This window comes from Microbacterium endophyticum, assembly GCF_011047135.1.
Taxonomy (GTDB): Bacteria; Actinomycetota; Actinomycetes; order Actinomycetales; family Microbacteriaceae; genus Microbacterium; species Microbacterium endophyticum.
This window is the reverse complement of record NZ_CP049255.1, coordinates 1,326,056-1,441,398: the sequence shown is the minus strand read 5'-3', so window position 1 is coordinate 1,441,398 and position 115,343 is coordinate 1,326,056. Positions and strand designations below refer to the sequence as shown.

The 115,343-nt window shown below is 62.2% G+C and carries 96 protein-coding genes and 1 tRNA gene (2 of these 97 running past the window's edge); 70 read left to right on the top strand and 27 right to left on the bottom strand.

What is annotated here, in order from left to right:
- From rpsF to G6N83_RS06635, 5 genes are all read left to right on the top strand, one after another.
- On the top strand, window positions 1-318 hold the 3' portion of the coding sequence (rpsF, locus tag G6N83_RS06655; RefSeq protein WP_165143223.1) for a 30S ribosomal protein S6. 39 nt of this gene lie to the left of the window's left edge; only the last 318 of its 357 coding nucleotides appear in the window; its start codon lies beyond the left edge, outside the window; the stop codon is at window positions 316-318.
- 5 nt (window positions 319-323) lie between these two features.
- Entirely contained in the window at window positions 324-845 is a 522-nt protein-coding gene (locus G6N83_RS06650; protein WP_165140524.1) for a single-stranded DNA-binding protein, read from the top strand.
- Window positions 846-930: 85 nt separating this feature from the next.
- Complete coding sequence (gene rpsR, locus G6N83_RS06645; RefSeq protein ID WP_165140522.1) at window positions 931-1,185, top strand: 30S ribosomal protein S18; 255 nt, start codon at window positions 931-933, stop codon at window positions 1,183-1,185.
- Window positions 1,186-1,196: 11 nt separating this feature from the next.
- A complete protein-coding gene (gene rplI / locus G6N83_RS06640; protein ID WP_165140520.1) occupies window positions 1,197-1,649 on the top strand; it encodes a 50S ribosomal protein L9 in 453 nt (150 codons plus the stop codon).
- A gap of 100 nt (window positions 1,650-1,749) precedes the next feature.
- A complete protein-coding gene (locus tag G6N83_RS06635) occupies window positions 1,750-2,874 on the top strand; it encodes an ROK family transcriptional regulator (protein WP_165140518.1) in 1,125 nt (374 codons plus the stop codon).
- Between the two features lie 14 nt (window positions 2,875-2,888).
- Here G6N83_RS06635 and G6N83_RS06630 read toward each other — a convergent pair whose 3' ends face one another.
- The gene (locus tag G6N83_RS06630) at window positions 2,889-3,860 is read right to left on the bottom strand and encodes an acetylxylan esterase (protein ID WP_165140516.1); all 972 of its coding nucleotides are present in this window, start codon (window positions 3,858-3,860) and stop codon (window positions 2,889-2,891) included.
- Window positions 3,861-3,988: 128 nt separating this feature from the next.
- Here G6N83_RS06630 and G6N83_RS06625 point away from each other — a divergent pair, with 128 nt between their 5' ends.
- The 8 genes from G6N83_RS06625 to G6N83_RS06590 all read left to right on the top strand — a co-directional run bounded on the left by G6N83_RS06625 (window position 3,989) and on the right by G6N83_RS06590 (window position 15,893).
- Entirely contained in the window at window positions 3,989-5,266 is a 1,278-nt protein-coding gene (locus G6N83_RS06625; protein ID WP_165140514.1) for an ABC transporter substrate-binding protein, read from the top strand.
- Window positions 5,267-5,321: 55 nt separating this feature from the next.
- A complete protein-coding gene (locus tag G6N83_RS06620) occupies window positions 5,322-6,308 on the top strand; it encodes a carbohydrate ABC transporter permease (RefSeq protein WP_165140512.1) in 987 nt (328 codons plus the stop codon).
- 8 nt (window positions 6,309-6,316) lie between these two features.
- Window positions 6,317-7,174, top strand: coding sequence for a carbohydrate ABC transporter permease (locus tag G6N83_RS06615; protein WP_183408459.1), 858 nt, complete (start codon window positions 6,317-6,319; stop codon window positions 7,172-7,174).
- Between the two features lie 42 nt (window positions 7,175-7,216).
- On the top strand, window positions 7,217-9,259 hold the full coding sequence (locus tag G6N83_RS06610; protein ID WP_165140510.1) for a beta-galactosidase: 2,043 nt from the start codon (window positions 7,217-7,219) through the stop codon (window positions 9,257-9,259).
- Window positions 9,259-11,583: an alpha-xylosidase gene (yicI, locus tag G6N83_RS06605; RefSeq protein WP_165140508.1), complete on the top strand. Its 2,325-nt coding sequence runs from the start codon at window positions 9,259-9,261 to the stop codon at window positions 11,581-11,583. Before G6N83_RS06610 ends, yicI begins: the two co-directional genes overlap by 1 nt.
- Window positions 11,574-13,031: a GH1 family beta-glucosidase gene (locus G6N83_RS06600; protein WP_206535834.1), complete on the top strand. Its 1,458-nt coding sequence runs from the start codon at window positions 11,574-11,576 to the stop codon at window positions 13,029-13,031. Before yicI ends, G6N83_RS06600 begins: the two co-directional genes overlap by 10 nt.
- A 586-nt stretch (window positions 13,032-13,617) precedes the next feature.
- A complete protein-coding gene (dnaB, locus tag G6N83_RS06595; protein WP_165143217.1) occupies window positions 13,618-14,955 on the top strand; it encodes a replicative DNA helicase in 1,338 nt (445 codons plus the stop codon).
- Window positions 14,956-15,059: 104 nt separating this feature from the next.
- Window positions 15,060-15,893: a formate/nitrite transporter family protein gene (locus tag G6N83_RS06590; protein WP_165140506.1), complete on the top strand. Its 834-nt coding sequence runs from the start codon at window positions 15,060-15,062 to the stop codon at window positions 15,891-15,893.
- Between the two features lie 106 nt (window positions 15,894-15,999).
- Here G6N83_RS06590 and G6N83_RS06585 read toward each other — a convergent pair whose 3' ends face one another.
- Together G6N83_RS06585 and G6N83_RS06580 are read right to left on the bottom strand one after the other, a co-directional pair.
- The gene (locus G6N83_RS06585) at window positions 16,000-16,269 is read right to left on the bottom strand and encodes a hypothetical protein (protein ID WP_165140504.1); all 270 of its coding nucleotides are present in this window, start codon (window positions 16,267-16,269) and stop codon (window positions 16,000-16,002) included.
- Window positions 16,270-16,302: 33 nt separating this feature from the next.
- On the bottom strand, window positions 16,303-17,508 hold the full coding sequence (locus G6N83_RS06580; protein WP_375782619.1) for an MFS transporter: 1,206 nt from the start codon (window positions 17,506-17,508) through the stop codon (window positions 16,303-16,305).
- A 61-nt stretch (window positions 17,509-17,569) separates the two neighbouring features.
- Between G6N83_RS06580 and G6N83_RS06575 the strand changes: the two genes are divergently transcribed.
- Complete coding sequence (locus tag G6N83_RS06575) at window positions 17,570-18,271, top strand: GntR family transcriptional regulator (RefSeq protein ID WP_241246310.1); 702 nt, start codon at window positions 17,570-17,572, stop codon at window positions 18,269-18,271.
- A gap of 18 nt (window positions 18,272-18,289) precedes the next feature.
- Here the strand turns inward: G6N83_RS06575 and G6N83_RS06570 are convergent, their stop codons facing one another.
- Window positions 18,290-19,222: an SDR family oxidoreductase gene (locus G6N83_RS06570; RefSeq protein WP_165140498.1), complete on the bottom strand. Its 933-nt coding sequence runs from the start codon at window positions 19,220-19,222 to the stop codon at window positions 18,290-18,292.
- A 213-nt stretch (window positions 19,223-19,435) separates the two neighbouring features.
- On the opposite strand from G6N83_RS06570, the gene G6N83_RS06565 reads away from it, so the two are divergent.
- The 3 genes from G6N83_RS06565 (at window position 19,436) to G6N83_RS06555 (ending at window position 25,821) form a co-directional block, all read left to right on the top strand.
- A complete protein-coding gene (locus tag G6N83_RS06565; protein WP_165140496.1) occupies window positions 19,436-20,275 on the top strand; it encodes a helix-turn-helix transcriptional regulator in 840 nt (279 codons plus the stop codon).
- 216 nt (window positions 20,276-20,491) lie between these two features.
- A complete protein-coding gene (locus tag G6N83_RS06560) occupies window positions 20,492-24,718 on the top strand; it encodes an Ig-like domain-containing protein (RefSeq protein ID WP_165140494.1) in 4,227 nt (1,408 codons plus the stop codon).
- A 119-nt stretch (window positions 24,719-24,837) separates the two neighbouring features.
- A complete protein-coding gene (locus tag G6N83_RS06555; RefSeq protein WP_206535833.1) occupies window positions 24,838-25,821 on the top strand; it encodes an oxidoreductase in 984 nt (327 codons plus the stop codon).
- Window positions 25,822-25,827: 6 nt separating this feature from the next.
- Here G6N83_RS06555 and G6N83_RS06550 read toward each other — a convergent pair whose 3' ends face one another.
- Window positions 25,828-26,397 (bottom strand): YdeI/OmpD-associated family protein, encoded by a 570-nt coding sequence (locus G6N83_RS06550; protein ID WP_165140492.1) that lies wholly within the window; start codon window positions 26,395-26,397, stop codon window positions 25,828-25,830.
- A 57-nt stretch (window positions 26,398-26,454) separates the two neighbouring features.
- Here G6N83_RS06550 and G6N83_RS06545 point away from each other — a divergent pair, with 57 nt between their 5' ends.
- Complete coding sequence (locus G6N83_RS06545; protein WP_165140490.1) at window positions 26,455-27,261, top strand: alpha/beta fold hydrolase; 807 nt, start codon at window positions 26,455-26,457, stop codon at window positions 27,259-27,261.
- A 12-nt stretch (window positions 27,262-27,273) separates the two neighbouring features.
- Here G6N83_RS06545 and G6N83_RS06540 read toward each other — a convergent pair whose 3' ends face one another.
- On the bottom strand, window positions 27,274-28,506 hold the full coding sequence (locus G6N83_RS06540; protein WP_165140488.1) for an NAD(P)/FAD-dependent oxidoreductase: 1,233 nt from the start codon (window positions 28,504-28,506) through the stop codon (window positions 27,274-27,276).
- Window positions 28,507-28,537: 31 nt separating this feature from the next.
- Window positions 28,538-29,272 carry an acetolactate decarboxylase gene (gene budA / locus G6N83_RS06535; protein WP_165140486.1) on the bottom strand — a complete coding sequence of 245 codons (735 nt, stop codon included), beginning with the start codon at window positions 29,270-29,272 and terminating at the stop codon, window positions 28,538-28,540.
- A 74-nt stretch (window positions 29,273-29,346) separates the two neighbouring features.
- Here budA and G6N83_RS06530 point away from each other — a divergent pair, with 74 nt between their 5' ends.
- Window positions 29,347-29,907, top strand: coding sequence for a histidine phosphatase family protein (locus G6N83_RS06530; protein WP_165140484.1), 561 nt, complete (start codon window positions 29,347-29,349; stop codon window positions 29,905-29,907).
- Window positions 29,908-29,916: 9 nt separating this feature from the next.
- Here G6N83_RS06530 and G6N83_RS06525 read toward each other — a convergent pair whose 3' ends face one another.
- Together G6N83_RS06525 and G6N83_RS06520 are read right to left on the bottom strand one after the other, a co-directional pair.
- Window positions 29,917-30,702: a hypothetical protein gene (locus G6N83_RS06525; protein WP_165140482.1), complete on the bottom strand. Its 786-nt coding sequence runs from the start codon at window positions 30,700-30,702 to the stop codon at window positions 29,917-29,919.
- Window positions 30,703-30,717: 15 nt separating this feature from the next.
- Window positions 30,718-31,131 (bottom strand): NUDIX hydrolase, encoded by a 414-nt coding sequence (locus tag G6N83_RS06520; protein WP_241246309.1) that lies wholly within the window; start codon window positions 31,129-31,131, stop codon window positions 30,718-30,720.
- A 164-nt stretch (window positions 31,132-31,295) separates the two neighbouring features.
- Here G6N83_RS06520 and G6N83_RS06515 point away from each other — a divergent pair, with 164 nt between their 5' ends.
- On the top strand, window positions 31,296-31,805 hold the full coding sequence (locus G6N83_RS06515; protein WP_165140478.1) for a hypothetical protein: 510 nt from the start codon (window positions 31,296-31,298) through the stop codon (window positions 31,803-31,805).
- Window positions 31,806-32,000: 195 nt separating this feature from the next.
- On the opposite strand, the gene G6N83_RS06510 is transcribed toward G6N83_RS06515, so the two are convergent.
- The 3 genes from G6N83_RS06510 to G6N83_RS06500 all read right to left on the bottom strand — a co-directional run bounded on the left by G6N83_RS06510 (window position 32,001) and on the right by G6N83_RS06500 (window position 34,340).
- Window positions 32,001-32,438 (bottom strand): hypothetical protein, encoded by a 438-nt coding sequence (locus G6N83_RS06510; RefSeq protein ID WP_165140476.1) that lies wholly within the window; start codon window positions 32,436-32,438, stop codon window positions 32,001-32,003.
- A gap of 580 nt (window positions 32,439-33,018) precedes the next feature.
- On the bottom strand, window positions 33,019-33,360 hold the full coding sequence (locus tag G6N83_RS06505) for a helix-turn-helix domain-containing protein (protein ID WP_165140474.1): 342 nt from the start codon (window positions 33,358-33,360) through the stop codon (window positions 33,019-33,021).
- 215 nt (window positions 33,361-33,575) lie between these two features.
- A complete protein-coding gene (locus tag G6N83_RS06500; protein ID WP_165140472.1) occupies window positions 33,576-34,340 on the bottom strand; it encodes a TIGR04255 family protein in 765 nt (254 codons plus the stop codon).
- Between the two features lie 345 nt (window positions 34,341-34,685).
- Between G6N83_RS06500 and G6N83_RS06495 the strand changes: the two genes are divergently transcribed.
- On the top strand, window positions 34,686-36,527 hold the full coding sequence (locus G6N83_RS06495) for an ATP-dependent nuclease (protein ID WP_165140470.1): 1,842 nt from the start codon (window positions 34,686-34,688) through the stop codon (window positions 36,525-36,527).
- A gap of 508 nt (window positions 36,528-37,035) precedes the next feature.
- Here G6N83_RS06495 and G6N83_RS06490 read toward each other — a convergent pair.
- Together G6N83_RS06490 and G6N83_RS06485 are read right to left on the bottom strand one after the other, a co-directional pair.
- Window positions 37,036-37,410, bottom strand: a complete 375-nt coding sequence (locus G6N83_RS06490) for a hypothetical protein (RefSeq protein ID WP_165140468.1) — start codon at window positions 37,408-37,410, stop codon at window positions 37,036-37,038.
- A gap of 302 nt (window positions 37,411-37,712) precedes the next feature.
- Complete coding sequence (locus G6N83_RS06485) at window positions 37,713-38,465, bottom strand: DUF4839 domain-containing protein (protein ID WP_165140466.1); 753 nt, start codon at window positions 38,463-38,465, stop codon at window positions 37,713-37,715.
- Between the two features lie 536 nt (window positions 38,466-39,001).
- Here G6N83_RS06485 and G6N83_RS06480 point away from each other — a divergent pair.
- Both G6N83_RS06480 and nhaA read left to right on the top strand, forming a co-directional pair.
- A complete protein-coding gene (locus tag G6N83_RS06480) occupies window positions 39,002-40,438 on the top strand; it encodes an SDR family NAD(P)-dependent oxidoreductase (RefSeq protein WP_241246323.1) in 1,437 nt (478 codons plus the stop codon).
- Entirely contained in the window at window positions 40,432-42,213 is a 1,782-nt protein-coding gene (gene nhaA, locus G6N83_RS06475; protein WP_165140464.1) for a Na+/H+ antiporter NhaA, read from the top strand. The genes G6N83_RS06480 and nhaA overlap by 7 nt, the downstream gene beginning before the upstream one ends.
- A gap of 9 nt (window positions 42,214-42,222) precedes the next feature.
- Here the strand turns inward: nhaA and G6N83_RS06470 are convergent, their stop codons facing one another.
- Window positions 42,223-43,335, bottom strand: coding sequence for a glycosyltransferase (locus tag G6N83_RS06470; protein ID WP_165140462.1), 1,113 nt, complete (start codon window positions 43,333-43,335; stop codon window positions 42,223-42,225).
- Window positions 43,336-43,542: 207 nt separating this feature from the next.
- On the opposite strand from G6N83_RS06470, the gene G6N83_RS06465 reads away from it, so the two are divergent.
- From G6N83_RS06465 to G6N83_RS06450, 4 genes are all read left to right on the top strand, one after another.
- The gene (locus G6N83_RS06465) at window positions 43,543-44,853 is read left to right on the top strand and encodes an HNH endonuclease signature motif containing protein (protein ID WP_165140460.1); all 1,311 of its coding nucleotides are present in this window, start codon (window positions 43,543-43,545) and stop codon (window positions 44,851-44,853) included.
- Between the two features lie 104 nt (window positions 44,854-44,957).
- Window positions 44,958-45,608, top strand: a complete 651-nt coding sequence (locus G6N83_RS06460; RefSeq protein WP_183408458.1) for an acyl-CoA synthetase — start codon at window positions 44,958-44,960, stop codon at window positions 45,606-45,608.
- Entirely contained in the window at window positions 45,605-45,943 is a 339-nt protein-coding gene (locus tag G6N83_RS06455; RefSeq protein WP_165140458.1) for an amino acid transporter, read from the top strand. Before G6N83_RS06460 ends, G6N83_RS06455 begins: the two co-directional genes overlap by 4 nt.
- A 52-nt stretch (window positions 45,944-45,995) precedes the next feature.
- Window positions 45,996-46,376 (top strand): SRPBCC family protein, encoded by a 381-nt coding sequence (locus tag G6N83_RS06450; protein ID WP_165140456.1) that lies wholly within the window; start codon window positions 45,996-45,998, stop codon window positions 46,374-46,376.
- A gap of 16 nt (window positions 46,377-46,392) precedes the next feature.
- Here the strand turns inward: G6N83_RS06450 and purB are convergent, their stop codons facing one another.
- The gene (gene purB / locus G6N83_RS06445; protein ID WP_165140454.1) at window positions 46,393-47,775 is read right to left on the bottom strand and encodes an adenylosuccinate lyase; all 1,383 of its coding nucleotides are present in this window, start codon (window positions 47,773-47,775) and stop codon (window positions 46,393-46,395) included.
- A 41-nt stretch (window positions 47,776-47,816) separates the two neighbouring features.
- A complete protein-coding gene (locus G6N83_RS06440) occupies window positions 47,817-48,254 on the bottom strand; it encodes a low molecular weight protein-tyrosine-phosphatase (RefSeq protein ID WP_241246322.1) in 438 nt (145 codons plus the stop codon).
- Between the two features lie 183 nt (window positions 48,255-48,437).
- On the opposite strand from G6N83_RS06440, the gene G6N83_RS06435 reads away from it, so the two are divergent.
- Together G6N83_RS06435 and G6N83_RS06430 are read left to right on the top strand one after the other, a co-directional pair.
- Window positions 48,438-48,716: a hypothetical protein gene (locus tag G6N83_RS06435; protein WP_165140450.1), complete on the top strand. Its 279-nt coding sequence runs from the start codon at window positions 48,438-48,440 to the stop codon at window positions 48,714-48,716.
- Window positions 48,713-50,041: a hypothetical protein gene (locus G6N83_RS06430; RefSeq protein WP_165140448.1), complete on the top strand. Its 1,329-nt coding sequence runs from the start codon at window positions 48,713-48,715 to the stop codon at window positions 50,039-50,041. The genes G6N83_RS06435 and G6N83_RS06430 overlap by 4 nt, the downstream gene beginning before the upstream one ends.
- Here G6N83_RS06430 and G6N83_RS06425 read toward each other — a convergent pair.
- On the bottom strand, window positions 50,013-50,405 hold the full coding sequence (locus G6N83_RS06425) for a phage holin family protein (protein ID WP_165140446.1): 393 nt from the start codon (window positions 50,403-50,405) through the stop codon (window positions 50,013-50,015). The genes G6N83_RS06430 and G6N83_RS06425 overlap by 29 nt on opposite strands.
- Before the next feature lie 44 nt (window positions 50,406-50,449).
- On the opposite strand from G6N83_RS06425, the gene G6N83_RS06420 reads away from it, so the two are divergent.
- From G6N83_RS06420 to G6N83_RS06340, 17 genes are all read left to right on the top strand, one after another.
- A complete protein-coding gene (locus tag G6N83_RS06420) occupies window positions 50,450-51,553 on the top strand; it encodes a histidinol-phosphate transaminase (RefSeq protein ID WP_165140444.1) in 1,104 nt (367 codons plus the stop codon).
- A gap of 58 nt (window positions 51,554-51,611) precedes the next feature.
- Complete coding sequence (locus G6N83_RS06415; RefSeq protein ID WP_165143209.1) at window positions 51,612-52,688, top strand: thiamine pyrophosphate-dependent dehydrogenase E1 component subunit alpha; 1,077 nt, start codon at window positions 51,612-51,614, stop codon at window positions 52,686-52,688.
- Complete coding sequence (locus G6N83_RS06410; RefSeq protein WP_165140442.1) at window positions 52,685-53,668, top strand: alpha-ketoacid dehydrogenase subunit beta; 984 nt, start codon at window positions 52,685-52,687, stop codon at window positions 53,666-53,668. Before G6N83_RS06415 ends, G6N83_RS06410 begins: the two co-directional genes overlap by 4 nt.
- A gap of 24 nt (window positions 53,669-53,692) precedes the next feature.
- Window positions 53,693-55,003 (top strand): dihydrolipoamide acetyltransferase family protein, encoded by a 1,311-nt coding sequence (locus tag G6N83_RS06405; protein WP_165140440.1) that lies wholly within the window; start codon window positions 53,693-53,695, stop codon window positions 55,001-55,003.
- 59 nt (window positions 55,004-55,062) lie between these two features.
- Window positions 55,063-56,052: a metal ABC transporter solute-binding protein, Zn/Mn family gene (locus G6N83_RS06400; protein WP_165140438.1), complete on the top strand. Its 990-nt coding sequence runs from the start codon at window positions 55,063-55,065 to the stop codon at window positions 56,050-56,052.
- Window positions 56,004-56,870: a metal ABC transporter ATP-binding protein gene (locus G6N83_RS06395; RefSeq protein WP_183408456.1), complete on the top strand. Its 867-nt coding sequence runs from the start codon at window positions 56,004-56,006 to the stop codon at window positions 56,868-56,870. The genes G6N83_RS06400 and G6N83_RS06395 overlap by 49 nt, the downstream gene beginning before the upstream one ends.
- Window positions 56,867-57,727, top strand: a complete 861-nt coding sequence (locus G6N83_RS06390) for a metal ABC transporter permease (RefSeq protein ID WP_165140434.1) — start codon at window positions 56,867-56,869, stop codon at window positions 57,725-57,727. Before G6N83_RS06395 ends, G6N83_RS06390 begins: the two co-directional genes overlap by 4 nt.
- A gap of 57 nt (window positions 57,728-57,784) precedes the next feature.
- Entirely contained in the window at window positions 57,785-58,198 is a 414-nt protein-coding gene (locus tag G6N83_RS06385) for a Fur family transcriptional regulator (RefSeq protein WP_165140432.1), read from the top strand.
- The gene (locus tag G6N83_RS06380; RefSeq protein WP_165140430.1) at window positions 58,179-59,198 is read left to right on the top strand and encodes a permease; all 1,020 of its coding nucleotides are present in this window, start codon (window positions 58,179-58,181) and stop codon (window positions 59,196-59,198) included. Before G6N83_RS06385 ends, G6N83_RS06380 begins: the two co-directional genes overlap by 20 nt.
- A gap of 16 nt (window positions 59,199-59,214) precedes the next feature.
- A complete protein-coding gene (locus G6N83_RS06375; protein ID WP_311737132.1) occupies window positions 59,215-59,970 on the top strand; it encodes a TIGR03943 family putative permease subunit in 756 nt (251 codons plus the stop codon).
- Window positions 59,960-61,360 carry a hypothetical protein gene (locus G6N83_RS06370; RefSeq protein WP_183408454.1) on the top strand — a complete coding sequence of 467 codons (1,401 nt, stop codon included), beginning with the start codon at window positions 59,960-59,962 and terminating at the stop codon, window positions 61,358-61,360. Before G6N83_RS06375 ends, G6N83_RS06370 begins: the two co-directional genes overlap by 11 nt.
- Window positions 61,339-62,061 carry a DNA-3-methyladenine glycosylase gene (locus G6N83_RS06365; protein WP_241246307.1) on the top strand — a complete coding sequence of 241 codons (723 nt, stop codon included), beginning with the start codon at window positions 61,339-61,341 and terminating at the stop codon, window positions 62,059-62,061. The genes G6N83_RS06370 and G6N83_RS06365 overlap by 22 nt, the downstream gene beginning before the upstream one ends.
- 146 nt (window positions 62,062-62,207) lie before the next feature.
- On the top strand, window positions 62,208-62,444 hold the full coding sequence (rpmB, locus tag G6N83_RS06360; RefSeq protein WP_165140428.1) for a 50S ribosomal protein L28: 237 nt from the start codon (window positions 62,208-62,210) through the stop codon (window positions 62,442-62,444).
- Window positions 62,444-62,614 carry a 50S ribosomal protein L33 gene (rpmG, locus tag G6N83_RS06355; protein ID WP_165140426.1) on the top strand — a complete coding sequence of 57 codons (171 nt, stop codon included), beginning with the start codon at window positions 62,444-62,446 and terminating at the stop codon, window positions 62,612-62,614. The genes rpmB and rpmG overlap by 1 nt, the downstream gene beginning before the upstream one ends.
- Before the next feature lie 3 nt (window positions 62,615-62,617).
- Complete coding sequence (gene rpsN, locus G6N83_RS06350) at window positions 62,618-62,923, top strand: 30S ribosomal protein S14 (protein ID WP_165140424.1); 306 nt, start codon at window positions 62,618-62,620, stop codon at window positions 62,921-62,923.
- Between the two features lie 253 nt (window positions 62,924-63,176).
- On the top strand, window positions 63,177-63,464 hold the full coding sequence (locus tag G6N83_RS06345; RefSeq protein ID WP_165140422.1) for an HU family DNA-binding protein: 288 nt from the start codon (window positions 63,177-63,179) through the stop codon (window positions 63,462-63,464).
- A gap of 73 nt (window positions 63,465-63,537) precedes the next feature.
- Window positions 63,538-65,514 (top strand): bifunctional copper resistance protein CopD/cytochrome c oxidase assembly protein, encoded by a 1,977-nt coding sequence (locus G6N83_RS06340; protein ID WP_165140420.1) that lies wholly within the window; start codon window positions 63,538-63,540, stop codon window positions 65,512-65,514.
- Here the strand turns inward: G6N83_RS06340 and G6N83_RS06335 are convergent.
- Window positions 65,511-66,650: a hypothetical protein gene (locus tag G6N83_RS06335; protein WP_241246306.1), complete on the bottom strand. Its 1,140-nt coding sequence runs from the start codon at window positions 66,648-66,650 to the stop codon at window positions 65,511-65,513. The two genes, G6N83_RS06340 and G6N83_RS06335, sit on opposite strands and share 4 nt — an antisense overlap.
- A gap of 99 nt (window positions 66,651-66,749) precedes the next feature.
- On the opposite strand from G6N83_RS06335, the gene G6N83_RS06330 reads away from it, so the two are divergent.
- The gene (locus G6N83_RS06330) at window positions 66,750-68,126 is read left to right on the top strand and encodes an ATP-dependent DNA helicase (RefSeq protein ID WP_183408453.1); all 1,377 of its coding nucleotides are present in this window, start codon (window positions 66,750-66,752) and stop codon (window positions 68,124-68,126) included.
- A gap of 6 nt (window positions 68,127-68,132) precedes the next feature.
- Here G6N83_RS06330 and G6N83_RS06325 read toward each other — a convergent pair whose 3' ends face one another.
- Together G6N83_RS06325 and G6N83_RS06320 are read right to left on the bottom strand one after the other, a co-directional pair.
- Window positions 68,133-68,786: a biliverdin-producing heme oxygenase gene (locus tag G6N83_RS06325; protein WP_165140416.1), complete on the bottom strand. Its 654-nt coding sequence runs from the start codon at window positions 68,784-68,786 to the stop codon at window positions 68,133-68,135.
- Between the two features lie 42 nt (window positions 68,787-68,828).
- A complete protein-coding gene (locus G6N83_RS06320; protein ID WP_165140414.1) occupies window positions 68,829-69,137 on the bottom strand; it encodes a DUF2470 domain-containing protein in 309 nt (102 codons plus the stop codon).
- Between the two features lie 82 nt (window positions 69,138-69,219).
- On the opposite strand from G6N83_RS06320, the gene G6N83_RS06315 reads away from it, so the two are divergent.
- The 3 genes from G6N83_RS06315 (at window position 69,220) to G6N83_RS06305 (ending at window position 72,185) form a co-directional block, all read left to right on the top strand.
- Entirely contained in the window at window positions 69,220-70,485 is a 1,266-nt protein-coding gene (locus G6N83_RS06315) for a serine hydrolase domain-containing protein (protein WP_165140412.1), read from the top strand.
- An 18-nt stretch (window positions 70,486-70,503) separates the two neighbouring features.
- Complete coding sequence (locus G6N83_RS06310; RefSeq protein ID WP_183408452.1) at window positions 70,504-71,454, top strand: EamA family transporter; 951 nt, start codon at window positions 70,504-70,506, stop codon at window positions 71,452-71,454.
- 230 nt (window positions 71,455-71,684) lie between these two features.
- A complete protein-coding gene (locus G6N83_RS06305) occupies window positions 71,685-72,185 on the top strand; it encodes a hypothetical protein (protein WP_165140410.1) in 501 nt (166 codons plus the stop codon).
- Window positions 72,186-72,366: 181 nt separating this feature from the next.
- Here the strand turns inward: G6N83_RS06305 and G6N83_RS06300 are convergent, their stop codons facing one another.
- Window positions 72,367-73,320, bottom strand: a complete 954-nt coding sequence (locus G6N83_RS06300; protein WP_165140408.1) for a nucleoside hydrolase — start codon at window positions 73,318-73,320, stop codon at window positions 72,367-72,369.
- A gap of 100 nt (window positions 73,321-73,420) precedes the next feature.
- Here G6N83_RS06300 and G6N83_RS06295 point away from each other — a divergent pair, with 100 nt between their 5' ends.
- Window positions 73,421-74,260: a ribokinase gene (locus G6N83_RS06295; protein WP_165140406.1), complete on the top strand. Its 840-nt coding sequence runs from the start codon at window positions 73,421-73,423 to the stop codon at window positions 74,258-74,260.
- 10 nt (window positions 74,261-74,270) lie between these two features.
- Here the strand turns inward: G6N83_RS06295 and G6N83_RS06290 are convergent, their stop codons facing one another.
- From G6N83_RS06290 to G6N83_RS06280, 3 genes are all read right to left on the bottom strand, one after another.
- Window positions 74,271-75,044 (bottom strand): SDR family NAD(P)-dependent oxidoreductase, encoded by a 774-nt coding sequence (locus tag G6N83_RS06290; protein WP_165140404.1) that lies wholly within the window; start codon window positions 75,042-75,044, stop codon window positions 74,271-74,273.
- A gap of 173 nt (window positions 75,045-75,217) precedes the next feature.
- On the bottom strand, window positions 75,218-75,802 hold the full coding sequence (locus G6N83_RS06285; RefSeq protein ID WP_165140402.1) for a hypothetical protein: 585 nt from the start codon (window positions 75,800-75,802) through the stop codon (window positions 75,218-75,220).
- A gap of 279 nt (window positions 75,803-76,081) precedes the next feature.
- Window positions 76,082-76,155 (bottom strand) — tRNA-Gly (locus G6N83_RS06280).
- Window positions 76,156-76,215: 60 nt separating this feature from the next.
- Between G6N83_RS06280 and dcd the strand changes: the two genes are divergently transcribed.
- The 3 genes from dcd to G6N83_RS06265 are packed head-to-tail and all read left to right on the top strand — an operon-like array spanning window position 76,216 to window position 79,126.
- Window positions 76,216-76,821 (top strand): dCTP deaminase, encoded by a 606-nt coding sequence (gene dcd / locus G6N83_RS06275; RefSeq protein ID WP_165140400.1) that lies wholly within the window; start codon window positions 76,216-76,218, stop codon window positions 76,819-76,821.
- Between the two features lie 46 nt (window positions 76,822-76,867).
- Window positions 76,868-78,652: a BCCT family transporter gene (locus G6N83_RS06270; RefSeq protein WP_165140398.1), complete on the top strand. Its 1,785-nt coding sequence runs from the start codon at window positions 76,868-76,870 to the stop codon at window positions 78,650-78,652.
- A gap of 45 nt (window positions 78,653-78,697) precedes the next feature.
- Window positions 78,698-79,126 carry a MarR family winged helix-turn-helix transcriptional regulator gene (locus tag G6N83_RS06265; protein WP_241246305.1) on the top strand — a complete coding sequence of 143 codons (429 nt, stop codon included), beginning with the start codon at window positions 78,698-78,700 and terminating at the stop codon, window positions 79,124-79,126.
- Window positions 79,127-79,132: 6 nt separating this feature from the next.
- Here G6N83_RS06265 and G6N83_RS06260 read toward each other — a convergent pair whose 3' ends face one another.
- Window positions 79,133-80,518 carry an MFS transporter gene (locus G6N83_RS06260; RefSeq protein ID WP_165140396.1) on the bottom strand — a complete coding sequence of 462 codons (1,386 nt, stop codon included), beginning with the start codon at window positions 80,516-80,518 and terminating at the stop codon, window positions 79,133-79,135.
- A gap of 297 nt (window positions 80,519-80,815) precedes the next feature.
- On the opposite strand from G6N83_RS06260, the gene G6N83_RS06255 reads away from it, so the two are divergent.
- The 4 genes from G6N83_RS06255 to G6N83_RS06240 all read left to right on the top strand — a co-directional run bounded on the left by G6N83_RS06255 (window position 80,816) and on the right by G6N83_RS06240 (window position 101,081).
- Window positions 80,816-81,538, top strand: coding sequence for a hypothetical protein (locus G6N83_RS06255; protein WP_165140394.1), 723 nt, complete (start codon window positions 80,816-80,818; stop codon window positions 81,536-81,538).
- A 121-nt stretch (window positions 81,539-81,659) separates the two neighbouring features.
- Window positions 81,660-82,301: a hypothetical protein gene (locus tag G6N83_RS06250; RefSeq protein ID WP_165140392.1), complete on the top strand. Its 642-nt coding sequence runs from the start codon at window positions 81,660-81,662 to the stop codon at window positions 82,299-82,301.
- Window positions 82,302-82,388: 87 nt separating this feature from the next.
- Window positions 82,389-82,931, top strand: coding sequence for a signal peptidase I (locus tag G6N83_RS06245; protein ID WP_165140390.1), 543 nt, complete (start codon window positions 82,389-82,391; stop codon window positions 82,929-82,931).
- A gap of 129 nt (window positions 82,932-83,060) precedes the next feature.
- Window positions 83,061-101,081 carry an RCC1 domain-containing protein gene (locus tag G6N83_RS06240; RefSeq protein WP_165140388.1) on the top strand — a complete coding sequence of 6,007 codons (18,021 nt, stop codon included), beginning with the start codon at window positions 83,061-83,063 and terminating at the stop codon, window positions 101,079-101,081.
- A gap of 525 nt (window positions 101,082-101,606) precedes the next feature.
- Here the strand turns inward: G6N83_RS06240 and G6N83_RS06235 are convergent.
- Window positions 101,607-102,215, bottom strand: coding sequence for a M73 family metallopeptidase (locus G6N83_RS06235; RefSeq protein WP_165140386.1), 609 nt, complete (start codon window positions 102,213-102,215; stop codon window positions 101,607-101,609).
- Window positions 102,216-102,438: 223 nt separating this feature from the next.
- Between G6N83_RS06235 and G6N83_RS06230 the strand changes: the two genes are divergently transcribed.
- The 12 genes from G6N83_RS06230 to G6N83_RS06175 form a co-directional block, all read left to right on the top strand.
- Window positions 102,439-103,068: a hypothetical protein gene (locus tag G6N83_RS06230; RefSeq protein WP_165140384.1), complete on the top strand. Its 630-nt coding sequence runs from the start codon at window positions 102,439-102,441 to the stop codon at window positions 103,066-103,068.
- 25 nt (window positions 103,069-103,093) lie between these two features.
- Window positions 103,094-104,875 (top strand): sensor histidine kinase, encoded by a 1,782-nt coding sequence (locus G6N83_RS06225; RefSeq protein ID WP_165140382.1) that lies wholly within the window; start codon window positions 103,094-103,096, stop codon window positions 104,873-104,875.
- Window positions 104,876-104,955: 80 nt separating this feature from the next.
- On the top strand, window positions 104,956-105,618 hold the full coding sequence (locus G6N83_RS06220; protein WP_165140380.1) for a response regulator: 663 nt from the start codon (window positions 104,956-104,958) through the stop codon (window positions 105,616-105,618).
- 21 nt (window positions 105,619-105,639) lie between these two features.
- Window positions 105,640-106,389, top strand: a complete 750-nt coding sequence (locus G6N83_RS06215; protein WP_165140378.1) for a sensor histidine kinase — start codon at window positions 105,640-105,642, stop codon at window positions 106,387-106,389.
- 207 nt (window positions 106,390-106,596) lie between these two features.
- On the top strand, window positions 106,597-108,387 hold the full coding sequence (locus tag G6N83_RS06210) for a hypothetical protein (RefSeq protein WP_165140376.1): 1,791 nt from the start codon (window positions 106,597-106,599) through the stop codon (window positions 108,385-108,387).
- Between the two features lie 113 nt (window positions 108,388-108,500).
- The gene (dnaK, locus tag G6N83_RS06205; protein WP_165140374.1) at window positions 108,501-110,366 is read left to right on the top strand and encodes a molecular chaperone DnaK; all 1,866 of its coding nucleotides are present in this window, start codon (window positions 108,501-108,503) and stop codon (window positions 110,364-110,366) included.
- Window positions 110,367-110,375: 9 nt separating this feature from the next.
- A complete protein-coding gene (locus G6N83_RS06200; RefSeq protein ID WP_165140372.1) occupies window positions 110,376-110,969 on the top strand; it encodes a nucleotide exchange factor GrpE in 594 nt (197 codons plus the stop codon).
- An 8-nt stretch (window positions 110,970-110,977) separates the two neighbouring features.
- Entirely contained in the window at window positions 110,978-111,985 is a 1,008-nt protein-coding gene (locus G6N83_RS06195) for a DnaJ C-terminal domain-containing protein (protein WP_165140370.1), read from the top strand.
- A gap of 41 nt (window positions 111,986-112,026) precedes the next feature.
- Entirely contained in the window at window positions 112,027-112,467 is a 441-nt protein-coding gene (locus tag G6N83_RS06190; RefSeq protein WP_165140368.1) for a heat shock protein transcriptional repressor HspR, read from the top strand.
- A gap of 40 nt (window positions 112,468-112,507) precedes the next feature.
- Window positions 112,508-113,257, top strand: a complete 750-nt coding sequence (locus G6N83_RS06185; protein WP_165140366.1) for a potassium channel family protein — start codon at window positions 112,508-112,510, stop codon at window positions 113,255-113,257.
- 9 nt (window positions 113,258-113,266) lie between these two features.
- Complete coding sequence (locus tag G6N83_RS06180; protein WP_165140364.1) at window positions 113,267-114,994, top strand: ABC transporter ATP-binding protein; 1,728 nt, start codon at window positions 113,267-113,269, stop codon at window positions 114,992-114,994.
- Window positions 114,991-115,343: the 5' end (the start) of an ABC transporter ATP-binding protein gene (locus tag G6N83_RS06175; protein ID WP_165140362.1), read on the top strand. 1,678 nt of this gene lie beyond the right edge of the window; only the first 353 of its 2,031 coding nucleotides appear in the window; the start codon lies at window positions 114,991-114,993; the stop codon falls past the right edge of the window. The genes G6N83_RS06180 and G6N83_RS06175 overlap by 4 nt, the downstream gene beginning before the upstream one ends.

Sequence of the window (115,343 nt, the reverse complement as noted above, 5' to 3'; positions counted from 1 at the left end):
GCCCCGAGCCTTGATAAATTCCTTAAGGTCATCACCAACGATGGGGGCACCATCGAAAACGTAGACATTTGGGGCCGTCGCCGCCTGGCTTACGAAATCCAGAAGAAGAACGAGGGCGTTTACGCCGTCGTCAACTTCACCGCGACGAGCGAGACCACGCAGGAGCTTGACCGTCAGCTGAAGCTGAACGAGCAGATCATGCGCACCAAGGTTCTTCGCGCCGAAGAGGCAATCGCTCTCGTGGCTTCTGAGAAGAAGCGCGCTGACGAGAAGGCTGCTCGCAAGGCTGCTGCTCCCGCCAAGGCTGCGAAGGCGTAACGATCGTGGCCGGCGAAACGATCATCACCGTCGTGGGAAACCTCACGGCAGATCCCGAACTGCGTTACACGCAGAACGGCCTGCCCGTTGCGAACTTCACGATCGCATCGACGCCGCGCAACTTCGACCGTGCCTCGAACGAGTGGAAGGACGGCGAAGCGCTGTTCCTCCGTGCGTCCGTATGGCGCGAGTTCGCAGAGCACGTCGCCGGTTCCCTCACCAAGGGATCACGCGTCATCGCATCTGGTCGCCTGAAGCAGCGCTCGTACGAGACGCGCGAGGGCGAGAAGCGCACATCGATGGAACTCGAGATCGACGAGATCGGTCCGTCGCTTCGCTACGCGACCGCCCAGGTCACACGCGCTGCCGGTGGCAGCGGTGGCGGCGGCGGACAGTCGCGTCCCCAGGTTGCTGATGAGCCGTGGTCGACCCCAGGGTCTTCTGCTGCAAACAACAACTCTGGTGGCAACGGTGGCGGCGATGCCTGGGCTGCGCCCGGTGCATACGGCGACGACACTCCGTTCTAAACACAGATTCAGGCACAAGCCGATTGCGCGACAGGCGTTTCGTCTGGCGTAGCGGGTGTGCCGGTCACTAACCGAAGGAAAAAACATGGCTGGAAAGTCAAGCGGCGACCGCCGCAAGCCGCGGAAGGGCGCGAAGAACGCTGCCCCCGCGAAGTCCATCCGCGTGGGAGTCATCGACTACAAAGACATCTCCACGCTTCGCAAATTCATCTCGGAGCGTGGGAAGATCCGCGCCCGTCGCATCACCGGAGTCTCAGTGCAGGAGCAGCGTCTGATCGCCAAGGCGATCAAGAACGCGCGCGAAATGGCGCTCCTCCCCTACGCCGGCGCTGGCCGCTAAGGAGCACTCTCATGTCGAAGCTGATTCTCACAAACGAGGTCGCGGGGCTCGGTAGCGCCGGCGACGTGATCGAGGTCAAGGACGGGTACGCCCGTAACTACCTCATTCCCCAGGGTTTTGCTGTGGCCTGGAGCCGCGGTGGCGAAAAGCAGGTCGCATCGATCCGCGCCGCTCGCGAGACCCGTGCAATTCACGACCACGAAGAGGCCGTTGCGCTGCAGAACACTCTGCAGTCGAACAAGGTCAAGCTCACGGTCAAGGCTGGAGCCGAGGGCCGCTTGTTCGGTTCGGTCAAGCCCGAGCACGTAGCAAACGCTGTTAAGGACGCCGGTTTCGGTGACCTCGACAAGCGCAAGATTCACATCACCTCGCCGATCAAGTCGGTGGGCGAGCACGAGGCTACGATTCGTCTTCGCGACGACGTGACCGCTGTGATCACCCTGCAGGTGGTTGCTGCCAAGTAAGGCGCAACTGTAAAGAAAGACGGCGTGGGGCTTCGGCCTCACGCCGTCTTTCTACACACCTGTGAAGTCGATAGCGTGTGCTTTAGCGAGAGGAGCGTCAATGGGCGATGTGTGGTCGTGGCCGACCCTGCATGACGGTCAACGTATCGTGCTTCTCGACGTGCTCATTCACGGCGAGCGTTCGCGCGCCGAGCTATCGAGGCGCACCGGGCTCTCTCGCGCAAGCTTGAGCAGAATTACGCGGGAGCTTCTCGACCTCGGCTTTGTCGAAGAAGGGGAGATTTCCGCGCCGCACGGGAGAGGACGCCCCTCCGAGATGCTTCGAGTGCGCCCCGACTCGGCTTTCTTCATCGGTATAAAGCTCACGGGCGACATGCTCTATGCCGTGGTGACGAATCTGCACGCCGAGATCGTGTGGACCGAGGATGCGCCCCTTGAATCGCGCGACGCTAAAGACGTCGTGGATCAGATATCGACTATCGCTCACCGTGCACGCGAGCGTTTCACGCGCATATCGGCCATCGGCGTCTGTTTGGCTGGACTCGTCGAGATCGAGCATGGCGCCGCAGTGGTCGTCGGTTCGAGCTTTCTGGGGTGGGACCGAGAGCCCCTCGAGCGACTCGTCAGAGACGCGACGGGATTACCGACGGCAATCGAGAACGACGTTCAGGCGTTGACACTCGCCCACCACTGGTTCGGTGCGGGGGTTGGTACCCGGAACCTCGCGGTCGTCGCCATCGGCGCAGGGATCGGTGCGGGCTTCGTGGTTAACGACGAGTTGGTGCGAGGATCTCAGGGTCAACCCGGAAAAGTGGGCCATCTGCACGTGAGTGACACCGGACCAGAATGTGACCGGGGCCACGTGGGGTGCGTATCCGCGTACGCGACGATTCCGGCATTGCTTCTCAACGCGGGTGCATCGACCTTCAACGAGGTCGTTGATGCGGCAGCGGCGGGCTCCGCCAGAGCGCAGGGTGCGATTTCGCAAGCCGCGCATGCTTTGGGTGTCGTTGTCGCGACCCTGGTGAACGTGACGGATCCCGAGAAAGTTATCGTCACCGGTGAAGCTTTGCAGATTGCCGAAATCGGTCGTGACCGCTTTGACCGCGCCATCTCGCTCTCGCTAGACCCGGTAGTCGCGGCGCTCGAACTGGAGTTGTATCGCTTTCACTTCACCGACTATGCCTGGGGTGCAGCGATCAGTGCCATCCGTCGCGTGGCGTAGCGCGCTGAGCCTGTCTACTTCTCGCGCTCGGCGAGCCACTCGGCCTGTATGAGAAGTTGTGCTGCCTGCCCACCCTCGTGTCCATTGAACTCGTACACCTCGATGCGCTTGTCAGCACTCTTCAGCGCGTTGTAAGAAGCAAATACGGTCGAGGGGAGGACGACGTCATCCATCAACGCGACCGAATAGAGGGCGGGAGAGCTGATTCGCTTCGCGAAATTGACTCCGTCGAAGTAAGCCAGCGTTCGGAATACGTGATCGGCAGCTCCACGGTGAACGGCGAGATATCGCACGATCTCGGTGTACGGGGGCAGGGGGGTCTGCGTTACCGAACGGCGAAAGTCAGCCAGGTAGGGGACGTCGGGCATCAGTGTCGCGGGCAGATCAGAGAGCGCGGCCGCGGCGACAGCGACACCACCACCCTGGCTCGTGCCGGTGACAGAAATGCGTGTGCGATCAACCTGAGGGAGCTGCGCAACGGTCTCCAGGAGCATCACGGCGTCCGTGTAGAGCCGCCGATAGTAATAGTCGTGCGGAGAGAGAACCCCGCGCGTCATGAATCCAGTTGATGCCGGACCCGCACCATGAGGATCGGCGGTGTCACCACCGGTGCCCCAGCCGCTTCCCTGCCCGCGGGTATCCATAACCACGTGGATGTAGCCCACGGCGGCCCAGAAAAGCTTCTCGCCGATGACGCCGCGCCCACCGTTGTAACCAATGAATTCGACGATTGTGGGCAGCGGACCATCGACATTTCGTGGCTTCACGACCCAGGCGCGGATCGGATCCCCGAGATACCCACGAAATGTCATGTCCTCGATCGTGACGTGGCGGAAGGGGCCGGATGCATCGGTGATCAGGGGCTCTGCGGCATGGGAGCGGGACTCCTCGAGCGTGTTCCGCCAGAAAGTGTCGAAGTCTTCCGGCTCCGGAACATCGGCTTGATAGGCCACGAGCTGGTCATAGGAGATATCAGTCAGTGCCACGAGGACTCCTTCGAGGGAGAGGTTCTATCTAGGTGTTTGACAATAGTTTTGCCATGATACAAAATAGGCGGCGGCGCACAGTAGCCCGATTGCATTACACAGCACCTACAAAGGAGTAGTTCATCATCATGACGAGGAAATCTTTTCGCATCTTTGCAACAGCAGGAGCGGCGGTGGCAGCTCTCGCCCTGTCATCCTGCTCGGGATCAGCGGCGGACGACGGTCCGGTGACGCTCGAGTATTGGACATGGGCCCCGGCTATCCCCGAGGTCGCGGAGCAGTGGAACGCCGAGAATCCCGACATCCAGGTGAAGGTCGTTGAGGCCGCAGGCGCCGACGACATCGTCGCGAAGTTGCTTGCTGCCCAGCGTGCCGGTGAGGGCCCCGACATCGTCGCAGCTGAATACCAGAAGCTTCCCAACCTCGTCGTGAGTGATGCGGGTCTCGACATCTCGGAGTACATCACCGACGATCTGCGCGACGACTTCACAGACGCGACGTGGAACTTGACCACAGTCGGTGACGGGGTCTATGCGGTGCCACAGGACACCGGCCCGATGGTGTTCCTCTACCGGGCGGACCTTTTCGAGCAGTACGGGCTGGAAGTGCCGACCACGTGGGATGAGTACGCAGCTCTTGCGGCCCAGGTTCGAGAAGTTGCCCCTGATTCCTACCTCGGCGGCTACCCGGATGACACATCGACGCTCGCTGCGTACGCGCAGCCGCTCGGAGCTCAGTGGTGGTCGACGGACGGAGACGCCTGGGAGGTCGGGATCGATGACGTCGAGACCCAGCGCGTTGCCGACTTCTGGCAGCCGCTCGTGCGCGACGACGTCGTCGACACCACTCACTTCTTCACTCCCGAGTGGAACACCATGATGAACGACGGGACGCTGCTCTCGTGGACCGCTGGAGTGTGGGCACCCGGAACCATCGAATCTGTCGCTCCCGACACCGCCGGAAAGTGGCGCATCGCGAAGATGCCGTCGTGGGACGGTGAAACCACTGCCGGTTTGATGGGTGGATCATCTGCCATGGTCAGTAAGACCAGCGAGCACCCAGAAGAAGCCGTGAAATTCCTGGAATGGCTAAACGGCGGTGAGGGTTCGATTCTGCTCGCCGAGGGTGGACTATTCCCGGCATCCATCGAGGGTCAGGAAAGCCTGAGCTCTCTCCCGGTTCCGGCGATCGTCGAGGGCCAGGATGATTTCTGGACGGTTGCTGCCGACATCGCTTCAGATACTGCCCCCGTCACGTGGGGCCCGAATGTGCAGGTTGCCTTTGACGCGTGGAGCGACTCCATCAAGAGCGTTGTGGCATCCGGTGGGGAATTCACCGACGCCCTCACTGCTACCCAGGACGCAACCGTTGCCGATTTGAAGAAGACCGGTTTCACGGTCAAGTGATCCGGCGGGTGGGGGGAGGTCTCGAGACCTCCCCCCACCCCTATGAAGGAGACCCATGTCCTCTCTGACTCAGGGACCACCGGAAGCACTTGTCACGAATCCGACGAGCGAGCGGCAAGATACCGTTCGTGAACGGAAGCGCCGGGGATCCATTCGTCCGACACTCGCACCGTGGGCATTTCTCGCGCCTGCAATCGTCCTGTTCGTTCTTTTCCTCGTAATCCCGATCGGTTACGCGATCTACCTCAGCTTCGTTGGGTTGCGGGTTGACGGTGGCGCATTCGGCAAGCGCACACAAGTATTTGTCGGGTTCGAAAACTACGTGTCGTACCTCACGAACCCGGAATTCATCGCATCGTTCGGCCGATTGGCGTTGTTCGGATTCATCGCGGTGCCGCTCACCCTGGGGCTCGCTCTTCTGTTCGCGCTGCTGCTAGATCTACCGGGAGTGAAAGCGACGCGATTCGCGCGCACCGCGATCTTCCTCCCCTATGCGGTTCCCGGGGTCATTGCCACGCTCCTGTGGGGCTTCATGTACCTGCCGACGACAAGCCCGTTCAATTACGCGCTCAACGCCATCGGGCTGCCCGACTTTGACTTCCTCAGTTCTAATTCGATCTATGGGTCGCTCGCGAACATCGCCATCTGGGCAGCAGTCGGTTTCAACATGATCATCCTGTACACGGCTCTCCGATCGATCCCCGCGGAGATCTACGAAGCAGCGAAACTCGATGGTGCGCCGGAGTGGCGGATTGCATGGCACATCAAGATTCCGTTGCTCGCGCCGGCGCTTTTGCTGACGCTGCTCTTTTCGCTGATCGGCACGCTTCAGGCATACGGGGAGCCGATGACGCTGCGCACACTGTCGTCGTCCATCTCGTACTCGTTCTTCCCGCTCATGAAGATCTACCGCGACGCATTCGGCACCGATGATGTGTCCGGCGCTGCCGCTGCATCCGTCGTTATGGCGCTCGGAACCCTCTTGATCTCCATCTTGTTGCTTCGCGTGCTTCAGCGTCGCACTTTCGACAACGCCCGATAGGACCCCACATGTCAGTCCTCGCTCCCGACCGGCGTCGCACTCGGACCCGCATCGTGCCCACGATCGTGCTGCTTCTGGGCGCGCTCTACACACTCATTCCCATTATTTGGGTGATCTCGGCGTCGACGAAGACGAGTGGTGAGCTTTTCACCACCTTCTCGTTTCTTCCCGGCACCGGATTTATCGACAACATCATTGATCTATCGACCTTCAACAATGGCCAGTACTGGCTATGGGGTCTTAATTCGCTGATCTATGCCGGCGGTGGGGCGCTCATTTCGACGCTCGTATCTGCCTCGGCCGGATATGCGCTGGCGCGATTCCAGTTCCGTGGTCGCGCACTCATCTTCACGATTCTGCTCGCGGGAGTGCTTCTCCCTCAGATCACACTCGCCATTCCGCAGTACTTCCTGATGACGAATCTCGGCCTCGCGAATACGTACTGGTCAGTGTTGCTGCCGAGCATCATCAACCCGTTCGGCATCTATCTCGCTTGCATCTACGCACAGGGGTCCGTGCCCGAAGAGACAATCGAGGCGGCACGAATCGACGGTGCGAGTGAATTCCGCGTCTTCCGCTCTCTCGCCTTGCCGATGATGTTGCCGGGGCTCGTGACGGTCTTCATGCTGCAGTTCATCGGAATCTGGAACAACTTCCTGTTGCCGTTCATCATGCTCAGCGACGAATCGATGTTCCCGCTGACGACGGGCCTCTACCTGTTGCTGAATCGCGGCACAGGAACCCCGGTTTTGTACACCCTTGCGATTACCGGCGCGCTCATCTCGATCATTCCGCTTGTGGCGATGATGCTGTTCCTGCAGCGGTACTGGCGACTCGATCTACTGAGCGGCAGTCTTAAGGGCTAACTAGCCGCTCAGTGCCACATTCTTCATGTCTGAAAGGACGCAATGTCTAGTTTTGTCTCGCCTTCGCACGACCTTCCGGAGGGAACTTCCTTCTCGTGGCCAAGTGCCGGAATGGCCTATGGCGGCGACTACAGCCCGGAACAGTGGCCGGAATACGTCTGGAAAGACGATGTAGCGCTCATGCGCGAGGCCGGCGTCAACCTGGTGAACCTCGGCGTCTTCAGCTGGGGCTTGATCGAGGTGTCGGACGGAAAGTTCGAGTGGGGATGGCTCGATCGCATCATGGACATGCTCGATGCCGGTGGCATCGGTGTGAATCTCGCGACTCCGACAGCGGCGCCCCCCGTGTGGCTGCTGCAGGCTCACCCCGAGATCTCGACGGTTGATGCTCACGGTGTTCGCGTGCATCAGGGTGGTCGGCTTGCGTGGTCGCCCGCATCGCGGATCTTCCGCCAGTACGCCCTGCGCATGGTTGAAGAGTTGGCTGCGCGTTACAGCTCGCACCCGGCACTTCGCATGTGGCACGTGAGCAATGAGATCGGCAATGAAAACGGGTGGACCTTCGACGCTGAGACTGAACTGGATTGGCAGGGCTGGCTTCGCAACAAGTACGGAGCGATCGAGACGCTGAATGCCGCCTGGGGCACAGCGTTTTGGGGCCATCACTACACCGACTTTGCTCAGGTGATCCCGCCGCGACACAGTCGCACTCAGCACAATCCGGGCCTTCTTCTGGATTTCGACCGTTTCACATCCGATTCGTTGCTTTCCCACTACCTCGCTGAGCGCGAAGTGCTGAGGCGCGTGACCCCGCACATCCCCGTTACGACGAACTTCATGGTGCAGCGAAGTCCCGGCGCGGGGTTCTATCGGCGCTGGGCCGAAGAAGTCGACGTGGTCGCGAACGACCATTACACGATGGGAACCGACGACCGTCGCGCCGAAGAGCTCGCGTTCTCTGCTGACCGCGTTCGGGGCCTAGCGGGAGGCCGACCCTGGTTGCTCATCGAGCATTCCACCGCAGCTGTCAATTGGCAGAAGGTCAACCGTGCGAAAGGGCCAGGCGAAATGGCCCGCAACACTCTTTCTCATATCGCTCGCGGAGCGGATGGCGCAATGTTCTTCCAATGGCGTCAATCGACGGCTGGGGCCGAGCAGTTTCATTCTGCGATGGTGCCGCACGCGGGGGCGGACTCTCAGATTTTCCGTGATGTCGTGAGGCTTGGAGAGAAGCTCCGCACGCTCGCGCCGGTGGTCGGGTCGCGCGTTGAGAAGGCGCAGATAGCGCTGCTGTTCGACCACGACGCGATCGCCGCGTTACGATCCGGTGCGAAGCCGAGCGATCTCATCGGCGATACCGATCTGCCCCGCGCGTTCCACGACGCTGCCTCCGCGAACGGTTTCGCGGTAGATGTAATCTCGCCCGAAGACGATCTGAGCGGCTACCGGGTGATTCTCGTGCCGACGCTCTACCTGACGACGGATGCCGCAGCTGCTGCCATCGCTTCCGCCGTCGAGTCGGGAGCCCACGTGCTGATTTCGTACCTGTCTGGGATCGTCAATGAGTCCAACCGCGTGCGCGAAGGCGGATACCCGGGTGCATTCCGAGAACTTCTCGGCGTGCACGTCGACGAGTTCTTCCCGCTGGTGTCGGGTGAATCCGTCACGGTCGATGACGGGTCGACCGGGACGTTCTGGTCTGAGCGGGTGGCTCTCCGCGGTGCGGAAGCGGTGTCGAATTTCACTGACGGGCCACTTGCGGGACTCCCCGCGCGAACGACCAGAGCTGTCGGCAAGGGTTCCGCGTCCTATCTTGCGACTCGACTCGAAGAGGCCGATCTGAGAGCAACCGTCGGCGAGATCGCATCCCGTGCTGGCGTGTCACCTGTGGCACGCGCCGGGGGCGAGCTGGAGCGCGTGAGGCGCGTGCACGACGATGGTCGCTCGTACCTCTTCGCCATCAACCACACCGACGCGCCGGTTGAACTCGATGCGAACGGTCGGGAGATGTTCACCGGAGACCTGGTCAACGGTCGCATTAGTGTTCCGGCATTCGACGTACGCGTCATCGAAGAGAGAATCTGATGAAATTCACCGATGGATTCTGGGCGCTCCGCCCCGGAGTGAATGTGCTGTACGCGCAGGAGGCTTATGACCTTTGCCTCGGTGCCGACAACACAGTGCAGATCACTGCACCCACGAAAGTCATCGCTGGACGAGGAGACACTCTCAATCGGCCCTCGTTGAGCGTCACTCTGTCGGCACCGCTACCCGGCGTTGTCGGCGTTCGCGTGGAACATCACCAGGGAGCAAGGAACCGTGGTGGCTTCGGCCTGCCAGGTGCTGACTTCGGTCACGCGGAGGTCGTGATCGACGACAGCGGAGCAAGAGTTGTCAGTGGTGATCTCACAGCGCACGTCGACCGCGGAGCTCCGTGGTCGCTGCGGTTCACTCAGGATGGAAAAGAGTTGACTCGCAGCGGCGAGAAATCCGTGGGTTATGCCGAGGTGGCATCCGACGCGCACGTCGAACCGGAGCAGATCGCAGAAACTGGCCGGCTTCGGCCCCGCGGCACCAAGAACTATCTCCACGAACAACTTTCGCTGGGAGTCGGCGAACACATCTATGGCTTCGGTGAACGCTTCGGGCCGATGGTGAAGAACGGCCAGACCATCGACATCTGGAACGCCGATGGCGGTACCTCGAGCGAGCAGTCGTATAAGAACGTGCCGTTCTACATCTCGGATCGCGGCTATGGAGTTTTCGTCGATGACCCGGGTCACGTGTCATTCGAAGTCGGTACGGAGTCTGTCGAACGCGTGCAGTTCTCGGTATCGGGCGAAGCGCTGCAGTACTACGTCATCGCGGGCGATCCGCAAACCGTGCTCGATCGCTATACCCAGCTGACGGGCCGACCATCCCGCGTGCCCGCATGGTCGTACGGGCTGTGGTTGTCGACGAGTTTCACGACCGACTACGACGAAGCCACAGTCTCTCGCTTCATCGATGGGATGGCCGAGCGGGACATTCCGTTGAGTGTCTTCCATTTCGACTGCTTCTGGATGCGGGAATTCAACTGGTCGGACTTCGAGTGGGATTCGCGGGTGTTTCCTGACCCCGAAGGCATGCTGGCACGGCTTCACGAAAAGGGAGTGCGGGTCTGCGTATGGATCAATCCCTACATCGCGCAGCGTTCCCCGCTGTTCGCGGAGGCGCGTGAGCACGGATACTTCGTCACGCGCCCCGACGGCTCGCTCTGGCAGTGGGACATGTGGCAAGCGGGGATGGCGCTCGTCGACTTCACGAATCCGGATGCCGTCGCCTGGTATCAGTCGAAGCTCAAGGCGCTGCTTGATCAGGGTGTCGACTGCTTCAAGACCGATTTCGGTGAGCGAATCCCGACGGACGTCAGATATTTTGACGATCGCGACCCCGAAGCGATGCACAATCTCTACGCCCAGCGCTACAACGAAGCCGTTTTTGACCTGCTCGAGAACTACCGCGGCGAGGGTGAAGCTGTCGTGTTTGCGCGGGCCGCGACCGCCGGCGGACAGCGGATGCCCGTGCACTGGGGCGGAGACTCGACGTCGACCTACGAGTCGATGGCCGAGACACTCCGCGGCGGGCTTTCGCTTGCGATGTCGGGCTTCGGTTTCTGGAGTCACGATATCGGCGGGTTCGAGGGGACACCGGATGCCGGTGTCTTCAAGCGGTGGGTGGCATTCGGCCTGTTGTCGAGCCATTCGCGGCTGCACGGTAGCGATTCATATCGAGTGCCCTGGGCCTTCGACGACGAGGCTGTGGAGATCACGCGCTACTTCACGCGCCTGAAGCTCTCGCTGATGCCGATGTTGTACGCGGCCGGTGAGGCGGCTCATGAACGTGGCCTGCCTGTCATGCGACCGATGGCCCTCGCCTTCCCCGACGAGCCCGCCGTCAGCTACCTGGATGCTCAGTACATGCTCGGTGACGACCTGCTCGTCGCGCCCGTCTTCAGTGCCACCGGTGACGTCTCTTTTTATCTGCCGGAGGGCGGATGGACACACCTGATCTCAGGCGAAAGGGTGGCTGGCGGCCGTTGGATACGAGAGCAGCACGGCTATGCGAGCCTCCCGCTGTATGTGCGGGATGGTGCGGTGCTCGCGAGGGGCGGCCGCGATGATCGACCTGACTACGACTATCTCGACGGACTTGTGCTGGAGCTGTACCCAACTGCCGAGTCTGGCCGCCGTGACGTCGTCGTGACGACTCCCGAGGGCACTCGCGGACAGTTCGAGGTCATCTGGTCTGACGGCAAAGCGAACGTGTCGGCTGATGTCGATACCGAGTGGAGTCTTCGGGTTCGCACCTCTTCCGGTGTTTACACTGCACTATCGAGCGAGGGAAAGGCTGAAGTGTCATGGGCATAACCGAGTCCGAAAGCCACCACGGTCGTCCTGGTATGAGCTTTCCCGCCGACTTCATCATCGGATCTGCGACGGCGAGCTATCAGGTCGAGGGTGCCGTCAACGAGGGCGGTCGTGGGCCGTCGATCTGGGACACGTTCAGTCACACTCCCGGTCGCACGTGGAACGGGGATACGGGAGACGTCGCCGACGACCACTTTCACCGGTGGGAAAGCGACCTCGACATCATGGCGGATATGGGCCTGCAGGCCTATCGCTTCTCGATCGCATGGCCGCGCCTTCAGTCGACCGGTCGAGGGCCGGTGAATGCCGAGGGTGTGCGGTTTTACTCCAAACTCATCGATGGCCTGCTGGCGCGCGGCATCCGACCTATCGCGACGCTCTACCACTGGGACCTGCCCCAAGAGCTCGAGGATGCCGGCGGCTGGCCGGTGCGCGACACAGCGCTGCGCTTCGCCGAGTACGCGGCACGCACTGTGGAGCAGCTCGGTGATCGGGTTCACATATGGACCACGCTGAATGAGCCCTGGTGCTCGGCGTATCTCGGGTATGGGTCCGGCGCCCATGCTCCCGGGCGCACATCGGGTGCCGACGCGCTCGCCGCCGTACACCACCTCAACCTCGCGCACGGGCTGGCGGTTCCTGAAATTCGGCATGCGGCGACCAACAGTCCTGATGTGTCGGTGACACTGAACTTCCATGTGCCACGCGGCGTGCACGACACCTCTCCAGAGGCGATCCGGCGAGTGGATGCTCTCGCCAACCGCGCATTCACGAGCCCGATCCTTCGAGGCAGATACGACGAAGACCTGCTCGCCGACACCGTGGGGGTGACGGACTGGGGTTTCGTCCACGATGAGGACCTCGCAGCGATCCACCAGCCGATCGACGTCCTCGGGGTCAACTACTACTCGACCGTGACGGTACGGATGTGGGACGGTGTCAGTCCGCGCGAACAAAATGATGGCCACAAAATGGTCGGCGGGTCTCCGTGGCCTGGCGGTGACTCGATCGAGTTTCTTGCACAGGACGGACCGTTCACCGACATGGGCTGGAATATCGCCCCCGACGGCCTTGAAGACCTTTTGGTGCATTTGCACGAAGAGTTTCCCGATCAGCCGTTGATGATTACGGAAAACGGTGCCGCTTTCCCGGATGATCTCGTGGTGATCGGCTCCGAAAAGCGGGTCGTGGATTCGGAGCGAGTCGACTATCTTCAACGCCACTTCGCGGCGGCTGAACGTGCCATCTCTCGTGGCGTTGACCTTCGCGGGTACCTTGTCTGGTCACTGCTCGACAATTTCGAGTGGGGCTACGGGTACGCGAAGAGATTCGGCATCGTGTACGTCGATTTCGACACGCAACAGCGCGTGCTCAAAGACAGCGCGCGGTGGCTTCGTCAGCTCCTCGCTGATCGGCGTGAGGCAACACAGAAGGACGCTGCATCCTGAGACCTTGATCGAAGCGCACCACGCACGACTCGCGTGGTGCGCTTCGGCGATTATGCCCGCCAAGCAGCTCCATGACAAGTCATTTCCTTGCGTTGCGGCCGATGCACACACTGGCGAGGAACGCAACACTTTGCGTGATTCGCGCGCGGCGTTGTGCACAACCTTCACCTGCACATCACAACCTTCAACCCACACTTAAACCACATCGCTATCCACAGGAATTCTTCGTACAAAAGCCTGTTCAGACGGATAAAAAAATGTTCCGATGTGGTAACGCCGCGACTTTATCCACAGCTGTTGTGCACAGGTTGCACGGCGTTTCGCGCATCTTATTCACATAGTTATCCACAGGCAGATTTGCGGGTGTGAAGACTCGCCCATAGCGTGGTCCCGGTCGGGCGCGAGGGGCTCCGGCACGCACATGCAGACAACGATGTCGGTGGGTGATGGTCAAGTGGTTACGCGGGGTTAAGCCGGGCACCAGCACGATCGTTTTTTACCCCCCAACACTTGTGCCCGGGTTACTGGGCAGTCTTCTGAGAGGAGCGTCACCACTGTGTCAATCGCCGACATCTCTGAAGACCGAATGGGCAGCCGCCGGGAGCATGAGCGCACCCCACCCCACGACAATTTGGCAGAGCAGAGCGCGCTCGGAGGAATGCTCCTCTCGAAGGATGCCGTCGCCGATGTCATCGAGACGTTGCGCGGTGTCGACTTCTACGTTCCAAAGCACGAGCTGATCTTCGAAGCGATCCTCAGCCTCTACTCGCACGGTGAACCGACCGACGTCGTCGCTGTGACAGACGAGCTCATCAAGACCGGCGAGCTGCAGCGCGCCGGTGGCGCTGACTACCTCCACACCCTCACGTCGATCGTTCCGACGGCGGCAAACGCTGGGTATTACGCGTCGATCGTTTCTGAGCGAGCGCTGCTTCGCCGCCTTGTCGAGGCCGGCACGCGCATCGTGCAGTTGGGTTATTCGGGCCAGGGTGAAGCGCTCGACCTTGTCAACAACGCCCAGGCGGAGATTTACGGCGTCACCGGCGCGGATGCCGCCGAAGACTACGTTCCGTTGACCATCGCCGTTGACGCGGCTGTCGATGAGATCGAAGCAGCCCGCGGACGGGATGGTCAGATGACCGGCATCCCGACCGGCTTTTCGGGACTCGACCAGTTGACCAACGGGCTGCACCCCGGCCAGATGATCATCATTGCGGCTCGTCCGGCAATGGGTAAGTCGACGCTCGCGCTCGACTTCGCGCGTGCCGCCGCGATCAAGCACAACATGCCGACCATCGTCTTCTCGCTCGAGATGGGCCGCAGCGAGATCGCAATGCGCCTCATGAGTGCCGAGGGCGCAATCCCGCTGCAGGCGATGCGTAAGGGAACGCTCGACTCGCGTGACTGGACGACGATCGCGGCAACCCGCGGCCGCATCAACGATGCACCGCTCTACATCGACGACAGCCCCAACATGACCCTGGTGGAGATTCGCGCGAAATGCCGTCGTCTCAAGCAGCGCGTCGGTTTGAAGATGGTGATCATCGACTACCTGCAGCTCATGACGAGCGGTAAGCGTGTCGAGTCGCGTCAGCAAGAGGTCAGCGAGTTCTCACGTGCGCTGAAGCTGCTGGCGAAAGAGCTCGGCGTGCCCGTGATCGCGCTGTCACAGCTGAACCGTGGTCCGGAGCAGCGTACCGACAAGAAGCCAGCACTGAGCGACCTTCGTGAATCGGGCTCGATCGAGCAGGATGCCGACATGGTGGTGCTGTTGCACCGCGAGGCGGCCTACGAGAAAGACAGTCCGCGTGCGGGCGAAGCTGACCTGATCGTGGCGAAGCACCGAAACGGCCCGACCGACACGATAACTGTCGCGTTCCAAGGTCACTTCTCCCGCTTCACCGACATGGCAGTCGGGCCGTAACACTGTTGAAGGTTCTCGCTGCGGTGCCCTCTGTTGCGAAGCAACCAGGCGGGCGTTTCTGCGATCGGGAGAGCAAGTCGGCCGGTATATGAGAGCCTGACGACATGGCCGATCAAAGTCAGCTGTTCCCCGGCAAGCAGTTCATTTCGACAGTGCTGGGTGCGCTGGAGACCAAGACGGTCATGAGCGGCGCTCTGATCCGCATATATCTGATGCGTGCGGCCATGGCGGGCACGATCATCGGCGTGATGTACCTCACGTACTACACGGTGCTTGCGGCGTTCGACGGCATCGCGCGCGGGGAACTCGTCGGAGTCGGCCACATGGTCGGGGCGGTAGTGTTCGGGTTTGCGCTGGTGTTCATTTACTACAGCAAGTCCGAGCTGCTGACTTCGAACATGATGATCGTCACAGTCGGTGCCTACTACCGCAGCGCCGCATGGTGGCGGCTTCTGCGCATCCTGGTGTTCTGCTACGCAGGCAACATCATCGGCGGGCTGTTCGTCGCCCTGATGGTGAGACTCTCGACGCTTGGCGGCGGAGAGGTCGGTGCGCAGATGAGCGAGGCGGTGGACCACAAGCTCGCGTACCTGGGCGAGAGCTTCGCCGGATGGGGTGACTTGTTCGTCCGTGCCATCTTCTGCAACTTCATGATCAACCTCGCGATGCTGTTGGTCTACAACGGCCTGATCAAGAGCGACGTCGGCAAGATGCTCGTGATGATTGCGAGTGTGTTCGTGTTCGGTTTCGTCGGCTTCGAGCACTCCGTTGCAAACACGGTTCTGTTCATGATCGTCGGCCTGCAACAGAGCCTCGACATCGGACTTGTTCTGGGAAACCTCGGAATCGTTCTTCTTGGCAACTACGTCGGCGGCGGACTATTGATCGGGTTCTACTACGCCTACGCGAATGACGACCGCCGCTTCCACCGCGACTAGGCGCATCGGGGCTGGGGGGGGGTACGGCTGAGGCGATCACGCCGCCGGTGCGGATTGATCCGAGCGATGTAGCTCCGAAGAAGGATGGCTCTCTTGGACTTACGACTTACCAGATGGTGCCGCCGCCGATGGAAATGCCGCCCCACGTGAGCGCGATGAAGATCGCGGCGAACACGACGGGCGCAATGCCCTTGCCGCTGCGCGCGAGGCCCTTCAGGAGCGCGATTACGCCGAAAATCGCAGCGACAACGGAGAGCCCGCCGCCGAGGATCAGGCCGATGAACAGGGGGATGGGCATGAGCACGAGGCCGACCAACGCGAACCAGAAGGCGGCCCAGGCGGTCGGATTGGAGCGGCGTTCGACGGGGTAGGTCATGGGCCTATTATCCGGTGTTCGGCACATTACCGCTCAACTCCAGTGCTGATCGCGCTTCGGGATAAGCCCGAGGGACGCGAGCGGCGCAAGCGCAACAAGGGCGAAGGTCAGTGGATAACCGACCAGCGCGATAAGCGCGCCGATGCCTGGCCCGACAGCGGATGCCGCAACGAACTGCCCCGTGTTCTGTACCCCGAGTGCTCGCCCAGCCCACGCGGGACCGGCCGCCTCCGCAACCGAGGTGAAGGCGAGCCCGTTGTCGGCAACGGTGACAGTGCTCGCGAGGATCAGCACCACCGCAGCAGCTGCGCTCCAGTGGAGCTCTCCGACTCCCGCGAGCAGCAGCATGACTCCCACGCAGCTGACCGCTACCCACCGCAAGACGCCCACTCGGGTCTCGACGCGGTCGCTCACGAATCCGACCACGATTCGACCGAGCGCGCCGATGAATTGAGACACCGCGATGAGCACGCCCGCGGCTGTCGCGTTCCACTGCAGGCCACCGACGAGCCACACGAGCCCGAAGGTCGACAGCGTGAACTGGGGAATGACGAGCAGAATCGACACGATATGAATCCGAACCAAGAACGGCCCGTTGGCATACGGATTCCTGGACTGCGAGGTTGACGTAGCTGCACGCACCGGACGCGGCGGGTTCGCAATCGCGACGGCGCATGCGACAGTGAGCACAGCGAGCGCGATTGCTGCCGCCAGGAACGGCGCACCAACCCCGTAGTTCTCGGCGAGAGTCGGCACGACGATCGCTGCCAGCGCGACGCCGAGCGGCTGTGACATCTGGCGGATTCCCATCGCAAGACCTCGCCGCTGCCGCGGAAACCAACCGACAACGATGCGGCCACTCGCGGAATTCGTGCTCGCGGATGCAGCACCGGCGAGCACGAGCAGCAGCCCTAAAGCGACGAAACCTGACGTCGACGCGGCGATCGCGGTCAGGACCGCCGTCAGAGCCAGCCCGCCCGCGATGACCCAGCGCTCGCCGATGCGATCGGCCAGTGCGCCCCACGCGACAAGAGTCAGCACCATGCCGAAGGTGGGAGCGGCGGCGAGCATGCCGGCATCCGCAAGAGACACTCCCTGCTGCAGATGCAGCATCGGGATGAGAAATGCGGGAGTGCTGACGACGAACGTGCCCGCTGACTGCGCGGCGACGCCGAATCCCAGCATCCGCCATGCGGCGAAAGGAACGCGCTCGACTCCACTCGTCGTTACGTTTGCCACAAGCCCCTCCGTTCCAGGTACACCGTTTCGGTATACGATAGTGGTATACCAAGGGGGTCGAGTGGCAACGCAGACTGACGGCACGATCTACGCTTCGCTGCGCGAGGCAATACTGTCGCTTGATCTTGTTCCGGGTGAGAAGCTCAGCGAACGCGGGCTCGAAGCACTTCTCGGTGCTTCACGCACACCCATTCGAGCCGCACTGATGCGGCTCGAAAACGAAGGACTCACGGAGCGTGTGGGTCGGGGGTGGCAGGTGACTCCCATCGACCTCGCCGAAATTCGGGCGGTCATGGAGTATCGAGAAGCGATCGAGAAAGCTGCGGTCGCTCTCGCCATCGATCGCGCAGATGCCGAAGAGCTGGCGACACTTCGGGCACTCGTCGACTCAGCGCCGCGAGATGACAGCGAAGAATCCGGCCTTCGGGATGGGGGAGACTTTCACCTTGCTCTCGCACGACTATCGAGAAACAGCTTCTTGGCCGACGCAGTCGGTGCGTCGCTCACGCGGCTCAGTCGCACGCGGTGGCTTGAAGTACGAACGGCCGAGTCGCGGGCGCTAGCCCGTGCTGAACACGTTGCGATTATCGCCGCCATGAGTGCGGGCGATGCTGAGCGCGCTGACACGCTCATTTCAGCGCATGTTCGAGGAACTCGTGATCGTCTGATGGCGCACCTTTCGGAAGAGCACCGTCGGCTTCGTGGGCGAGGCTTTTCGATTATCGAGTCGTCGACAACCCCACCGCCGCTGCCCAACCCGTGAGAGACGGTCCCGGTTCGATCAGACTGCGAACCTCGAGCCGACCAGCGCTTCCGATGCTTCCCAGAGCTTCCGCGCATTCGACATGTTCTGCATCGGGGCCCACAGCTTTTTCTGCAGGGAGGGCGGTCCGCTAAGAACGCGCTTCGGACCGTAGAACTGATCACCACTGGAAGTCGGATCAGCGGCTGCCCTCACAGCGGGAAGCGCGGCGCTCGCCACTGTGCCCGTGAGACCGAGCCGGGACATCACGCGGATGATGCGGCGTGCGCCCGTGTCCCTGTCTCGCCCGAGACCCGGCTGAGCGGCTAGCAGATTGGTGGGTGATACCCCCGGGTGAGAGAAATTGCTCGAAATACCCCATCCCTGTGCACGGCTACGTGCATCAAGTTCGCGTGCAAAGAGTGCGACGGCAAGCTTTGACCGGCTGTACGCCTTCATGACGTCGTAGTTGTGCCCTGAATTCAGATCTACCCAATCGATCTCACTGCTTCGTGCCGCGATGCTCGTCTGATGGGTAACGCGGGCGCCCCCCGCTTTCAGGAGCGGCAGAAGCCCGAGGGTGAGGGCGAAGTGACCCAGATGGTTTGTGCCGAACTGCAATTCAAAGCCATCAGTTGTGACCTGACGACTCGGGGGCGTCATCACTCCCGCATTGTTTACGAGAATGTTGACGGCACGACCTTCGCGCGTGAGTTCGTCGACGAGCTCAGCAACCGAATCGAGCGATGACAGATCGAGCGCCCGCGTGCTGACTTTTGCCCCGGGGACGTCGCCACGGATACGAGCGATCGCCAGTTCTCCCTTCGCGGTCGAGCGGACCGGCAGGATGACTTCAGCCCCGTATCTCGCGAGGTGGGTCGCGATCACGACACCGATACCGTCGCTCCCTCCCGTAACAACAGCGAGCGAACTCTGCAGGTGCGGCGTTGAGATGTTGCTGGCGTGAGGCATTGTGCTTCCTTCGTCGAGGGGAGATCAGCCACATATTGTGGTGTGGGATCAAGCGTGATGGCTTATTGCACGCGGATTCAGGGCCGGCATATCCACTGTTTGCCAATCAGTGTCTTTCGTGAGGGGTGCTCTGGGAAGCCCTGGCTCCCGTCTTCGGCCCGAGGTAGAAACGGATTGTGCCCACATCGCTGAGCACGGAGGAGAGTGGGCATCGTGATTGATCGAGCCGGGCTAGCAACATTCCTGCGGCACAGGCGTGAGTCGCTGCAGCCGGAGGACGTAGGGCTGACACGGGGCCCGCGGCGGCGGACGGACGGGTTGCGACGGGAGGAGGTCGCTGCGCTCTGTCATATGTCGACTGACTATTACGCACGTCTTGAGCGTGGGACGGGACCTCAGCCTTCCGCACAGATGGTCGCCGCGATCACGCAAGGATTGCACCTTTCGCTCGACGAGCGTGATCACGTGTTCCGGTTGGCAGGGCACAACCTGCCTCCGCGTGGCGCGACGAGTGACCACATCAGCCCCGGGCTCCTCCGCATCCTCGACCGGCTCAGCGATACCCCCGCCGAAATCGTTACGGAGCTCGGCGAGACTCTTCGGCAAACGCCGATGGGAATTGCGCTTACCGGGGATGCGGGCCGGTTCACCGGCCCGGAGCGCAGTCTGGGTTACCGCTGGTTCACGAACCCGGTGTTCCGCGAAACGTACCCGCTTGCTGAGCAGAAGGTCCTCTCGCGCGTGTATGCGGCCGGTCTTCGAGAAATCGCGACCATGCGGGGCCCCGGTTCGAAAGCTCAACAGTTCGCGGAGTTGCTCGCACAGCACAGTGACGAATTTCGGGAACTCTGGTCAACCCATGAAGTAGGGGTTCGACCGCCCGAAATCAAAAGATTTATCCATCCCGAGGTGGGAAACCTCGAGTTGAGTTGTCAAACACTGTTCGACCCCGATCAATCTCATCGTTTGCTTGTGTATACGGCAGAGCCGGGCAGTGAGAGTCACGACAAGCTTCAGCTGCTTGCGGTGATAGGGGCATCGTCCCGAGCTTGAACACACGCGCTTTTCCCAGCGAGAGTGCTTTGGATCCAAAAATGAACCAGGCAGTTAAGGTCTTGTTACAGGAGTGTAAAACGGCATAGTGAGCACACAGGTTATCCATAACCTCATCTCAGGATCATCTCGATCCAGCTCCATCCCCCTTTTGCGCTGCACTCTGCACACCGCTGTTTTTGCGCGCCTTTTTTCTGGAGAACCGTGAGATTTCGCATGCCTTCACGGGCCGGGTCGGTCACCGAAAAGACCTCCGCGCCCTCGTACACGACATCATCCCGACCGAGGCTTGCGCGCCGTGCGCTGATTGCGATTCCGGTCGTGATGGCGCTTCTGCTGCCAGCGTCCCCCGCTCTTGCCTCCCCAACGACTGCGGCAGAGGTGCCGTCGGTCGACAAGGTCGCCACGGCACTCGAAACGGGCGAGCTGCCCGATCCCCTCGACCGCGGAACCTACACGCCGCTCACGATTCAAGAGACAAAACTCGGCCTGGCCGAACTGCAAGAACCCAACTCAAGCGGCGCGGCTCCGACAGCCGGCACCTCGCAAGCCGCCGAATCGCTGGAGATTCGTGGCGCGCTCTACTACCCCGCCGACCGCACCGAGCCGTCGCCGCTGATCGTGCTCGTGCACGGCAACCACGGTTCGTGTGATTCAGGGCAGAGCAGCTCGACGGCATCGTGTGCTGAGTTCAAGCGCAACGAGGCCGGATACGCGTACCTCGGCGAAAACCTCGCGAGCTGGGGATACACAGTGTTCTCACTCTCGCAGGACCAGCTCATGATGCGTCAAGACGGCACGAGCGGCAAGGGGATGCACCAGCGCCGCACGCTGATCGCGGCGGCTCTTGACGCTCTCACGGCGGCCAACCAGCCGGGCGGACTCGTCGTCGACGAGCACACCACGATCGGTGACGCTCTGGCCGGCAAGCTCGACATGACGCGCATCGGTCTCATGGGCCACTCGCGCGGCGGCGACGCTGTGACGAGCTTCATCGACTACAACCGCATCCGCACCGACGGCCCGCGGTACCCGATCCGCGGAATCATTGCGCTTGCGCCCGTTGACTACGAGCGCAAGGCGCCGTACGGCGTGCCGTTTATGACGATCCTGCCGTTCTGTGACGGTGATGTCTCGAACCTCCAAGGCGCGCGGTTCTTTGAGCGCAGCCAGTACATCAATGGCACCAACCCGTTCCCGTCTATTCAGGTCTCGCACCTCGGCGCGAACCACAACTGGTACAACTCAGTGTGGTTCGCAGACGGCCAGGATGGAAACAGCACCGGGGATGCGGCGTGCGGAAACACGCTCCCGACGAGTGATCGCAACGTCGCCACCAACAACCTTCGCTTGAGCGGCGCAGCGAGCTACGACCCGATGTCGTACGTTCGCGACAACTCCGACACGTACAACCCGCTGGTCAACACCAAGATCTCGGGCGACCCGGAGCGCATGGGCGACCAGGAGAAGCTGGGGCTTGCGACGATGGCAGCATTCTTCCGCCGCTATGTCGGTGGTGAAGGTGCCTTCGAGCCGTACATGACCGGAGAGCTCTCTGACACGGCAACTCACGAGCAGGTGCCGGCGTCTGCGTGCCCCACGAGCGAGAGCGGAACGCGGATTGATTGCGCCGAGCGTGTCTCGACGTCGTACTTTGCTCCGTCGAACGAACGCATTGACATTGTTCGCCCCGAAATCGAGAACCCGTTGACGCTTAATGCGTTGGGTGGCTCGCTGTCGGGCTCGGGCTTTGTGAATCCGTATCTCGACAATGGTGCGGTGAACCCGCTGCCCGAAACGACCGATCAGGGATTCGACTGGTGTGACCCTGAACCCGACGAGTTCGCCCCGGGCGTGCTCGGAAAGTCGACTCAGCCCACCGGCGCCAAGGCGTGTCCGTTGCCGGGCAAAGCCGACCAGGGTGGACAGAACAGCACACGTGAAAACGCGCCGATCAACCACTCCTACGGTCGTCAGCTCGCATTGGCATGGGAATCCGAAAGCACCGCCACGCTGAAAGCACAGATCCCCGACGCATCGAAGGATGCCAGCGGCCTCAAGGCTCTCGCCCTGAACGCTGACGTTAACTACTTCGACTCTCGAAACCCCGGGTCTGCTCGCCTGAACGACCTGGGAGAGTTAACGCCGGTGAACTGGAACCCCGCCGCCACAACGCAGGACTTCAAGATCGTTCTGACGGACACCGAAGGCAACGAGGCATCCGTCAACGCGGGTGATCCACGCTGGGGTAACGCGCTGCACATGACAACGGGTACCGTGACGCCCTCGACGCACATCGTGCTCGAGCAGTTGCGAGTGCCGTTGACGGAGTTCTCGTCAGAGGGTGTCGACGTGTCGTCGCTCGCTTCGCTCGAACTGCGATTCGGCACCGACGGAACGCCCACATCGGGCTCGATCCAGCTTGCAGATGTGCGGTTCCAAGAAGCCGCGACGGATGCCCCGCTCATCCTTTCGGACGGAACGGCGCTGAACCAGGGCGCAGGCTCCGGTGCACCGACCTCCGGGCCGGACCCGGAGGCGTACCTCGCTGAATTCGACATCACCGCCGGCGAGCTTTCGCTTCCCGACACAGTGTCTGACACGGCATCGAACTCCACGTGGGTTGTGGACGACGACGACGGCGTGCAGTGCCCGAATGCGAACTTCACGAAGATTCAGGATGCCGTCGACTACGCGGCGCCGTGGGACACGATCGTTGTCTGTGAGGGCACCTACGAGGAGAGCTCGACGCCAGTGAACAGCGCACGGGTGCCGGTGGCATCCGGAGCTCTCAACGGCCTGACGATCAACAAGCCGCTGAAGATCAAGGGTGCCGGCGCCGACAAGGTGACGATCATGCCCGACCAGAGCCTCACGACTCTCGCAGGCACCACGCCGTACCTGCGTGACGGTGGCGGCAACGTGATCACTGTCTCGCGCCAGTCGCTTGGCTCGACAGACACAAACGAGTTGTTCCTTGACATTTCGGGCGTGACCGTCACATCGGGCACGGTGTTCGCTGAGGCTGGTATCGCGTTCCTCAACACTGCAGGGCGTGTCTCGGACAGCGTTGTTGGTCCATTGAAGACCGCGGCAACATCCGAAGAACTCGCAGCGAACCCGCACGGCTGGGGAATCGTGAAGACAAACTATCTGCAGGGCGCCGGAAGCGGCACAGTCGAAACCGAGCTCACCGTCGCCGACAGTGTTGTGACCGGATACCAGTCGGGCGGCATCCTGTTCGACGGGGCGCGCGGCACCGACGGTGACGCAGCGAACCTCGAGCGATCGGGGATCCGCCAGCATGGGTACGTTTCGGGCACCGTTGTGACGGGATCTGCGAACCCGCTCTACCCGCAGGTTGGAGTGCGCTTCACGAGCGGCTTCGATGGCTTCGTTTCGAGTAGCCGCATCACCGGCAACACTTCTGCCGCTGACGCCACCCGTGGTGTGGGTGTGGAGTTGCGCGACTCTGGTGCTGTCGAAGTAAGTGACTCGGTCATCACCGGAAACGGCGTCGCGGTCGCAAACCGGGATGCCGCGGGCACGGCTCCGCGAACCGATGCACCGGCTACCGTGCGCGGCAGCATGACGGATGGGCTGTCTGCAGACGGCTCGACCCTCACCGTGCTGGATCCTGCCCAGAGCGAGCCGGCTGGCGTGCCGATGACTGCTGGTGCTGTCACCGACAACGCGCCGACGAGCATGATCATCGACCCGGGGACGGGCCTCGAGCTCGAATCCGGCGACACGATCGCACCTCTCGTGCGTGCCAACGACGACTTCGCCGTCACTTCGGTGTCGCTGCTGGTCGACGGCGAGTCGGTATCGAGTTCTTCAACCTCTCCGTACACCTTCTCGTGGAGTGCAACCGATGCCAACAAGGGCAAGACTGTCGCCCTGACGGCTGTCGTCACTGACTCTTCGGGTCAGTCGACAACGTCGGACGTCGTTTCCGTGAAGGTTGCGGGCGATGAAGAACCCGGAACTGAGGAGCCTGGCACCGAGGAGCCAGGAACTGAAGAGCCGGGAACGGAAGAACCCGGAGCGGCAACCCCGAGCATCGCGCTCTCCGCGATCACGGTGCAGGCCGGCGGAAAGATCACTGTGAGTGGTTCTGGGTTCGCACCCGGTGTCACAGTGCGCATTGAGTTGCACTCGACACCTGTCGTGCTCGGTGAGGCACTCGCTGCGGCGGATGGGACAATCAGCACAACAGTGACGATCCCTGCCACAACCGCTGCGGGAGCACACGTGATGCATGCCTACCTCGGTGACACCTCGGTAGCGACTGCAGACGTGACTGTCTCCGCGGCAAACCCGCTGGCGACGACGGGTGGTGTGATCTGGACAATGGGCATCATCGTGGGGCTCATGCTGCTCGCCATCGGTATCGCACTGCTGCTGGTGATCCGAGGCAGAAGCCGTAACGCGCTGAGCTAAGGGCGTGAAAACAGGATGCTGGAACGCCGCCTCTGCGGGGCGTCCCAGCATCCTCTTTTGTTGCTGATAGTCGAGCTGGCAGCTTGACTTCGAGGTGCTTCAAGATCGAGCGTTAAGGCATGACCACTACGCACGACATGATCGCCCGGCAACAGCCGCTCGCCACCTCCTTTGGCTACCGCACGACAGCCGCCGAGGTAATTGCGGGACACGATCTCGCGGGCAAACGTGCCATCGTTACGGGCGGGTACTCGGGGCTCGGTCTCGAAACCGTCAAGGCGCTCGCCGATGCTGGCATGACTGTCGTCGTGCCTGCGCGTCGAACGGATGCCGCGGCATCCGCTCTCACCGGCGTTGCTGGCGTCGAGATCGAAGCCATGGACCTGAGTGACCTTGACTCCGTTGCCGCATTCACTGCGACGATGCGAGACGCGGCCAAACCAATCGATTTTGTGATTGATGTTGCGGGTGTGATGGCCACCCCGCAGGGCCGCACTGTACAGGGGTGGGACACGCAGTTCGGAACGAACCACCTCGGACACTTCGCCCTGGTCGGCGGTGTCGCGCCGCTTCTGGCCGAGGGATCCCGTGTCGTGTCGTACTCGTCGACGGGGCACTATCGCTCGCCGGTGTTGTTCGACGACATCAATTTCGAGTCGACACCGTATGACCCATGGGTGGCCTACGGGCAGGCGAAGACTGCCAACGCCCTGTTCGCTGTGGGCCTCGATGCCCGTGCTGCCAGCCGCGGGATTCACGCGTTTTCCGTGCACCCGGGTGGAATCATGACCGGTCTTCAGCGTCACATGCCCAAGGAAGAGCTGATCAAGCGCCAGTGGATCGACGCTGACGGCAACGCCAACCCCCTGTTCAAGACCCCGGCCGAGGGCGCGGCCACTGGGCTTTGGGCCGCGACAGCGCCCGAACTTCTCAGCCGCGGCGGTGTGTATTGCGAAGACTCATCCATCAAGGGCGTTGTGCCGGCAGATCACGCTGACATGACGACCGGTGGCGTGAAGGAATGGGCCATCGACGTCGATTTCGCGGACCGCCTCTGGGATCTCTCGGTAGCGGCAACGGGCCTCGATCCCTTTAGTGGGTAGCGCGAACTACGCACCTCGTTCAAGGCGATCAATGGCTTTACGGAGTCTCCGCGCAAGAGTGTCGTCGTTGGGGGCCGTGACGAGAGGGTGCAGCACCGAAAATCTCTCGCTGCGGCTCAAGGCGTCAAAACGCGCGCGGGCGGATGGTGATGCGTCAAGCGCACGCTCAAGTGCTTCTGGCACGATGATCGTGGCGGAACCGGCGTACGCCCGATCCCACCGGCCGTCGGCCTGTGCGCGGTCTATCTCGTTCTGACCGCGCGTCCGAATCCGACTCTCTTGCGTGAGTCGATCGATGTGCTCAAGGTTTCGCTGCGACCACGTCGAGCGGGCGCGCCGGGGAGTGAATCGCTGCAGAAACGTTGTGGCATCGTACGAACGTTTTTGTCCATCGATCCACCCGCTGCAGAGCGCTTCGTCGAGCGCTTCGGCGTATGTCAGCGATGTCGGATGCACAATGCCCTTTTTTGCCAGCATCAACCAGACGCCGTCGGAGGACTCTTCATTGGTGTCGAGCCACGCGCGCCAAGCCGCGGCATCGGCCACCACGAATGGAACGATTGCCGCTGCATCCATGTCTTCCTCCGGGAGATATGTCGCCGAGTGTAGAGCCAGGGGGTGACAATGGCACCTATGGATAGTGCGCTTCGCCCCTTGACCGAGATGCCGGAGCCTCAGTTCGTGATGGCGGGCGCTGATCGCATCGCGACCTACACGTGGGGTGACGACAACGCGCCGACCGTGCTGTGCGTGCATGGGTTTGCGTCGAGCTGTCGCGACAACTGGGTCAACACCGGTTGGGTGCGCGACCTCACACGCGCGGGATTTCGCGTGCTGGGTGTTGACCAGCGCGGTCACGGTGCGAGTGACAAGCCGCGTGACCCGAGCGGGTACGAGATGACGGCGCTCGTGAGCGACCTGGTCAATGTCTTAGACACCTATTTGCTCGACACAGTGCAGTACATCGGGTACTCACTCGGCGCGAGGGTGGGATGGCAACTTGCCGTTGATGACGCTGATCGCGTGAGCGAGGCGGTGCTCGGCGGTATCCCTGATGGTCGCCCGCTCGCGCGCCTGCAGATCGACCAAGCGCGCGCATACGCAGACGATGGTGTGCCGGTCGAAGACCGCGTGACGAACAACTACGTCACGCTGGCTGAACGGGTCCCCGGAAACGACCTGCATGCGCTGATAGCGCTCGCCGAGGGAATGCGGCACGGCGAAGGCGACCCCGACGCGGCACACCCGCCGCAACAGGAGGTCTTGTTTGTCACGGGGAGCGAAGATGCGATTCTCGACGACTCTCGAAAGCTCGCGGCGGCGACTCCGCGCGGGTCATTTCTTGAGGTTCCGGGTCGGCACCACTTCAATACGCCCGGTTCGCGCGACTTTCGCCACGACGCGATCGACTTTCTCTCTCGCGAACGCGACGCAAGCTAGGCGCGGTTAGCTTCAGCCGAGAAGTGCGTGCGCTGCGCGTTCGCCCGAGACGAGCGCGCCCTGAATCGACGCGGTGTCTCGGTGGTCACCCGCAAAGTAGACATGTTCGCTGTGTCGAGGCACGCGCTCGGTGCTGAGCGGCGCGGGCTGCGCGGGCAAGGCATCGGGGATGTCGTCGCGCTGCAAGAGTTGCCAGTCGGCGATCGCGACTCCCCAAATTTCTGCGAGATGGCTGCGCACGTCGGCTTCGGTCGCCGCTGATGCCAGCAGGCAGGTCGCCTCGATGAGGTGCTTACCCGCTGGTGCATAACTCGGTGCTGTGTTCGACATCACGACAGTGTTGACGACGGGTCCGTTCCGGCGGCCATCTACTGAGATCAGAGCGGATGCCGTCGGCGCGCTGTCTGCGCTGAACCACCAGGTCTGCAATCCCTTCGTCGCCGGACGCGGCATGTCGAGCAGGTCGGTGACCGCCCCGGGGCCGACGGCGACGATGACGTCGCGCGCGCGGATGGGGTCGGACCCGGCGACATCAAGCTCGACGCCGTCGGTGTGCGTGCGGAGGTTCTGCACCCGCATCCCGAGCCGGATATCGGCACCGGCTGCGGTTGCCTTTCGGGCAAGTTGCGCTGGAAGCGCCGCGATGCCTGCTGCGGGAACGCCGGGGGCTCCCAAAACGAACATGCGCACAAGGAGCCGCACGAAAGCATCGGATGTTTGACCCGAGTCATCGGCGATTACGCCCGAAAGAAAGGTTTCGAGCACCTCAGTGCGAAGTGGTCCGTGGAGTCCGACCCGGTCAAGGCCCTCGGTCAGCGTGCGGTCGGTGCCGGAGATAACGGCGCGGGGGCGAATCAGCGCCGGCGCGATCCAGCGGAGGAGTGCTGCGGCATCCCGCGGCGAGACGAGGCCGCTTCGGAGAGTGCGGATGATCGTCGACGGATGCCGAAGCGGATGACTCAGCTCAGATATGCCGCTTTCGCGGCGAACACGCACGCCAACGGGAAAGGTACGCAGGTCGAGTTCGTCGATGTCGACCCATCGTTTGACGGCGGGGTATGCCGGATTGAGCACCTGGAAACCCCGATCGAGCAAAAATCCGTCGCGCGCGATTGTGCGCTGTCGACCGCCGACGACATCTTCGGCTTCGAGGACCGTGACGCCGCGTCCGGAAGCGGCCACGCTCGCCGCACAGCGGAGACCGGCGAGCCCTGCTCCGATGATGACGATGTCGTGATTCTTCACGGGTTCACGATAAGCGGTTGCGGGGGCCGGACTACTTTTTGCCGCCACCTTCCACGGTCACGATGCGGTGGTCTTCGTCGTGAGTGAGTTCGGTGCGCAAAAAGTGGTCATCGCTCGGTAGGTGCAGATCGAACCGAGCGTAGGCCGCGATCCCCAGTTCGGCCTGATCGACAGTGACATCGAGTACGTGTCCGCCGACGCTACGGTCATCCGCGAGAAAGTGGATGTGAAGCCCGGCAACGGTGATGCCCTGATAGATCGTGGGTGCCCAAAAGCCGACGAGGGTGCCGCGAACATCGGTCAGCAAAGTCTCGATCTGCCCGTTGGTTACTTCGGCAAGCGGACGATACGGATGCTCTTGCCGCTGGGTCACCCGAACGAGCACTGACGCGAAGACCCCGTCCGCGCGCACGGCGTGGAAGAGGTTGCGGCTGAGCAGTGCGCTCTCGACGCTCCGGGTGAATTCGGCGAGATCTGATCCGGCGACCTCCCGCACAGTCGGCGAGGCAAAGTGGCACACGTCGACGAAGGGCAGGATCTGCTCGTCTCTCATGCGGTCGGGTGCCTCATCGACAGTGCATTCGAAAACGTCGCCGTCGAGGATGATGACTTCGCCGCCCAGGTGCTCGCAGCATCCGATGCCAAAATCACCGCGTTGCCGCACTCGAGAAACCGCGACGCCGGATTCGTATGCGCCGGCAAGAAGCGCATCGAGCACCGCGAATTGCGTCACTGCGGCGTCGGTCAGGGTTTGTTCAGTCGTCACGGTGCGAGGCTATCTCGCCGGAAGGTGTCAAAACGCGACACACTGGGTACCGGAGTGATCGAAAGGGTCCGCGCATGACTGAGTTGTACATTGTCCGCCACGGCGAAACCGAGTGGAGCAAGTCGGGTCGACACACATCGATCACTGATCTCGACCTCACAGAGCGGGGCGTCGAGCAGGCGCAGGCACTGCAGGCGCAGCTGAACCCCAACGATTTCGATCTGGTGCTGTCGAGTCCGCGTCTGCGGGCCAGGCGCACGGCAGAACTCGCAGGCTTCGATGACGTCACCACCGACGACGATCTTTCCGAGTGGTATTACGGCGACTTCGAGGGAATGACAAGTGACGAGATTCGCGAGACCCACCCGGGCTGGCGAATCTGGTTCACGGGCTGCGAGGGTGGCGAATCGGCCGATCAGGTGCGCGCTCGACTCACGCGAGTGATGAGTCGCGTGCGTGACTCCGGAGTCGACAAGGCGATCTGCTTTGCCCACGGCCACGCGTTGCGTGTTCTCGCGCTCACGTGGCTCGACTTTCCCCTCGTCTTCGGCCAGAGCTTTCCGATCCAAACAGCGAGTGTCTCGGTCTTGGGCTACGAGAAGGAGTCGGCGGCCGTCATCCGCTGGAACATGTGAAGGCCGTGGTTATTCGGCGTCGCTCAGCACGATTACTTCGGAACCATCGAGGATGAACTGAAAGGCTGTGCCCTCGGGGTATGCGTCCCGGAGCTCTTGCGGGACCGAGTTCGATACGACGAATTGCAGTGTCGCGGGAAAGCCGCCGGCGCTGCATCCGCTGTAGAGGGGGCCCTCGAAAGAGTCGGATTCGGGCGAGAAACCCGCGGTCGCACCCAAAACCAGACACTCGTCGTCACCGCTGTACCCCCACAGTTGCCCCGAGACTGCGAAAGCCGAGAGCCCGAAGAAGTCAGTGAACCCTCGGCCCTGCTCGTCTTGAGAGGCCTCGGGTGGTGCATCACCGAATGATCCGACGAGAATTCCAGGTAGTTCGGCAGTGGGATCAACTGTCAACACGGCGATCTCTTGCGGATCGGCCTGAACTCGGCGGCTCACAACGGCGGTGACAGCGGTTGCGACGACGACCGCTGCGACAACGGATGCCAACCACACCATGCCGATCCGTCGTGCACTCCACTTCGTGCGTTGCGTGGATTCGTCGGCGAGTGCGGGCTCAACATCGAGCGCGGGTTCGGGGTCCGGTTGCAGCTCGGGCGAGGCAAGAAATTCCTCGGCGGGGGAGGGCGCCGCACGGGTCATTTCGTCTGGGTCCGGTGCAGCGTCGGCACCGCGCGACATCGCTTCGAGTTCCTGCAACCGCCGCAACGCTTCAGGGTCGTCGTGAAGATCGGCATTCGGGCCGTACGCCCGCGCTCGGAGCGCGCGAAGTTCGACATTCACCTCGTCGTTCATGCGAAACGCCTCCCGTCACGCCTCGGGGAGAAAATACTCGCGGGCAAGAGGTGCAACCTCGATGAGGTCGGCATCAGCGCGGGTGATCCAGCGGAGTTCTGCGATCTCGGCCGCGATCTGAGGTCGGTGCGCTCCGATATTGGCCGCGAAGACGTCGGCGACAACATCGAAGCCGGCCTCGTTCGCAGCGACGGCGGTGAACGTGCCAAGGGGCTCAAGATCATCGGCACCCAGCCGCACACCGATCTCTTCTTCGAGCTCTCGAATGAGAGTTTCGCTCGCTGACTCTCCTGCCTCGGGTTTACCCCCCGGCTGCATGAATGCCGTTGTGCCGTTTTTTCGCACGAGCAGCAGTCGGCCGTCGGAGTCAGTGATCACGGCCGCAGAAACATGGATCTGGCGTGGGGCATCGGGAGAGGCTGAAGTCACCCCTTCACGATAGGTGCTGAGCCGCGCACGACCCATTGGGCGGCGGATTGGTGGCGCGGCAGTACGAATCGTCAGCGACCTCGAGTTCGTATCGGGCTGATCGTTACGCGCTTGTTGTGTTGCGTCGTCAAAGGCGGTTTAGCGTCGATATCGGAGGTGGGTGGATGCGACGAATTCGAGTGGTTGCGGCCCTCTGCCTCATGATGATGCTGGCCGGATGCGGGATCGTTCCTGGGGTCGGCCCCGATCCTCGCATCGAAGCTCAGCCCGTCGCGGCAGTGACGTGCCCCGAAACCTACGAAGACGGCTATGCCGAGCCGGGACTCGTGCCGCCGGATTTCACCGCGGCCGCTGTTCTTCGATGTGATCCAGACGCAACGTGGGAAGACACCGATGGCACCTGGACGGGAGCACGTCTCGAGCGGCTTGAAGGAGATTTGGGCCCGGTGCTCGCTGCTCTCGCTACGCCCAGCGACCCGAGATCACTCGGGGCCTGCTCAGCTGTCGGATACGTTTTTCCCGAGCTCTGGGTCGAAGACGTGGGCGGAAACGTCGTGCGCGTCGCGATCCCCACAACCGGATGCGGTGCACCGAAGGATGTCGGTCTGGACAGTGCTCTGAATGCGCTGACCGTCACGGAAGATACATTCACCACGAGGTCGTTGGTCGAATAGGTTGCGGCATCATTTGTCTGTTTCTTCAGGACACGGCATCGCGTAGGTGTGAGGTGTGCCCCGGGAAGGGCGTCCGGAAGCTGACCTCACGATTTTCAGTCGTATGCACCGGGTTTACGGGTGCTCACGAGTGCTCGTTTGCTGCGTGATTCCGCGGAAGTCGTGCTCGTTGGTGGTGGCTGGTTCTGGGTGGTTTCAATCGATTTCCCGGCCCGGGGCCGGCCCGGCTTCTTGTTTTCCTTCCATTGCGCCGCGTGAATCGGAGAGATCCTCGAGATCGAGGCTTGCCGTGCGTCTCATCTGCCGCAGCGAGAACTGATCGTCACTTTCCAGGTTTAGCCTTACCTCCGCTATCTCCTCACCGATGAGTGGGTCCAGGAGTTCAGTACGTGTCCTCTGTGACCACGCGTGCCACAGGCGGAACAGCGTGGTCAGGTTCGCAGTTTGCGGGTCCGCTTCATACGCATCGCACGCATCGGCGAGTATTTCCGAAACTCGTGCGAGCGGGACCGTGTTCATGTCTTCCGTCTGCTTTGACTTCTCTGGTCGACCTGTCGCCCATTTCCAGTCAGGGTCGACGTCGTCGCGGTGAATAAGAAGCCTACTTGGCACGACAATGTAGAGAGTCAGCACTCGAGCTGGCCGATCCCATTGATTTGCCTTGAGTCGCAGATCCTCGACGTAGTCGATTACGCGCCCAAAGGGTTTCGAAGAGCCACTGGTTTCCCTCGCTTTCTTGGACAGAGTGTCCGTGAAGGCGTGGACCTCGTCGGGGAAAGCAAATCTTGAGTACGTTCTGCCGACGCGCGCTCCCAGATGTGCCGCATCGGCAGAGCTGTCGGCGGTTGTGTGACGACTAGTCAGCAGCGCTCCGATCGCGCTGCTCTTGGTGACTGAAGTCGCGTGCTGGAGATCGGCGAGCCTCTCCGCCGATCCGCCTACAGCCGGCAGATGAAGCAACAGCGGTGCGCGTCCTCGCCGGGCGTCGGAGAATTGTTGCTGCGTGGGAGAATCGAGTATTGGAGCCACCAGAATGTTCGGTCTGAAGCCGGGATCTCGAACAACATCACAGGTTTGGCTGAGGACTACGACTCCATGAGGTGTGGGGAGCTGGGCTGGCAGTCCCGCCGTAACTGTCGGAATCCACGGGATTGCCAGCACGTCCCCTTGCCGTGCGGATCGAATATCCTCAAGGTGGTCACCGGCCTCCATGTCAGGCGAGGAGGCGATCTCGGGCCGAGACAGGTGCAGGATCGAGTATTTCCTCATCCTCAAGCTCGCCGACTAGCTGGTGGAAAAGGCTCATACCGTTCGCCGAGCTGAGAAGTTTCTTGCGGCGTTCCTCAGGGGTCGCTCCCGCCGCGCTGATCACCGATGTCAGGTGGCTAAGGCGCTCCTCATGGGTCGCCGCCATCGGTTCACCGCTAATCCAGTTCTGGATAGAACGGCGGGAGACGTCAAAGAGGCGTGCTAGCTGGTCTGCTGTCAGGTTAGAGAGTTCGCGTAGCCGAGTGACTGAGTTACCTGCTGAGGCTGAGCGGTCGTTAAGTTCCACGACGGTTCGGTACGTAGAGCCCATTGCCGTGATGTCGGCGAATGGGACGCGGGCGGACGGGCGTTGGTGTGCAGCGGTGGTACCGGACCAAGTGACGGCGGGGACGCCCGCGAATGCTATCGATGACGTGATCGCTGCTGCTGCGATGCTGAACTGTGCGATCCGGGCTGGGTGCTGCGGCCGACGCCTATTCCGGATTGGTGGGGCGGCGGTGCTCAAAGCTCCCTCCCTTCAAACGCTTCGACGAATCCCTGACGAATAACGAGCTTAAAGAAATCGTAGGCCGCGTCTGAGAGGCGGCCGGCCTCAGCAAGCGCGTTCTCCACGCTGAAGACCAGCTCGTGCTGTCGGAATGAATCGATATCCAGCACCCAAGACTGGGTCGGAAGAGATTCCACCGTCGGATCAAGTGTTTCGCCGGGAGCCAACATGCCTGACCGGGCCTGAAGGTGTCCACTTCCGACTTGGAAAAGCGATTGTGTAAGGGCTTGCACCAGATGGACCTCGGAAGTGGCCGGCTTCAACGCCTGGTGCCCAAGTAATTCGGGGTGAACAAGCTCGTCAATGCGGGCCACATGATTCTCATCGGTGATTCGATTTAGGTAGCGCACACCAATTCGTTCGATGAGAGGGATATCGGCGGACTCATCGAGGGCTGTGAGTACATCACGGAGCTGGGCGTTGAACGATTCGTACCCTGCGTAATTCTTGGACGTGAGGGCCACGAAGTCTTTCGTGAAACTCACTCCAATCGTCCTGTCGGCGGAGCTCCACTGGTACACCGTTCCGGCCGGATATTGTTTGACACCTTCGGGTGTCACCTCGATCGACATCTCCTGGGCTTCGGTGTAGAGAGGAAAGCCGGACAGAAGTGAGCCGAACTTCTTCGCAACTGGACTAATGTCACCTTGCAGGGCGGCCAGACTAGGCCACCGGATCTGGCAGAGAACGAACTCGAGCGGGGCAGCATCAAAGCGCACTCGCGCGTTTGGGTCGTTCGTGAACGGGCGGTAACGCTCTCGATCAGTCATGGTTCACACCATACTTCACACCTCGGACATCCCACAGAGATTTGGCTGAGGGCTTGCAAGCGCCAGACACGAACATCGGCGTCAGTGACCCTCTAGAGAAGGATGGGCTGCGTTTCCGGCGTTGGGCGGCGTGTGAAGCAGACCCGCGGACGCGATCGATGCCCGCGCTTCTGAGCTGCCCTCCCGCATCTACTTACGAGGCTTAATTCCGCAGCCGTGGCGTGAGCTGGGTGGGTGGTTTCACCCGGGTTCCCTTCTCGGGACCGGCCGGACAAGTCATGGGACTATGTCTACATGCGGAGCATCGATAAGGCAGAGTTTGAAACGCTGTACAGCGCCCGTCACTCGCATCTCTTGGGTGGCGACCCGGCAGGTTTCAGCTTTTCTCTGGAGGAGATCCGCGTTCAGGGTGGCGACGTCATTAGACCGCAGCGTGCTGGGGTCACAGCAATTGTTGGCGCCAACAACGCGGGAAAGTCGACTCTCCTTCGAGAAGCGCACACATACATCGGAGTCCACCCAGGACAGATTCAACCGCCACGTATCCTGGTTGAGGCGGTGTCGATAGCGGGATCGGACAGTCCTGCTGATCTCGTCGCGTGGATGCTTGAGAACTCAACACCAGTCGTGGACGGACCCAACACATATTTTGCCCGCGCGCGGGCGTCGCAAGAGAACGCGGAGTCCTTCGAGTACTACTGGAACATCCGAACTGTCGAGCGTGGTGGCACCGGAGGGATAGGCGGGCTTTGTGCCTTCTTGACCTTCTATGGAGACGCGTCGGGGCGCCTTAGCCTCGGAGCATCAGCCGAGCTGCGGGACTCTGTACTGATGCCTCCAACGCACCCTGTCCACTATCTCGAGGATTCCGTCGACCTGCGCCAGCGTCTGAGTGACATTAGCCAGCGAGTTTTCGGCCGCACTCTCACGCTCGACACGTTGGCACGTACTGTTCGGCTTCGCGTCGGATCGCTTCCGGGCGAGGCGCCGCGATACAACGATGTGTCGCGCGAGTACCGCGAGGCTATGGGTGCTTTGCCCGCGCTCGACGAGCAAGGAGACGGCATGCGGAGCTTCTTCGGGCAGCTCCTGCCAGTCGTCACCGCAACCTATCCGCTGATCCTCTTGGATGAGCCGGAGGCGTTCCTGCATCCCCCGCAGGCGCATGCACTTGGTGTCGAGCTGGGGAAGATCGCTACTGAGCGCGGCACGCAGATCATCGTTGCGACCCATGATCGTCATCTGTTGACGGGTTTGCTCGACTCCGGTGGTGACGTCTCCGTGGTTCGTGTGAGTCGGAGCGACACCAGCTCAGCAGTGCGCCAACTCGACGCGGCCCAGCTGAGGAGCATATGGACGGATCCGGTCCTGAAGTACTCGAATGTTCTCGACGGCTTATTCCATCAGGTGGTGGTCCTTGCCGAAGCCGAGGGTGACTGTGCGTACTTGGCCGCGGCCGCTGGAGTCCTCAATGAAAGTGCTGGGGCTTCGCCCAGCGGCGAAGCGCTCTTCGTTGCGAGCGCTGGCAAGCAAGGGATGTGGAAGCTTGCTGAGGCGCTACGTGCCGTCGATGTCCCCGTCGTCGCCGCCCCCGACATGGATATCATTTCCGACGAAGGCGAGACGAAGCGGCTGTTCAACGCCCTTGGTGGCCAGTGGGACGACGATCTTTCGTCACTATGGTCCACGGCGACGGCCGCTCAGCGTGCGCCACGGGAGCCGGTCAAGATCGCTCACGTACTCGACGCGGTCGCAGGAACATTGACTCCTCGGCGCGATGAGATCTACACCCCGGTCGTCCGCGACGAGGTGCTCTCCCAAATTCGCTCACGTGAGTCTCCTTGGGCGGAGGTCAAGAAGCACGGCATCGCTGCCTTCAATGGCCAAGCGCGAGCGGCGCTGCTTCAGCTGTTAGAGCGAATGGAGACAGTTGGGTTGGTGCTCGTGCGCGCAGGGGAGCTCGAGAGGCTCGCTCCGGACGTCATCGCGCGAAAGGGACCGGCTTGGCTCGAGGAGGCCTTCCGGAGCGAGCAGCACCGTAATGCGACTACGCAGGAACACATCGTCCGTGTAACAGAAGTGGGGCGTCGATTGGCTGGAAGCCGTGTGGCGAACGGCGAGCGAGTTGATGCGTGATGGGGTTACAAGATGCTCGGGTGTGCCGCTGAGGAGCGCCCGGACCGCAGCGGAGCGAGGACCGGACGCACCGCAGGCAGCGCTGCCGGCCGGAGGCCGACCTTGAATGAGTAAAGAAAGTTCTCACAGCTCTAGGTGACGGAGTCAACGGGCGCCCGCTGGTCGGCGGACGCGTGTCGCGTTCGAACTGTCTTCGTCCCCCTTGATCTCGCGTGCGTCGAATCGACTGCGCCACTCTTCGAACACGTTTAACAACGACGGGTCGCGTTGCTCGAGTGTCCGGACCATGAAGGCGGCCAGGTCAGCGATCGGTCGGGTAAGTCGCTCGTCGGGGGGTTGCGGACGAAACCGAGCTTCTGAGGTGCATCATCACCGAACGTCTCGAGGAATGCATCGGTGGCGAGGCTTCGAATGCTCGAGCGGATGCTGAGCTGCGTATCCAGCAACGGTGAGATTCCTTTGAAGTCGCTATCCACGACCGCCACGAACGGCTCGAGGACGATGTCGATCAGTGGGTCCTTTTGGTGAGCTCTTGGGCTGCTTGCACGTGCAGGGGCGTGTATCGATGCCGCAGCGCACTAGGAGAGATCTGTTGCCACTGGGCTAGCTGTGCAAGCTCGGGGCGCTTCACTGCAACCGCCTGGCTGTACGCCGTGACTAGCACTCTGAGATCAGCTGATCGGCCCGCCAACTGCGTGCTGATGCCCGTCGCGCGAAACAGCCACGCCTCGGTCTCGTTGGCGGGTAGATCCACTTTGACGGGAGCGCACCCAGGACGGGTGCGGTTGCGCATGCCGAGATCGAGATTCGTGCTCACCGCAGTGAGGAGAGAGATCAGTCCAGCGACCCCAGAGGGGATGTCCTGCGCGATGTCAATGACCACGCTGCAATCGTGCAATCCTCAAGCGCGTAAGTACTTACGGAAAATAAAGGGGTAAAGCAGAGGCGCTTGCATAAGCTGCAATCTGAGCCAATTGAGAGGAACTAGAGATGGCGATTTAGCCACCAATCCCGGTCAGCCTCGACGCGTTCTTTTCCCGCGGCGCCTTCGTCGTCTGTGAGGCAGTTTCAACTGAGCTTCGGCCGTTCAGCGTCGATCCCTACATTTCTCGTTCAAGCGGCAAGAAGTAACCCCGCAGCCCGGTGATCGCCGAGATCCGACGCCGAGGGATGCTTGCTGCTCGACTACCGAACGGCAGTCGAGATGGGGTCCAACAAGAACAGGCATGAGCTGGTTTCGTAGGTGCCGACCTCAGCCGTGACGTTGAGGTTGGTTCCGACACCGATCGTGTCGGGCACGGCGCCGGCGAAGTTGAGGTCATTCGTTGTGTTCACGTCACGGAACTGAAATGCGGGGCCAGGTGCGGACGTCTCGCTGAAGTCTCCGGCGCCGATGAGGATGTCATACCGGGTCGTCGCGCCGTCGTGAGGAGCCAGCGCGCCAATATATCCCGGGAATGCAATCGTCTGGCCACGGTAAGTGCTTGCGAATGTCGCGATCGAGGGGTCGCAGTAGTCGGTGAGTATTAGGAGGGCTGCCAGCTCAGCGTTGGTCTCCGGCGTCAGCACAACGTCGGCTTCCTCCGTCGGTTCCGCTTCGGGTGTCGTCGGCTCCGGGGTCGCCGCCTCGCTTGTGGTCACGGAGGGCTCTGATGGCGCAGCGCTTGGAGTCGCGTCGAGAGCTGCGTTGCGTTCTCCGATGACGCCGAAGGTGATGATCAAAGCAAGTGCGATCGCGAGCACTCCGCCCCCGACCGCCCAAGGGACCCAGCGTGTCTTTTTCTTGGGGCGCCGGAAAGTGATCTCCGTCTGCAACTTGCCCGGCTTCTGTGAAACGAGTTCCCAGCCCTCGGACTCCCATTTCGCCACGGTCCGCGCCTCCATCCCGCGGATTGCGCGAACTGTGTTCGTCTCGTACGCGATCTCTTCGTCGACCATGGCGTCTCCCGCCCAAGTTCATGCCGGAACCGTGCCGGGTTCTACGAGCCTATCGATCCGGCCGTGCGAGAGAATTCGCCAGGATCGGCGTCGTCAAACCGACGAAAACCTGGGACGCAACCGGCCCCAGACCGGCCCAAGCTCCATGCCGAGGACATCTCGTCTCGCCGCGCTCGCTCAATGGGCGGGAGCTTTCGCTCGCTCAGCGATCAGCCGGAGCAGGCGAGAGTGCCACCTAGAAACCGCGTCTCACCAGGAAAAAGCAAAACCTCCGCGGATAGAAGCTCCGCGAGGGTTTCTGGGGTGACGTAATGATCACCCGTGTGGCTCCGACGGGCGTCGATCCCGTGACCTCACGATTTTCAGGCGTGGGCCCTCGCGCTCACTTGCCCTGCCGGTCTAGCTGGTTAAGCGAGCGAACGATAGCGTCTCATCGCCCGCGGGTGAGCGGCTTCGGCCTAGAATCGCATGTGCCCTCCGAGACGACAGAACCGCAGCCAGACGGTAGCGAGACGCCAGGCGACTACACGCCCGCGATCGACCCCGACGAGCTGGCGATCACTCTCAAGGTGCTCGCCGGGATGTCGAGCATCGACGAAGAGCACCCCGACTACGTGCAGGTGCGCCGCGCGACCGCGGCAATGTTCAAGGCCGTAAAGCGCGTTCGTCGCCGAGAAATTCGCGACGCCATCGTTGCTGCCGACAAAGCTGTTGTGGCAAAGACCGCGACGGGCGCTCCCGACCGCATCGACGATGAGACCCGCGGCATCCCGATTTCAACGGCCACGACGGCACCTACTGCCGGCACGCTTTTGAAAGCGCGCGGATGCTACATCTGCAAAAAGCCGTACACGGTTGTCGATGCGTTCTACCACCAGCTGTGCCAAGAGTGCGCCGCGATGAGCCACGCAAAGCGCGACGCCCGCACCGATCTCACGGGGAAGCGTGCACTGCTCACCGGTGGACGAGCGAAGATCGGTATGTACATTGCGCTTCGCTTGCTGCGTGACGGCGCGCACACCACGATCACGACGCGCTTTCCCCGCGACGCCGTGCGTCGATTCAGCAGCCTTCCCGATTCAGCGGAATGGTTGCACCGCTTGAAAGTGGTCGGAATCGACCTGCGTGACCCGGCCCAAGTGATCGGTCTCGCCGAAGATGTTGCCGCAGCCGGGCCCCTCGACATTCTGATCAACAACGCCACGCAGACGGTGCGCCGATCGACGGGTGCGTATCAGCCCCTCGTGGATGCCGAACTCGCACCGTTGCCCGACGGTCCGTTGCCCGAGCTCATCACCTTCGGGCACACGAACGACCGCCACCCGCAGGCTCTCGCGCAGTCGGTGACCTCGCACCCGATTTTGGCGGCGGCATCCGCTCGAGCCGAAGAACTGACAGAGCAGGCGATGGCTGCCGGGTCGAGTTCGCTCGAGCGGCTTGCTGCCGGTACCGCAATCGATGCCGGCGGACTCGTGCCCGACCTCCACGACATCAACTCGTGGACTCAGCATGTCGATCAGGTCGACCCGCTTGAAATGCTCGAAGTGCAGCTCGCCAACACGACGGCCCCGTTCATTCTCATATCGAAGCTGCGGCCATCCCTTGCCGCCAGCGACGGACACCGCAAATACGTCGTCAACGTCAGTGCGATGGAGGGCGTGTTCGGTCGCGGGTACAAGGGGCCGGGGCATCCGCACACCAACATGGCGAAAGCTGCCGTGAACATGCTGACGCGCACGAGCGCGCGCGAAATGTTCGAGTCGGATCGCATTCTCATGACCAGTGTCGACACCGGTTGGATCACCGACGAACGCCCGCACCCGACGAAGGTGCGATTGGCCGAGGAGGGCTTTCACGCGCCCCTCGACCTCGTCGACGGTGCAGCGCGCGTGTACGACCCGATCGTGCGCGGCGAAGCTGGCGAAGACGTTTTCGGCGTCTTCCTGAAGGACTACGCTCCGGGTTCATGGTGACAACCTCGTCGGCGGCGCGCAGCGACCGGGTGGCGGCAGCGCTGCTGCTGCTCGCGACAGTTGCCGCCGTGGTCTGGGCGAACGTATCGACGGGCGGCTACGAGGGCTTTTGGTCGACGAGCATCGATATCTCGGTGGGCGACTTCGGCGCCGAATTCACGGCGCACGAACTGGTGAACGAGGGTCTCATGACCTTCTTCTTCTTTCTCGTCGGCTTGGAAGTGAAGCGTGAGTTCACGATCGGTGAGCTGACCTCACGCTCGCGGGCGATCGTGCCGATCGTTGCGGCCATCGCAGGGCTCGCGGTGCCGGCACTGATCTTTATCGCGATCAACGCATCGAGTGGGTCCGCGCATGCGTGGGGCGTTGTCATCTCGACAGACACCGCGTTCTTACTCGGTGCCCTCGCACTGATTGGGCCGAAGCATCCGGCACGCCTACGCACCTTTTTGTTGACGCTCGCGGTCGTCGATGACGTTGGCGCGCTCATCGTGATCGCTGTGTTCTACAACGAAGGCATCAGCCTGCTGCCGCTGGCTATCGCCATTGTGCTCTTGGTTTTGCTTGCGTTTGTGCGCTGGTTGCCTGCTGGCACCGGCATCGCCTACGCCATTGGTGGCATCGCGCTGTGGGTCGCCGTGTCGGCGTCGGGTGTGCACGCAACGCTCGCGGGTGTTGCGGTAGCGCTTATCATTCCGGTGTTTTCGCCGCGTCGCGCCGAGGTCGAACGCACAGCCGACCTCACGCAGGCCTTCCGTGAGTCGCCGAACCCGGCGTATGCGTCTGCCCTGCAGCGCACGGTGCGAGGTGCGCTCTCGATCAACGAGCGGATCGACTCAGCGTGGCGGCCGTACATTCAGCTCGGGGTGCTGCCGATCTTTGCCCTCGCGAACGCAGGCGTCCACATCGACGTCGAGGTTCTGACAGCCGCCGTCACCTCGCCGATCACGTGGGGCATCATCGTGGCCCTCGTCGGAGGAAAATTCATCGGTATCACCGGTGCGACAACGCTCATGAAGCGCCTCGGCGTCGGCGAGCTCGCCCCCGGGCTCACCCTCCGACGTGTCGGCGGTGGTGCCGCACTGTCGGGCATCGGGTTCACCATTGCGCTGTTCCTTGTGCCACTGGCGATCAGTGACCCCGATCAGCAGGATCTTGCCCGGGTCGGGGTGTTGGCGGCATCCGTTATTGCCTTCGCTCTGGGCTGGGCGATCCTGTTCGTGGGCGACCGGTTGCGGCCGCCGCGGGCAGTTGGTGCCGTGCTCAACCGACCTGTTGACCCGGCACGCGACCACATTCGCGGGCCGGTCGATGCGCGCTACACAATCGTGGAATACGCCGACTTTGAGTGCCCGTTCTGCAGTCGTGCGACCGGATCAGTGGACGCCGTGCTCGCACACTTCGGCGAAGAACTGCGCTGGGTCTACCGGCACTTGCCGCTCAGTAGTGTGCACCCCCATGCCACTCTTGCCGCGCAGGCGGCAGAGGCTTCAGCGTTGCAGGACCGATTCTTCGATTTCGCACCGTTGCTGTTCGCACACCAAGACGAACTCGACGAAGATGGCTTGCGCCGACGAGCCGAAGAGATCGGGCTCGATATTGCGAGATTCAGCGCCGATCTGCATTCTGCCGACGCTGCTCGTCGAGTGGAAGATGATCGACTCGATGCCGAACTGATGGACCTACACAGCACCCCTACGTTCTTCATCGGCGAGAAACGCCACATCGGCCCGTACGATTCAGCATCGCTCATTCGCGCGATCGAGGGGCAATAGGCCGAAGGGCTAATGGGGGCGGGTGACGAGAGCCTGCACCGCGTTGAATGCGGCTGTTGGAGCCGGAAGAGCGAGAGCCTCTGCGCGCAGGTCCAACACGCGTGCGCGAGTTGCGGCATCCTCCATCAGCGCTCCCGCAGCCGATGCGATCAGGGCGGAATCCGCAGTAAGTGCGTTGAGGACAGTTCCCACACCAAGGTATTCCACGCGGTCACCTGTGAAGGGTTGATCGGCGCCCATCGGAAATACGATTTGGGGCGCACCGCCCGATACTGATCGCATGAACATGCCGCTACCTCCGTGATGAAGAACGACACTGGCACGCGGAATCAACGCTTCGAGATCGACGAACCTCTCTATGCGGATGTGCGCTGGCTGTCGTCCGAAGCGGGACGCATCGAGGTCACTACCGATTGTGACAACCGCTGGAACGTCGAGCGTGGCGAGGGCACCAAGAATGCGGTCGAAGAGATCCCCGGATTCGGTGTTGAATTCGGTTCCTAGCGTCGCAACTATTGACCCGTTCGGGTGGGGTTCTGGCCCGCGGTCAGGGCGCATCCACGTTGTGTGTGGAGGTGGCGGAAACTCCGCCGCACGCATTCTTGGCGCGAAAGGAATGACAAAGAGATCACCATGTAGCCTCAGCTGCGCGGAAAGTCCCAGATCGACGGAGAGTCGTCGCAGTGCGTCGCCGACACGGCTCTCGCGGACGAGTGCTCCTGATGCAATGACGGATACAACGACAACAGGAATCCCGGCTTCCGCACCTGCCGCCATCGCCCCAAAGTCGAGTTCGTCGCAGATGACAACGTCTGCTGTCGCGGCGCAGGCTGCAGCCGCTTCAAATGAGCTGAGTGCAGCGTCGCCAGCGAAATATTGAGCCACGACGTCGACCTCGGCCTCGCGGTTCACCGGTAGTAGCGAGGTGATCTGTTGGGCGGGAGACGAGCGACGATCATCGCGCGTCACGATACGGCGAAAGATGCCAGCCGGAGCCGCTTGGGCGCCAGACGAACGTCCGATCAGGGTGAGCTCATGCCCTGCCGCGGCCATCTCGCGCAGCAGCGGCATCTGCGGGAGTAGATGGCCCGCACCACCGGCGAAAGAGCAAAGAGCACGCACAGCCCAAGAATATGCGTCAATGATCAATGTTTCGGTGATCAGAACTTGCCTCCCCGTTGTGACGTGAGCCTGCGCGGAGGCGAAGGGTTCTGATCGATATCTCTCTTCTTCTTCTCCCCAAAAGTTTTTCAAGAAAGTTATCCACACCGGGGCTTTTCGGGCTGATTCGACGGGGTCAATGTCGGAGATATGTTCGATACTTGGAGCATGTCAGAGAACGAAACCGAGCAACAAGAAGCAGAAGCCCACGAGCTGTCTGCGTCCGTGGCGACGTTGATTTCGTTCGATCAACAGATCACTCAGATGCAGGCGGCACGCGCCGAGGTTCTCGCGAACATGGGACGCATCGCGCTTGCGCAGATGCGGCGGATGACATCGCGTGATTCACGTGATCGGGAGATTCCGATGCGTGCGGTTGCGGCAGAAGTTGGGGCGGCGTTGCGGTTGTCGGATCGCACCGCGCAGGCACGGATCGACGACGCGATCGAAGTGACTGGGGCGTACCCAGAGACGTTCGCGTCGTGGAGTGCGGGTCGCATTTCGGAGCGTCATGTGCAAGAAGTATTGCGGGCGGGCGTGAACCTCACGGATGCCGCAGCCAAATCCCGGTACGACCACGAAGTAGTGGTGGTCGCTGAGGTCGAGACCCCGGGCAGGCTGCGAGGCTTCGCTGCAGCACTTGCGGAGAAAGCACAGCCGCGGACGCTGCAGGAACGCTTCGATGATGCGAACGCGACCCGTACGGTGCGACTGTTTGATCTCGCGGATGGGATGAGTGCGCTGAACGCGGTGTTGCCGTCGGTGCAAGCGCATGGGATCTTCAACCGGCTCACGCAGCAGGCGCGGGCGTTGAAAGACTTCCGAGCGGGACGGTCGGACTACGGCACGAAACTTCACACCGAAGACGAGCCGGTGGATGATCGGCGGACGACGGATCAGATCCGCGCCGACCTGTTCTCCGACATGCTGCTGACATCAGTACCGAGCCTCGACCCACTCGCGGGGGATGACTGCGGCGGGCTGGGAGCGATCAAGGCGATCGTGCAGGTCACGGTTCCCGCGACGACGCTCGCGGGATCCTCATCGACACCCGCGGACCTATCCGGCCTCAGCCTGGTAGATCCGGAAAGTGCCCGGCGCCTCGCGGGTACTGCGCCGGGGTGGGATCGCGTGTTCACGCATCCCGTCACCGGAACCGTGGTCTCGGTTGACCGGTATCGACCGAACGATCAACTCAAACGGCAACTTCGGGCTAGGGATCAGCACTGCAGGTTCGTCGGATGCCGCATGCCCACCCACCGGTGCGATATCGACCACACAGTGGATGCAGCGCTCGGCGGGCCGACCCATCAACACAACCTCGCGCATCTGTGCCGAAGACACCACAGTTTGAAACACGCGAGCCGGTGGACGGTGAAACAACGCGGCGACGGAGTCCTCGAGTGGACATCACCGACCGGGCGCAACTACACGGATAAACCACCCGGCGTCGCATTCGAACCAGACCCGCCCACCTGACGGTATAGCGCCCACTTCTTCCCGGGTAACGCCCACCGCGTCAAGACTTAGACTGGAGTCATCCCCTGAACTCGCCGGGGAAACCGCTGCGCCCAGGAATTATCGTGTCATCAACGCCCGAACCCCGAACTTTCGAAGTTCGCCACGTGCAAATGGCGCGCGCCGCTTTCGCAGCGCTCGCTGCCCTGATGATCACTTTTTCGCCTGACCACTCGGCGTCGGTGGGGCTTAGCGTCTTCAGCGGGTTCGCCATCGCGACCGGCATTGTGCTGTTGCTGGCGTCATGGCTCGTCTATGCGGCCGGCACACGCTGGCCCGCAATCACGCTCGGTGTCTTCGCCGCAATCGCGGGAATGGCAAGTGGCATCGCGGGCCTACGCACCGCAACACTTTTCTTCAGCGTTGTCATCAGCTGGGCACTCGTGACAGGCCTCGTCGAAACCATCGCCGGATGGCTCGGCCGCAAGCGCGCAACGTCGACTGTCGTCAAGAATGAGTTTCGGGATTCGCTGACCGTCGGCATCCTGACTCTCGCTCTCGGCGTGGCGCTCCTGTTCGTGCCGGTCCAGTACGCCCTGCAGTACTACATCGAGGATGCCGGTCAAACCTTCACCCTCACCGGGATCACTATTGGTGTCGGATTACTCGGTGCGTACGCGGCGCTCGTGGCAGTGTTTCTCGCTATCGCGGCACTTTCGCCCCGACCAGCATCCGTCGAATCCGCGCAGACCGAAAAGCCGGGAGGCACGGCATGACAGATCGTCCGACACGTCGAGACCTCATGAAGCCCGCGCAACTGGTTGGTCTCGCGTTCGTCGCCGCGCTCTTTGGCGGCATTGTTGCGCTGGTCTCCATGGGTGCCTTTCAAGCGCGCCCAGCCGATGAGATCCAGCGCGCGATCATGGTAGGCCTCGTGGTCGCTGGAGTGACCTTCATCGTCACGCTCGTCATAATGGCGCTTCTCGTGCTCGCCGTTGACCCAGCCCAAATCGAGAAAACCGTCGACCGCGCCGTGCTGCTGCCGCCTGAAGAAACCACGGACTCCTCCGAATCGGCGTCGAACGACGACGAGACACCCGAGCGACAGTAAGCCCAAATCGGTCCCGCCGCGGTGGGATGCTGGTGCGATGAGAAGTCATCACGTGAGCAGAGTGATCTCGGCAACGCCGCACGAGGTGTACGCGTTCGCGTCGAACGTCGACAATTTGCCGACGTGGGCCGCCGGTCTCGCTCTCGCGGACGTCGTTCGCGATGGTGACGCTCTGCTCGTTGACTCGCCGATGGGTCGAGTAAAGATTCGTTTCGTCGAACCCAACGCCCTCGGCGTTCTCGACCACGACGTCACATTGCCATCGGGCACCGTGGTGACGAACGCCATGCGCGTGCTCGCGCATCCAGACGGTTCCGAGGTCGTCTTCACCGTTCGTCAGATCGAACTCACCGACGAAGAATTCGCGCGCGACGTCGAGATGGTCGCAGCAGACCTAGAGCGACTCGCGAGCCACTTCGGCTCGCAGGGCTAGAGAGTCGCTAGATCCGCTACAGCAGTTCGTCGACGACGCTTGCGGCAAGGCCGGTGTAGGTCGCTGGCGTGAGCGCGAGTAGCCGCTGACGCGCGTCATCCCCGATGTCGAGACCACGCACGAACTCGGCAAGCTCAAGAGCGCCCACTCGACGACCGCGTGTGAGGTCTTTCAGGAGCGCGTACGGATCGGTGATCTTGGAGCGCCCGGCAGCGATCTCAGCGCGAACAACCGTCTGAATAGCTTCCGCGAGCACTTCCCAGTTCACGTCGAGGTCCGCAAGCAACACATCGCGAGACAGCGAAATTTCGCCAAGACCGCGACGCAGGTTGTCGAGCGCGAGCAGCGAATGCCCGAAAGCGACCCCGATGTTTCGCTGAGTAGTCGAGTCGGTAAGGTCGCGCTGCATCCGTGACGTCACAAGAGTCTGCGACAGCGTCGTGAACAGGCCACCCGAGATCTCGAGGTTCGCCTCGGCGTTCTCGAATCGAATCGGGTTGATCTTGTGCGGCATCGTCGACGATCCCGTCGCGCCCGCAACCGGAATCTGCGCGAAGTAGCCCATCGAGATGTAGGTCCAGATGTCGGTCGCCAGGTTATGCAAGATGCCACCGACGTGACGCACCCGGTCGTAAAGCTCGACCTGCCAGTCGTGGGACTCGATCTGCGTCGTGAACGGGTTGAATCCGAGGCCCAGTTTCGTGATGAAGGCGCTCGTGAGCGCGGGCCAGTCAACGTTCGGGTCGGCAGCCACGTGCGCCGACCACGTTCCGGTGGCCCCGGAGAACTTCGCGAGAAAATCGGATGCCTCGACCTGGCCCGCCACGCGCTTGAGGCGCCACGCGAACACACCGATCTCTTTACCCATCGTGCTCGGAGTCGCAGGCTGCCCGTGAGTGCGCGACAGCATCGCCGCGTCTTTGTGGTCGTGCGCGAGCTGCTCGAGAGTCGAGATCACGCTCTGCAACGCGGGCAGCCAGACGTCGAGCGCCGCGCGCTTGACCGTCAACGCATACGCGGTGGAGTTGATGTCTTCGCTGGTGCACGCGAAGTGCACGAGTTCAGCGAGGTGGCCGAGACCGAGAGTCTCGAGGCGATCGCGCACGAGGTACTCGATGGCCTTGACGTCGTGGCGGGTGACGGCTTCTTTTTCGGCGAGCCAGTCGATTTCTTCCTGACCGAAGTCGAGGTAGAGCGCACGCAGGCGCTCCTGATCGAGAGCGCTCAACGGCTGGGAACCGAAGAGCGACGCGTCGGTCAGGGTAATAAGCCACTCGACCTCCACCTCGACACGGGCGCGATTGAGCCCGGCCTCAGAGAGGTACTCGGTGAGCCCTGCGACAGCGGCACGATAACGACCGTCGAGTGGGCTGAGGGGCTGTGCGGGGAAAGACGACATGGTGGCTCCCGTCGTGTCGTACGCTTGCGCCCGAGTGCGAGTCAGACGGCGCGAATGGCGGGGTGAAGTTGCCGGAAAAGTGCCCGGCACGCGCTCTCGATCATAGCGAGCACGTCATCAAACATTTCTGGACCCGCGTAGTACGGGTCGGGAACGTCGAGCTGATCACCGTCACCGCCGCCGAAAGACAGCAGCAAAGCGATCTTGTCGGCATCAGCTTCGCTTCGTGCCCACCCACGCAGGATTCGCTCGTGTGTGCGATCGAGCGCGACGATCAGGTCGTTTCGCTCAAAATCTGCCGGCGTGAACTGGCGTGCCCGGTGCTGGGAGCCGTCGTAACCTTCATGCGACAGGGCGGCGATCGCGCGGTGGTCGGCCTGCTCCCCGACATGCCAATCACCGGTGCCCGCACTTGTCGATGTGGCACGGCCGGTGAGTCCGGCTTCTGCGACGAGCCGGCGGAAGACGACATCGGCCATCGGTGAGCGGCAGATGTTGCCCGTGCAGACGAAAACAACACGAAACGGATCTGATCCTGCGGCACTCACGTGTCTATTCTGAGGGGCACCGCGCATTCTGCACACTTCAGACAGCCACGCACTTCTCCACCACGGCTCACGCGCCCCGCATCTCGGACACTCGTTTCGCTCGAAACTGGCCGCATGACCCAGGGGTTCTTACTCGATAACGACGCGGTTCTGTTCGCGGAACTCCAAGCGCTCCACCAGCGCGCTGTTGCACTCGAATCACCTGTGCGTGCGGTCGCAGCCCACGCTGCCGAGCTCGTGGACGTGTCGGGCTGGCAGTCGACAGCGATGGACGAATATCGCAAGAGCGCACTCGCGTGGGATGCCGAAATCCATCTGCTCCGAGATGAAACGCTGCTGATCATCGATGAGCTCGCGGCGGCGCCCTGGCGCCTGGTCGGCGTCGCGCGATGAGCGATGACCTCGACATCACGAGCGGCGCGGTCGTCGCAGTAGACACCGCAGCGCTCCGCGATACGGCCGACCGTCTCGTATCCTGCGCGCAGGAGCTCACGGCCGTGGAAAACGAGTTTCAAGCGATTCATCTCCGTCTTTTCGCCAGCACCAGCACCAACATTTGGACCGTGCTTTCGCGAATTCAGGGCGCCGTGGAGCGCGCGCACAATACCGCGACCACGGCAATCGAGATGGCTACCGCGTTACGCACGTCCGCCGCCGTCTACGAGGTCGTTGAACTTCGTGCGCAGCGCGAACTCGCAGCGGTCAGTGGACACACGATCGAGATCGGCCTCATTGACGACAAGCTTCGAGTGCTCGCACACGAGTGGCCGGAAGCCGCGGCAGCAGCGGATGACCTCGTGGCGGAGTGGTCTCGGGAGCGCTCCAGCGAATTGCAACACCAGGGGTCTCAGTTGGCTCGACCGTGGACTCCCCTACTAGGGCTCACTCCCGCACTGGCTGCCCTCATACTGCCGTGGGGCATATCGCACGCTGCTACCGGAAAAGTCGGCTCCGGCACCACCCTTACGGGTGTCGTCACGCCGGTGCGGGTCACCCCCCTCACAGCGACAACCGGGGTTGCTCCGCGCGGTCTCGCCGATGCTGCATCCAGAATTCCCGGCGGTGAACAAGCCCGAGTGCGTGTGGAAAAGTACGCCATGACTGACGGTACGAAGCGCTTCGCGGTGTATATAACCGGCACGCAGTCATGGTCAAGGAAAGGCCAAGAGCCCTGGAACTTGACGTCGAACCTCGAGCTTTACGACGAGAAACGCTCAGCCTCGTACGAAGCAACTCTCGCGGCACTCCACGACGCCGGCGCCGAGAGCGGCGACACTATTTACGCCTTCGGCCACTCGCAGGGTGCGATGGTCGCTAGCCACATTGCGCTCTCTGGTGAGTTCGATACGCGGGCGCTCGTCACCTTCGGGTCGCCGGTAGACGCTGCCGTTTCGGAGCAAACCCTGAGCATCCAAGTTCGTCACGATGATGACATTGTCTCGGCGCTTGCCGCGGGCGGGCACGCCGCGGCTGTCGGGGCTGAGGGGAGTTTTGTAGCTCACCGCGTTGCAGATCCTGAGGTGGGCTTTCACGACTTCACGCTCCCGGCCCATCACATGACCGTTTATGCCGATACCGCGGCAATGCTCGACGACTCGTCAGATCCGCGCATGAACCAGGTACGCGACGTCTTCGCCGACCTTGCCGATGCCGACTCGGTGCGAGTGACCGAGTACGGTGCGCTCGACATCAGTCCTGACGCTGTGGCCGAAGGATGAGTCCGAAAATCCAGTTGATGAGCGAGATCACGACCCCAGCGACGACACCCCACCAGAAGTCTTCGACGCGCAGCCCCCACGTCCAAAAGCCCGTGAACCATGCCGTCAGCCACAGCAAGAAACCGTTGATGACGAGTGAGATGAGCCCGAGCGTCAAGATGTAGAGCGGAAAAGCCAGCACCTTCACCACGGTGCCGATGATCGTATTCACGAGAGCGAAGATCGCAGCAACGAGCAGCAGCGTGAGTACGAGCTGCAGAGTCTCGCCGGGCGCGAAGGCGATGATGCTCACTTGCAGGGCGGGAATAAGCGTGACAACCCAGATTGCAAACGCATTGATGACGACACGGATGAGGAAGCCCATGACATCGAGTGTGCCACGACCTTGCGCTCTCTAGACTCGATCCCGTGACCGAGCCGATTCCCGTGCGCATCCGCCCAGAGATTGCCGCCCTTCCTGCCTACCGCCAAGGACGCCAAGCGGGAGCTGACGCCTACAAGCTCTCGAGCAATGAGAACCCGTTTGACCCGCTGCCCACGGTCATTTCGGCGCTGCACGCGACGACAGGTGTCAACAGATATCCGGATGCCGCAGCCACCCGCCTCCGGGAGCGTCTCGCCGACCGGTACGGAGTATCGGTGGATGAAGTGCACGTCGCCGCCGGTAGCGTCTCGATTCTTTACCAGCTCGCCCTCGCGGCGTGCGGCCCGCGCGACGAACTCATGTTTGCGTGGCGCTCATTCGAGGCATACCCGAACCTCGGGGCCGTCGCCGGAGCGATCACAGTGCAGGTGCCGCTCGCTGAGGGTGCCCGACACGATCTTGATGCCATGGCCGCAGCGGTCACTGATCGCACGCGAATGATCATCGTCTGCAGCCCCAACAACCCCACGGGGCCGGTGGTCCATCAAGACGAATTCGACAGTTTCGTTGCAGCCGTTCCCCGCGATGTCCTTATCGTCCTCGATGAGGCCTACGCCGAGTTCGTGACTGATCCCGACGCTGTGAGCGGTCCGCGGGTGCTTGCGGGCGACTACCCCAACGTCGTGATTCTGCGCACTTTCTCGAAGGCGTATGGGCTCGCGGGGCTGCGGGTTGGGTATGCGATCGGCAATTCACGCATTTTGGATGCTGCGCGCAGCACCGCCATTCCGCTGTCAGTGACGGGCCAGGCAGAGGCCGCGGCCCTCGCCAGCCTCGACGCTGAACCCGAGCTTCTGGAGCGTGTGAGTGTCATCGCTGAGCGTCGCGATCGTCTCGTCGACGGTCTTCGCGCTCAGGGCTGGAACGTCCCGGATGCGCAGGGGAACTTCGTGTGGCTCGCAACCGGCGCACACACGGTTGACTTCGTACCGGCGTTCGAGGCGGGCGGCATTGTGGTGCGCGCATTTGCGGGTGACGGCATCCGAATTTCGGTGGGAGAGCACGAATCTGTAGAGAAAGTCCTACACATCACTGCTTCCGTTGTGAAGAACCTCCCAGAACGCCATCCGGCGCGGGGGTTAGCGTAGAACGGTGATCCCGCTAGATGACCCCGCGGTCGTGCGCATCCTCAACCCAAATGGGACGATGAGCCCGACGGCCGCCGCTGAGCCCTATCTCGACGCGGTCGATGCCCTCACCGATGCCGAGCTCGAGACCTTCTACCGCGATATGGCGTTGGCCAGGGCGTTTGATCGCCAGGCCACGAACCTGCAGCGCCAGGGGCAGCTTGCCCTGTGGCCGCCGTCGTTCGGTCAAGAAGCCGCACAGGTCGGGTCAGCCCGCGCTGCGCGAGCGCAAGACCACATTTTTCCGTCGTACCGCGAGCACGCTGTGTGCATGATTCGTGGAGTCGACCCACTCGACATCATCCGCCTAATGCGCGGCGTCACCCACGGTGGATGGGATCCGTTCGATCCCAAAAACGGAAACACTCACATTTACACGCTCGTGCTGGCTTCGCAGACGCTGCACGCCACAGGCTTTGCGACGGGCCTTGTCTACGACAAGAAGCAGGGCACCGGAAACCTCGACACCGACGAAGCCGTCATCGTCTACTACGGCGACGGCGCATCGAGTCAGGGCGACGTACACGAGGCGATGGTGTTCGCCGCGAGCACCCAAACTCCGCAGGTGTTTTTCTTGCAGAACAACCAATGGGCAATCTCGGTGCCGGTGGCAACCCAGTCGCGCGCACCGCTCTACCGCCGCGGCGAGGGATACGGCATGCCGTCGATCCAGGTCGACGGCAACGACGTGCTCGCGAACTACGCGGTGACTCGTGCCGCGCTCGATGGCGCTCGCGTGGGCGGCGGCCCGAGAGCGATCGAAGCCGTCACCTACCGCCGCGGGGCCCACACGACGAGCGATGACCCCACGAAGTACCGCACCGCAGAAGAAGAAGAGGCCTGGGCACTTCGCGACCCGATCCTCCGCATGCGCGCATTCCTCGAGAACCGCGGCGCTTCGGAGAGCTTCTTCACCGACATCGATGCCGAAGGCGATGACCTCGCAGAAGACGCGCGTGCGCGCACGGTTGCCCTCGGCGGCATCCCGGCCGACTCGATGTTCGCAAACGTCTATTCCGAGCCGCACCCAGTGATCGAAGAGCAGCGTGCCTGGCTGGCCCGCTATGAAGCATCGATGGGGGAGGACGCATCATGAGCGAAACCACAACGATGCCCCTCGGCAAGGCGCTCAATGCGGGCCTTCGCCGCGCGCTGAGCGAAAACGATCGTGTGGTACTGACTGGCGAAGACATCGGGCCGCTCGGTGGCGTCTTCCGCGTGACCGAGGGTCTGCAGGCCGAATTCGGGCCGCAGCGAGTCGTCGACACACCCCTTGCGGAGTCCGGAATCATCGGCACGGCGATCGGCCTCGCTCTGGCGGGCTTTCGCCCCGTGTGCGAGATCCAGTTCGATGGCTTTGTCTTTCCCGGCTTCGACCAGATCACAACGCAGCTTGCGAAGTTTACGAACCGCCATGAGGGCGCAGTCAGCATGCCCGTTGTCATTCGAATTCCCTACGGTGGGCACATCGGCGCAATTGAGCACCACCAGGAAAGCCCCGAGGCATACTTCACCCACACGGCGGGTCTTCGTGTGGTGAGCCCCTCGACGGCGAACGACGCCTACTGGATGATTCAGGATGCCATCGCCTCCGACGACCCGGTGATCTTTCTCGAGCCGAAAGCCAAATATTGGCAAAAGGGCGAAGTGGATATCTCGGAGCGCGCGATCGACCTCCACGCCAGCCGTGTCGTACGCCGCGGAACCGACGTGACCCTCGTCGGTCATGGCGCGATGGTCACAACGCTGCTGCAGGCGGCTGCGCTCGCCGAGGCAGAGGGCACCAGTTGCGAGGTCATTGATGTGCGCTCGTTGTCGCCCATCGACTACGCGCCGATTCTCGATTCGGTGCGTCGCACCGGGCGCATGGTCTACGCGCAAGAAGCCCCCGGCTTCACGAGCGTCGGGAGCGAAGTGGCGGCGACCGTAACCGAGCGCGCTTTCTACTCTCTCGAAGCCCCCGTTCTTCGGGTTTCGGGTTTCGATGTTCCGTTCCCGCCCGCGAAGCTCGAGGGCGTATATCTGCCCGACCCCGATCGCATCCTCGAAGCCGTCGACCGCGCGCTCGCGTACTGAGCACGCACCCAGTTAGGAATTCGGATGAGCACCCAGACCTTTCTCCTCCCCGATGTCGGCGAGGGATTGACCGAAGCCGAGATCGTTTCGTGGCGCGTCGCCCCCGGTGACACCGTTGCTGTCAACGATGTGCTCGTCGAGATCGAAACCGCCAAGTCTCTCGTTGAGTTGCCCTCGCCGTTCGAGGGCACCGTCGGCGATCTTCTCGCCGCAGAGGGTGACACGGTCGAGGTCGGAGCGCCGATCATTACGATCGGCAGTGGCGCTGCTGCGCCTCGTGAGCAGCCAGCGGCCCCCGCCGAAGAAGCGGATGCCGGAGGCTCAGTACTCGTCGGCTACGGAACGGGCGGTCAGGTGGCATCGCGTCGCCGCAAGCCCGCTGAGAAGCCCGTGACTTCGGCGGTCGGCGTCGTAGCTAAGCCACCGATTCGTAAGCTCGCGCGCGACCTCGGCGTTGATCTCACCGAAGTCAGCCCGAGTGGCGCCTCCGGCGAAGTGCTGCGCGAAGATGTCGTTCGCCACGCATCGCAGGCGAGCGTCTTCCGCAACATCGAGACCCCCGAGTGGCCCGAGGTGCGCGAAGAGACCATCGCGGTATCTGAGCCTGCTCCCGCGGCGACGACCGATGCCCGCGAAGAGTCGATTCCCGTGCGTGGTGTGCGAAAAGCGACTGCCAGCGCGATGACGAGCAGTGCTTACACCGCTCCGCACGTGTCGGTGTGGACCGATGTCGATGCGAGCCGCACGATGGAACTCGTCAAGCGGCTCAAAGCGTCGCCAGATTTTGCTGACACCAAGGTCTCGCCGTTGCTCATCATGGCGCGTGCCGTGATCTGGGCGGTGCGGCGTACGCCGATGGTCAACGCCGCCTGGATCGATGACTCCGAAGGGGGCGGCGCACAGATCAACGTGCGCCACTACGTCAATCTCGGTATCGCTGCCGCGACACCGCGCGGACTGCTCGTGCCGAACATCAAAGACGCGCAGGACCTGAATATGCGCGGACTGGCGCAGTCGCTCGAAAAGCTGACTCTCACCGCTCGTGAGGGTAAGACGACACCTGCCGACCAGCAGAACGGCACGATCACGATCACGAACATCGGCGTATTCGGCATGGACGCCGGTACTCCGATCATCAATCCTGGCGAGGTCGGGATCGTCGCGTTGGGAACGATCCGTCAGAAGCCGTGGGTCGTCGACGGAGAAGTGCGGCCCCGCTGGGTCACGACAGTGTCGGGATCGTTCGACCACCGGGTCGTCGACGGCGACGGTGTCTCGCGCTTCATCGCCGACATCGCATCGATTCTCGAAGAGCCCGCGCTGCTGCTCGACTAGGGATCACCGAGCACGCTATCGGTTTTGATAACGATTATCAGTAACGTATAGTCGTAGTCATGCCTCCCAAAGTCAAACCCCTCGCGTTGGTCGCCGTCGCGGCCGTTTCGGCCCTCGCACTCGCTGGATGCTCTTCGACAAGCTCCAGCCCCGCGGCAACTGACGACAACTCGTTCAGTCTCGTGACATCGACGAACGTCTACGGCGACATCGCTCAGCAGATCGCAGGCGACGGCGTAACGGTGACGCCGATCATCGCGTCCGCGGCCCAAGACCCTCACGAGTACGAGGCGACCGCCGGTGACCAGCTCACGGTGCAAAGCGCCGATCTGATCGTCTCGAATGGCGGCGGGTACGACTCGTTCATCGACACGATGATCGACGCTTCCGGCTCAACGGCTCCCGTCATCGTCGCCGCCGAGTATTCACACTCATGGCCGGGCGAGGAAGCAGACGAGCACACGACGGATTCGCTCGAAGACGACCCGCACGCTGAAGAAGAGCACGACCACGACCACATCGAGGGTTTCAACGAGCACGTCTGGTACGACCCTCACACGATCGAACATGTCGCAGAGGCGATTGCGCAGGAGCTGTCAACGCAGCTGCCAGACCAGGCCGACACTTTTGCCGCTAACCTCGCGGCCTTCGAATCTCAGATCGCGGAACTCGAAACGAGCCTCGATGAGATCAAGAGCGCTCATGAGGGCGAATCTGTGTTCTACACCGAGCCGGTGCCGGGGTACCTCGTCGCTGCGGCTGGACTCGAAAATGCCACACCGGATGCCTTCAGCGAAGCCGTCGAAGAGGGTCAGGACGTGCCACCGGCAACACTGCTCGAAGCGAAGACCGCGATCGAATCTGGTGACGTCAAAGTACTCATCGCCAACGCGCAGACCGGTGGAGCCGAAACGACTCAGGTCATCGATGTGGCGAATGCGCAGGGAATTCCTGTGCTCGAGTTCACAGAAACGCTCCCGGACGGCGAGACTTACATTCAATGGATGCAGGAGAACGTAGCCGCCCTCGCCGGCGCGCTAGACAAGTGACCGCTGACGCGGCGCCGCTTCGGATTACCGGGGCGGCGCTTCGTCGCGACGGTCGAGAGCTCTGGTCGGGCCTCGACCTCGAAGTTGCGCCCGGCGAGATGATCGCGGTCCTCGGCCCGAGCGGCGCAGGCAAAACGACACTTCTTCGGGCGGTTCTCGGCCTCGACAGACTGTCTCAGGGCAGCATCGAAGCGCTCGGTGAGCCGGTCCGACGAGCGGGAAATCGGCGAATCGGGTACATCCCTCAGCAGCGACCGCTGCCGCGGGACACTGCCATGCGAGGTCGTGACCTCATAGCTCTCGGCGTCGATGGACACCGCTTTGGCTTCCCGCTTCCACGCCGAGGCGATCGGGAGCGCATCGACCATCTCCTCGAAGATGTCGACGGCGCCACGTTCGGGGATCGAGCGGTCGGTGTGCTTTCGGGCGGCGAACAGCAGCGTCTTCGAGTGGGGCAAGCTCTCGCGGATGACCCCAAGCTTCTGCTCTGCGACGAACCCCTCACGAGCCTCGACCTCGCGAATCAGCAAGCGGTTATTCGACTCATCGACCGGCATCGGCGTGAGCGCGACGCCGCGGTGCTGTTGGTGACGCACGACATCAACCCCGTGCTTGCGGCGGTCGACCGCATCCTTTACATCGCCAACGGTCGCTTCACGCTGGGCGCGCCCGAGGAGGTTCTGACCTCTGAGGTGCTGAGTGATTTGTACGGTGCGCCGGTGTTCGTCCTGCGTGCCGGTGGCAGGCTCGTGGTCGTCGGGGCGCCCGATGCTGAAGAATCACACCATCACCACCATGACGATGAGGACCAAGCATGAACTGGTCTGACATCGGCGATGCCCTTTTCGGCGGCGTTGCGCAGTACGGCGCGATCCTCGAGCTGGTGCAAAACTCGCTGTGGGCGGGAGCGGCTCTCGGCCTTGTCGGCGGACTCATCGGCGTGTTCATCATGCAGCGCGACATGGCTTTCGCGGTGCATGGCATCAGTGAGCTGTCGTTCGCCGGTGCCGCGGCTGCACTGCTGCTCGGCTTCGATGTCGTGACGGGTTCGATCGTCGGCTCGGTGCTCGCGGCGGCGATCATCGGATGGCTGGGCTCTCGCGCGCGCGACCGCAACTCGATCATCGGGGTGCTCATGCCATTCGGGCTAGGGCTCGGCATCCTGTTTCTCTCGCTGTACAGCGGGCGCAGTGCCAACCGGTTCAGCCTGCTGACAGGACAGATCGTCTCGGTGCAGTCCTCTCAGCTGACCTGGCTCATTGTGATCAGCGCAGTCGTCCTCATCGGGCTGCTTGTGATTTGGCGCCCATTGCGGTTCGACTCACTCGACCCGCAGTCCGCCGCGGCCCGAGGGGTTCCCACTCGAACCGTCTCGTTGCTGTTCATGCTGCTGCTCGGCTTGGTTGTCGCTGTCGCCGTTCACATCATCGGCGCTCTCCTTGTGATGGCACTGTTGGTCACCCCCGCGGCGGCAGCGATGCGCGTCGCACACGGGCCACTCATCGTGCCCCTGCTCTCGGCGGTATTCGGCTTGGTATCAGCGGTCGGTGGAATCTTGCTGGCCGTGGCGGGCACTCTGCCGGTGAGCCCGTACATCACGACGATTTCATTCGCGATCTACCTGGTCTGTCGCGTGATCGGTGCACGCAAAGACAGCACGATGCGCGCCGCATGAGCCGGGTGACCGCTCGCTCCCGGTCGACCCACAAGACCGGCCGATAGACTCCCGCCTATGGTTCAGCGCAATACGTGGCAGCGCGAGCGTGTACGCGAAGAGCTCGCTTCGGAGAGTGGTTTCGTGAGCGCGCAGTCTCTGCACGCCCGTTTGCGTGACGACAACACGGGAATCGGGCTTGCGACGGTCTACCGGGCTCTCGCGGGTCTTGCGGCAAGCGGCGAGGCAGACTCGCTGCAGAGCCCCGAAGGCGAAAGCCTCTATCGAGCCTGTTCGACGAGCGGTCACCACCATCACTTGATCTGTCGCCGGTGCGGGCTCACGGTAGAAATCGCCGCAACCGACGTGGAGCAGTGGGCACACGATACGGCAGCCGCTCACGGTTTCAGCGACGCCGAACACGTCGTCGACATCTTCGGACTGTGTGAGTCGTGCACGCGAATTGCTGCAAATGAGTCTGACGCGCGCTGATACACGTGCGTCGGTTTCCACCCGCGGTTGGACGATTGGCGCAGGTGTTGGTCTCGCCGCTGTGGCCGCACTATTTCTGATTGATCGATTCGCACCAACATTCTTTGCGGCGTCGCTGCCGAATCGTGCCCAAGACGGCTTGACGCTTGCGATCAGCGTGCTCATCGAGTCGCTGCCATTCGTTGCGCTCGGTGTCATCCTGTCGATCGTTGTCCAGGTCTGGGTTCCGCCCGGTGTGATCGAGCGATGGATGCCGCGCCGAGCGTGGGCCCGGCGCGCCGTTCTCTCGCTTCTCGGTATGTTGATCCCGGTTTGTGAGTGCGGCAATGTGCCGTTTGCGCGCGGTCTCCTGATCCGCGGATTCGGCGTCGCGGAGACGCTCGCGTTTCTGATCGCCGCACCCATCGTCAACCCGATCGTCATCATCACGACTCATGCCGCGTTCGGTTTCAGTGACGGCATCCTCATTGCACGACTTGTCGGTGGTTATCTCATCGCGAACCTCATCGGATGGCTGTACAGCCGGCATCCCTCACCTGACGCCCTCCTGACAGATCGCTTTCGCGACACCTGCGTACTTGTCTCGGGCGAAACCGGTGGCAAGGGCCGCCGAAGCATCGCCCAGTTCGTCATCGAGTTGCGCGCTGTCATGCCGGCGTTGATCATCGGGTCGGCGATTGCGGGTGCAGTCCAGGTGATTGTGCCGCGCGCGGCGTTGCTCGAAATCGGTTCGAACCCGGTCTATTCGATTGCCGCGATGATCCTGCTGGCAATGGTCGTGTCTATTTGCTCCAACGTCGACTCGTTCTTCGTCCTGTCTTTCGCGTCGACGTTTACGCCCGGCTCCATCGTCGCTTTCTTGCTGGTAGGACCGCTCGTCGATGTCAAAATGCTGGCGCTGTTGCGTACCACTTTCACGGCCCGAACCTTGATCGGCCTCGTGGCCGTGGTCATTCCGTTCGCCTTCGTTGTCGCGCTGGTGGTGAACTTCGTTGGTTAAGGCGCGGTGGATCGGAGTGCGTTGGCTCGGTGTCGGCACGGCAGCTGTGTTGTCTGTTGTGACGATTGCGTTGACGCTGTCGGGTCAGCTCTCGCTATATATCAACCCCGATTCCACGTGGTTCACGGTGGGCATGTCGGTGTTCGTCCTGATCGGCGCCGTTGCAAGCTTCACGTTGCCGCTGGGCGCCGAAGAAGAACATGGCCACGACCACGGCGACGCAGACCCCGAGCACGATCACGATCACGATCAGCCTGCGTGGCGCGTCACTCCGGGTGGGATTGCCGCTGTCAGCGGTGGTGTCGTGGCGTCAGGCATCGTGATCTCCATGCTGGTGTTTCCCGCGGCGACGTTGTCGACCGAGCTTGCGATGTCACGTGATGTCGGTGCGCCGCAATTGTTTGGCGGTTCGGATGCTGTCACCCTAGCTTCGACGGGCGACACATCGCAGTTCGGCGTCGGTGACTGGGCCAGTGTTTTCGCCACCGCAACGAACCCCGACGCATTCGAAGGCGACACCGTCACACTCACCGGCTTCGTGACACCAGCGGATGACACGGGTGACTTTCGTCTGTCGCGCCTCGTCATCACGCACTGCGTCATTGACGCGCAGCAAGCAAGTCTCGCGATATCAGCGGAGGCCTCGGTGCCCGCGACAGGGCAGTGGGTGGAGATCTCCGGCACGATTCGCGAGAGCGAAACCGGCACGCTAGAGATCGTCGCGAGTGACGTATCGGCGATCGACGAGCCGCAGGACCCCTATGAGTACTAGGCGCACTCGCGCGTCGAAGCGTCGTCGGCGCGCTTTCGTGGGCGCATTCGCGACCGTGCTCGCCGTGTTGGTCGTTCTTGCGCTCGGCGGCGGGTTGCTGAGCACACTGCAAGGGCCGCGCATGACGTCGGTCGATGTCGATCCGGCAGCCGCTACTCAAGCCTCGGGCTCGCGCCTCATCATCACGACCAACCAGTCGCTCAACGACGTCACCGCGGATCAGGTCACGATAACCCCCGCGACGGACTTCACTGTCGACACATCGGGCCGAAGCATCGGTGTGCGCTTTACGCTGCCGCTCTACGATGCAACGGATTACACCGTGACGATCACTGGAGTCACAGGCATTGGTTCGGAGCCCGAGTCGACATTCACCGAGAGCTTCACGACGCCAGCACTCGACGTTTACCTACTCAAACGGACTGATAGCGGCGACACGATCTTTCGCACCGATCTCACGGGCGAAGCGGCGGTACCGGTCTTCGAAAATGACCACATCGAAGATTTTCGTGCCACGGCCAACCATCTCGTGGTTTCGGTGCGAAGCGACGACGACAAACCTGCGCTCATCGTCACCGATCTCGACGGCGAGAATCCCGCCGACATGACGCTACCCGGCGACGGGCAGATCACCCTGTTGCAAAGCGCAGATCGCGGTGACCTCGTTGGCTATGTGTACTCCGACGCTGTGCTCACCGACACCACGGGTGAGAACTCTGCCCTCTATACGGCGTCGCTCGATGATCCGACAGCGGCCCCCACGCCGGTGACGATCAAGGGTGCCGATCCGCGTGTCGCGCAGTGGCGATTCGTCCCCGACACCAACAGCGTGCTGGTACTGACGTTCGGTGGCCGGCTGCTCTTGACGGATGCCACGGGTGACAGCGCGGTAGACCTCGGCTCCGCGGTCAGTATCGATGGCATCGCTCGAGGATCATCGGTGGCTGTCATCGAACGCACGGACGGCATGCTCGCCATCGACCTGACCGACGGCACGGAATCCCCGCTCGTTGACGCCGTCGATACCGACGGGCTTCAGGGCACGGTGTTGCCTCTTCCCGGCGACCAAGGGTCTTTGCGTCCATTCGCACTCATCGGTGATGACGGAATCGCGCAGGGAACCATGATCGAGCGGGTAGATGTCGATGGCACCACGACACCCGTGTACTCGGTCGCCGCGGGGGATGCACTGCTGCAGAGCTGCGTGTCGCCGAGCGGGCGCTATGCGGCAGTGATCATCGCTCCGGACATCGTCGCGAACCGATACGACACGTACCTGCTGCCGGTTCCCGAGAAGGTCGAGACTCACGTCATCGACCTCGACACCGATGATGAAGTCGTCGCCCTTTCGGGCTTCGCGATTTCCTGGTGCCAGGTGCCGCTGCAGTGACAGCGGACTGGCAGTCGGGTCGCCGACCGGCCCGACGCGACGATCTCGTAGCGCTGCCGCTCAACGTTGCACCTCGCCTCCTCGACGGGGTTCTCGAGGTACACAACGGCGAGCGGCTGGTTGCACTGCGTATCACCGAGGTTGAGGCGTACCACGGTCTCGGGACGGGCGACGTGCCAGACCCGGGCTCGCACGCGCGTATGGGTCGCACACCTCGCAACGCGACGATGTGGGGCGCACCTGGATTTCTTTACGTCTACCTCAGTCATGGCATTCACACCTGCGTCAACATCGTGTGCAGCCCCGACGGGGTCGCGGGCGCTGTCCTTTTGCGCGCCGGTGACGTCGTCGAAGGCGCGGATGCCGCAGCCGACCGCCGACCAGCAGCTCGCACTGCGCGTGACTACGCGCGCGGGCCCGGACGACTCGCAGCGGCGCTGGGGCTTCGCCATCCCGTGCATGACGGAATGGACGCGATTTCCGGGAGTGAGTTAGCCGGCGCAACGGCGCGACTTTGGCTGGCGAGCGCGCAGCAGGTGGGGGTGGCATCCGGGCCGCGCGTCGGTGTCGCGGGGGTGGCGGGGACCGACGCTTTTCCATGGCGGTTCTGGATCCGGGGTGACCGCACGGTCTCACCGTTTCGCTGGGGTCGGGATGCTGCGCCCCAAGTCAAGTCGACACGCCCGAGCGTGTTAGAGTAGAGACCGTCTGTGCGCACTCCAGCGCGCGGTTCGCACTTTTTCCCCTCCTCCTACCCGTTCTGCGGGTACGAGTTCTGTGGAAAAAAGCGCAGACAAGGGATCTTGGGTGGCACCGTCCGGTGTCACGGTACTAAGGAGAAATTACTATGGCAGCAGTGTGCCAGGTGACTGGAGCTGTTCCCGGCTTCGGACACAACATCTCGCACTCGCACCGCCGGACGAAGCGTCGCTTCGACCCGAACGTGCAGAAGAAGACCTATTTCGTTCCGTCGTTGGGCCGCAACATCAAGCTCAACGTTTCGGCTAAGGGCATCAAGGTCATTGACGCCCGCGGTATCGAGTCGGTCGTCAAGGACCTCATTGCGAAGGGTGTGAAGCTCTAATGGCAAAGAAGTCTCAGGACGTTCGTCCGATCATCAAGCTGCGTTCGACCGCCGGCACGGGTTACACCTACGTGACGCGCAAGAACCGCCGCAACAACCCCGACCGCATCGTGCTCAAGAAGTACGACCCCGTAGTGCGCAAGCACGTTGATTTCCGAGAGGAGCGTTGATCCATGGCTAAGAAGAGCAAAATCGCTCGTAACGAGCAGCGCAAGGTCATCGTCGAGCGTTACGCGGCAAAGCGTCTTGAACTCAAGAAGGCCCTGGTCGACCCGACCTCGACCGACGAGCAGCGCGAAGCCGCACGCCTCGGCCTGCAGAAGCTGCCCCGCAACGCATCGCCCATCCGCGTGCGTAGCCGCGATGTCATCGACGGCCGCCCCCGTGGTGTGCTGACGAAGTTCGGCATCTCGCGTGTGCGTTTCCGTGACATGGCTCACCGTGGCGAACTGCCCGGTGTCACCAAGTCCAGCTGGTAAGCACCACAGCGTAAAGAAAGACCCAGGAGTTCCTCGGAACTCCTGGGTCTTTTTCGTTGTTTGACGCCCGAAACCTCGAAAAAGGGGCGAATTCGGCTCAACACGCCGCGGAATTTGGGCCACAGCAGCGTAAATCCGCGTATTTCCGGGGAAATTGGCTATAGTCGAGGCGGTCGATCCGACCAGCCGGAAGGTCTTCGCCAACCGGACACCAGTAATCAAAGGCGGCTCTCGCTGCCTCGGAGGACAACACATGGCCGACAAGTCCATTACCAAGACCGAACTCGTCGCGAGCATTGCCAGCGCGACCGGACAAAGCCAGTCCGCCGTTTCGGGCGTTCTCGACTCCCTCTTCTCGACCGTTTCTGAGGCCGTTGCCAAGGGCACGAAGGTCTCGATCCCGGGTTGGATCGCGTTCGAGCAGGTTGAGACCTCGGCGCGCACGGGCCGTAACCCCCAGACCGGCGCAGAGATCCAGATCCCTGCTGGCAAGCGCGTCAAGGTGACCGCTGGCTCGAAGCTGAAGGCTGCTGTCAAGTAGTCGACACCGTCGTCAACAAAAGGGAGGATGCTTCGGCATCCTCCCTTTTGTTTTGCCCGCTTAGGCTGGGGGAGTGAATCCTCGAGTGCTGAGGGCCGTCGGCCCGTCGATCCTCGCGCTCACCGCAGTAGCCGGCCTCATCTGGGGCCTCGCATATGGCGGTGGAGCCGACCCGCTACAGATTGCCGACCCCGGCCCGGTCGTGAGGTGGGGCCTGCCCGCGGCGACGATGGTTGTCAACATCTCCGCAGCGGGCATGCTCGGGACTCTCGTGCTTGCGCTGTATGGGTTGAAGGCGAACGAACGCGCATTCGAGGTGGCTCTCGATACCGCCTCGATATCAGCCGCTATCTTCACTGTCGCGGCCGCCGTGACGGGATTCTTCACCTTCGTCAACATCACGAATGCTGCGCCGAGCGCTGACGCGCTCTTCGGCGAACAGCTGGGCCGTTTTCTGATTCAGCAAGAGGTCGGTCGTACATGGCTGATCACCACGATCGCCGGTGCCGTCCTCACGGTGCTCACGTTCGCTGTGCGCGGCTGGACCTCGACGTTGCTCGTCGCGATCCTTGCCGCGGTTACCCTCGTGCCGATGGGCACACAGGGCCACTCCGGTGAGCTTTCGACTCACAACCTCGCGATGACCGCCCTCATCCTGCACATGGTCGGGGCGGCAGTGTGGATCGGCGGGCTCGTTCTGCTGGTCGTGATTCGTCCCGTGCTCAGTCGCAACGAAATGGGCGACGTGCTGCGGCGCTATTCAAGTCTCGCAATCGTGTCGTTCGTCGCTGTCGCGGTGTCGGGTGTCGCGCGTGCAACCGTCAGCGTCGACTCGTGGGAGGGCCTCATCTCGCCGTATGGCGCGCTTCTGGCTGTCAAAGTCGTCGCGCTCATTGCCATCGGCATCCTCGCGGCTTGGTACCGACTCAGGCTGATTTCGCGGATCGGGCAGGATGCCGCATCCAGACTGTTTTGGTTGCTCATCACGATCGAAGTGGCTTTCATGGGCATCGCGAGCGGTGTCGCCGCAGCGCTTGCGCGCACCGCCCCGCCCGCAGATGAGACAGTGCCCGTGACACGCACACCGGCGGAGCTGCTCACCGGGTCGGCGCTGCCGCCCGAGCTGACAATCGCCCGATGGTTCACCTCGTGGGAGATCGACCTGCTGTGGGCGTTCGTCGTCGCTTTTGGAGTGTTCTTCTACCTCGCCGGCGTCTGGCGGATGCATCGCCGTGGCGACGCATGGCCGATCTATCGCACAGTGCTGTGGCTGCTCGGCATGGCGCTGCTCTTCTGGGTCACCTGCGGCCCGCTCAACGTCTACCAGGACTATCTGTTCAGCGTGCACATGATGGGCCACATGCTCTTGACGATGGCGATACCGCTGCTGTTGGTGCCCGGCTCTCCGATTACCCTCGCGGCGCGTGCAATCGAAAAGCGCCAGGACGGCACCCGTGGTGGACGAGAGTGGATCCTGTGGGCCGTTCACACCCCGGTAGCGCGAGTCGTGACCAACCCATTCTTCACAGCCGCCATGTTCGTCGGCTCGCTGTGGGTGTTCTACTACACCGACCTGTTCCGATGGTCGTTGTACGACCACCTTGGCCACGAGTGGATGGTGGCACACTTCCTCATCACGGGTTATCTCTTCGTGCAGTCCCTGATCGGTATCGATCCGGTTCCGTATCGCTTTCCGTACGCGTTTCGCCTGCTCACTCTCATTACCGTGATGGCAACCCACGCGTTCTTCGGCGTTGCGATCATGATGCAGTCGACGCTCTTCATCGCGGAGTGGTTCGGATCGATGGGACGCGAGTGGGGGCTCACCCCGCTCGCAGATCAGTACACGGGTGGCGGTGTGGCGTGGTCGGTGGGTGAGATTCCCACCCTCATCCTTGCGATCACCGTGGCAATTCAATGGAGCCGAAACGATGACCGGCTTCAGCGCCGAACTGACCGGCAGGCTGACCGTACGGGCGATGCGGAACTCGCTGAGTACAACGCCAAGTTGCAGGCTCTCGCAGAAAAAGACGCGCGAGCCGCGCGCTAATCGGCCGGCGTGCCGCCGACGCGAATAGAGACAGAACCGTCGCCCAGAGTGGTGATGGAACCGTTCACGATGAATGGAATGTCTTGACTGAGCGTTGAAATCGAGCCGTCGAACAGTGATTGCACCGACACTTCGATGTGCGCCATCGCGGTGGTGTCTGGGATGCGCCAGTTTGCACCGTCTGGCTGGATCGCGACTGTCGGCTGTTCGGTGATCGACCACGTCGGCAGGTCAATGATGCGGTTTTGTTCGACAAGGCCGAAGGGGCACCCCGTCGGTTGAAGTACCTGCTGCTGTGCGCAACTAGCCAAAAACTCGGTGACCCGCTCCTGCGCTGTTTCGACGAATTCGTCGGTTGGCTCAGCCTGCACCTGAATCGGTACTTCTTTGAGGGGCACATCAGCGAGTATCGCAACGCCGGTGGTGGCCGAGATCGCCGTGTCGACTGACACCGTGTAAATCCCGGGGGAGAACACGAGCATCGGAATCGCGGCGAGGGGGTCGGCATCGACACCGTCAGCAGAAACCTGGCGCTTATCGATTTCGAAGCCGTTGACGCTGAACTGCATCGAACCGAGCACAGTGACGTCGATGATGCCCAGCGGGCTCGTCGTGAATCGCCACGCGGGGGCAACCCCGATCACTCCGTCGCGCGCGACTTCGAAAGTTGTCGTGGCAGGGTTTCCCATCGCCTTGTACGACACGGTGACTTCGGTGACGTCGCCGTCTGTGGTCTCCGATACGGGCGTGATGTCGCTCAGTTGGCCGAGTGCGGCTTTTCGCAGTAGTGCATCCGACGCGTCGGGCGAGAGATCTTGCGCCTGCAACTCCGCCTCGGTGAGGGCGACACCGGGAACAGCGAGCGCCTCAGCTGCCTGCCCCTCGCTGAGGAGGTTCAGGTAGCGGACAACGAATGCGGTGGGGCTGTAGAACCTCTCGTAAAGCACTGAGTACGAGGCGCCGGTTGCCGCCACCAGCAGAGCTCCGATTACTCCGAGTACGGCCAGGTCGAGGAGGAGTCGCGGGCGGCTTCGAGGTACTTTACGGCGCCGACGGGTGGCAGGCGTCGGCTCGGGCGCACCAATCGGCGGGTATGCCGCAGCATCCCGCTCTTTCGTGTCCACCCCCGCATCCACAGCACCAGTCTAGGAAACTTGGTAGTGGGTCCCGAGCCAAATGTCATTTGGGGCCATTCGATGCCGCAGCGTGGGGCTGGCACGCCTAGCATTGGAGTGGTGAGCGAGCCGTCCCTGTCAGCAGAGCAGGAGGCGCTCTATCGACTTATTGAAGACACACGAGAGCACGTGTTTGTCACGGGTCGCGCCGGCACGGGAAAATCCACACTGCTGCGTCATCTCACGTACAACACGTCGAAGCAGATAGCGATCTGTGCGCCGACCGGTGTTGCTGCTCTCAATGTCGAGGGCCAGACGATCCACTCGCTGTTTCGGCTTCCGATCGGTCTGATCGCCAACGGCGTCATTGACCAGACGGATGCCACGCGCAAGCTACTGAATGCAATCGATACTCTCGTCATCGACGAGATTTCGATGGTGAACGCTGACCTCATGGATGGCATCGACCGATCTCTCCGACAGGCGAGGGGACGCCGGGCCGAGCCATTTGGCGGCGTGCAGATTGTGATGTTCGGCGACCCGTATCAACTGGCTCCCGTGCCGCCGCGCGGCGACGAGCTGCGCTACATCGAAGATCATTACCGTTCTTTTTGGTTTTTCGACGCGCATGTCTGGGTCGGGGAAACATCAGGCGATGGGCTGATCGACATCGGGTCGCACGGTGCCGAGCTGCACATCCGAGAGCTGCGCGATATCCACCGGCAGGCAGATCCGGTTTTCAAGGCGATGCTCAACGCCGTGCGCTACGGCCGCGTCACAGCGGATATTGCGCAGGTGCTCAATGATGCCGGCGCGCGAAAGCCCCCCGAGCCGAGCGACGATGAGCCGCCGATTATCACTCTGGCGACGCGTAATGACATCGTGACGTCGATCAACCGAAGGCACCTCGATGCGCTTCCTGGCCGCTCGCAGACCGCGAAGGCCGAGATCAACGGCGACTTCGGGCGCGGCGACCTGTACCCGGCCGATCCCGAGCTTCAGTTGAAGGTCGGCGCTCAGGTGATGTTTTTGCGGAATGATGCCGCGACGTACGGCGAACCGCCGCGATGGGTCAACGGCACGATCGGCACGGTGACCCGCATCACGGGGGGCACGGTGCGCGTCGAAGTCGATGGGCAGGAGCACGACGTCGAGCCCGCAGTGTGGGAACGGTTCCGGTACGCGTATGACGCGGCATCCCGAAAACTCTCACGCGACATCGTCGCTGAATTCACCCAGTTTCCCTTGCGCCTGGCGTGGGCCGTGACGATTCACAAATCGCAGGGCCAGACGTACGATCGGGCCGTCATCGATCTCGGCGCTGGCGCGTTTGCACCCGGGCAGACGTACGTTGCGCTGTCGCGACTCACTTCGATCGACGGTCTCTACCTGTCGAGACCTCTTCGGCCGAGCGATATTCGCGTCGACGCCGATGTGCAGCGTTTCATGGCGCAAGCGCTCCGCCCACCGGCGCCCTCAGCGCCCGAAGCTTCGTAGCGGTGGCTACGCCGCGGCCTCGGCCTTGGCGCGAGCAAGATCTTCGAAGAGTTCGGTGTTGAAACGGTACGCCAGAAGAACCTCTTCGATGACGCGGTCTTTCTCGGCGTCATCCCAGGGCGCGGCGTCGAGCTGGTCGCGATAGACCTCTTTGAACTGTTTCGGATCAGCGATGTCTGCAAACACGTAGAAGCCGATGCCGTTGGTATCGAAGCCGAATCGACGCTGCATGAGCCGCCCGATGAAGAGACCTCCCGAGAGGTCGCCGAGGTAGCGCGTGTAGTGGTGGGCGACGAATCCGCCGGCCCATGTCGCGGCAACCTTGTTGATGCGGTCGACGTATCGCCGTGTCGTCGGGAGGGGTGCGATCTGTTCGCGCCAGTCGGCGCCGATCAAGAATTCGAGATCAGCCTCGAGTGCGGGAATGCGGGTGAGCTTGTCGGTAATGAAAACGGATGCCACCGAGTCGCGGCGCATGCGATCTGCGGCACCTTCGAGCGCTTCGTAGATGAACCAGTGCTGCGCTACGAGTGCGACGTAGTCGTCGCGGGTGCCCTTGCCATTGATGAGATCGGACATGAAGCCAGCGCTCTCACTGCCGGAGTGTGCTGTCGTGGAACGTTCGCGGAGGGCCGTCGAGAACGGTATCGGTTGGCTCATGCGGTCAGTCTAGTGGGATATTAGGCTGCCCTAACTAAAAAGTTACTCGTGTGGCCGTGGTTCGACGCCGAGACGTGCACAGGCTTCGTCGTAGAGCGCGACGATCTCGCGACGCACTTCGCGTCGTTCCGAGATCGGGCCGTTCGGCCAGGCGACACGCACGTCGGAAGTGCTGCCCGCGGCATCCGCTGCAGTCCACGTGCCGCCGGCGCCATCGAAATCGGTCATCGTCGCACCCACCGCTGAGCTGTCGGCGAATGCTCGCACGATGAGCAGATTGTCGTCTGAGTGGTCACCGTTCATGTGCGCGAGCACGCCGGTCTGCACAGCTGCATCAAAGTTATGGGGCATGTTCTCAGCCTAAAGAATGATGTGATGGGACCGTGATATCCGTATGTTTGAATCGGTGAAGCACGATCACGGAGGGGTGAGGATGCAGGCCCGATCCGGTCGACGTCGTTTTGCAGTTCTTGGGGCTGTTCTTGCAGTGAGCACACTGCTTCTTTCGGCGTGCTCAGCCGACTCCACGGTTACCGTCGATGTTCCCGAACAGGTCGACGCTCAGCTTCCCGACGAGACGGCGTCTGAAATTCAGAGCGCCGTCGAATTCGCGATGGCGGCGACCGGCTCAACGGGCGCCATCGTCGGTGTGTGGGCACCATGGAGCGGAGAATTGGTCTCGGGGTTCGGCACGGCCGATAGCGGCGACGCGTCCGAACTGACTTTCCGCGGCGCCGATGTCACGCGTGCGATGACGTGCGACGCGCTGTATCAGCTCGTCGATGACGGTGTTGTTGCGCTCGATGACCCCGTATCGACCTACGTATCGAGCGTCGCCGGCCTCGGGTCGACGACGCTTGAAGAACTCTGCAACGGTACGTCCGGGCTGGGATCGTATTGGCCGGTTATCGAGTCGATGTCGCTTTCGACGCCGGAACGCAACTGGGAACCGAGAGAACTCGTTGCGTACGGAATGGGCCGCGCAACCGACGCCGTGCCCGGTACCGTCTGGGACGATTCGGATGCTGGATACGTGCTGCTGGGCCTTGCCCTCGAAAGCGCCACCCAGAAGACCGCTGCTGCACTTTTCGATGACGTCATTTTCGAGCCCCTTGAGATGGATTCAACGTCTCTGCCGAGCGGCACCGCGACAACGCCCGGGGCGAATGCGCTCGATGGCACGCTGTCGCTTCCGGGCGAAGATGGCGCGCTCAACTGTGCTGAACCCGACGACGTCACCGAATACTCGTCGAGCATCGGCTTTACGAACTCAGGTGTCGTCACGAGTATCACCGATCTCGGGCACTACACGCAGGCGCTTGCGGTTGACGCGCTCGGTGTGGATGGCTCTGACCGTTTTTCCACGCCGCTGCCCGTCGATTCGAGCGGGCCGACCTGGTTCACATCGACCGGTGGCGCTTACCAGGCCGGAAGCCTGATTGGTCAGTTCGGCAAGGTGCCGGGTTACATCACGGCATCGTTCGCCGACCCGACAACCGGAATGACGGTTTCGGTCGTACTCAACAACTCGGCTGCTGATGCAAACGTGGGTGCGTACTTGGCGTGGCAGATCGCGGCTATTACGTCGAAGGCGCCGGCCGCGTCCGGTCAAACAGCTCCCGATGCGGGTCTGCCCTGGACGGCTGAGCAGTATCACGACGCTATTGCGCAGGCTGCTGTCTGCCCGTTGCCGGAGTGACCGTTCGGTGAGCGCGACGTGGGAGTGAAGTTCGGCTCAGCGTCAGCGATCACGCTTGTGGGGGTGGGGCTCCTCTGCCAAGAAGTCGGGGCTTCTTTCGCAGTGTTGTTGTTCCCGCAGACCGGTCCGCTCGGCATGGTCATGCTGCGGCTTGCGTTCTCGGCGGCAATTCTGCTCGCGGTCGCCAGGCCGTCCTTGCGGGGGCACTCCTGGTCGACGTGGCGCTCAATCTTGATCTTCGGGATCGTACTCGCGCTCATGAATACGCTTTTCTACCTCGCTCTCGATCGACTCGCGCTCGGTGTGACGGTGACGATCGAAGTGCTGGGGCCGCTCGTTCTTTCGATCGTGGCCAGCCGGAGCCGCGCGGCGTGGCTCTGGGCAGTACTGGCGTTTGCCGGGGTCGCGGCTCTCGGTGGCGGTGGGTGGGATCGTCTTGATCCGCTCGGTGTCATCTTCGCTCTTGGCGCGGGAGCCAGCTGGGCCTGCTACATTTTGGCGTCCGCAAAGGTCGGAAGCGGGCTGCCGGGGCTCCAAGGTCTTGCGCTTGCGATGGCGATGGGGGCGCTGATTTCGGCCCCGCTTGGCATTCTCGACGCGGGCTCGGCGCTTGGGCGCATAGACGTGCTGGCCCTTGCCGCGGCGGTCGCTGTGCTGTCGTCGACGATTCCGTATGCGTTCGAGCTCATCGCGTTGCGTCGGATTGCGGCATCCGTGTTCGCCGTGCTTATGAGCCTCGGCCCGGCCACCGCCGCGATTGCGGGCTTGGTGCTGCTCGGGCAAGAGCTCGTGTGGCTCGAAATCGTGGGAATCGCCCTCGTGATCGTCGCGAGCATGGGCGCCGTGTTCGCCGCGCGCCGGGCAAGCCGAGCTTCGCGCGCGGCATCAGAGTCTGATCCAGCTGAGAGGCCCGGTCCAGCCGAAGAACCCGGTCCAGCTGAAGAACCCTTCAGTGCCCCGGTGCCGTAGAACATCACGCCCGGCGTTCTGTCGATGTAGCTTCGACCGGTCGGCGATATCCACTCCAGAACCCCGCCGGGCTTCTGCTTCACGCTCCACGCCGTGGCATGTTTCAACGAGTGGTGTCTTCGGCAGAGATGGGCCAAGTTTGCGACTTCGGTTTGCCCTCCGAGGGCGGCATCGATCGTGTGGTCGATATCGCAGCGGTACGCGGGCGTGCGGCATCCCACGAATCGGCAATGCTGATCGCGCGCTCGCAAATGTCTCCTGAGTTGCTCGCTCGGGCGATACCGATCAACGGCGAGCACATCAAGACTGACGGGATCGGTGAACACGCGATCCCACCCAGGAACGTTGCCGGCGAGGCAACGGGCGGTTTCGGGGTCGACAAGCCCCATACGCCCCGCATCTCCGGGCGCGGAAACAGAGCCGCACAGAATCGTCGCCGGAACAGTGACCTGCACAATCGCCCGGATAGCCCCGAGACCGCGTCCGCCCTCACCTTTGCTGTCGCCGGGCACATAACCCGCGACGGGACCAGCAGTCAACAACATGTCTGCGAGCAGATCTGCACGGACCTGATCGGTCGTGCGCTCATCACGAGGCTGGCCCTCGAGAGCGGGATCAGCTACTTCGGCATCATTTACCTCGGCACCAGCGTTTTCACGCGCGTCGCCGTGGCGTTCTGCGATTGTGTGCGGCTGAGCTTTCTCGGCGAGGGCTTCGGCACGCTTTCGTAAGCGCCCCGTTGTCTCGACCTCAGCTACCGGCACAACATCGCGATCAAACTGCGCACGCGCCTTCGCATCCGAAATCGGAGCACCTGTGCGCAAAACAGTGATGACGTCGCCCCGAGAAATTCGACCCGCAGCCCATGAGCGATACGTCTCGGGGTAGACATCGACCACCACCCGCGCCTGCTCAGCTGGTGATGACCTCGACCAGGTGCGCCGCGGTTCCGCTTTTCACATCGCGCACAAACCGGGTGCGAACGCCCTCGTGGTTGCGGTCACCCAGGCGCTGACCGCGAAGGTCAACGACGGTCTGGCCGCGGCCAGGACCATTCGTCGTATCGACCTGAACCGGCACGAGCGGCGCGCGCGTGATGGTGGCGGCCCCGGCTGCGATCACGGCAGCCAGCGGGTCGTGCAGCGAGCTCACGCGCTCGCCATATTGCGGCAGGTAGAAGTCGAGGTAGTGATCGAGAATCTCGCCCACTGTGCGTGCCAACGGCGATGGGCTTTCGAGGAGTGCGTGGCGGTCGGCATCCGAGAGGGTGTGTTCCATCGTGACGTCGAGAGGCACGATCGTGACATCCCAATCGGCGCTGAACACAACGGATGCCGCCTCGGGATCATTGCCGATGTTGGCCTCGGCGACGGGCGAAATGTTGCCGGCGGCGAGGGCCGTGCCACCCATCGTTGTGACTGCGGCGATGCGTTCAGGCAGAGTCGGGTCGGCGGCGAGGGCTGCCGCGATGTTGGTAAGAGGACCGATCGTCAAAAGATGCAGTGTGCCCGCGTAGGTGTGAGACAGGTCGATCAACAACTGCACGGCGGTGCGCTCGTCGATGGGCTGCGACGACGTGGGCAGAACGACATCGCCGACGCCGTTGTCGCCGTGCACGTGCGGTGCGCCGCCGTCGTAGGGGTGGCTCGTGAAATCGTGCGCGCCCACGGCGACAGGAATGTCGTCGCGGCCAGCGACCGCCAGCAGGTCGAGGGTATTGCGGGCGGCTTGAGCGGAGTCAGTATTTCCGCTTACAGTGCCGACACCGACGAGGTTGATCGCGGGCGAGCGCAAGAGGTAGGCCAGGGCGACAGAGTCGTCGATGCCGGTGTCGCAGTCGAGAAATACGGGGGTGGGGGTGCTCATACGGCTCCTCACATCGGGGGCTGGGGACCGCGTTGTCCGGGAAGGGGCGCCAAAAGCACCCCTTCGGTTATACCCCCTCATCGCATGATGAAATGGCGGTATGGATCTTTCGGCACTGGGCACACTCTGCGTTGTAGGCAGTATCAACGTTGACGTGACGGCATCCGTGGTGCGTCTTCCCGCACCGGGCGAGACTGTGATGGGCAACGCGTTGCGACGGGATGCCGGGGGCAAAGGTGCGAACCAGGCTGTCGCTGCGGCTCGTCTCGGCGCCACCGTGCGCATGGTCGGTGCCGTTGGCGACGACAGCGACGGCCAAGCGATGCTGCAGAACCTCCGCGATGTCGGAGTCAACGTGAGTGATGTCTGGCTCGGCGAAGATGCAACCGGAACCGCGCTGATCACGGTCGACGAAACCGGCGAGAACAGCATCGTCGTGTGTGCCGGGGCCAACGCCACGGTGTCGATCGACGGCGTGACCTTCGACGAAAACGAAGCCGTGCTGGCGCAGCTTGAAATTCCGATGGCGACGGTTGAAGCGCTCGCCGCCGTTGTGCCGGGCTACTTTGTGGTGAACGCCGCTCCCGCGCAGGACGTGCCCCAGCCGGTTGTCGACCGGGCAGATCTGTTCATCGTCAACGAAACCGAGTTCGCCGCGCTTCCGGTTCTCAAAGAGGCAAAGCTCGTTGCCGTCACCGAAGGCGCGGCGGGGGCTGCGCTCTTTTCGCACGGCAAAGAGATCGCTCGTGCGACAGCGCCGCGTGTGCACTCGATCAGCGCAGTGGGTGCGGGCGATGCGTTTTGCGCCGCGCTCACCGTGGCGCTTCACGCCGGGTGGGACCCCGCCGAAGCGCTTGCGGCAGCCTGTGCTGTCGGCGCGGATGCCGTGACGCACCTGGGCGCTCAGCCGCCGCTCGCGAAGCTCCCCACGTACCGCTGAAGCGCAGGTGTCAGCCGCGTCTGATGCGGTCGGACATCACCTTGACGCCGGCCGACGAGGTGAAGCCACCATCGACGGGGATCTCGGCGCCGGAAATGTAGGCCGCGGCATCCGACACCAAAAAGGCGACCACACTCGCAACGTCTCGGGCGGCTCCCATATGCCCGAGCGGCGTGAGGTCCAGTTGGGCGCTACGCATCGCATCGGGCGCGTTTGCTGTCATGGGCGTTTCGATAAAGCCGGGGTGCACGATGTTCACACGGATGCCGCGTGCTCCATATTCGGTCGCCGCGACGTGTGTCAGACCCCGTAGCCCCCACTTGCTCACCGTGTAGGCGACCGGGTAATGCGCCGTGAGTGCTGCCGACGAGCCGACGTTCACGATGGAAGAGCCCTCGGCCATGAGCGGCGCGAGTGCCTGAATGCCGAGCATCGCCCCCGTGAGGTTGACCGCGATGACACGGTCCCAGTCGACGAGCTCTGTCTCGCCAAGCCGGGTGCGATGAGTGATGCCCGCGTTGTTGACGAGGCCAAGGAGCGGCGCGTCTGCGAGCGACGCCGCGAGGTCGGTGGCAAGCACTGCCCAGCCGGTTTCGTCTCGCACATCGAGCTGGCGGTAGGTCACCGGCGTCGCATCGAGTTCGGGCGCCGTCTCGGCGACGTCGGTCGCGATGACGCGCGCGCCGGATTGCGCCATCAGGATGGCTGCCGCGAGTCCTTGCCCGCGAGCGGCACCCGTGACGACCACGGTGCGGTCGGTCAGCCCTGAGTACGAAGTGGTCATTGACGCTCCCGCAGTGTTGCTGAGCGGCCGCGATGCCGCTCTGATTCGACGCTAGCGCCAGTGCGTCGGGGCGGGAATGGGTGATCGCTGATACCGGCCATCAACAGAAATGACAGGTTGTGCGACCGTCGCGCATCCCGTCTCGCCGCGGGTCAGGCCACGCTCACCATGCGTCAGGGATGGGTCATGTTGAGGCGGGATTCGAGCTCAGCAGCCATGGCTTCGACGTCCGACTGACGCACCTTGTCGTAAGTGCCGGCGATGGGCGTAAGCGCCATAGCCAGTTCGCTTGTTTCTCGTCGGATCGTGATCCACAACGACGGGTACTTTAGGGCGATGAAGGTGCCCTTTGGGGTGATCGCGGCCTCCCGTGCTTCGATCGAGGCGATGTTCTTCAGGGGGATCGAGACGATCTCGCCGATCTTCTTGTCGCGGATCGTTAGAGAGTAGTCGTCTGTGGTCACCACGGGGACGCTGTAGCGCGTGATGCGGGGCGCCGGTGAGGTCGCACCCAGCAGCGTGCGAAGGCGAGCCACGTCTTCGGGAAAGGGCGGTGCCGGTGCGATTCGAATAGCCAAACCATCGGATGCTCCGCCAGCCGTGCCAGCCACCTTCTTGTTGGCTCGCCGGGCGAATATCCACCTCATCACAAAGACGACGAGCGCCAGTATCACGGCGAGGATGATGTAGAAGAAAATGTCGACGCTTTCTTCTGACGAGGTTCCGGCCCCTGCCAAGACGGATGAGATTAAGGACACGATTCTCCGTTCGTCGCGCTGCGCGCGTCTTCTGTGCGGTTGTGACGGACGCGGTGACCAGTCGCCGCAGCGTCTTGTGCGAGGGAAATGCTGAAAGTGTTGATGAATCTACCGGACCGCGCCCGGGCTCGACACCGTCGAGCTGACGGGAATCGTCCCATCGCACTCCACCCGCCGCTGCGCGGCGCGCGGAGCCTCCGCGATGGGGCCCACCCGCGGGTTCGATCGCGGTACAACACGAAAGCTCTCCCGCACGACCTTTGGTCGCACGTGAGAGCTTGGAGGGGCTGACGGGAATCGAACCCGCGCTATCTGCTTGGGAAGCAGAAGTTCTGCCATTGAACTACAGCCCCATGCGCCAGAAGACGCCCGGCAAGCATAACAGCAGGCCCCTCCGCCGATAGGCTGAACCCGTGCTGCTCTCTGATGGCGATATCCGCAAAGAACTGGGCTCCGGCCGTATCGGGCTTGCCCCCTTCGACTCCGAGATGGTGCAGCCGTCGAGCGTCGATGTGCGCCTCGACAGGTACTTCCGGCTCTTCGATAACCACAAGTACCCTTTCATCGATCCCGCCGAAGATCAGCCCGATCTCACGCGCCTCATCGAGGTCTCGCCCGACGAGCCGTTCATCCTGCACCCCGGCGAATTCGCGCTCGGCGCCACGTTCGAACAGGTCTCGCTCCCCGAAGATGTCGCCGCACGCCTCGAGGGCAAGTCTTCACTTGGCCGCCTCGGGCTGCTCACGCACTCCACCGCCGGCTTCATCGACCCCGGCTTCACCGGTCACGTCACGCTCGAGCTTTCGAACGTGGCAACACTCCCCATCAAACTCTGGCCCGGCATGAAGATCGGTCAGTTGTGCTTCTTCCGCCTCTCGTCGCCTGCCGACAACCCCTACGGAACCGGCCCCTACGGCAATCGATACCAGGGTCAGCGGGGGCCGACGGCATCCCGCTCGGCGCTCAACTTTCACCGCACAAATGTCGGCCTAACAGATCTGGGATCCGCGGGCAACTGACCGCCCCAAGCTGACAAGCGCTCTCAGCGTTCGTTACGGTGTCGGAATGCCGGATGCTGAAACCACCCGCGCGACTGCGCCACAAATGCCCGAACCAAAGTCCACGATCAAACGCTGGGTCTTCTGGCCTGCAGCGGTCGTGGTGCTTGCCTTCAGCGGGTTCGCACTCATTGCACCAGATGCCGCGGAGGCAATGTTCGGGGCTATTCAGTCTTCGATCATCAGCGCGTTCAACTGGTACTACGTGCTGATCGCCGCGTTCTTCGTGGCCTTCGCATTCTTTCTCGGTTTTAGCAGGTTCGGTGACATCAAGCTCGGCTCCGACAACGAGAAACCCGAGTTCTCACTCGGGGCCTGGTTCTCGCTGCTTTTTGCCGCCGGAATGGGGATCGGCCTGGTCTTCTATGGCGTCAGCGAGCCCCTCAGCCACTTCGTCACCCCGCGGCCCGGGGTAACCGGTACGCCGGAGCAACTCGCGCAGTCCGCGCTCAGCCAGACCTATCTGCACTGGGGTGTGCAGGCATGGGCGATATACGTGGTCGTCGGTCTCGGCCTCGCCTACGCGATCCACCGACGCAAGAAGCCCATCTCGATTCGTTGGACCCTCGAGCCTCTTCTCGGAAAGCACGTACGCGGCGGGTGGGGCAACGCCATCGACGTCATCGCGCTGGTCGGAACGCTCTTCGGCGTGGCAACATCGCTCGGCCTCGGTGTGCTGCAGATCAGCGCGGGTCTCGACTCGGCTGGGCTGTTCGAGCCCACAGAATTCGTGCAGGTGATCATCATCGCGATCATCACGGTCTTCGTGCTGATGTCGGTGCTTTCTGGCGTGACCAAGGGTATGAAGTGGCTGTCGTCGTTCAACCTGATCCTCGCGGGAATCCTCGTCGTGTATCTACTGGTGTTCGGCCAGACCGAGTTCTTGCTGCGCGAATGGGTGCAGTCCATCGGTAATTACATTCAGGGTTTCGTCGGGCTCTCGTTCAACGTGAGTGCGTTCGCCGGCGACGCGGGCGAATCGTGGCAGGCGTCGTGGACCTCGTTCTACTGGGGCTGGTGGATCTCGTGGGCGCCGTTCGTCGGCATCTTCATCGCCCGCATCTCGCGCGGGCGCACGGTGCGGCAGTTCGTCATGGGCGTCATTATCGTGCCGACTCTCATCACGATTCTGTGGTTTGCCGTGCTCGGAGGCTCGGCGCTCTACATTGAACTCAATCAACCGGGCGCCTTGACGACGTCGGGCGGCACGGTCGACCTCAACACGGCGCTGTTCCAGATGCTGCAGTACATCCCCGGCACTCCGGTGCTCACAATCGGTGTGATCTTGTTGATCACGATCTTCTTCGTGACTTCCTCTGACTCGGGTGCACTCGTGATGGGCATGATCGCCACCGACGGCAGCGTCAACCCGGCGCGTTGGGTGCGTACCTTCTTCACCCTCATCACCGCGCTGCTGGCCATTTCGCTGCTGTTGACCGGCGGTCTGCAGGCACTGCAAACCGCGGCGATCATCATCGCTCTGCCGTTCAGCGTCATCATGCTGCTGATGTGTTGGTCGACAGTCATCGCCTTCAGCCGCGAGCGACGCGCCTACGACAACGCGGCTCGCGTGCAGTTCGTCGACGCGATCGGTGAGCACTACGGCCTTGAGGTCGAACAACCCAATGAACAGGGCGATCTCGGTTGGGTGAGACGCTTTGCTCGTCGGGTGGGTGTTCGCCACGACCCGCCAACGGACGCCATCGACGTGGTCGAGGTGCCGCTCGAAGAGGTCGTTGATCACCCGGGAGATGATCACGCCCCGGCCGGCGAAGCGGATACTTCCCGCTGAGGAGTCCGCTGAGAAGCATGTCAGGTGGCATGTAATACTCGAAGAGTGACTTCACCTCAGCCCGCGGATGCGGCCGACGAGATCCTCGGAGCTCTCGGCCGGCTCCGCGGGCGGCGGGGGCCGCGCCCGACCGACGGCGGGCCGGGACGCATGCGCCTGCTCATGGCGGTGGCTGCGGCATCCGCACCTCTTTCGGTGAGTGACATCGCCGATGTCATTGCCGTCGACCAGCCGCGCGCTTCGCGCCTGGTGCAGCAGTCGGTCGAGCTCGACTTAGTGCGGCGAGAAGTCGACCCCGCCGATGCGCGCCGCACCCAGATCGTGCTGACCGAGTCCGGCATCGCGCTGATCGAGGGTTTTCGCGAAAAGCGGCGCACTGCGCTAAATACCGCGCTCGCCGAGTTTGACGATGTCGAGCGTGGCGAACTCGTGCGTCTGCTCAAAAAGCTCGCCGAAGCCTGGCCGCACGCGTAGTCAGAATCAGTCGATCTCGACCTGCTTCTCACGCACTGGCAGCATGAGCACGAGACCTGCGAGCAGCACGATGACAAGCCCGAGGATGCCGAGCCTCGTATCGCCGGTGAGCGCCACAAACAGCGCGAACAGGCTGGGTGCGAGGAACGACACCGCCCGGCCGCTCGTGGCGTAGAGGCCGAAGATCTCGCCCTCGCGTCCGGGAGGCGTGATGCGAGCAAGGAACGAGCGGCTTGCGGACTGCACCGGGCCGACGAACCCGGTGAGGATGAGCCCCGCGATCCAAAAGCCGACTTGAGCTGTGCCGATGAAGAGCACGGCAGAACCGGCAAGAACGAGCCCCGCGAGAGACACGATGATGACGCGCTTCGGCCCGAAGGAGTCATCGAGGCGACCAGCGATGATCGTGCTGATACCGGCCACGACGTTGGCGGCGACCGCGAAATACAACACCTCGGTGCTCGAAAACCCGAAGACTTGCGCCGCGATGATCGCACCGAACGTGAAGACCCCGGCGAGTCCGTCACGAAAGACAGCGCTCGCCAAGAGAAACATCAAGACCTGGCGATTGCTGCGCCACAGCTTCGCGATCGTCTTTGCGAGTACGGCGTACGACCGAAAGAATCCGACGCGTGCCTGGGTGTCGCGGGCGGGAATTTCGGGCACTTTCAAGAGCACCGGAATGGCGAAGATTGCAAACCATACCGCGGACGCCACGACAGCCACCCGAACGTGCAGGCCACCCTCGGTCGAGATGCCGAGGAGGCCGGCCTGACCCTCGGTGCCGAAACCCTGCACGAAGAGCGCAAGTAGCACGATGAGTAGCACGATGCCGCCGACGTAGCCCATGCCCCACCCAAAGCCCGAGACGCGCCCCATGTTCTTGCGTGTAGAGACCTGCACGAGCATCGCGTTGTAGTTGACGCCCGCGAACTCGAAGAAGATATTGCCGACCGCCAGGAGCGTCGCGCCAAGGATCAGGTATCCGGGGGCGCCGTCGACAAAGAACATGGAGAGCATCGCCAGAACGACGGCCCCCGTATTGATGCCGAGCCACAGCTTTCGGCGACCCGTGCCATCGGAGCGCTGACCGAGCACGGGGGCGAGGATGGCAATCAGTACGCCAGCGATAGCGAGCGCCCACCCGATGGTGCTCGCATTGTCGGCGAGGGCGGCGACGAGAGCCGGGTCTTTGGCATCGCCGTCGGCGGCAGCAACGATTGCGGGATCGACGAAGAGCTCGCTGGCAAGAAACGTGCTGAACACGAACGTTGTGACTACGGCATTGAAAGCGGCCGAGCCCCAGTCCCACAGTGCCCACGACACCACTTGACCGCGAGGGATTACGCGGTCGTGTGCTGGGTGGTCGGAGGGCTTCGTCGTCTCGATCATGATGCTCACGCTACGGCGACATGGTGAACAAGCGGTAGCCCCAGCATCCGTCGCGATCTCCATTACCTGATGCCGGGCGCGCGCGCACAAAAATCACCGCTGTGCGACCGGCAAATGGGCGGTGTGAGTACATCAAATTCTCGGCGTACGCATTGCGAACGTTCAGCTTGCGGGTGCGTTGCGCGGGTGGGAGTGGTGCTCAAACAATGGCCCAGACGCAGTGCGTTGGGGTAAGCGGTGAGATCGGCTCGCCGAAGCCCCACCACGCTTTGGACGCTGGCGAAAGGTGGGCGCGACATGGTGATTTTGTCACCCGATGTACCGGTGCGCGCTGCCGCTGTCGCGGAGCCCTGCATCGTCGATATCAACGGTGGAGGCGGCTCGCTTGCCGTCACCGGGCTGCAGGGCGACTTCACTGTGCTCGTCGCCGGTGCAATCGGCATGATTGTGATCTCGGTCTTCGTGCTGCTGTATCGGCGCCGGGCGACCCGTCGCGCCGATACTGAGCACAGCCTTGCTGATTCGTCGCATGCGCCCACACACGTCACCGTACTGATGAGCCTGCTGCTCGTCGCTTTGTGCGCGCTGCCGCTGGCGGCGCCGGCGTCGAGTGCGCGAGCGGCGACTACTGACTCGGTGTGCGACATGTTCACCTTCGATATTGATATCGACAAAACCGACGCGCGTATCGGCTCAAGCCCTGACGTGGTGCAGGTGCTCACAATTCGGAACATTTCGAATTTCCCGATTGCGCTTCGACTTTCGGTTCCGGTGAAGACAGATCCTGACGGCCTCGGGCCGCATGTAGCCGTGTTCGCAAACTGCGGGTGCTCAACCTCGCCGATGCTCAACACGGCGCTGAAGACCGGTACCGGCCCTGGCAACTCTGTCATCTTGGCGGCCGGAGCAACGACGCGGATCACGGTGTCGATGAACATGCTCTCGTCGATTACGAATGCTCAGCAGCGCGGAGTTCTTGATTACGGACTCACCGTTTACGCAGACCAGGTTCCGTCATGAGCGCGTCTAGCGCGCGTCTTGCGCGCACCTCACAGATGTCCGTGTGCAACCAGTGCACGGCCCGGAAAGGTAGTCGGCCAGCCGGGCGGCGCCTTCCTCACGCACAAGGAGAAAGTTAGAAATGGATACAACAGAAACTGTTGCCGCTCCGGCGGAACAGAGCACGAAGCGTCGTCGCACTCGCACCGCCATCATCGGCGGCATCGGTGCTGTTGCGCTCGCCGCGGGTGCCGTCGGCGTCGGCCTCGTCGGATCAGGTGCATGGTTCAGCTCGTCGAAAGACCTCGCTGGTAACACCATTACCGCTGGTTCGCTCGTGATTGGTGACTTCGGCCCCGGTGGCGGCGGTACGGTTCAGGCCACCGCGGTTCAGCCGATGACGGCTACCCAGGCAGTCGACGCCGACAACCTTTACGAGGCATCGGTTGTTGACATCGACATCACCAACGACGGCGACATCGCATTCGACTGGGAGACCACCCTCGCAAACGCGACCATCGAGGCTTCGGACGGTGTCACTGTGCTCGATCTGGCCAACGTTTCGGTCGCTTGGGATACCGACGGGGCCGGAAACTGGACCACATCGTCGCTCTCGGACTTCATCACGAACGAGAGCTTCTCGGGTACCGATGTTGCGCCGGGCGAGACGCAGCCGGCCTCGTTCCGCGTCTACTTCGACTCGGCAGCCGGAAATGACTACCAGGGTGCCATCGTGACGTTCGACGTCAACGCCACGGCGACCCAGACCATCGAAGTTCCCTGATCTTCGATAACTGACGCTGCCCGCCTCGACTGGGTCTCTGGTCGAGGCGGGCAGCATCCGTTTTAATCTGAAAGAAGCGAGCCGGCCATGGCTATCCGAGTGTTCTCAATCCTTCGATGGATCGTTGTTGCGGCGCTGCTGTTCGTGCTCGCTGCCCCTGCTGCCGCGACATACGTGCGCGGATCTTCGTACGTCGAAGTCGTGGGCATGTCGATGTCACCCACCTACGTCATAGGCGACGTGCTGATGGTGACGCCGCCCGCATCAAGCTCTGACTTCGAAGTGGGCGACGTCGTGACCGCTGTAGACGAAAACGGCATCTACGTCACACACCGTGTGTCGGCGATACGCGAAGACGGCTCACTCGAGCTGCGCGGTGACGCCAACACGATTCCCGACCCCGACACAATCTGGCCGAGCGCTGTGCTCGGCATTGTCGATATACACTTCGCCCAGCCCTGGGCACGTTTGATCATTCAGCTACAAGAGTGGCCGATGCGCGTTTTCATCATGCTCACGGTCTTCGGGTTGGCGATGCTGCCGCTGCACAAGCGTGACAAGCCTGCCCCTGCCGCGGCGTCGGTTCCTGTCGAAGGAACCCGTCGCAGTGTGCGCGAAGCGCGCGTGTAACGCACCGCAATGCGGCTCTATTTTCCCATCTAGCCCTGCGTGTACGGAGGGCGAACCTCGCGGCAGTGCGGGGTTAGACGAAAGTTCTGGCCACGGCGAGAGTTGCTGTTGGCACCTTGGAGGTACATTATGCGTCGCATAATCTCGCTCGTCACAGCATTCGTTGTGACAGTAGTTGCCGGGGCCGTATGGACCCCGGTAATCTCACCCGCGCTCGCGAGCACGCTCTACGCGTACGCCCAGGTGGCGACCGGAGACGACTTCGCGATCGGCCTGTCGGCCGACGGTGCGGTGTATGCGTGGGGCGCAAATGGTGCCGGCCAGTTAGGTGATGGCTCCGATCAGGGCACGAGTGTGCCCACAGCCGTGGCGCTGCCAGAAGGAGTGTCGCTGGCGCAGACGGATGCCGGCAAAGACTTCGCCGTCGGCGTGACCGCTGACGGCCTCGCGTACGCGTGGGGTGCCAACGCTGCCGGTCAGCTTGGTGACGGCTCGACCGATGCGCGCTCTACTCCGGTGCCGGTGGTGCTGCCAGACGATGTCACACTCGCGCAGGTCGCGGCGGGCAGTGACTTCGTTGTCGCACTGTCGCCCGAGGGCGTCGCGTATGGCTGGGGCGGCAATGGTGCCGGCCAGCTTGGTGATGGATCGTCGGATGCACGCAGCACCGTTGCACCCGTCACGGTGCCCGACGGGGTCGTGTTCTCACAGATCGCGGCAGGCGATGACTTCGCTGTCGCTGTCACTGCCGATGGTGTCGCGTACGCGTGGGGCGCAAACGATGCGGGCCAGCTGGGTGACGGCACCACAGATTCCCGCACGACCCCCGTTGTCGTGACCCTGCCCGGCGATGTTGCGCTTGCTCAGGTTGTTGCCGGTGCCGACTTTGCGCTCGGGCGTACCAGTGATGGAGTGACGTTCGCGTGGGGCGCGAATGGCGCCGGTCAGTTGGGCGATGGCACGACCGATTCACGGCTCGAGCCGGTGGCGGTCGTGTTGCCCACAAACGTGCGCTTTGGGTGGCTTGCCGCCGGTGCCCACTTCGCTTTAGCGTTGACCCCCGAGGGCGTCGCGTATTCATGGGGCGCGAACGACGCCGGTCAGTTGGGCAACGGAACAACGGATGCCGCATCGGCACCCGCAGCTGTATCGGTGCCAGACGGCTTGACGTTCAACTCGATCTCTGGCGGCGCAGACTTCGCCGCTTCGGTATCACCCGACGGTGTGGCGTATGCATGGGGTGCGAACGACGCCGGTCAGCTGGGCGATGGCTCGAACGATCAGCGTTCCACGCCGGTCGTTGTGGCCGACCCGCAAGAGCCTGCGCGCGAAGAGGCCGCGCCGGAAGAGCCGGATGCGTCACCCGCTGAGCCCTCCGAGACAGTAACCCCCACGGCCGAGCCGAGCGTGACTCCCACCGGTGAGCCCACAGTAGACCCGACGATCGAGCCGACAGAAACGCCGACGCCCACTGCTACTCCGACAGCGACGCCCACTGCCACCCCGACAGCGACCCCGACACCGACGCCAGCTGTGCCCGAGGCCTCGGACCCGGAGGTCATGGCGCCCGGCCTCGACCCACTTGCAGCGCCATTCATGCAGCTCGCGGCCGGCGCCGATGGTTATTTCACGGATGTTGTTGCGGGAAATAACAGTGGGTTGGGTCTGGATATCAATGGTGATGTCTTCGCCTGGGGTCTGAATACTTATGGTCAGTTGGGTGACGGGTCGACGACGACTGCTGCGTCGCCGGTGTTGTCGTTGTTGCCGGCGGATGTGGATGCGGTGAGTGTGTCCTCGGGTGCTAACCATGCGTTGGTGTTGACCTCGACGGGTGAAGTGTATGCGTGGGGGCTCAACGAAGATGGCCAGGTGGGTGTGGGGAACACTGTTGATCAGTCGTTGCCGCAGCGGGTTGTCTTCCCGGGGGGTGTGACGATTACCCAGGTTTCTGCGGGCGCGTATTCGTCGTATGCGTTGGCGTCTAACGGCACGATCTACGCCTGGGGTAATGGTGAGGATGGTCGTTTGGGCAATGGGTCGGTGTCTGATCGTTCGACCCCGGTCCCGGTGAATCAGAGTGGGGTTCTGGCGGGTGTGACGATCACGCAGATTGCGGGCGCCCGTTACGGTGCGTATGTGTTGGGCTCCAACGGCAAGATGTATGCGTGGGGCGGAAACGTCGATGGTGCTGTGGGCGATGGGACGACGAATGATCGTTCAACCCCGGTGGCGGTGTTGTCGGGTCAGATTCCTGGGTCTACGAAGATCGTTCAGCTACCGCAGGGCAACGGGTATCACCAGGTGGTGTTGGGTGATGACGGTGTCGCATATGCGTGGGGTCGCAACTCCTATGGTCAGTTGGGCGTGAATTCGACGTCTGATAAGTCGACGCCGGTGAAGGTCTTGGCGGGTAACGTTCCGGCGGGTGTGACATTCACGCAGGTCGGTGTGGGAACGCTTACGTCATTTGCTGTGGGTTCTAATGGTGTCTCTTACGCGTGGGGGTGGAACTCTTACGGCCAGTTGGGTGATGGTACGCAGACGGATCGGTTCACTCCGAGGACGATGCTTGCGGGTCAGCTGCCGGCGGGTGTGGTTCCGGCGAAGATCACGGGCGGGTACCAGTCCGCGCTGGTGTTGGGCACCGATGGGTACGCGTACATGGCCGGTTACAACGGTTCGGGTCAGTTGGGTGCGGGCACGCCGTCAACGGCGTATTACTCGTCGTTGCGTGAGGCGAATCGTGTGCCGTCGGTGGTGTTGCCGGGGTCGCAGTTTGTGACGGGCAAGGTGGGCGAGGTGTCGTCGTCTGCGGTGGTGCGTACGGCGGGGTTGTATGGCACGGTGTCGCTCACCCAGTCGGGTTCTCGTCCGTCGGGGTGGTCGTTTAACTCTGCAACGGGTGTCGTGTCGGGGTCGTCGTCGACGGTCGTGTCGTCACGCACGTTGACGATCACAGCCCAGGGCACACGTGCGGTAGCGACGGCTGCGACGGGCACGATTCAGCTCCAGGTCTCCGACGGGTATTTCACGGATGTTGTTGCGGGTGAGTATCACCAGGTGGGTGTGGATATCAATGGTGATGTCTTCGCCTGGGGGTACAACAACCTCGGTCAGTTGGGTGATGGGTCAACGACCGATCGGACGTCTCCGGTATTGACGCAGATGCCCGCGGGTGTGGATGCGACGCAGGTTGCTGCGGGCTGGTATCACTCGTTGGCGTTGACGTCGACGGGTGAGGTGTATGCGTGGGGGCGCAACACCGATGGTCAGGTGGGTGTGGGGAACGTTGATCAGCAGTCGTTGCCGCAGCGTGTGGTGTTCCCGGCGGGTGTGACGATCACGCAGGTTGCTGCGGGTGCGTATTCGTCGTATGCGTTGGCGTCTAACGGCACCATGTATGCGTGGGGTCGAAACGCTGAAGGCCAGTTGGGTGATGGGTCTACGGTCAACAAGTTGACTCCGGTCGCGGTGACTCAGAGTGGGGTTCTCGCGGGTGTAACGATCACGCAGATTTCGGGTGGGGGTTTCTCGGCGTATGCGTTGGCCTCGAACGGCAAGGTGTACGCGTGGGGTCAAAATACCTATGGCCAGTTGGGTGATGGTACGACGGGGCAAAAGACTGTTCCGGTTGCGGTGCTCTCGGGAGAGATTCCTGCGTCGGTGAAGGTTGTGCAGCTCGGGCAGGGTTTCGGGTTCCACCAGGTGGTGTTGGGTGATGATGGTGTCGCCTACTCGTGGGGTCGTAACGACTACGGTCAGCTGGGTGTGGGGTCGACGGCCAATAAGTCCACGCCGGTGAAGGTGTCTGCGGGGCAGGTGCCTGCGGGTGTGAGGTTCACGCAGGTGACCACGGGCGAGATGTCGTCGTTTGCGGTGGGTTCTGATGGTGTTTCGTACGCGTGGGGTTTCAACACCAGCGCTCAGTTGGGTAACGGGTCGACGACAGACCGGACCACGCCGGGGGCGATGCTTGCGGGTCAGATGCCGGCGGGCGTGATCCCGGCAAAGATTTCGGGAGGCTACAGGTTCACGGCGGTGCTGGGCGCCGACGGGTACCTGTACTCGGTGGGCGACAACACGTATGGCCAGTTGGGTGTGGGTTCCGGATCGCAGTATGGGTCGTTGCGTGTCGTGAACCGTGTGCCGGCGGTGGTGGTGCCGGGGTCGCAGGGGTTGTTTGCGGCGATGGGTGCGGCGGTGTCGCCTTCTGCGGTGTTGGCGCCGTATGGGTTGTATGGTTCGGTGTCGTATTCGGTGTCGCCGGCGGTTCCTGCGGGGATGTCGTTTAATTCGTCTACGGGTGTGTTGTCGGGGACGCCGTCTGCGAGTTTTGAGTCGACGGTGTTCACGGTGACGGGTACGGGTACTCGGGTGAATACGGCGTCGTCGGTGAGTACGATCACGGTGACGGTCGCGAATGGTTATTTCACGGATGTTGTTGCGGGTTACTCCCACTCGGTGGGTGTGGATATCAATGGGGATGTCTTCGCCTGGGGTTACAACAACTACGGTCAGTTGGGTGATGGGTCAACGACGAATCGGACGTCTCCGGTATTGACGCAGATGCCGGCGGGTGTGGATGTCACGCAGGTTTCTGCGGGTATCTATCATTCGTTGGCGTTGACGTCGACGGGTGAAGTGTATTCGTGGGGTTACAACGACTATGGCCAGGTGGGTGTGGGGAACACTGCTAACCAGATGTTGCCGCAGCGTGTGGTGTTCCCGGCGGGTGTGACGATCACGCAGGTTTCTGCGGGTGGGTATTCGTCGTATGCGTTGGCGTCTAACGGTGACATGTATGCGTGGGGTCGAAACGCTGAAGGCGAGTTGGGTGATGCGTCGCTGGTTGACAAGTCGTCGCCGGTGAAAGTATCGCGGGGTGCTATTCCGGGGGGTGTGACGATCACCCAGATTTCGGGTGGTTATTACTCGGCGTACGTGTTGGGGTCGAACGGCAAGGTGTATTCCTGGGGTCGAAACAGCAATGGCCAGTTGGGTGATGGAACAACGGTCGACAGGAATGTTCCGGTTGCGGTGTCGTCGGGTGAGATTCCTGGGGCGGTGAAGGTCGTTCAGCTCGCGCAGGGTTTCGGGTTTCACCAGGTGGTGTTGGGTGACGATGGTGTCGCGTACGCCTGGGGGCGCGGCGACTACGGTCAGCTGGGTGTGAATTCGACGTCGAATAAGTCGACGCCGGTGAAGGTTCAGTCGGGTGCTGTTCCGGCGGGTGTGACGTTCACGCAGGTGGATGTGGGGTTGTATTCGTCGTATGCGGTGGGTTCTGATGGTGTCTCGTACGCGTGGGGCGGCAATAGCCAAGGGCATTTGGGCGATGGGTCAACGAGCGATCGGTTGATACCGGTGGCGATGAGTGCGGGTCAGGTGCCTGCTGGTGTGGTTGCAGCGAAGATCATGGGTGGGTACCAGTTCGCGGCAGTGTTAGGTGCGGATGGGTACGTGTACTCGACGGGCGTCAACACGTACGGCCAGTTGGGTATCGGGTCGACGTCGCAGTCGAACACGTTGGTTAAGGCGAATCGTGTGCCGTCGGTGGTGTTGCCGGGGTCGCAGTTTGTGACGGGGCTGGTGGGTGAGGTGTCGTCGTCTGCGGTGGTGCGTACGGCGGGGTTGTATGGCACGGTGTCGCTCACCCAGTCGGGTTCTCGTCCGTCGGGGTGGTCGTTTAACTCTGCAACGGGTGTCGTGTCGGGGTCGTCGTCGACGGTCGTGTCGTCACGCACGTTGACGATCACAGCCCAGGGCACACGTGCGGTAGCGACGGCTGCGACGGGCACGATTCAGCTCCAGGTCTCCGACGGGTATTTCACGGATGTGTCTGCGAATCAGAACGGTGGGTTGGGTGTGGACATCAATGGTGATGTCTTCGCGTGGGGTTTGAACGCCGATGGTCAGTTGGGTAATGGGTCAACGACAACTGCTGCGTCACCGGCGTTGTCGTTGTTGCCGGCGGGTGTGGATGTCACCCAGGTGGCTGCGGGTTCTTTCCATTCGTTGGCGTTGACGTCGACGGGCGAGGTGTATGCGTGGGGGCGCAATGCCGATGGTCAGGTGGGTGTGGGGAACACTGATCAGCAGTCGTTGCCGCAGCGTGTGGTGTTCCCGGCGGGTGTGACGATCACGCAGGTTTCTGCGGGTGCAGCTTCCTCGTATGCGCTGGCGTCCGACGGCAAGATCTACGCCTGGGGTAGTGGCGCGGATGGTCGGCTGGGTAATGGGTCGACATCTGATCAGTCGACTCCGGTCACAGTGAATCAGAGTGGGGCTCTGGCGGGTGTAACGATCACGCAGATTTCGGGCGGTAACTCTTCGGCGTGGGCGTTGGGATCCAACGGAAAGGTGTATTCCTGGGGTTACAACGGCTCGGGTCAGTTGGGTGACGGGACAACGAATACTCGGACAAGCCCGGTAGTGGTGTTGTCCGGTGAGATTCCTGGGTCGACGAAGATCGTTCAGCTGTCGCAAGGTATTGGGTATCACCAGGTGGTGTTGGGCGATGACGGTCTCATATACGCCTGGGGCTACAACCCTTACGGTCAGTTGGGTGTGGGGTCGACGTCTAATAAGTCGACGCCGGTGAAGGTCATGTCGGGTGGTGTGCCGTCGGGTGTGACATTCACGCAGGTGGGTGTGGGCACGCATTCGTCGTTTGCTGTGGGTTCTGATGGTGTCTCTTACGCGTGGGGATGGAACTCATACGGTCAGTTGGGCGACGGGACGCAGACCGATCGGTCCACGCCCAGGGCGATGAGTGCGGGTCAGCTGCCGGCGGGTGTGGTTCCGGCCAAGATTACGGGCGGGTATCAGTCCGCGGTGGTGCTGGGTGCCGATGGGTACGTGTACGCGACGGGCTACAACGGCGGGGGCCAGCTGGGTGTGGGATCGACGTCAACGTCGTATTACTCGACATTGCGTGTGCTTCCCCGTGTGCCGGCGTCGGTGTTGCCGGCTCAGCAGTTTGTGACGGGCCTGGTAGGCGATGTTGCGTCGTCTGCCGCGGTGCGCACGGCGGGCCTGTATGGCACGGTGTCGCTCACTCAGACGGGGACTCGCCCGTCAGGGTGGTCGTTTAACTCTGCAACGGGCGTCGTATCGGGTTCATCATCGGCGGTGCAAGCATCACGCACGTTGACGATCACAGCACAAGGCACCCGTGCAGTAGCGACCGCTGCGACCGGAACGATCCAGCTACAGGTGTCGGACGGGTACTTTACGGATGTTGCGGTGGGTCAGTATCACCAGGTGGGTCTGGACATCAACGGTGATGTGTTCGCGTGGGGCCGCAACACCAGTGGTGAGTTGGGTGATGGGTCAACGACGGATCAGACGTCTGCGGTATTGACGCAGTTGCCAGCGGGTGTGGATGCCGTGCAGGTTGCTGCGGGTTGGCGCCATTCGCTGGCGTTGACATCGACCGGTGAGGTGTATGCGTGGGGTTCCGGCGCGGCGTTGGGTCTCGGTATTCCTGGCTACACCCAGGTGTTGCCGCAGCGTGTGGTGTTGCCGGCGGGGGTGACAGCCACGCAGATTGCTGCGACTGAAGCTTCGTCATTCGCGTTGACATCGAATGGTGATGTATACGCGTGGGGTAACAACTCCGACGGCCAGTTGGGTGACGGGTCGACGGTCACAACATCCACGCCGGTGAAGGTGGTGCGGGCGGGTGCACTGACGGGTGTCACGATCACGCAGATTGCTGCCATCCGCGACACAGCGTATGCGTTGGGGTCGAACGGCAAAGTGTATGCGTGGGGTGACAACCAGTACGGACAACTGGGCGATGGCACGACGATAAATAAGAGTGTTCCGGTTGCTGTGGCTTCGGGTGAGATTCCCGAGTCGGTGAAGATTGTTCAGCTGTCGCCAGGCATCGGTATGCACCAGCAGGTTTTGGGTGACGATGGTGTGGCGTACGCGTGGGGTTTCAACGCCAATGGTCAGGTAGGTGATGGGACGACGACTAATCAGACGACGCCGAAAAAGGTGTTGGCGGGTGCGGTTCCGGGTGGTGTGACGTTCACTCAAGTCGGCAAGGGCTGGCGCACGTCTTACGCGGTGGGCTCGAACGGTGTCTCTTACGCATGGGGCTACGGTGGCGGAGGTGCGATGGGCACCGGCAGTACATCGGCAAGCAATTTTCTCACACCGGTCGCAATGATTCAGGGCCAGATGCCCGCCGGTGTGGTTGCGGCGAAGATCTCTGGTGGGGACAGCTGGGTGTCGGCGCTGGGTACGGATGGGTATGTTTACTCCTTGGGCGACAACCTCTATGGCAACTTGGGTGTGGGATCGAAAACCGATTACTACTCGTGGCGCAAGGCGAACCGTGTGCCGGCGTCGGTGAGGCCGGAGGCTCAGTTTGTGACGGGTATGGTGGGCGACGCGAAGTCGTCTGCGGCGGTGCGCACGGCGGGGTTGTATGGCACTGTGTCGTTGTCGCAGACGGGCACGCTCCCGTCGGGGTGGTCGTTTAACTCGGCAACGGGTGTCGTGTCGGGGTCGTCTTCAGCGACGGTGGCGTCGACGACTTTGACGATTACCGCTCAGGGCACGCGTGCTGTGGCAACTGCCGTGACGGGCACGATAAAGCTGCAGGTCTCGGACGGGTATTTCACGGATGTTGCCACGGGTGCGTACCACTCGGTGGGTGTGGATATCAATGGGGATGTCTTCGGCTGGGGTCGTAATAACTACGGTCCGTTGGGTGATGGGTCAACGACGAATCGGACGTCTCCGGTATTGACGCAGTTGCCCGCGGGTGTGGATGTCACCCAGGTTTCTGCGGGCTGGTTCCATTCGTTGGCGTTGACGACGACGGGTGAGGTGTATGCGTGGGGGCGTAACGACTTTGGCCAGTTGGGTGTGGGGAACGGTGTTGATCAGTTGTTGCCGCAGCGGGTGGTGTTTCCGGCGGGTGTGACGATCACGCAGGTTGCTGCGGGTTCGTATTCGTCGTATGCCTTGGCTTCTGACGGCGCCATGTATGCGTGGGGGCAAAACGTCAATGGCCAGTTGGGTGATGGGTCCACGGTCCAGAAGTCGACTCCGGTTTCGGTGAACCAGAGTGGGGTTCTGGCGGGTGTGACGATTACGCAGATCCAGGCCGGGAGCGCGTCAGCGTACGCGTTGGGTTCTCACGGCAGGGTGTATGCGTGGGGTGCCAATTTGTATGGTGGGCTTGGTGATGGAACGACGATAGATCGGACTGTTCCGGTGCAGGCGCAGTTGGGTGAGATTCCTGCTTCGGTGAAAATCGTTGAGCTCTCTGCATCTGGTTCAAGCCTCCACCAGGTGGCGCTCGGCGATAACGGTGAGATTTATGCCTGGGGTCGCAATGACTTCGGTCAAATCGGCGTGGGAACTACCACGGATGCTAAGTCGCCGATGAAGGTGCTGGCGGGTGCTGTTCCGGCGGGTGTGACGTTCGCCCAGGTGGGTACCGCCCGATCCTCGTCGTACGCCGTGGGCTCGAATGGCGTCACGTACGCTTGGGGTCTCGGCACCAGCGGCCAGTTGGGCGATGCGTCGACCACAAACAAGACCACGCCCGTGGCGATGAGCGCTGGTCAGTTGCCAACAGGTGTGACTGCGGCAAAGATCACGGGCGGCGAGACTTTTGCTCTCGTGTTGGGTGCCGACGGTTACGCGTATTCGACAGGCAACAACACCTACGGTCAGCAGGGCGTGGGCTCGATGACGTCGTCTTCGTCGCTGGTTAAGGCGAATCGCGTGCCGGCGTCGGCGTTGCCGGGGTCGCAGGGGCTGATTGCAGCCATGGGGGCGGCCGTGACACCTTCTGTGGGCCTTGCGCCACACGGCTTGTATGGTGTGGTTTCGTACTCCGTATCGCCTGCGGCGCCGGTGGGGATGTCGTTTAACTCGGCCACGGGTGTGCTTTCGGGCACCCCTGCTGAAGACTTCGAGTCCACGCTATTCACCGTGACAGGTGCGGGCACCCGAGTGAACAACGCATCCTCGTCGAGCACAATCACGGTCACAGTCGCGAACGGCTATTTCACGGATGTTTCCGCAGGTTCCATGCACTCGATCGCTCTGGATATAAACGGCGACGTGTTCGCGTGGGGGCGCAACAACTACGGCCAGTTGGGTGATGGCTCGACGACGAATCGTACCTCTCCGGTGCTGGTGCAGATGCCCGCGGGTGTGGATGTCACCCAGGTTTCTGCGGGTGCTCATCATTCGTTGGCGTTGACGTCGTCGGGTGAAGTGTATGCGTGGGGGCGAAACGGAAATGGCCAGGTGGGTGTGGGAAACACCGCTAACCAGCTGGTGCCGCAGCGCGTGGTGTTCCCTGGGGGTGTGATGATCACGCAGGTTTCTGCGGGTGCGGTTTCGTCGTATGCGTTGGCGTCTAACGGTGACATATATGCGTGGGGCAGCAACCAATACAACCAGCTGGGTGATGGGACTAACACTCAAAGGCTGGCGCCGGAGAATGTGATTCAGTCGGGTGCTTTGGCGGGTGTGACGATCACGCAGATTTCGGGTGGGTCTAACGCGGCTTATGCGTTGGGGTCGAACGGCGACATGTATGCGTGGGGATACAACGCCTACGGCCAGTTGGGCGATGGCACGACTGTGAATAAAAATGTTCCGGTTGCGGTATCACCGGGCCAGATTCCTGGCACGGTGAAGATTATCCAGCTCGCGCAGGGCCTGGGGCATCATCAGGTGGTGCTGGGCGATGATGGTGTCGCGTACGCCTGGGGTCGTGGCGACTACGGTCAGCTGGGCGTGGGGTCGACGTCGGATAAGTCGACGCCGGTGACGGTGCAGCCGGGTGCTGTTCCGGCGGGTGTGACGTTCACCCAGGTCGGTATAGGTCAAGGATCGTCGTTTGCGGTGGGTTCTGATGGTGTCTCCTACGCGTGGGGCTCTAACAGTTATGGACTTTTGGGTGATGGGTCGATGACGAACCGGTTGGCACCGGTGGCGATGAGTGCGGGTCAGGTGCCAGCGGGTGTGGTTGCGGCGAAGATCACGGGCGGAGACAACTTCACAACGGTGTTGGGTGCCGATGGGTATGAGTATTCCGTGGGCGACAACGAGTATGGCCAGTTGGGCGCGGGGTCGACAATCGATTCCACAACGTTAATCAAGGCGGATCGTGTGCCGGCGGCCGTGCTGCCTGCTCAGCAGTTTTTGACGGGCATGCTGGGCGAGGAGTCGGCCTCTGCTCCGGTGCGCACGGCGGGCCTGTATGGCACGGTGTCCTTGAGCTTGTCTGGCATCCTTCCTTCGGGTTGGTCGTTCAATTCCGCGACAGGCGTGGTGTCAGGGCTGTCGTCGACGAATGTGTCGTCGCGGACGTTGAATATTGCGGCGCAGGGCACTCGCGTTGTCGCTTCGGCTGCGGGCGGGACGATTCAGCTCCAGGTCTCCGACGGGTACTTCACCGATGTGGCATCCGGGTATGAATATTCGCTCGGTGTTGACATCAATGGTGACGTGTTCTCTTGGGGGAACAACGCGAACGGTCAGTTGGGTGACGGGTCGGTGACGCAGCGCACCTCGCCGGTGCTGGTGCAGTTGCCAGCCGGTGTCGACGCGGTACAAGCGGCCGCGGGCGATGGTCATTCGCTCGTGGTGACGTCGACGGGTGATGTATATGCGTGGGGGCGCAACAGCAATGGTCAGGTGGGTGTCGGGAATACCGACGGTCAGCTGGTGCCGCAGCGTGTTGTGTTCCCGGCGGGTGTGACGATCACGCAGGTCGCCGCGGGCGCATCCGCGTCTTATGCATTGGCCTCCGACGGCACGATCTACGCCTGGGGCGCGGGTGCATCGGGCCAGTTGGGGAACAACTCGACATCTGACCAGTTGTCGCCGGTGCCAGTGGATCAGGTGGGAGCTCTATCGAGCGTCACAATTACGCAGATCGCTGGCGGGAAAAGCGCCGCGTACGCGCTGGGTTCTGACGGGCGCGTATACGCCTGGGGCCAAAACAGTGAGGGGCAATTGGGCGACGGTTCGACGGCGTCTCGCAGCGTTCCTGCCGCCGTATCCCAGGGAGAAATTCCGGAGTCAGTCAAAATCACCCAGATGGCGGAGGGTGGCAATAATTCTCACCAAGTCGTCTTGGGTAGCGATGGTGCCGTCTACACGTGGGGCCTCAACAACGTTGGGCAGCTCGGTGTCGGTACGACGCCAAATATGTCGAGGCCTGTGCGAGTGCTGCCGGGAGCCGTGCCGCCGGATGCGAAGTTCACTCAGGTGGGTGCAGGTACCTTCTCGTCGTTTGCGACGGGTTCTGATGGTGTCACCTATGCGTGGGGCTTCAATACATCTGGGCAGTTGGGTGATGGATCAACGACCAATCGCACCACGCCGGTGGCGATGAGCTCTGGCGACGTACCGCTGGGTGTCGTCGCGGTGAACATCACGTCGGGAGCCACATCTACAGCGGTGCTGGGCGCGGACGGATACATCTACTCCACGGGCAGCAATAGCCGCGGTCAGTTGGGCATCGGCTCAACCACGAACTCGCCGACACTTGTTGTTGTGAGCCGTGTGCCAGCATCGATCACGCCGCTTTCGCAGGGATTCGTGGTTGAGGCGGGCGACGATATCGAAACAGAGCCCGTGCAGACTGCTGGTCTGTACGGCACGGTAACGCTAGCGCTGGCGCCCGCAGCGCCCACGGGGCTTACCTTCGACGCCGCCACTGGCGTGCTCTCGGGTACAGCACCAGAAGACATTGCGTCATCCGTCTTCACTATTAGTGCGACCGGCACGCGGGTGAACGATGCAAGCGGAGCGGGCTCAATCACATTCACAGTCGTCAACGGGTACTTCAGGAGCGCCGCGTCGGGTTACCAGCACTCGCTGGGGCTCGATATCAACGGTGACGTGTTCGCCTGGGGCCTCAACGACAACGGCCAGTTGGGTAACCGCTCGTCGCTGTCGTCATCAACACCCGTGTTGAGCCAAATGCCAGCGGGCATCGATGTTGCGCGGGTTTCGGCGGGTTACTCGCACTCGCTCGCGCTGACAACGACTGGCGCTGTGTATGCCTGGGGTGCGAACTCAGATGGCCAGCTCGGTCTCGGCACAACGAACGACCAGTCAGTGCCGCAGCGAGTCGTTTTCCCCGATGGCGTGACGATCGCCAGCATCTCCGCCGGTTCGTACGCGTCATACGCGCTCGCTACCGACGGCACGATGTACGCCTGGGGTCAAAACACGTATGGACAGATCGGTATTGGTGCCGCAGGCAACCAGCTGACGCCAGTCGCTGTTTCAGCGGGCGTTATTCCCGGCGGCACGACGATTACACAAATCAATGGCGCCTCGGCGTCTGCGTACGCGCTCGGAGACGACGGCGTCGTCTACGCATGGGGGAGAAACAACTACGGACAGTTGGGTGACAACTCGACCGTTGACAAGGCTCTGCCCGTGAAGGTTGACGCCGGCGTTATTCCAGCGGCTGTCGCCGTGACCCAACTCGCAGTGGGCAGCAACCACGCCTTCGTGGTGGCATCAAACGGCTTGGCGTACTCGTGGGGTCGTAACGCTTCCGGCCAGTTGGGAAATGGCACCAAGAACGACGCCAAAACCCCGGTAGCCGTGCTGTCGGGCGGAATTCCGTCTGGTGTTGTTGTTGACAAGATCTACGCCGGGTGGGATGCCGGCTACGTCGTCGCCTCGGATGGGCTCACCTACGCGTGGGGCAGTAACACCGACGGTGAACTCGCGACAGGTGTCACCGGTGAGGTGCTTGCGCCGACTCAGATGACCCAAGGCGCGATGCCGAGCGGCGTTGCCCCGGCCATCATCACCGGCGGGTTCCACTCGACACTGCTGCGTGGCGCCGACCGATTCATGTACAGCGCCGGCGACAATTCGGCCGGTCAGCTCGGTAACGGCACGACGACCGACTCAGCAGCGCTCGTAAGCGTGAGCCGGGTGCCCGGAGTAGTGGTGCCAGGCGTGCAGACAGTGACGACAACGCTCGGGGTGCCGGTGGCATCCGCTGCGGTGAAAACCGCAGGCTTGTACGGAGTCATCACGCTGACGCAGACGGGCTCCCTGCCTGATGGCTGGACATTCAACGCCGCAACGGGAGTGGTCTCGGGTGCGTCTGACACTGTTCAAGCGGGTCGCGTCGTGACGATTACGGCACAGGGCACGCGCGCCGACCCCGGCGTCACCGGCGTCGGTCTCATCAAGGCGCAAGTGAGCGATGGGTACTTCACTGATGTTGCTTCGGGCGCCAACCACTCGATCGCCAGCGACATCAACGGCGACGTATTTGCCTGGGGCGAAAACGCCGATGGCCAGCTAGGTGATGGGTCAACCACCACCCGCACCGCACCCGTCTCGGTGTCGGGCCTCGTGGGAGCGAACGTCACGCAGGTTTCTGCGGGCTATGCTCACTCACTTGCGTTGACAGCATCGGGTGCCGTGTACGCCTGGGGACAGAACAGCGACGGACAGCTCGGCGACGGCACGACGACCGACCAGCTCGCACCTGTACAGGTCGACCTGCCCGCGGGTGTGACGATGACGCAGGTATCGGCAGGCGCTTACACGTCGTACGCCCTCGCGGCTGACGGCACTGTGTATGCCTGGGGCTCCGGTGCAAGCGGGGCACTCGGTAACGAGGCGACGGCTAACAGTTCATCGCCGGTCGTCGTGTCACAGGGAGAGATCGCGGGCGGCGTGACAATCACCGAGATCTCGGGCGCAGCGGGTGCAGCATACGCACTGGGTTCAAACGGCAGCGTGTACAGCTGGGGTCTCAACAGTTCCGGACAGCTCGGCAACGGCACCACGGCAAACGCCTCCGCTCCGGTGGCCGTTGTCCGCGGTGGCATGCCGGAATCTGTGACAGTTATCGGCCTCTCGCACAGCGCATCAGCACTGCACCTCGCGGTGCTCGGCTCTGACGGCTTCGCCTACGCATGGGGTGACAACGGTGGCGGTGCGCTCGGTGACGGAACAACAACGAATGCTTCTGCTCCGACGCGCACCCAGCGCGGCATCGTTCCGAACGGTGTTTCGTTCACCCAGGTCGACACGAACGGATACTCGTCGTTCGCAACGGGCTCTGACGGCATCCGCTATGCGTGGGGCACCAACGCGTCGGGTCAACTCGGGGTGTTGGGCAACACGGCAAACCAGTTGACACCAGTGGCTGTAAGTCAGGGTGAAGTACCGCCGGTTGTGGCGACGCAAAACATGACCGGCGGCGATGCCTCGACCGTCCTGTTTGGCGCCGACGGCTACCTGTACAGCGCCGGCTTGAACGCAAGCGGCCAGTTGGGCATCGGTTCGTTGACGAACTCGTCAGAGCTCAAAAAGGTGAGCCGAGTGAAGGCGGATGTGATTCCTGGGTCGCAGATACAGGCCTGGTTCGTCGGAGACGAGATGGCTTCGGCAGCGTTGAAGACCACCGGTATCTATGGCACCGTGTCGTATGCGACCGCAGCGTCGATTCCTGCCGGGCTCAGCCTGAACTCGGTCACAGGAATCGTGTCGGGCTCGACCATGGCGACGATGCTGCCGGTGCAATGGCAGATCAACGCGACCGGAACGCGCAACAACACCACGGCCGCCGTGCACACGATGAGTGTGCAGATCGGTGACGGCTACTTCACGAACATCGCCGCTGGGCAGTACCACTCGGTTGCCCGCGATATCAACGGCGACGTCTTTGCCTGGGGCCGCAATAACAGCGGCCAGCTGGGTAACGAGTCGACTGTGACGTCGAGTGCTCCGGTGCTGACGAAGCTGCCGGAGGACGCCGAGGCGGTATCTGTTGCGGCCGGCGAGGCATTCTCGATGGCTCTGACCGAAGCCGGCAAGGTGTACGCGTGGGGCAACAACTCGAGCGGACAACTCGGAAACGGCACGACCGCAACGTCGTCAACGCCGGTGGAGGTCGTCTTTCCCGGGGGCGTGAGCATCGTGCAGATCGCTGCGGGATCGTCGTCGGGTTATGCGCTCGCGAGTGACGGCGTCGTCTACGCCTGGGGTGACAACTCCTACGGGCAGCTGGGTGACGAAACGACCACGAACGCGCTGACGCCTGTTGTCGTCTCTGCGGGTGAGGTGCCGGGCGGTGCCGTGGTCTCACAGGTCGTGGCTGGCTCGTTCACCGCCTATCTCGTCACAGCAGATGGTGCCGCGTACGGCTTCGGGCAAAACTCCGACGGTCAGATCGGTAACGGTACCGAGGCGGATGCCAACGCACCTGTCGCCGTCGTTGCCGGAGCGATGCCCGCGGGCGTCGTCTTCACCGAGCTGAGCGCCGCGGGCAGCTGGGCCACCGGGCTCGGATCTGACGGCGTCGCCTACGCATGGGGTTCGAACGGTCGTGGCCAGCTCGGCGATGACACCGGCGAACCAAGCTCTGCGCCGGTCACGGTGCTGCGCGGTGTCATGCCTGCAGGAGTAACTGTGAAATCGGTGGCGGCCGGGTTCGAATACGGCATGCTGGTCGGTTCCGACGCGCTGCTCTATGCATGGGGCGACAACGCCTACGGCCAACTGGGTACCGGCAACCGCACTGCGGCATACACTCCCGTGCAAGCGGCGCAGGGCGTGCGAGTGTCCGGAATTTTCGCCAACCAGATCGCGGCGGGCTACCAGTCAACGACGATCCTCGGCTCTGACCAGTACGCGTACACCTGGGGAGGCAACTCCTACGGTCAGCTCGGAAACGGCGGAAATACCCGCGAGCTCACGGCAGTGAAAACTGTGCGAGTGCCCGCGCTGGTCTTCCCCGCGGAGCAAACCGTTGAGGGTAAAGCCGGTCTCACTGTCGCCTCGGAGGCGTACCGCTCTGTCGGGCTCTACGGCACGGTGTCGTACTCCACGGCATCCGCACTACCAGGCGGGCTGTCGCTCAACGCGGCAACCGGTGTGGTGTCGGGTGTGGCGCCGATGGCGGCAAATGGCCAAACGGTGACGGTGACAGGTATCGGAACGCGCGTGAACACCGCGGCGGCTTCGGGAACCGTGTCGTTCGACGTGGCAGTGATTCTTGCAACCCTCGCTGCGGGTGGTGACTTCGGCGCCGCGCTTTCGACTGATGGTGCAGCCTTGGCCTGGGGCTGGAACACCAACAGCCAGCTCGGTGACGGCTCGACGTTGACATCAGACGTTCCCGTCTCGGTCGATCAGGGCGCGGTGCCTGGCGGAGTAACGCTCCTGCAGGTATCAGCGGGTGTTTCCCACACGGTCGCACTCGGTGACGACGGCAAGCTGTACGCCTGGGGCCGAAACGAATACGGTCAGCTAGGCGACGGGACGACCGATTCATCCGCCGTTCCGGTAGCTGTCAACGCACCCAATGGCATTACATTCGCGCTCGTATCCGCGGGTGGATTCCACACCGTGGCGCTGGGCTCAGACGGCCAGCTCTACGCGTGGGGTTGGGGTTCGTTCGGTCGACTCGGTAACGGATCGACCGCGAACTCGAGCGTGCCGGTGCCTATCTCGCAGGGTGAAATTCCTGCGGGCGTCGCGATCGCGGCATTCAGTGCTGGCGCCGATCACACCGTAGCAATCGGCAGCGATGGCATCGCCTATAGCTGGGGCTACAACCAGTACGGTCAACTCGGAAACGATTCGACCGCGACCGCGCTCACACCCACGGCAGTGTCTATGCCGGCCGGTGTCTTGTTCACGTCGGTTGCTGCTGGTGAGTCGCACACCCTCGCGCTCGGTGACGACGGCAACATGTATGCCTGGGGCGAGAACAGCTCGGGCCAGCTCGGCGACGGAACACTCACCGACCGGGCCGTACCGGTGCAGGTGGAACGCGGTGGCATCCCCACCGGCGTCACCATCAGCGTCGTTTCGGCAGGGTCGGCAAACAGCGCGGCGATCGGCAGCGACGGCCGCGTCTACGCCTGGGGCTCGAACCAAGCCGGACAACTCGGAAACGGCTCGATGGTTGCGTCGACCGCGCCGGTGCAGGTGGGCGTCGGCGCAGTGCCGAGCGGCACGCTGTTGACGGATGTGCAGATCGGCGACCGCTTCATGCTCGCCACCGATGCCGACCGCAATGTGTTCTCGTGGGGCTCCGGCGCCGCCGGCCGCCTCGGAAACGGCGACACGGCCGACGTCACAGCCCCCGTGGTGGTGGCTACTCCGTAGCATCCCCGCTCGATAGACCGGCGCCCCGTCCTCGAACCCCACCCAACCCCGAGGACGGGGCGCCTCTACGTCTTTTTGCACCGGCCGGCGGCCGCGCCGCCCTGGCCCGCCCCGTCCCGCCCTGGCCCGGCTCTGCATGGTGCTGGCTGCCCTGCCCCGTATTGCTTCCGCCGTCCGTCCCTGCACTAACTCAGGCAGGGCGAGCCAGCAACACCAAATTTGTGGGAATTAGCTCGGTTAGCGGCCGTATTGCCTGAATTAGTGCAAGGCAGGGGACACGGGGAGGGTGAGGCGCGAGGGTGCGGAGGCCTAGCAGCGCGAGGGTGCGGAGGGCCAGCGGCCCGAGCCCGGCAACTCGTCCGCAACCGCCGCGCGCTTGCACTAACGCAGGCAGAAAGCCTCGTGCGGGTGAGGTTTGACGGTGAAAGTGTAGATTCTGCCTGCGTTCGGGGAGGGGGTGGGGCGCGTAGACGACAAAGAGCCCACCCCGCTGCTGCGTGGGCGAGACTCTGCGGAGTCGAGGTGCTAGGGCGCTATAGCCTGCTGCGCTTGTGCTGAAACGGTGAATGTTGGCCCCCAGGCCTCACTCCAGCCGGCGAATGGTGGCTCCCACCCTTCGCGCAGGTACACCCGAATAGGAAGGGTGTACGTAGTCTCCGCGTCCAATTCTGCCCCTGACCCCACTTCAAGGGGCACTTCGTTCTCAAACAGATCACTGGCGTCATGCGCGGTCCATGTTCCGGTGCCCTCATCCTGCACAGCTATGTAGAGTGTCTCGGGCCAGAGGTAGAGCGAGCTTTCGATTGCGCTGATCTCGGCGTCCCAGGACATCGCCACCGTGCCCGTGTTGTCGATGACGATCTGGCCTTCGGCTGCGCCGAAAGAGTTATTAGGATCGAGCGCCTGCGCTTCGCTGAGCGGCTTCACGTTTACGACCTCAACGATGCCTTCCGCGTTGTCGCCAAATGCGCCCAGCGCGAGTGTGCCGCCGGGCGCGGTCACCTCAGCTGATGCCGTGGAACTAAACCATGCTCCCGTGAGTAGAACTCCGGCGGCGATGGCGCTGACAGCGAGAGCGGATACTGTTGCGGCCACGACTATGCGCTGTTCCGTCGAGGCGGTTGACTTGCTCATCACTGTGTCCTGACTCTTCTCCGGAAGGCCTGCGACGCGACGCGGAAATGCGTGCAAACCAGCACCTTTCGCACCAGCATCCGCGCGTTATGCCTTGATGCCAACCCGCGATCACTCGTAATGTTCGTTTTACGAACAATCAAGCTCGTCGGTGCTTTTCTCGGCTGAAAGCGTGTGGTGTCATTCCTGACAGGGGTTTCAGTTGGGGAGATGAGGCATCACCATGAGTGAATATCAGGGCAACACAGAGCAGCATGCACGCAGTGCTAATCGAAAGCTACAGGTCGGGCTCATCGCAGCCATCATTGTCGCTACTGTGACGCTTATCGGCATTGGCATTGTCGCTTCCGGCGCCTGGTTTACCGCGCAGCAGCAGATCGAAGGCAACACGATTGCTGCGGCGACATCTGAGCTCATCGCCGATGGTCAGCCGGCAGGATCGGTCGTCAAGGTGGCTGGCCTACCAATCATGAGCGTCGAAGCGGCGACTGTCGACGGCGATGCCGGAGGAGCCGCCGAGGTGGAGCTCGGTGTTCGAAACCTCGGCTCCAACGCGGTGGACTGGGTTGTGAGGATGAGTGCACCGACGGTGCTTTCCTCCGACGATGCGACTGTTCTCGATAGTGGCCCCGTGTCCGTTGCGTACTACGACTCAATCGACTCAGCCTGGAAGAGTGTTTCACTGCAGGACTTCTTCGCCGACCCGCCGGTGGTCGATCTCTCGGGAGTAGATCTCGCGGCGGGCGACCAAGCCACATTCATGCTTCGCTTCTTCGCCTCCGACAGTGCCGGCGACGAGTATGAGAACGCCTCTATCACTTTCACCGCCGAGAACGTCGCCGTCGAGGGGTGACCCTGATAGCGACTCGGTGAGTGGCGTGAGTATTTCTACGGCTTGGACCTTGCTGCAACGCGGCTCGGTAGGGCCGCTTTCTTTCCACTGGTCCTACGCTGTTCTCTTCATTCCGCCTAGCGTGCTCTGTCTTGCGACCCTGGAGTCGGCTGCGAGCACGAGTATTTTCAGCGGCGTGCTCGCGGCGACTTTTTCGATACTCGTCGCTTTGGGCTGCGCTCTTATCTATCTCGCGATAGTGAAGCCTCGGTCGTTGATTGCAACCGCAGGGTACTGGCTCAGTGCAGGCATCGGTCTTGGAACCGCGCGGGTATTGAGTGCTGTTGCTGTTGGCGCGGAACCGGAGCTGTTCTGGCGCTTCGCCTCCTCGACCATCGCGACCGTCGTGTGGATACCGACCATCTCGGTTGCAGCGCATCTGGTCGCTGAGGCGGTGCGAATGCGCTCGGAGATCACCGAAATGAGAACCCGCATTGACGAGGCGGGGGAAGATTCGGTGGCATGGGAGCGGATGGAATGGGCGCGCGCCTCAGCGGCAGTAGACGTAGAGCTTTTGCCGCGTCTTGTGGCGATAGGCGCGCAGTTGCGTATCGTGAGAATGCGGCCTACGCGGAGGGCAGTGCGAAGGCTGGCCGCCGATATTTCGCACGTTTCACGCCGTGTGGTGCGAGTGATGAGCCGACGAGCTATTCGTCCAGGCGGGCTATATACAGCCTCTACGCGAGCTAGCGTTGTTATTCGGGGGATTGTGCGTGATGCGATCTTGCGCCCCATCACTTACCCCTGGGGGCTAGCCGCCCTCTTGCTTTCAGCCACGATGTTCGAATATCCCCGAACCGACGACTTTCAATCTTCCGTCGTGAACATCATTGCGATCATTTTCTTGTGTTCATGTTTCAGTATCGCTGCGGCAGCAACTGCAGGAACGAGTGAACGCTTAGCGGCAGGTGTTCAGTGGGGCTCGCTTTTGTTGGTTCCAGTGTTCATCGTCTTGATTCTATTGACCGTTGGATTCGGTGAAATCGGTACTGGGATGCTGCGCCTCGCGTTTATCCTTCCCGTCGGCAGTCTCTGCGCGGTAGTTGTTTCATTGCTTAGCGTGACGAACACGCGCAATCGCGCTCTGGCGATCGAGTTGACGGTCGCTGAGTCTGTTCTCGACGCCCTCGAAGGCCCTCAGCTTCTTGGAATTCACGACACACGTCGCCGCCTCGCACTCTTTCTTCATGGCCCGGTACAGGGCCGTCTTCAGGCGGCGAGTCACACCCTGCGCCTTGCGCGTTCCAAGCGTGTGCCGAAGGATATGGACGAAGTGCTGCGTGATGTTGGCGTGGTGATCGAGCAAGCATGCGACGACCTGCGTGGTCTCGGGCCACGAGTAGAGCCTCACTCTGTAACCGCGACGGTACTGCGCCTTCGGGAAGATTGGACAGGACTCATCAGCGTCTCGAGCGCTGTGTGCCCCGGTGTCGATGAAAGGTCTGACGAGTCGACTCGCGAAGTCATCGCCCACTTGCTCACGGATATGGTAACGAACGCGTCCCGCCACGCCAACGCCGACAACGCTGAACTCGTCGTCGACATCGTGGAGAGTGATGTGATTGTCGTTTGCACCGACGACGGAGACGGGTCTGAAGCGGAACGTGCGTGCAGCGGCGTCGTCGCCGGCGTGCTCGCCGAGCGGGGTGGCACGTGGACCGTCGCGGGCGTCGGCATCGGACGAGGGGCGAGATCGATGGCGCGCGTACCGATGACACAGTCGCCACGAACTCGCTCCGAGAATCGACTGAATACCAATGTTCGCTGAGGGTTACATGAGCGTAAACGAGAGCTTTCTTTCGTGCCGTCCCCAGTGCATGATCAGATCACATCTTGAAGGAGCGTGCTATGGCTGATCACAGTGCAAAAAAAGTGTTGATTGCTGAAGACGATCAATTCACTCGTGGACTCGTACGTGAAGTGCTCGCCGGCGCCGGGCACGAGGTAGACGAGGCCGCCACTGTCTCCGGTGCACTGGCACGCATAGCGGAAAAGGACTATCACGTCGTCGTCAGCGACCTGAGCTTCGGAGACGGGCCGACAGGCATCGATCTTCTCCGCCGTTTGCATGAGCGACAACCATGGGTGGGAATGGTCGTGCTTTCAACTCACGCATCACCCGCTCTCGTTGGGGGTAGAGCGGGAAAGCTTCCTGAGTCTGTTATTTATCTCGTGAAGAGCGAGCTCGGCAGCCCGCGTGCTTTGCTTCGCTCGGTTGATTTGGCGATCGAAGAACATGAACACCTGCGCCTCCGCCCGGCAGCCACGGACGCCCCCGAGCGCGCTCGTGTGACCATGACGCAGGCCGAAGTTCTCGGCATGCTTGCACGCGGCTTCTCAGTGTCGAAGATCGCGCAGGCTCGTGGAACGAGCATGCGCGCAGCTGAGAAGCTTGTGCACCGGCTTTACGAAAGCCTCGGTGTTGCCGGCAGCGCCGATGTCGATCCTCGTATTGCGGCCGTTCTGATGTGGCAACAGGGTCGGGTCGTCACCGGGCCCGACGCCGCCTAGCGAAGCGAAGAAGTTCATCGAATGGATGGCCTCTCGTCCACACGCGGAATCGCGGGCAAGGCATTACGGCCGGAGCATGGTGAGCGCACCATCACGGTCGGACAGAGCGGTAGCGATTACGCCCGAGCCGTCTCGCATGAATTGAGAAATCCACTCACTCCGATACTCGGCCACCTCGATCTGCTCCGCGAAGAACTCGCGAGTGGGTCCCCCGCCAGTATCGCGCGCGTTGACGTGATGGAAGCTCAGCTGGAACGGGTACTCTCGACTCTCCGAGAGATGGCTGCGGTCGCGGACGATCTCACAAAGCTTGATGCTCGCCCGTTAGACCTCGGTGCGCTGGTTCTGCGCGCCGTAACGGAGGCGCGAGACCACTTTTCAGGTGGACGCGTGAATATTACCGCCGACATCATCGCGGGGCCTGTCGCGATGGTTGATAAACGACTCTTGGAAACTGCCCTGCGCCACTTGATTGAAAACGCGGTGACGTTCAGTGCGGAGGGAGGCGAGGTCGTCGTAGGGTGCGCGTGGTGGAATGATCGCGCGGCGATCACGATTACAGATCACGGCACAGGTATGACTGATGACGAGCAAGATCGTGCCTTCGATCTCTTTTATCGCGCGCCATCAGCTATTTCTCAAGGGCGTGCGGGTTTTGGCATTGGCCTTGCGCGAGCACGTCAAATAGTTGAGGCGCACGGCGGAGAAATCGATCTAGCGTCTTCGGCCGCGTTCGGAACAGAAGTGACTCTGCTTCTCCCCGCTATCTAGTAACTATTCACCCGGACACGGTGTTGGTTCGGTGCGGACTCGTCAAGATGAGGAGCGCACTGGGAACGAGCACTGAAGCTTCTATCTTCTTCTCAAAGGTCTAAGGGCGGCTCATGCAGTGCCGTGAACATCGATATCATCTCGTTAGCTGCCTCCGAGGGAGATTTCTGCTTCTCAGCAGCGGGCTCTGCAAGGAGAGGAACTTGCATGCGGCGCAGCGGTGAATACGTACGGGACACGGTGACTGGTCCTTACGCCTTTCAGCGCGGCATGATCTGGGTCTTCACCCCTCTTGTAGTCGTTTTTGGTCTTCTTGTTGGGGTCAGGCCAGGCGTCGATGTGTGGGAAGCCCTTGTTGCGGGTCTTGCGTCTGCAACTGCCGGAATCGGCGCGCTCATCCTCTGCTTGTGGGTATTCGGGTGGTTTCGTCGTCGCACTATGCCCATATACGCCGCCATAGGTTCATGGGTTTTTGCGGGCATAGGCATTGCTGTGCCGCGCATGCTGATCTTTGTTGGCCCCGCGAGTGAGATTGATGTGTGGCTCAGGTTGCCCGGCTCGATTCTCGCCGTATGCGTGTGGATCCCCGCTGTCGCTGTCGCGTTTCGAGCTTTCAACGAAGCGATGTCGCTGATCGCTCGGATTTCGGAACACCGCGCGCGATTGGAGCATTCAGCTCGAGATCCGTCGGCGCGCGAACGCATCGAAGATGCTGCGATGCTCGAAACCTTGGCGAGTGAAGTGCTGCCCGCACTCGAGCGGTTGCCTCTCCGTGTGAGGGCGGCGAAGATGCACCCGACGCGTCGACGGCTTGCGCAGCTGTCGCGCGGTATCCGAGACGTTTCTACGAAACTTGTGAGGTCGATTAGTCACCAGGTCATGCTTCCTGGTGGACTTGCTATTCGTCCGGCCACGACGCGATCGTTTGTTCGCGCTGTGGCGAAGCGAGCGTTAACGCAGCCCGCGACAGCGCCGTTGGCTGTTGCAGGCCTCACCGCGGCGGCAACGCTCGTCGGTCTATTTACCCTTGGTGGCCCGTATCTGGCACTCTTTGCGCTCGCCGCAATGATCTCGTGGGCGGGGGTACTGCTCGTGCTCAAGCGTGCAGAAGACTCGTTGTCACGAACGCTTCGCACGGCGGCTCGATGGCTGAGTGTCTTCGCGGGAATATTCTTTGCCGCCATTAGTGTCGTCGCAGTGCTGAGTTCGCAGTTGACGGGTTCACCGGGCGAAGCATTCCGACACCTCATCACCGGGGTACCTTTGGTGTTCGGTAATGCGCTTTTGGTCGTGGTTGCTTCTGCGGTGACGGCGGAACTCGGCAGCATGCGCGAGCACGAGCGCGAACTTTCGCATTTGGTGGACGTGTATGCGGAACAGTCACGGCGGCGAGCGAACGACCTTCGAGCGCGGGCTGCGATGCTTTTGCATGGCCCGGTGCAGGGTCGCCTCAATAGCGCCGTGCTGACGCTAGAGATGGCGATACAGCCGGGAAATAGCATGAACGTTGACACGCTGCTCGAAGAACTAGAACGAGTGCTCACTTCGTCGGCGAGGGAATTGGAAACCTTCACCCGCGACCTTCCGCAACGCGGCATTCGAGCGGTGGCTTCCCTGCTCGTTGATCAATGGAGAGGGTTGGTGGACATCACCTTCTACCTCGCGGATGATGTTGAGGCCGCTTTGGATGAGAGCGACGAGGGCGCACTCGTCGCCGATCTTGCGATCGATACCGTGACGAACACTTCGCGGCACGGCGACGCCTCTTGGGCAGTGCTCTCCTTTTCGAAGACTGACAAGTTTTTTCGAGTTGATTGCCAGTCCGACTCCGCTATTCGTGATTTGAATCCAGTGAACGAAGCTGGTCTTTTGCTCAGGGTGCTTGAGGCAAGAGGTGGAGCGTGGGCACTCGCTCCCTCGACCACGGGTGCGCACTTTTGGGCGACAGTCAAACGCAGCGATCGCAAAGTTGAGTCGACTGATATCAACTTCATTTGACACGACCAGCGTGGGTGAGTAGCCTTGAGTCATCACGGCTCAACCTGTTGATTCGTGAGCAAACTTCATCACCATCGGCCACGCTGGGCGCGGCCCCCGTAAAGGAGAATCACATGCCACGTGCTGTCGGAATCGACCTCGGTACAACCAACTCGGTCGTCAGCGTCCTCGAGGGCGGCGAGCCCAAGGTCATCGCGAATGCCGAAGGTTTCCGCACAACCCCGTCTGTTGTCGCATTCACCAAGGATGGCGAGGTGCTCGTCGGTGAAACCGCTAAGCGCCAGGCCGTCACGAACGTCGACCGCACCATCTCTTCCGTCAAGCGCCACATGGGCACGGACTGGAAGACGCAGCCGATCGATGACAAGGGTTACACCCCGCAGGAAGTTTCGGCCCGCATCCTTCAGAAGCTCAAGCACGACGCCGAGCAGTACCTTGGTGACACCGTGACGGATGCCGTCATCACCGTCCCCGCGTACTTCAACGACGCCGAGCGCCAGGCCACGAAAGAGGCCGGCGAGATCGCGGGACTCAACGTTCTGCGCATCATCAACGAGCCCACCGCCGCGGCTCTTGCCTACGGCCTCGACAAAGGTAAAGAAGACGAACTCATCCTCGTCTTCGACCTCGGTGGCGGTACGTTCGACGTCTCGCTGCTCGAAGTGGGTAAGGACGACGACTTCTCCACCATCCAGGTGCGCTCCACCGCCGGAGACAACCGCCTCGGTGGCGACGACTGGGACCAGCGCGTCGTTGACTACCTGATCAAGCAGTTCAAGGCCACCTCGGGTGTGGATGTTTCGGGCGACAAGATCGCGCTGCAGCGCCTCAAGGAAGCTGCTGAGCAGGCCAAGAAGGAACTCTCGAGCTCGAGCTCGACCAGCATCAACCTTCCCTACCTTTCGCTCACGGACAGCGGTCCGGTTTCGCTCTCTGAGACCCTCACGCGCGCCAAGTTCGAGGACCTCACCAAGGACCTGCTCGACCGCACTAAGAAGCCTTTTGCTGACGTCATCCGTGAAGCTGGCATCAAGGTCTCGGACATCGACCACGTCGTCCTCGTCGGTGGATCGACCCGTATGCCCGCCGTCGCCGAACTGGTGAAGCAGGAAGCTGGAAAAGAAGCCAACAAGGGCGTCAACCCTGATGAGGTCGTCGCCGTCGGCGCCGCTCTCCAGGCTGGCGTGCTGAAGGGCGAGCGCAAAGACGTTCTGCTGATCGACGTGACACCCCTGAGCCTCGGTATCGAGACCAAGGGTGGCATCATGACCAAGCTCATCGAGCGGAACACTGCGATCCCCACCAAGCGCAGCGAAACCTTCACGACCGCTGACGACAACCAGCCGTCTGTTGCCATCCAGGTCTTCCAGGGTGAGCGTGAGTTCACTCGCGACAACAAGCCGCTAGGAACCTTCGAACTCACCGGAATCGCCCCGGCCCCCCGCGGGATTCCGCAGGTTGAGGTGACCTTCGACATCGATGCCAACGGCATCGTGCACGTGTCCGCGAAGGACAAGGGCACCGGTACCGAGCAGTCGATGACGATCACGGGTGGCTCGTCGCTCCCCAAGGAAGACATCGAGCGCATGGTGCGCGAAGCGGAAGAGAACGCTGCGGAAGACAAGAAGCGTCGCGAACTCGCCGAGGTCCGAAACCAGGCCGAGACCCTCTCTTACTCGATCGAGAAGCTCATCAGCGACAACGCTGACAAGCTGCCCGAAGAGGTCAAGACCGAGGTTCAGGGCGACGTTGACGCACTCAAGGCAGCTCTCGCCGGAGACGACGACGACGCTGTGAAGACAGCGTTCGACAAGCTCAACGCCAGCCAGCAGAAGCTCGGCGAAGCAATCTATGCATCGAGCCAGTCAGAGCAGGCTGCCCCGAGCGCTGATGAGCAGTCCGCAGACAGCGGTGAGACGGCATCCGATGAGGATGTTGTCGACGCCGAGGTCATCGACGAAGACGACGAAAAGAAATAAGACAGAACCATGGCAAAAAAGAACTTCGACGAAACGCCCGAAGGCGACGACGAGGTTCGGCCGAGCGATGAGGGGTCGGAAGCACAGGCTTCCGACCCCGAGTCGCAGGACGAGCTGACGGTCGACGACATTCTGGGTGCTGCTCAAAGCGCAGAGGCTGCCGCCGAAGGTGCAGAAGCTGTCGCCGACGAGCCCGACCTCTTAACTGACCTCAAGCGAGTTCAGGCCGAGTACGCCAACTACCGTCGCCGCACCGAAGACCAGCGCGAGGTGGAGATCGAGCGAGCGAAGGGATCAGTGGCCAAAGGCCTGCTGCCCGTACTCGATGACCTCGACCGTGCCGCGAAGCACGGCGATCTCGTCGAGGGTACGCCATTCGCTGCTATCGCTGACAAGCTTCGCGGCGTCGCTGAGCGCATGGGTCTCGAAACCTACGGTGCTGCCGGCGACGTCTTCGACCCGCAGCAGCACGAGGCGATCTTTCAGCAGCCGACACCCGGCGCGACAGAGACGACAGTTCTCGAAGTCGTCGAGGTCGGATACCGCCTGGGCACTGTGGAACTGCGTCCGGCAAAGGTCGTCGTCGCCGTTCCGGCGGAATAGGAGACGCTGTGGCCAGTCAGGACTGGTTCGACAAGGACTTCTACGCGATGCTCGGCGTCTCAAAAGACGTCAGCGCTGCCGATCTGAAGAAGACCTACCGCAAGCTCGCCCGTAAGTACCACCCCGACTCGAATCAGGGCGATAGCAAGGCTGAGGCGAAGTTCAAAGAGATCAGTGAAGCCTATTCAGTGCTGAACGATCCCACCCAACGCGAAGAGTACGACCAAATTCGCGCGATGGGCTCCGGTGCTCGTTTCAGCGCCGGAGGTACGAACGGCGGCGGATTCGATGACGTGTTCAGCGGATTCGGCGGCGCGCGTGGCAGCCGAGGCGGGGGAGCTGCCGGGTTCTCGCAAGAGGACTTCGGCGACTTCTTCACGATGTTCGATCAGGGTGGGTCATCGCGGTTCGGTTCAGGATCCTTCGGCCAGACGAGTGGCGGATTCCGCGGCTACGGCGGCCCCACAAGGGGTGCAGACGTCACCGCACGGACGACTCTGGACTTCATCACCGCGGCCAAGGGCGAAACGATCAGTTTGCAGTCGGAAGACGGCAAACCGTTCAAAGTGAAGATTCCCGCCGGTGTCTCGGATGGGCAGAAGATTCGACTGCGCGGACGGGGACGTCCCTCTCCAGACGGTGGTGAGAGCGGCGACGTCGTCGTGCAGGTATCGGTGCGACAGCATCCAGTCTTCACGCGCGAAGGTCTCAACCTTCGCGTTGTGGTGCCGGTGACCTTCACAGAGGCAGCGCTGGGTGCCACGATTGAGGTGCCCACACTCGGTGGTGATCCCGTCAAGTTGCGGGTCGCTCCCGGAACCCCGTCGGCGCGAGTGCTTCGGGTCAAGGGTCGGGGCATCCAAACGACGAAGGGCACCGGTGACCTCCTCGCGGAGGTGCAGGTGGCAGTACCAGCGCATCTCGATGATGCCGCCCGGGCGGCACTGGAGAAGTTCCAAGAACTAGAACCACACGAAAACCCGCGCGCCGACCTCATGTCGAAAGCGCGCGGCTAGCTCCACCACAGCTGACGAGGGATGACGGGAGGCGATAGTGAATGTCGGAAGACACGATTGATGAAGACGCACCTATCTTCGCCATCGCTACGGCGGCAGAGCTTGCGAACATGCACCCGCAAACGCTCCGTCAATACGACCGCATCGGTCTCGTCGTTCCCGCGCGCACCAAAGGCGGCTCGCGTCGATATTCGGTACGCCATATCGCGCAGTTGCGTGAGGTCGGGAGGCTTTCTGCCGAAGGCATGAGCCTCCCGGCTATCGCCCGCATCCTCGAACTTGAAGATCGAGTGCGAAATCTCGACCGTCAGGTGAGAGAGCTCGAACAGCGCGTCGCGAGTGAACTCGAGAATCGGCCCGGTGCGCGCGTGTTCGCGGCCGGGGCCACCGGATCTGTTGTGCGCCTCCGGCATGGAACACGCATGCGCCGTGCCACTGAGATCGTGGTGTGGCGTCCGCGCGGTGGCGAGCTCGAGCGCTAAGAATAGACGTAGCAGCGCCAACAGCCGGGGAGTTCCACTCATGTCGCGTAACGAAAAAGCGATGCAACGGTGGGAGACCCTCACCCGGTGGCCGCTGACCGCCGCAGCCCTCGTCTTTCTCGTCGTCTATACGGCGCAGGTCACGCTCGAGTACACGGGCACTGCGCGCATCATCGCTTCGACGGTCATTTTTGCGACCTGGGTTGCGTTCGTCGTTGACTACGTCGTGCGACTGAGCCTTGCGCACCCCAAGGGCGAATGGTTCCGAAAGCATCTGTTCGACCTCGCTGCCGTACTCGTGCCAATGCTGCGCCCGGTGCGCCTGCTCAGTGTTTTCATTCGCCCGCAGGGTGCAAAAGAAAGCGCCGGAGCGAATCTTCGTGCGCGCATGCTGATCTACGGTATCGGAGCCGCGCTGCTGCTTATTTGGATTGCTGCGCTTTCAGTGCTCGAGGTTGAGCGCTACGCGGCTGGGGGCAACATCCGGAGCTTCGGCGACGCGATTTGGTGGGCTTTTTGCACAGTGACAACCGTCGGTTACGGCGACTTCGTACCGGTCACTGTGCCAGGCCGCGCAATCGCCATCGGCCTCATGCTCGGCGGTGTTGTGCTTGTGGGTCTCATCACCGCAACCTTCTCGTCGTGGGTGATTGACCGCGTTACCCGTGGACACCAGGAGCAGCGCGCAGCGACCCGCGCAGATGTTGAGCGGCTCACTGCCGAACTCGACGCCCGGTTGCCTCGGCCGAGCGAGAGCCGTGGTCTCCCGAATGTCGGCGGTCCGCTCTAGTCTGAGCGTGTGCTCGGAAAAATTCTCTATCGCTACCTCAAGGGGTACCGCTGGCTCCTCGTGGGCGTGCTGGCATTCCAATTCATCGCAGCGATGGCGTCCCTCTACCTGCCGCGGTTGAACGCCAACATCATCGATCAGGGTGTCGCCCAGGGCGACACAGCCTATATCTGGTCAACAGGCAGCATCATGCTGACGATCTCGCTGGGGCAGATCACGGCATCTATCATCGCGACCTACTTCGCCGCCCGGGCGTCGATGGCCGCGGGGCGAGACATTCGCCGAGATGTCTACGAAAAAGTGAGCGGTTTCTCCGAGCGAGAAGTATCGACTTTCGGGCCAGGGTCGCTCATCACGCGCAATACAAATGACGTACAGCAAGTGCAGATGCTCGCCATGATGGCATCGACCATGCTCATCAACGCACCGTTGTTGGCGATCGGCGGCATCGTGATGGCACTGCAGCAAGACGTGGGGCTCAGCTGGTTGATCGGCGTCTCTGTGCCGACCCTGCTCGTGATCGCCGGACTCATCATCAGCCGCATGGTTCCGTTGTTCCGCAAATTTCAGAAGAAGTTGGATGCCGTCAACCGTGTTCTTCGTGAGCAGCTCACCGGGGTGCGAGTTGTGCGCGCTTTTGTGCGCGAAGACATCGAAGAAGAGCGTTTTCGTGTCGCGAACACCGACATTCGAGTCGTCGGCCGCAAGGTCGGGTCGCTGTTCGTGCTGCTCTTTCCGCTCGCGATGCTCGTGCTCAACGTCACCGTTGTCGGCGTGATCTGGTTCGGCGGAATACAAGTGAACGAAGGCACCGTCGAAATCGGCACGCTGTTCGCCTTCATGCAGTACGTCGGGCTCATCATGACCGGCGTGCTCATGGCGAGCTTCATGGCAATCATGATTCCGCGCGCTGCCGTCTCGGCAGAACGCATCAGCGAGGTGCTGGCAAGTGAGTCGACACTCGTGAAGCCCGAAGATCCGGTATCTGACTTTCCGACCCCCGGGGCTATTCGGTTCGCGGACGTCGCATTCAGCTATCCCGGAGCAGAGAAGCCTGTCTTGCAAGGCATCGATTTCGAAGCGGCGCGAGGCGAAACTGTGGCGGTTGTCGGCTCTACCGGTTCTGGCAAGACCACGCTGGTCTCGCTCATCCCCAGACTTTTCGACGTCACCGCAGGGGCGGTATCGGTGGGCGGGGTCGACGTGCGTCAAGCGGACCTCGACCGAATGTGGGAAGGCATCGGACTGGTGCCCCAGCGGCCCTTCCTCTTTACGGGCACCGTCGCCTCAAACCTTCGCTTCGGCCGGGAAGCCGCTACCGACGATGAGCTCTGGCACGCTCTCGAAATCGCACAGGGACGGGACTTCGTCGACGAGATGGAAGGCGGCTTGAACGCTCGAATCTCGCAGGGAGGCACGAACGTCTCCGGCGGACAACGGCAGCGCTTGGCGATCGCGCGTGCGATTGTGCGCCAGCCCGACGTGCTGGTTTTCGACGACTCGTTTTCGGCGCTCGACCTCACGACCGACGCACGGCTGCGGCAGGCGCTGTGGCGTGAACTCCCCGACGTCACCAAAATTGTCGTCGCCCAGCGGGTATCGACGATCACCGATGCAGACCGCATCGTGGTTCTTGATGCGGGCCGCATGGTCGGGGTCGGTACTCACGAGCAGTTGCTCGCAACCAACACGACGTACCGAGAAATCGTCGAATCGCAGTTGGGAGTCGAAGCATGAGTTCACCCGACATGCGGACGGAAGAAGAACGACTCGAACTCGAGCTTGCCGAACAGGCTCGCCAGACATCCGGGGATTGGGACAGCGTAAAGCCCGGCAAGGCTGCAAACTTCGGCGCCAGCTTTGCTCGACTCGTCGGTCTCCTGGGGCCCTACGCCGGCGCGTTCATTTTCGTTTCGTTCCTGGGAGCTTTAGGCGTCGTGCTCGCGGTCATTGCTCCCCGGGTGCTCGGTGAGGCAACCAACATCATCTTTGAGGGCGTCACCTCGGCGACGCTCGGGGCACAGTTCCCCGCGGGCACCAGTCAGGCAGAGGTCGTCGCAGCACTACAGGCGGCGGGCCAGGGAGA

Bases quoted from the DNA above. Each gene is read 5' to 3' on its own strand.
- G6N83_RS06380 (WP_165140430.1), top strand. From the start codon at position 58,179: ATGAGTCTGACGCGCGCTGATACACGTGCGTCGGTTTCCACCCGCGGT.
- purB (WP_165140454.1), bottom strand. From the start codon at position 47,775: ATGTCGTCTTTCCCCGCACAGCCCCTCAGCCCACTCGACGGTCGTTAT.
- G6N83_RS06250 (WP_165140392.1), top strand. From the start codon at position 81,660: ATGGATACAACAGAAACTGTTGCCGCTCCGGCGGAACAGAGCACGAAG.
- G6N83_RS06300 (WP_165140408.1), bottom strand. From the start codon at position 73,320: ATGAGCACCCCCACCCCCGTATTTCTCGACTGCGACACCGGCATCGAC.
- G6N83_RS06370 (WP_183408454.1), top strand. From the start codon at position 59,960: ATGAGTACTAGGCGCACTCGCGCGTCGAAGCGTCGTCGGCGCGCTTTC.
- G6N83_RS06230 (WP_165140384.1), top strand. From the start codon at position 102,439: ATGAGTGAATATCAGGGCAACACAGAGCAGCATGCACGCAGTGCTAAT.
- yicI (WP_165140508.1), top strand. From the start codon at position 9,259: ATGAAATTCACCGATGGATTCTGGGCGCTCCGCCCCGGAGTGAATGTG.
- G6N83_RS06240 (WP_165140388.1), top strand. From the start codon at position 83,061: ATGCGTCGCATAATCTCGCTCGTCACAGCATTCGTTGTGACAGTAGTT.
- G6N83_RS06185 (WP_165140366.1), top strand. From the start codon at position 112,508: ATGTCGCGTAACGAAAAAGCGATGCAACGGTGGGAGACCCTCACCCGG.
- G6N83_RS06615 (WP_183408459.1), top strand. From the start codon at position 6,317: ATGTCAGTCCTCGCTCCCGACCGGCGTCGCACTCGGACCCGCATCGTG.
- G6N83_RS06305 (WP_165140410.1), top strand. From the start codon at position 71,685: ATGCTGATCGCGCGCTCGCAAATGTCTCCTGAGTTGCTCGCTCGGGCG.
- G6N83_RS06220 (WP_165140380.1), top strand. From the start codon at position 104,956: ATGGCTGATCACAGTGCAAAAAAAGTGTTGATTGCTGAAGACGATCAA.
- rpmG (WP_165140426.1), top strand. From the start codon at position 62,444: ATGGCAAAGAAGTCTCAGGACGTTCGTCCGATCATCAAGCTGCGTTCG.
- rpmB (WP_165140428.1), top strand. From the start codon at position 62,208: ATGGCAGCAGTGTGCCAGGTGACTGGAGCTGTTCCCGGCTTCGGACAC.
- G6N83_RS06455 (WP_165140458.1), top strand. From the start codon at position 45,605: ATGACAGATCGTCCGACACGTCGAGACCTCATGAAGCCCGCGCAACTG.
- G6N83_RS06585 (WP_165140504.1), bottom strand. From the start codon at position 16,269: ATGACCTACCCCGTCGAACGCCGCTCCAATCCGACCGCCTGGGCCGCC.
- G6N83_RS06255 (WP_165140394.1), top strand. From the start codon at position 80,816: ATGGTGATTTTGTCACCCGATGTACCGGTGCGCGCTGCCGCTGTCGCG.
- G6N83_RS06465 (WP_165140460.1), top strand. From the start codon at position 43,543: ATGTCAGAGAACGAAACCGAGCAACAAGAAGCAGAAGCCCACGAGCTG.
- G6N83_RS06550 (WP_165140492.1), bottom strand. From the start codon at position 26,397: ATGGATGCAGCGGCAATCGTTCCATTCGTGGTGGCCGATGCCGCGGCT.
- G6N83_RS06190 (WP_165140368.1), top strand. From the start codon at position 112,027: ATGTCGGAAGACACGATTGATGAAGACGCACCTATCTTCGCCATCGCT.
- rpsN (WP_165140424.1), top strand. From the start codon at position 62,618: ATGGCTAAGAAGAGCAAAATCGCTCGTAACGAGCAGCGCAAGGTCATC.
- G6N83_RS06620 (WP_165140512.1), top strand. From the start codon at position 5,322: ATGTCCTCTCTGACTCAGGGACCACCGGAAGCACTTGTCACGAATCCG.
- G6N83_RS06210 (WP_165140376.1), top strand. From the start codon at position 106,597: ATGCGGCGCAGCGGTGAATACGTACGGGACACGGTGACTGGTCCTTAC.
- G6N83_RS06530 (WP_165140484.1), top strand. From the start codon at position 29,347: ATGACTGAGTTGTACATTGTCCGCCACGGCGAAACCGAGTGGAGCAAG.
- G6N83_RS06245 (WP_165140390.1), top strand. From the start codon at position 82,389: ATGGCTATCCGAGTGTTCTCAATCCTTCGATGGATCGTTGTTGCGGCG.
- G6N83_RS06515 (WP_165140478.1), top strand. From the start codon at position 31,296: ATGCGACGAATTCGAGTGGTTGCGGCCCTCTGCCTCATGATGATGCTG.
- G6N83_RS06600 (WP_206535834.1), top strand. From the start codon at position 11,574: ATGGGCATAACCGAGTCCGAAAGCCACCACGGTCGTCCTGGTATGAGC.
- G6N83_RS06290 (WP_165140404.1), bottom strand. From the start codon at position 75,044: ATGACCACTTCGTACTCAGGGCTGACCGACCGCACCGTGGTCGTCACG.
- G6N83_RS06415 (WP_165143209.1), top strand. From the start codon at position 51,612: ATGAGCCCGACGGCCGCCGCTGAGCCCTATCTCGACGCGGTCGATGCC.
- G6N83_RS06235 (WP_165140386.1), bottom strand. From the start codon at position 102,215: ATGAGCAAGTCAACCGCCTCGACGGAACAGCGCATAGTCGTGGCCGCA.
- G6N83_RS06545 (WP_165140490.1), top strand. From the start codon at position 26,455: ATGGATAGTGCGCTTCGCCCCTTGACCGAGATGCCGGAGCCTCAGTTC.
- dnaB (WP_165143217.1), top strand. From the start codon at position 13,618: ATGGGCAGCCGCCGGGAGCATGAGCGCACCCCACCCCACGACAATTTG.
- G6N83_RS06610 (WP_165140510.1), top strand. From the start codon at position 7,217: ATGTCTAGTTTTGTCTCGCCTTCGCACGACCTTCCGGAGGGAACTTCC.
- G6N83_RS06570 (WP_165140498.1), bottom strand. From the start codon at position 19,222: ATGCCTCACGCCAGCAACATCTCAACGCCGCACCTGCAGAGTTCGCTC.
- G6N83_RS06495 (WP_165140470.1), top strand. From the start codon at position 34,686: ATGCGGAGCATCGATAAGGCAGAGTTTGAAACGCTGTACAGCGCCCGT.
- G6N83_RS06525 (WP_165140482.1), bottom strand. From the start codon at position 30,702: ATGAACGACGAGGTGAATGTCGAACTTCGCGCGCTCCGAGCGCGGGCG.
- G6N83_RS06430 (WP_165140448.1), top strand. From the start codon at position 48,713: ATGAGCGATGACCTCGACATCACGAGCGGCGCGGTCGTCGCAGTAGAC.
- G6N83_RS06555 (WP_206535833.1), top strand. From the start codon at position 24,838: ATGACCACTACGCACGACATGATCGCCCGGCAACAGCCGCTCGCCACC.
- G6N83_RS06625 (WP_165140514.1), top strand. From the start codon at position 3,989: ATGACGAGGAAATCTTTTCGCATCTTTGCAACAGCAGGAGCGGCGGTG.
- G6N83_RS06635 (WP_165140518.1), top strand. From the start codon at position 1,750: ATGGGCGATGTGTGGTCGTGGCCGACCCTGCATGACGGTCAACGTATC.
- G6N83_RS06315 (WP_165140412.1), top strand. From the start codon at position 69,220: ATGCAGGCCCGATCCGGTCGACGTCGTTTTGCAGTTCTTGGGGCTGTT.
- G6N83_RS06400 (WP_165140438.1), top strand. From the start codon at position 55,063: ATGCCTCCCAAAGTCAAACCCCTCGCGTTGGTCGCCGTCGCGGCCGTT.
- G6N83_RS06325 (WP_165140416.1), bottom strand. From the start codon at position 68,786: ATGAGCCAACCGATACCGTTCTCGACGGCCCTCCGCGAACGTTCCACG.
- G6N83_RS06560 (WP_165140494.1), top strand. From the start codon at position 20,492: ATGCCTTCACGGGCCGGGTCGGTCACCGAAAAGACCTCCGCGCCCTCG.
- G6N83_RS06260 (WP_165140396.1), bottom strand. From the start codon at position 80,518: ATGATCGAGACGACGAAGCCCTCCGACCACCCAGCACACGACCGCGTA.
- nhaA (WP_165140464.1), top strand. From the start codon at position 40,432: ATGGTGACAACCTCGTCGGCGGCGCGCAGCGACCGGGTGGCGGCAGCG.
- G6N83_RS06440 (WP_241246322.1), bottom strand. From the start codon at position 48,254: ATGGCCGATGTCGTCTTCCGCCGGCTCGTCGCAGAAGCCGGACTCACC.
- G6N83_RS06410 (WP_165140442.1), top strand. From the start codon at position 52,685: ATGAGCGAAACCACAACGATGCCCCTCGGCAAGGCGCTCAATGCGGGC.
- G6N83_RS06485 (WP_165140466.1), bottom strand. From the start codon at position 38,465: ATGGTCGACGAAGAGATCGCGTACGAGACGAACACAGTTCGCGCAATC.
- G6N83_RS06385 (WP_165140432.1), top strand. From the start codon at position 57,785: ATGGTTCAGCGCAATACGTGGCAGCGCGAGCGTGTACGCGAAGAGCTC.
- G6N83_RS06435 (WP_165140450.1), top strand. From the start codon at position 48,438: ATGACCCAGGGGTTCTTACTCGATAACGACGCGGTTCTGTTCGCGGAA.
- G6N83_RS06395 (WP_183408456.1), top strand. From the start codon at position 56,004: ATGGATGCAGGAGAACGTAGCCGCCCTCGCCGGCGCGCTAGACAAGTG.
- G6N83_RS06345 (WP_165140422.1), top strand. From the start codon at position 63,177: ATGGCCGACAAGTCCATTACCAAGACCGAACTCGTCGCGAGCATTGCC.
- G6N83_RS06295 (WP_165140406.1), top strand. From the start codon at position 73,421: ATGGATCTTTCGGCACTGGGCACACTCTGCGTTGTAGGCAGTATCAAC.
- G6N83_RS06215 (WP_165140378.1), top strand. From the start codon at position 105,640: ATGGATGGCCTCTCGTCCACACGCGGAATCGCGGGCAAGGCATTACGG.
- G6N83_RS06425 (WP_165140446.1), bottom strand. From the start codon at position 50,405: ATGGGCTTCCTCATCCGTGTCGTCATCAATGCGTTTGCAATCTGGGTT.
- dnaK (WP_165140374.1), top strand. From the start codon at position 108,501: ATGCCACGTGCTGTCGGAATCGACCTCGGTACAACCAACTCGGTCGTC.
- G6N83_RS06405 (WP_165140440.1), top strand. From the start codon at position 53,693: ATGAGCACCCAGACCTTTCTCCTCCCCGATGTCGGCGAGGGATTGACC.
- G6N83_RS06390 (WP_165140434.1), top strand. From the start codon at position 56,867: ATGAACTGGTCTGACATCGGCGATGCCCTTTTCGGCGGCGTTGCGCAG.
- rplI (WP_165140520.1), top strand. From the start codon at position 1,197: ATGTCGAAGCTGATTCTCACAAACGAGGTCGCGGGGCTCGGTAGCGCC.
- rpsR (WP_165140522.1), top strand. From the start codon at position 931: ATGGCTGGAAAGTCAAGCGGCGACCGCCGCAAGCCGCGGAAGGGCGCG.
- G6N83_RS06270 (WP_165140398.1), top strand. From the start codon at position 76,868: ATGCCGGATGCTGAAACCACCCGCGCGACTGCGCCACAAATGCCCGAA.
- G6N83_RS06320 (WP_165140414.1), bottom strand. From the start codon at position 69,137: ATGCCCCATAACTTTGATGCAGCTGTGCAGACCGGCGTGCTCGCGCAC.
- G6N83_RS06200 (WP_165140372.1), top strand. From the start codon at position 110,376: ATGGCAAAAAAGAACTTCGACGAAACGCCCGAAGGCGACGACGAGGTT.
- G6N83_RS06590 (WP_165140506.1), top strand. From the start codon at position 15,060: ATGGCCGATCAAAGTCAGCTGTTCCCCGGCAAGCAGTTCATTTCGACA.